The organism is Arthrobacter sp. 210 2 (assembly GCF_059093025.1).
Genome location: NZ_JBNHIE010000005.1, coordinates 224,470 through 313,677 on the forward strand (window position 1 = coordinate 224,470; position 89,208 = coordinate 313,677).

The 89,208-nt window shown below is 65.7% G+C and carries 82 protein-coding genes and 1 pseudogene (1 of these 83 only partly in view); 55 read left to right on the top strand and 28 right to left on the bottom strand.

Annotation, left to right across the window (positions count from 1 at the left end; genetic code table 11):
- The 3 genes from AC5RWA_RS12185 to AC5RWA_RS12195 all read left to right on the top strand — a co-directional run.
- A protein-coding gene (locus AC5RWA_RS12185; RefSeq protein WP_494057822.1) for a haloacid dehalogenase type II crosses the window boundary here: on the top strand, window positions 1-237 show its end. Its footprint begins 438 nt before the window's first position; only the last 237 of its 675 coding nucleotides appear in the window; its start codon lies beyond the left edge, outside the window; the stop codon is at window positions 235-237.
- Between the two features lie 43 nt (window positions 238-280).
- On the top strand, window positions 281-1,225 hold the full coding sequence (locus AC5RWA_RS12190) for a 5'-3' exonuclease (RefSeq protein WP_494057823.1): 945 nt from the start codon (window positions 281-283) through the stop codon (window positions 1,223-1,225).
- A 157-nt stretch (window positions 1,226-1,382) separates the two neighbouring features.
- Window positions 1,383-1,898: a flavin reductase family protein gene (locus AC5RWA_RS12195; protein WP_494057824.1), complete on the top strand. Its 516-nt coding sequence runs from the start codon at window positions 1,383-1,385 to the stop codon at window positions 1,896-1,898.
- Window positions 1,899-1,990: 92 nt separating this feature from the next.
- On the opposite strand, the gene AC5RWA_RS12200 is transcribed toward AC5RWA_RS12195, so the two are convergent.
- A complete protein-coding gene (locus AC5RWA_RS12200) occupies window positions 1,991-2,404 on the bottom strand; it encodes a CBS domain-containing protein (RefSeq protein WP_079596004.1) in 414 nt (137 codons plus the stop codon).
- Between the two features lie 268 nt (window positions 2,405-2,672).
- Here AC5RWA_RS12200 and AC5RWA_RS12205 point away from each other — a divergent pair, with 268 nt between their 5' ends.
- The 4 genes from AC5RWA_RS12205 (at window position 2,673) to AC5RWA_RS12220 (ending at window position 6,586) form a co-directional block, all read left to right on the top strand.
- Window positions 2,673-2,978: a hypothetical protein gene (locus tag AC5RWA_RS12205; RefSeq protein ID WP_115523380.1), complete on the top strand. Its 306-nt coding sequence runs from the start codon at window positions 2,673-2,675 to the stop codon at window positions 2,976-2,978.
- Window positions 2,968-3,549, top strand: coding sequence for a hypothetical protein (locus AC5RWA_RS12210; RefSeq protein ID WP_494057825.1), 582 nt, complete (start codon window positions 2,968-2,970; stop codon window positions 3,547-3,549). The genes AC5RWA_RS12205 and AC5RWA_RS12210 overlap by 11 nt, the downstream gene beginning before the upstream one ends.
- Complete coding sequence (gene hrpB, locus AC5RWA_RS12215) at window positions 3,512-6,289, top strand: ATP-dependent helicase HrpB (protein WP_494057826.1); 2,778 nt, start codon at window positions 3,512-3,514, stop codon at window positions 6,287-6,289. The genes AC5RWA_RS12210 and hrpB overlap by 38 nt, the downstream gene beginning before the upstream one ends.
- Window positions 6,290-6,442: 153 nt before the next feature.
- On the top strand, window positions 6,443-6,586 hold the full coding sequence (locus AC5RWA_RS12220) for a hypothetical protein (RefSeq protein ID WP_181884701.1): 144 nt from the start codon (window positions 6,443-6,445) through the stop codon (window positions 6,584-6,586).
- A 24-nt stretch (window positions 6,587-6,610) separates the two neighbouring features.
- On the opposite strand, the gene AC5RWA_RS12225 is transcribed toward AC5RWA_RS12220, so the two are convergent.
- A complete protein-coding gene (locus AC5RWA_RS12225; protein WP_494057827.1) occupies window positions 6,611-7,288 on the bottom strand; it encodes an alpha/beta hydrolase family protein in 678 nt (225 codons plus the stop codon).
- Window positions 7,289-7,357: 69 nt separating this feature from the next.
- On the opposite strand from AC5RWA_RS12225, the gene ligD reads away from it, so the two are divergent.
- Window positions 7,358-8,380, top strand: a complete 1,023-nt coding sequence (gene ligD, locus AC5RWA_RS12230; RefSeq protein ID WP_494057828.1) for a non-homologous end-joining DNA ligase — start codon at window positions 7,358-7,360, stop codon at window positions 8,378-8,380.
- 25 nt (window positions 8,381-8,405) lie between these two features.
- On the opposite strand, the gene AC5RWA_RS12235 is transcribed toward ligD, so the two are convergent.
- The gene (locus AC5RWA_RS12235) at window positions 8,406-9,026 is read right to left on the bottom strand and encodes an L-threonylcarbamoyladenylate synthase (RefSeq protein ID WP_079596008.1); all 621 of its coding nucleotides are present in this window, start codon (window positions 9,024-9,026) and stop codon (window positions 8,406-8,408) included.
- A 121-nt stretch (window positions 9,027-9,147) separates the two neighbouring features.
- Here AC5RWA_RS12235 and AC5RWA_RS12240 point away from each other — a divergent pair, with 121 nt between their 5' ends.
- A complete protein-coding gene (locus AC5RWA_RS12240; RefSeq protein ID WP_494057829.1) occupies window positions 9,148-9,582 on the top strand; it encodes a VOC family protein in 435 nt (144 codons plus the stop codon).
- A 31-nt stretch (window positions 9,583-9,613) separates the two neighbouring features.
- On the opposite strand, the gene AC5RWA_RS12245 is transcribed toward AC5RWA_RS12240, so the two are convergent.
- The gene (locus tag AC5RWA_RS12245) at window positions 9,614-10,702 is read right to left on the bottom strand and encodes a class I SAM-dependent methyltransferase (RefSeq protein WP_494057830.1); all 1,089 of its coding nucleotides are present in this window, start codon (window positions 10,700-10,702) and stop codon (window positions 9,614-9,616) included.
- 294 nt (window positions 10,703-10,996) lie between these two features.
- Window positions 10,997-12,610, bottom strand: coding sequence for a helix-turn-helix transcriptional regulator (locus AC5RWA_RS12250; protein ID WP_494057831.1), 1,614 nt, complete (start codon window positions 12,608-12,610; stop codon window positions 10,997-10,999).
- 105 nt (window positions 12,611-12,715) lie between these two features.
- Between AC5RWA_RS12250 and AC5RWA_RS12255 the strand changes: the two genes are divergently transcribed.
- The 5 genes from AC5RWA_RS12255 (at window position 12,716) to AC5RWA_RS12275 (ending at window position 16,200) form a co-directional block, all read left to right on the top strand.
- Window positions 12,716-13,402: a hypothetical protein gene (locus tag AC5RWA_RS12255; RefSeq protein WP_494057832.1), complete on the top strand. Its 687-nt coding sequence runs from the start codon at window positions 12,716-12,718 to the stop codon at window positions 13,400-13,402.
- An 18-nt stretch (window positions 13,403-13,420) separates the two neighbouring features.
- The gene (locus tag AC5RWA_RS12260) at window positions 13,421-13,870 is read left to right on the top strand and encodes an HAD domain-containing protein (protein ID WP_494057833.1); all 450 of its coding nucleotides are present in this window, start codon (window positions 13,421-13,423) and stop codon (window positions 13,868-13,870) included.
- Between the two features lie 208 nt (window positions 13,871-14,078).
- Window positions 14,079-15,374, top strand: coding sequence for an inorganic phosphate transporter (locus AC5RWA_RS12265; protein WP_494057834.1), 1,296 nt, complete (start codon window positions 14,079-14,081; stop codon window positions 15,372-15,374).
- The gene (locus AC5RWA_RS12270; RefSeq protein ID WP_079596015.1) at window positions 15,371-15,592 is read left to right on the top strand and encodes a hypothetical protein; all 222 of its coding nucleotides are present in this window, start codon (window positions 15,371-15,373) and stop codon (window positions 15,590-15,592) included. The genes AC5RWA_RS12265 and AC5RWA_RS12270 overlap by 4 nt, the downstream gene beginning before the upstream one ends.
- A gap of 47 nt (window positions 15,593-15,639) precedes the next feature.
- Window positions 15,640-16,200 (top strand): dihydrofolate reductase family protein, encoded by a 561-nt coding sequence (locus tag AC5RWA_RS12275; protein WP_494057835.1) that lies wholly within the window; start codon window positions 15,640-15,642, stop codon window positions 16,198-16,200.
- A 54-nt stretch (window positions 16,201-16,254) separates the two neighbouring features.
- Here the strand turns inward: AC5RWA_RS12275 and AC5RWA_RS12280 are convergent.
- Both AC5RWA_RS12280 and AC5RWA_RS12285 read right to left on the bottom strand, forming a co-directional pair.
- Window positions 16,255-17,858 (bottom strand): annotated as a pseudogene (locus AC5RWA_RS12280) (HNH endonuclease signature motif containing protein).
- A gap of 121 nt (window positions 17,859-17,979) precedes the next feature.
- A complete protein-coding gene (locus AC5RWA_RS12285) occupies window positions 17,980-18,456 on the bottom strand; it encodes a hotdog fold thioesterase (RefSeq protein WP_494057836.1) in 477 nt (158 codons plus the stop codon).
- 220 nt (window positions 18,457-18,676) lie between these two features.
- Between AC5RWA_RS12285 and polA the strand changes: the two genes are divergently transcribed.
- The 3 genes from polA (at window position 18,677) to rpsA (ending at window position 24,374) form a co-directional block, all read left to right on the top strand.
- Complete coding sequence (gene polA, locus AC5RWA_RS12290) at window positions 18,677-21,319, top strand: DNA polymerase I (RefSeq protein WP_494057879.1); 2,643 nt, start codon at window positions 18,677-18,679, stop codon at window positions 21,317-21,319.
- A gap of 70 nt (window positions 21,320-21,389) precedes the next feature.
- Complete coding sequence (locus AC5RWA_RS12295; protein WP_494057837.1) at window positions 21,390-22,688, top strand: GNAT family N-acetyltransferase; 1,299 nt, start codon at window positions 21,390-21,392, stop codon at window positions 22,686-22,688.
- Window positions 22,689-22,898: 210 nt separating this feature from the next.
- On the top strand, window positions 22,899-24,374 hold the full coding sequence (gene rpsA, locus AC5RWA_RS12300) for a 30S ribosomal protein S1 (RefSeq protein WP_079596020.1): 1,476 nt from the start codon (window positions 22,899-22,901) through the stop codon (window positions 24,372-24,374).
- A 115-nt stretch (window positions 24,375-24,489) separates the two neighbouring features.
- Here the strand turns inward: rpsA and AC5RWA_RS12305 are convergent, their stop codons facing one another.
- Complete coding sequence (locus AC5RWA_RS12305) at window positions 24,490-24,993, bottom strand: GNAT family N-acetyltransferase (protein ID WP_494057838.1); 504 nt, start codon at window positions 24,991-24,993, stop codon at window positions 24,490-24,492.
- Window positions 24,977-25,666, bottom strand: coding sequence for an IMPACT family protein (locus tag AC5RWA_RS12310; protein ID WP_494057839.1), 690 nt, complete (start codon window positions 25,664-25,666; stop codon window positions 24,977-24,979). Before AC5RWA_RS12310 ends, AC5RWA_RS12305 begins: the two co-directional genes overlap by 17 nt.
- Before the next feature lie 75 nt (window positions 25,667-25,741).
- Between AC5RWA_RS12310 and coaE the strand changes: the two genes are divergently transcribed.
- The 4 genes from coaE (at window position 25,742) to AC5RWA_RS12330 (ending at window position 31,897) form a co-directional block, all read left to right on the top strand.
- A complete protein-coding gene (coaE, locus tag AC5RWA_RS12315) occupies window positions 25,742-26,956 on the top strand; it encodes a dephospho-CoA kinase (protein WP_494057840.1) in 1,215 nt (404 codons plus the stop codon).
- A gap of 80 nt (window positions 26,957-27,036) precedes the next feature.
- Window positions 27,037-29,136: an excinuclease ABC subunit UvrB gene (gene uvrB / locus AC5RWA_RS12320; RefSeq protein ID WP_494057841.1), complete on the top strand. Its 2,100-nt coding sequence runs from the start codon at window positions 27,037-27,039 to the stop codon at window positions 29,134-29,136.
- A gap of 260 nt (window positions 29,137-29,396) precedes the next feature.
- Window positions 29,397-30,425 (top strand): TerC family protein, encoded by a 1,029-nt coding sequence (locus AC5RWA_RS12325; RefSeq protein ID WP_494057842.1) that lies wholly within the window; start codon window positions 29,397-29,399, stop codon window positions 30,423-30,425.
- A gap of 107 nt (window positions 30,426-30,532) precedes the next feature.
- Window positions 30,533-31,897 (top strand): MFS transporter, encoded by a 1,365-nt coding sequence (locus AC5RWA_RS12330; protein ID WP_494057843.1) that lies wholly within the window; start codon window positions 30,533-30,535, stop codon window positions 31,895-31,897.
- Here AC5RWA_RS12330 and AC5RWA_RS12335 read toward each other — a convergent pair.
- The 3 genes from AC5RWA_RS12335 to AC5RWA_RS12345 form a co-directional block, all read right to left on the bottom strand.
- Window positions 31,883-33,154, bottom strand: coding sequence for an alpha/beta fold hydrolase (locus AC5RWA_RS12335; RefSeq protein WP_494057880.1), 1,272 nt, complete (start codon window positions 33,152-33,154; stop codon window positions 31,883-31,885). The genes AC5RWA_RS12330 and AC5RWA_RS12335 overlap by 15 nt on opposite strands.
- A gap of 103 nt (window positions 33,155-33,257) precedes the next feature.
- Window positions 33,258-33,758, bottom strand: coding sequence for a GNAT family N-acetyltransferase (locus tag AC5RWA_RS12340; protein WP_275731356.1), 501 nt, complete (start codon window positions 33,756-33,758; stop codon window positions 33,258-33,260).
- 52 nt (window positions 33,759-33,810) lie between these two features.
- Entirely contained in the window at window positions 33,811-36,354 is a 2,544-nt protein-coding gene (locus tag AC5RWA_RS12345; RefSeq protein WP_494057844.1) for a DEAD/DEAH box helicase, read from the bottom strand.
- A gap of 96 nt (window positions 36,355-36,450) precedes the next feature.
- On the opposite strand from AC5RWA_RS12345, the gene AC5RWA_RS12350 reads away from it, so the two are divergent.
- The 17 genes from AC5RWA_RS12350 to AC5RWA_RS12430 all read left to right on the top strand — a co-directional run bounded on the left by AC5RWA_RS12350 (window position 36,451) and on the right by AC5RWA_RS12430 (window position 55,874).
- Window positions 36,451-37,230, top strand: coding sequence for a trans-aconitate 2-methyltransferase (locus AC5RWA_RS12350; protein ID WP_494057845.1), 780 nt, complete (start codon window positions 36,451-36,453; stop codon window positions 37,228-37,230).
- A 159-nt stretch (window positions 37,231-37,389) separates the two neighbouring features.
- Window positions 37,390-39,144 (top strand): ABC transporter ATP-binding protein, encoded by a 1,755-nt coding sequence (locus AC5RWA_RS12355; protein WP_494057881.1) that lies wholly within the window; start codon window positions 37,390-37,392, stop codon window positions 39,142-39,144.
- An 86-nt stretch (window positions 39,145-39,230) separates the two neighbouring features.
- Window positions 39,231-40,949: an ABC transporter ATP-binding protein gene (locus tag AC5RWA_RS12360; protein WP_494057882.1), complete on the top strand. Its 1,719-nt coding sequence runs from the start codon at window positions 39,231-39,233 to the stop codon at window positions 40,947-40,949.
- The gene (locus tag AC5RWA_RS12365) at window positions 40,946-41,326 is read left to right on the top strand and encodes a GntR family transcriptional regulator (RefSeq protein WP_494057846.1); all 381 of its coding nucleotides are present in this window, start codon (window positions 40,946-40,948) and stop codon (window positions 41,324-41,326) included. The genes AC5RWA_RS12360 and AC5RWA_RS12365 overlap by 4 nt, the downstream gene beginning before the upstream one ends.
- A gap of 49 nt (window positions 41,327-41,375) precedes the next feature.
- Entirely contained in the window at window positions 41,376-44,300 is a 2,925-nt protein-coding gene (gene uvrA / locus AC5RWA_RS12370) for an excinuclease ABC subunit UvrA (protein ID WP_079596033.1), read from the top strand.
- Between the two features lie 69 nt (window positions 44,301-44,369).
- The gene (locus tag AC5RWA_RS12375) at window positions 44,370-45,086 is read left to right on the top strand and encodes an HAD hydrolase-like protein (RefSeq protein WP_494057847.1); all 717 of its coding nucleotides are present in this window, start codon (window positions 44,370-44,372) and stop codon (window positions 45,084-45,086) included.
- Entirely contained in the window at window positions 45,073-45,741 is a 669-nt protein-coding gene (locus tag AC5RWA_RS12380; protein ID WP_079596035.1) for a lysophospholipid acyltransferase family protein, read from the top strand. The genes AC5RWA_RS12375 and AC5RWA_RS12380 overlap by 14 nt, the downstream gene beginning before the upstream one ends.
- Window positions 45,742-45,809: 68 nt before the next feature.
- A complete protein-coding gene (uvrC, locus tag AC5RWA_RS12385) occupies window positions 45,810-47,870 on the top strand; it encodes an excinuclease ABC subunit UvrC (RefSeq protein WP_494057848.1) in 2,061 nt (686 codons plus the stop codon).
- Between the two features lie 71 nt (window positions 47,871-47,941).
- Window positions 47,942-48,865 (top strand): RNase adapter RapZ, encoded by a 924-nt coding sequence (gene rapZ, locus AC5RWA_RS12390; protein ID WP_079596037.1) that lies wholly within the window; start codon window positions 47,942-47,944, stop codon window positions 48,863-48,865.
- A complete protein-coding gene (locus AC5RWA_RS12395) occupies window positions 48,865-49,884 on the top strand; it encodes a gluconeogenesis factor YvcK family protein (RefSeq protein ID WP_494057849.1) in 1,020 nt (339 codons plus the stop codon). Before rapZ ends, AC5RWA_RS12395 begins: the two co-directional genes overlap by 1 nt.
- Window positions 49,885-49,893: 9 nt before the next feature.
- On the top strand, window positions 49,894-50,874 hold the full coding sequence (whiA, locus tag AC5RWA_RS12400) for a DNA-binding protein WhiA (RefSeq protein WP_079596039.1): 981 nt from the start codon (window positions 49,894-49,896) through the stop codon (window positions 50,872-50,874).
- Window positions 50,875-50,975: 101 nt separating this feature from the next.
- Window positions 50,976-51,602, top strand: coding sequence for a superoxide dismutase (locus AC5RWA_RS12405; RefSeq protein WP_115523408.1), 627 nt, complete (start codon window positions 50,976-50,978; stop codon window positions 51,600-51,602).
- A 261-nt stretch (window positions 51,603-51,863) separates the two neighbouring features.
- A complete protein-coding gene (gene gap, locus AC5RWA_RS12410; RefSeq protein WP_079596041.1) occupies window positions 51,864-52,874 on the top strand; it encodes a type I glyceraldehyde-3-phosphate dehydrogenase in 1,011 nt (336 codons plus the stop codon).
- Window positions 52,875-52,884: 10 nt separating this feature from the next.
- Window positions 52,885-54,111, top strand: a complete 1,227-nt coding sequence (locus AC5RWA_RS12415; RefSeq protein WP_494057850.1) for a phosphoglycerate kinase — start codon at window positions 52,885-52,887, stop codon at window positions 54,109-54,111.
- 114 nt (window positions 54,112-54,225) lie between these two features.
- On the top strand, window positions 54,226-55,041 hold the full coding sequence (gene tpiA / locus AC5RWA_RS12420; RefSeq protein ID WP_494057851.1) for a triose-phosphate isomerase: 816 nt from the start codon (window positions 54,226-54,228) through the stop codon (window positions 55,039-55,041).
- 50 nt (window positions 55,042-55,091) lie between these two features.
- Window positions 55,092-55,346, top strand: a complete 255-nt coding sequence (secG, locus tag AC5RWA_RS12425; RefSeq protein WP_079596044.1) for a preprotein translocase subunit SecG — start codon at window positions 55,092-55,094, stop codon at window positions 55,344-55,346.
- 129 nt (window positions 55,347-55,475) lie between these two features.
- Window positions 55,476-55,874 carry an RNA polymerase-binding protein RbpA gene (locus AC5RWA_RS12430; protein WP_494057852.1) on the top strand — a complete coding sequence of 133 codons (399 nt, stop codon included), beginning with the start codon at window positions 55,476-55,478 and terminating at the stop codon, window positions 55,872-55,874.
- On the opposite strand, the gene pgl is transcribed toward AC5RWA_RS12430, so the two are convergent.
- The 6 genes from pgl to tkt are packed head-to-tail and all read right to left on the bottom strand — an operon-like array spanning window position 55,827 to window position 64,042.
- Window positions 55,827-56,645 carry a 6-phosphogluconolactonase gene (pgl, locus tag AC5RWA_RS12435; protein ID WP_079596046.1) on the bottom strand — a complete coding sequence of 273 codons (819 nt, stop codon included), beginning with the start codon at window positions 56,643-56,645 and terminating at the stop codon, window positions 55,827-55,829. The two genes, AC5RWA_RS12430 and pgl, sit on opposite strands and share 48 nt — an antisense overlap.
- A complete protein-coding gene (locus AC5RWA_RS12440; protein ID WP_115523415.1) occupies window positions 56,635-57,576 on the bottom strand; it encodes a glucose-6-phosphate dehydrogenase assembly protein OpcA in 942 nt (313 codons plus the stop codon). The genes pgl and AC5RWA_RS12440 overlap by 11 nt, the downstream gene beginning before the upstream one ends.
- Window positions 57,573-59,132, bottom strand: coding sequence for a glucose-6-phosphate dehydrogenase (zwf, locus tag AC5RWA_RS12445; RefSeq protein ID WP_494057853.1), 1,560 nt, complete (start codon window positions 59,130-59,132; stop codon window positions 57,573-57,575). Before zwf ends, AC5RWA_RS12440 begins: the two co-directional genes overlap by 4 nt.
- Before the next feature lie 14 nt (window positions 59,133-59,146).
- Window positions 59,147-60,778: a glucose-6-phosphate isomerase gene (locus AC5RWA_RS12450; RefSeq protein WP_115523417.1), complete on the bottom strand. Its 1,632-nt coding sequence runs from the start codon at window positions 60,776-60,778 to the stop codon at window positions 59,147-59,149.
- Window positions 60,779-60,784: 6 nt separating this feature from the next.
- The gene (gene tal, locus AC5RWA_RS12455) at window positions 60,785-61,900 is read right to left on the bottom strand and encodes a transaldolase (protein ID WP_494057854.1); all 1,116 of its coding nucleotides are present in this window, start codon (window positions 61,898-61,900) and stop codon (window positions 60,785-60,787) included.
- 24 nt (window positions 61,901-61,924) lie between these two features.
- Window positions 61,925-64,042, bottom strand: coding sequence for a transketolase (gene tkt / locus AC5RWA_RS12460; protein WP_494057883.1), 2,118 nt, complete (start codon window positions 64,040-64,042; stop codon window positions 61,925-61,927).
- A 445-nt stretch (window positions 64,043-64,487) separates the two neighbouring features.
- On the opposite strand from tkt, the gene AC5RWA_RS12465 reads away from it, so the two are divergent.
- Entirely contained in the window at window positions 64,488-65,447 is a 960-nt protein-coding gene (locus AC5RWA_RS12465) for a heme o synthase (RefSeq protein WP_494057855.1), read from the top strand.
- Window positions 65,448-65,775: 328 nt separating this feature from the next.
- On the opposite strand, the gene AC5RWA_RS12470 is transcribed toward AC5RWA_RS12465, so the two are convergent.
- Both AC5RWA_RS12470 and AC5RWA_RS12475 read right to left on the bottom strand, forming a co-directional pair.
- On the bottom strand, window positions 65,776-66,603 hold the full coding sequence (locus AC5RWA_RS12470) for a hypothetical protein (RefSeq protein ID WP_494057856.1): 828 nt from the start codon (window positions 66,601-66,603) through the stop codon (window positions 65,776-65,778).
- A 416-nt stretch (window positions 66,604-67,019) separates the two neighbouring features.
- Window positions 67,020-67,754, bottom strand: coding sequence for a GAF and ANTAR domain-containing protein (locus AC5RWA_RS12475; RefSeq protein ID WP_494057857.1), 735 nt, complete (start codon window positions 67,752-67,754; stop codon window positions 67,020-67,022).
- A 185-nt stretch (window positions 67,755-67,939) separates the two neighbouring features.
- Between AC5RWA_RS12475 and AC5RWA_RS12480 the strand changes: the two genes are divergently transcribed.
- Complete coding sequence (locus AC5RWA_RS12480; protein WP_494057858.1) at window positions 67,940-68,164, top strand: hypothetical protein; 225 nt, start codon at window positions 67,940-67,942, stop codon at window positions 68,162-68,164.
- 18 nt (window positions 68,165-68,182) lie between these two features.
- Here the strand turns inward: AC5RWA_RS12480 and AC5RWA_RS12485 are convergent, their stop codons facing one another.
- The 3 genes from AC5RWA_RS12485 to AC5RWA_RS12495 all read right to left on the bottom strand — a co-directional run bounded on the left by AC5RWA_RS12485 (window position 68,183) and on the right by AC5RWA_RS12495 (window position 70,087).
- Entirely contained in the window at window positions 68,183-68,374 is a 192-nt protein-coding gene (locus AC5RWA_RS12485) for an ANTAR domain-containing protein (protein WP_494057859.1), read from the bottom strand.
- Window positions 68,371-68,934: a GAF domain-containing protein gene (locus AC5RWA_RS12490; RefSeq protein WP_494057860.1), complete on the bottom strand. Its 564-nt coding sequence runs from the start codon at window positions 68,932-68,934 to the stop codon at window positions 68,371-68,373. The genes AC5RWA_RS12485 and AC5RWA_RS12490 overlap by 4 nt, the downstream gene beginning before the upstream one ends.
- A 442-nt stretch (window positions 68,935-69,376) precedes the next feature.
- On the bottom strand, window positions 69,377-70,087 hold the full coding sequence (locus tag AC5RWA_RS12495) for a TetR/AcrR family transcriptional regulator C-terminal domain-containing protein (protein ID WP_494057861.1): 711 nt from the start codon (window positions 70,085-70,087) through the stop codon (window positions 69,377-69,379).
- Window positions 70,088-70,265: 178 nt separating this feature from the next.
- Here AC5RWA_RS12495 and AC5RWA_RS12500 point away from each other — a divergent pair, with 178 nt between their 5' ends.
- The 6 genes from AC5RWA_RS12500 (at window position 70,266) to AC5RWA_RS12525 (ending at window position 74,511) form a co-directional block, all read left to right on the top strand.
- Entirely contained in the window at window positions 70,266-70,541 is a 276-nt protein-coding gene (locus AC5RWA_RS12500; RefSeq protein ID WP_494057862.1) for a hypothetical protein, read from the top strand.
- Window positions 70,542-70,760: 219 nt separating this feature from the next.
- Window positions 70,761-71,012, top strand: coding sequence for a hypothetical protein (locus AC5RWA_RS12505; protein ID WP_494057863.1), 252 nt, complete (start codon window positions 70,761-70,763; stop codon window positions 71,010-71,012).
- 254 nt (window positions 71,013-71,266) lie between these two features.
- Window positions 71,267-71,425, top strand: a complete 159-nt coding sequence (locus AC5RWA_RS12510; RefSeq protein ID WP_494057864.1) for a hypothetical protein — start codon at window positions 71,267-71,269, stop codon at window positions 71,423-71,425.
- Window positions 71,426-71,557: 132 nt separating this feature from the next.
- Complete coding sequence (locus tag AC5RWA_RS12515) at window positions 71,558-72,457, top strand: diacylglycerol/lipid kinase family protein (RefSeq protein WP_494057865.1); 900 nt, start codon at window positions 71,558-71,560, stop codon at window positions 72,455-72,457.
- Window positions 72,458-72,500: 43 nt separating this feature from the next.
- Complete coding sequence (locus AC5RWA_RS12520) at window positions 72,501-73,319, top strand: alpha/beta fold hydrolase (protein WP_494057866.1); 819 nt, start codon at window positions 72,501-72,503, stop codon at window positions 73,317-73,319.
- Between the two features lie 616 nt (window positions 73,320-73,935).
- Complete coding sequence (locus AC5RWA_RS12525; protein ID WP_494057867.1) at window positions 73,936-74,511, top strand: hypothetical protein; 576 nt, start codon at window positions 73,936-73,938, stop codon at window positions 74,509-74,511.
- Window positions 74,512-74,652: 141 nt separating this feature from the next.
- On the opposite strand, the gene AC5RWA_RS12530 is transcribed toward AC5RWA_RS12525, so the two are convergent.
- Entirely contained in the window at window positions 74,653-76,035 is a 1,383-nt protein-coding gene (locus tag AC5RWA_RS12530) for a vanadium-dependent haloperoxidase (RefSeq protein WP_494057868.1), read from the bottom strand.
- Between the two features lie 378 nt (window positions 76,036-76,413).
- Window positions 76,414-76,821 (bottom strand): tRNA ligase subunit PheS family protein, encoded by a 408-nt coding sequence (locus AC5RWA_RS12535; protein WP_494057884.1) that lies wholly within the window; start codon window positions 76,819-76,821, stop codon window positions 76,414-76,416.
- A gap of 220 nt (window positions 76,822-77,041) precedes the next feature.
- Here AC5RWA_RS12535 and AC5RWA_RS12540 point away from each other — a divergent pair, with 220 nt between their 5' ends.
- From AC5RWA_RS12540 to AC5RWA_RS12550, 3 genes are all read left to right on the top strand, one after another.
- Window positions 77,042-77,605: a dihydrofolate reductase family protein gene (locus tag AC5RWA_RS12540; RefSeq protein ID WP_494057869.1), complete on the top strand. Its 564-nt coding sequence runs from the start codon at window positions 77,042-77,044 to the stop codon at window positions 77,603-77,605.
- Window positions 77,606-77,708: 103 nt separating this feature from the next.
- Entirely contained in the window at window positions 77,709-78,566 is an 858-nt protein-coding gene (locus AC5RWA_RS12545; RefSeq protein ID WP_494057870.1) for a class I SAM-dependent methyltransferase, read from the top strand.
- A 113-nt stretch (window positions 78,567-78,679) separates the two neighbouring features.
- The gene (locus tag AC5RWA_RS12550) at window positions 78,680-81,019 is read left to right on the top strand and encodes a SulP family inorganic anion transporter (RefSeq protein ID WP_494057871.1); all 2,340 of its coding nucleotides are present in this window, start codon (window positions 78,680-78,682) and stop codon (window positions 81,017-81,019) included.
- Between the two features lie 73 nt (window positions 81,020-81,092).
- Here AC5RWA_RS12550 and AC5RWA_RS12555 read toward each other — a convergent pair whose 3' ends face one another.
- The 3 genes from AC5RWA_RS12555 to AC5RWA_RS12565 are packed head-to-tail and all read right to left on the bottom strand — an operon-like array spanning window position 81,093 to window position 83,807.
- Window positions 81,093-82,037: a COX15/CtaA family protein gene (locus AC5RWA_RS12555; RefSeq protein ID WP_079596062.1), complete on the bottom strand. Its 945-nt coding sequence runs from the start codon at window positions 82,035-82,037 to the stop codon at window positions 81,093-81,095.
- Between the two features lie 7 nt (window positions 82,038-82,044).
- On the bottom strand, window positions 82,045-82,842 hold the full coding sequence (locus AC5RWA_RS12560; RefSeq protein ID WP_258868385.1) for an ABC transporter permease: 798 nt from the start codon (window positions 82,840-82,842) through the stop codon (window positions 82,045-82,047).
- Entirely contained in the window at window positions 82,839-83,807 is a 969-nt protein-coding gene (locus AC5RWA_RS12565) for an ABC transporter ATP-binding protein (RefSeq protein ID WP_494057872.1), read from the bottom strand. The genes AC5RWA_RS12560 and AC5RWA_RS12565 overlap by 4 nt, the downstream gene beginning before the upstream one ends.
- A gap of 114 nt (window positions 83,808-83,921) precedes the next feature.
- Between AC5RWA_RS12565 and AC5RWA_RS12570 the strand changes: the two genes are divergently transcribed.
- The 6 genes from AC5RWA_RS12570 to AC5RWA_RS12595 all read left to right on the top strand — a co-directional run bounded on the left by AC5RWA_RS12570 (window position 83,922) and on the right by AC5RWA_RS12595 (window position 89,105).
- The gene (locus AC5RWA_RS12570; RefSeq protein WP_079596400.1) at window positions 83,922-84,755 is read left to right on the top strand and encodes a helix-turn-helix transcriptional regulator; all 834 of its coding nucleotides are present in this window, start codon (window positions 83,922-83,924) and stop codon (window positions 84,753-84,755) included.
- Window positions 84,755-86,218, top strand: coding sequence for a Fe-S cluster assembly protein SufB (gene sufB / locus AC5RWA_RS12575; protein WP_079596064.1), 1,464 nt, complete (start codon window positions 84,755-84,757; stop codon window positions 86,216-86,218). Before AC5RWA_RS12570 ends, sufB begins: the two co-directional genes overlap by 1 nt.
- Before the next feature lie 2 nt (window positions 86,219-86,220).
- The gene (gene sufD, locus AC5RWA_RS12580) at window positions 86,221-87,507 is read left to right on the top strand and encodes a Fe-S cluster assembly protein SufD (protein ID WP_494057873.1); all 1,287 of its coding nucleotides are present in this window, start codon (window positions 86,221-86,223) and stop codon (window positions 87,505-87,507) included.
- Window positions 87,508-87,531: 24 nt separating this feature from the next.
- Window positions 87,532-87,891: a non-heme iron oxygenase ferredoxin subunit gene (locus AC5RWA_RS12585; RefSeq protein WP_079596066.1), complete on the top strand. Its 360-nt coding sequence runs from the start codon at window positions 87,532-87,534 to the stop codon at window positions 87,889-87,891.
- Between the two features lie 79 nt (window positions 87,892-87,970).
- A complete protein-coding gene (gene sufC / locus AC5RWA_RS12590; protein ID WP_079596067.1) occupies window positions 87,971-88,759 on the top strand; it encodes a Fe-S cluster assembly ATPase SufC in 789 nt (262 codons plus the stop codon).
- A 13-nt stretch (window positions 88,760-88,772) separates the two neighbouring features.
- Window positions 88,773-89,105 carry a metal-sulfur cluster assembly factor gene (locus AC5RWA_RS12595; RefSeq protein WP_013600914.1) on the top strand — a complete coding sequence of 111 codons (333 nt, stop codon included), beginning with the start codon at window positions 88,773-88,775 and terminating at the stop codon, window positions 89,103-89,105.
- The last annotated feature ends 103 nt before the right edge of the window (window positions 89,106-89,208 follow it).

Sequence of the window (89,208 nt, forward strand, 5' to 3'; positions counted from 1 at the left end):
GCCCAGGCCTACAAGCCGCGTTACCAGGCCTTCGAGTACATGCTCGATACCCTGAACGCCAAGCCGGAGGACTTCCTTCACATCTCCTCGCACACACGCTACGACATGCACCCGATGCACGACATGGGCTTCCGGAACCTCTGGCTGCTGGACCGTGGCTATGACCCCATTGGCCCGGGCTACGGCCTCAGCACTGCCAACTCCCTGGACGAGATCAACAGGCACCTGGGTCTCTGACCAGCAGGTCGAGGCGAAAGGTCACACCGTGAAAGGATCAGGTATGCCCCACCGCCTGATGCTGCTCGACACTGCGTCCTTGTACTTCCGCGCCTTCTACGGCATGCCCGACACCATCCGCCGCCCGGACGGGATTCCTGTCAATGCAGTGCGGGGCCTGCTGGACATGATCGCCAGGCTCACCACTGACTACCATGCCACCCATCTGGTGGCGTGCTGGGATGATGACTGGCGTCCGCAGTGGCGGGTGGACCTCCTCCCCACCTACAAGTCGCACCGCGTGGCCGAGGCAGTCACGGACGCGCCGGACGTCGAAGTGGTTCCGGACGCGCTGGAGGCGCAGCTCCCCATGATCCGCCGAACGCTGGAGCTCGCGGGCATCGCCGTGGTGGGCGCCGCCGAGCACGAGGCCGACGACGTCGTGGGCACCTACGCGAGCCAGACGGACTTGCCCGTCGACGTTGTCACCGGTGACCGGGACCTCTTCCAGGTGTGCGACGACGGCCGCCAGGTCCGGGTGATCTACACCGCCCGCGGCATGCGCAACCTCGAAGTGATGACCGAAGAGACCGTGGTGCGGAAGTACCGGGTGCTGCCCCAGCAGTATGCCGATTACGCCACCCTGCGCGGCGACGCTTCGGACGGGCTTCCGGGCGTCGCCGGGATCGGGGAGAAGACGGCGGCGTCCCTGCTCCTGAAGTACGGCACCCTGGAAGGGCTGCTGGAAGCGGCCGACGACGACGGCAGCGGATTGGCCGGCCCGGTGCGGGCCAAACTCGCCGCCGCCGCCGACTACCTGAAAGTAGCCCCCGCCGTCGTCCGTTTGGTGCGGAACCTGGAGCTGCCCACCCTGGAGGAAGCCGGCGCGCAGCTGCGCCCCGTCGCCGGTGATGCCCGCGCCGAACTTGAGCGGCTTGCCGTCGAATGGAACCTGGGCGGCTCGGTTACCCGGCTCCTTGCAGCGCTCGACCTCAGGGGACAGGCGTAAAACGGCGACATCTGGACTGATTCGGACGGGACGCATGACGTTCTGTTTATCGGAATTACCGTGCGTTTCGGCGCGAGTCGGTGCATTGCGAAGCCGGTTGCCAGGGCGTATGGCGGATGGTTTGGTGAGGTAACGATCCACAGGAGAGGCCATTCCCATGACAGCCACATCAGATCTTGCTCCCCGGCGGCTCCGGGACATCTTTGGAAGTTTTGCCACCGGACTGACCGTGATTACCAGCGCCACGAAGGACGGGCCGGCCGGGTTCACGTGCCAGTCCTTCGCCTCCCTTTCCCTGGATCCGGCCTTGGTGACCTTCAGCCCGGCCCGGACATCGAGCACCTGGCCCGTGCTGCGGAAAGCAGGTTCCTTTACGGTTAATATTCTTCCGGCAGAGCATCAGCACCTGGCCGGTCAGTTCGCCCGTTCAGGCTCGGATAAATTCGCGGGAGTGGCCTGCACGCCTTCTCCGCTGGGCAATCCAATTCTGGACGACGCCCTCGCCTGGATTGACTGCGAACTCCATGCGGAATACGACGGCGGCGACCACACCATTGTGGTAGGGGCAGTCCAGCACCTGAATGCCCGCCAGAACGCAAAACCGCTCCTGTTTTTCAAAGGCCGCTATGCAGCATTGACGCCGGCGAAAAGCCTCCTCGAGGCTGCCGGCTGACACCAGCCGCAAAAGCTCAAAAGTCGCAGACAAAAGGAGGCTGCCATATCCGCGGGGGATATGGCAGCCTCCTTATGTTTTGTGCCGGAAATTCAGTAGGAAATGAAGGCGACGAGTTCGCCCACGCGGTCCTCGGGGTAGTTCTTGGCGATATCGGCCTGGCTCAGGACACCCACCAGGTTGTGCCCGTCAATGACGGGAAGTCGGCGCACCTGATGGTCCTGCATGGTGCGGATGGCTTCTTCAATGGAATCGTCGGCGCCAATGGTTACCGGCTTGCCCTCACCCAGTTCACCCGCCTTGACGCTGCGCGGGTCACCGCCTTCAGCCAGGCACTTCACCACGATGTCGCGGTCCGTCACCATGCCCTTGAGCCGGTTGTCTTCACCGCAGATGGGAAGCGAACCGACGTCAAGTTCCTTCATTTTCCGGGCGGCTGCTTCCAGGGTTTCGTTTTCACCGATGCACTCCGCGCCACCGGTCATGATTTCCCGTGCCGTTGTCATGATGGCCTCCTTCATGAATGCCGTGCCGTGTCTCTTTTGCCTGCTCAGATGGCTCTTCGGAACCCTGCCGGTACATGACGGCTCCGGAGAGCTGGCCGATAAAAAAATGCTAAGCGTACTGACTATTGATGTCCAGAGCGGTGGCGCCGCACCCCTGGTGGTGTCCGGCTGGCCGCTCTTACCTTGTTGCATCCGCGGGACCAAGTAGTAAGCTTGCTGAGCATTACTGGTAAGCATGCTGATTAACCGGATGAGGGAAGCAGGGGTAATGGGCACAGTATTCGGTGTTGCCTGGTCGCTGATGCTGGCGGCCGGCGGAGCCGCCGTGGCTGCAGGCGCGCCCTTCGGCGCTGCCGGACTGGGCGGTCAGTACCTGGCCGGCCATGTCCTCCTTGGGGTGGGCATCGGCCACCTGCTGGCGATGGTGGTGCGGTTTGCCGTCCGCCGGATCATGAAAGGTGCCCGCACCCGCCCCGTTGCGGTCCAGGCACCGGAAGCCCGCATGGCCAGCGTGACAGTCCTGCCTGCCAGGCCTGCCTCCGTCCCGCCGCTCCGTGGCCGGCATGCCGCCTAAGGCGCCGGGATCCACAGGATCAGGCCCTGTCCGGCCAACGGCGGCGCGGCGGGTCCTGACAGCCATCGCGGCACTGGCAGTTGCGGGTGCCGTGGCGGCGATTGTGGTTGCCGGGGTGATGGGTTTCCGGCTGTCCGACTCTGACGAAGCCACCCTCCGCGGCTTCCAGATCCGGGTTCTGAGTATCAGCCAGGCAGCAGCGGAAAACAGGATGGACGGAGCCCTGGCGGCACTCCAGGCGCTGGAGAAGGACCTGGACGCCGCCGCACGCGATGGCCGGATTTCGGCTCCGCGCCTGCTCGGAATTGAAACAGCCCTGGCGGCAGTCCGCACGGAAATAGCCGGCCAGTTGGCGGCACCGGCCCCTGCATCCGGCACGGCCGGGCTGGTTGGACCTTCCGCGGCAGCACCGGCCAGCCCCACTGTGCCCCAGACGCAGCCGGTCCAGCCGGTGCCCGGAGAGCAGGCCGTGGCGCCCCAACCGGTGCCTGTTCCGGCGGGCCAGGAGGCGGCGCTTCCGGAAGCAGCCAAGGATGCCAAGGGGAAAGGCAAGGGCCAAGGCAAGCCCTGACCAGGCGGGCAGTCACTCCGCTGCCCGGCCGCCCTCAGTGAGGGAAGGGGCGCGGAACCCGCGCAAGGGGAAGGGGGCCGGGCAGAATGGACGGGTGACTTCATCAAACCTGCGCGGCCGGCGCAACACCGCGAAAGCCTTCGACCTCGGTGCCATCGGTGCCGGCCTGGCCTTCGCAGGTTCCCTTCCGGACCTGGAGGAGGCCCTGGACACCGGGCCGGCCGCGGGCTCGGCGGTGGTGCAGGCGCCGCCCGGGACCGGAAAAACAACACTCGTCCCGCCGCTGCTCGCGAACCTCTTCTCCGGCACGGGCAGGGTTGTAGTCACCCAGCCGCGCCGGGTGGCGGCACGTTCCGCTGCGCGCAGGCTTTCCTTCCTGGACGCCAGCCGGCTCGGCGGCCGCGTGGGCTACACCGTGCGCGGCGAACGGCAGGCGGGGCCCGATACCCTCGTCGAGTTCGTGACGCCCGGCATCCTCCTGCGCCGCCTGCTGGCCGATCCCGGCCTTGACGGTGTTGCCGCCGTCGTCCTGGACGAAGTCCACGAGCGCGGCCTGGAGACGGACCTGCTGATCGGCATGCTCGCCGAAGTCCGCCAGCTGCGCGGCGACCTCACCGTCGTAGCCATGTCGGCAACCCTCGACGCTCCCCGCTTCGCCGCCCTGCTGGGGGACCCCGACGGCGGTCCCGCGGCTCCCGTCGTCGACTGCCCGTCCGTGCTCCATCCGTTGGATGTCCAGTGGGAACCTGCACCGGGCCCGCGGCTGGACGCCAGGGGAGTGGCCCGCAGCTTCCTGTACCACCTCGTGGAAACAGCGGCACGCGCCTACGCCCGCGCCCTGGGTGGGGACGGCTCCGTGGATGCCCTGGTTTTCGTCCCCGGCGCCCGCGAAGTCTCGCAGGTGGCAGCAGGCCTCCGCGGCCGGCTGGGGGAAGGCATCGATGTGCTCGAGCTGCACGGCCAGGCAGGTGCCGCGGAGCAGGACCGCGCAGTGTCCGGACGGCGGCCGGGGGACAATGCCCGGATTATCGTTTCAACCGATCTGGCGGAGTCCTCGCTGACCGTCCCGGGCGTCCGGCTGGTCATCGATTCCGGGCTAACCCGGGAGCCGCGGCGGGATGCCGGCCGTGGCATGAGCGGCCTGGTAACGGTCTCCTGCTCCCGGGCATCGGCGGATCAACGCGCAGGCCGGGCGGCCCGCCAAGGTCCGGGCACCGTGGTCCGCTGCTACACGCAGCAGGCGTATGGGGCAGCGCCTGCCCATGTCACGCCCGAAATCAAGGTGGCGGACCTGACCGGGGCAGCATTGACGCTGGCATGCTGGGGATCGCCGGGGGGCGCAGGGCTCGCCCTGCCGGACATGCCGCCGCGGCAAACCTTGGATGACGCCGTCGAGGTCCTCAGGGAACTGGGTGCCGTATCAGCAGACGGCCAGGCCACCGCCACGGGGCGGACTCTGGCCGGAATTCCTGCCGACCCGCGGCTTGCCCGCGCCCTGCTGGACGGCGCGGCAACCATCGGTGCCCGGGCGGCGGCAGAGGTGGTGGCCGCAGTTGCCGGAGACCACCGTGCTCCCGGCGCTGACCTTCCGCGGATGTTGTCCCAGCTTCGTGGCGATTCCGGGCCGGCGGGCCGGCGCTGGGCGGACGAGTCAAAGCGGTTGCGGGCCCTTGCCCGGGAAGCGGGAAACCCCGCGCCCCCTGGAGTTCCCACCTCTGCAGTTCCCGCCCCTGGGCCGGCCGGCACCGAGGCGGTGGGTGCCGTCGTCGCCCTGGCCTTTCCGGACCGGGTGGCCCGGCTCGTGCCCGGTGACGGGCCTGCACGGTACCTGCTGTCGTCCGGGACGCGTGCCGGCCTGCCGGCGGGAAGCAGCCTGTCCGGGTACGAATGGCTGGGCGTGGCCGAAGTGTCGCGGGCGGAGGGCAGGGACTCGGCCGGCACCGGCGCCGTCATCCGGACGGCTGCACCGCTCAACGCCGAGCTCGCCCAGGCAGCCGCCTCGCACCTCCTGGCGGAAACGGTCGAGGCGCAGTTCGTCCAGGGACGTGTTACGGCACGGAAAGTCCGACGCCTGGGTGCGATCGTGCTCGCAGACACCCCTGTCCGTCCCTCACCCGCCGAAGGCAAGGCGGCCGTGGCCGGAGCCCTGCACAAGGAGGGCCTTGCCGTCCTGGAATGGTCGACGGCGGCCGACGCCTTACGCCGCCGTCTTGCCTTCCTGCACCGGGAGCTGGGCGGGCCGTGGCCCGACGCCTCGGACGCCGCCCTCCTGCTGCGCCTGGACGACTGGCTGGGTCCCGAACTTGAAAGCCTTGCGGCGGGAGGCGCCGTCGCGGCGTTGGACCTCACCCAGCCGCTGCGGCGCCTGCTGCCCTGGCCGGAGGCCGGACGGCTGGATGAGCTGGCCCCGGAATGGCTGGAGGTTCCCAGCGGCTCACGGATCAGGATTGACTACCCCCATCACGACGACGACACCGCGCCGCCTGTGGTGGCCGTCAAGCTGCAGGAATGCTTCGGCCTGGCGGATTCGCCCCGGCTGGTGAACGGCACGGTTCCGGTCCTGTTCCACCTGCTGTCCCCGGCCCGGCGCCCGCTGGCCGTGACCGGTGACCTCACGTCCTTTTGGTCCGGTCCCTATGCCCAGGTCCGGGCAGAGATGCGCGGCCGTTATCCCAAGCACCCGTGGCCGGAGGATCCCTGGACTGCCCCCGCCACAGCACGGGCCAAGCAGCGCAGCTAGGTTCTTTCCGGGCGCATGCCACCGGTCTCCGGCGGCTGCGTGAGAACTCCGATACACACCTGAAACGTCGCGTCGACGTGCTGAAACATGCCTTGGCTACGCTCGGTGGTACGTGGACAGCGTGGTCCATACCCCACATGGAAGGACATACCGATGTTTCTCTTTAACCTTTTGCTCGACGGCCGGCGCAGCGACGACAACCGGTCCTGCAACGGCGGCAGCGGGAAGAACGATTTTCCCGAAGGCCGGCTCACCTCCACAGCGTGGGAGGGCTGGTGGCACGAGGAAGCAGCTTAACCGGATGGAGCCGGGCGGGCGTGCCTAGCGGGCGGACCGGATAAAGCCGGCCACCGGAGCGGCCAGCGAGGCCCCGATCTCACCCGCCGGCCGTTTCGCACCTGCGACGGCGAAGGAGTGGTCGCCGCCGTCCATCCACTGCAGTACCGCGGACGGCCCGATGCGTGACACGACGTCCTGCAGGATTTCCGGCGTGGCAAACGTGTCGCGGGTGCCCTGCAGGAACAACATGGGCGTGGTCATCCCGTAGAGGTGTTCGTCCCGCAGTTTCTCCGGCTTTCCGGGCGGGTGCAGCGGGTACCCGAGGTAGATCAGTCCCGCAGCAGCCATCCCTTCGGAGACTGCCATGGACGCCATCCGGCCGCCGAATGATTTGCCTGCCGCCCACAGGGGGCCGGAGTCCCTGTGGGTTGCTGCGCGTTCCGCAGCAGCTGCCATCGCCGCATTCCAGGTGGCAATGGCGGCCGGCGGGCGGTCCGGGAACCGCCGCCCGGCTTCACGGTAGGGGAAGTTGAAGCGCAGCGTTGCCAGGCCCAGGGAGTTCAGTGCGTCCGTGAACCCGCGCAGGAAGGGGTGCTCCATTCCCGCGCCGGCACCGTGGGCGACCACCACTGTGGCCCACGGATTGTGCGGGCGGGCATAAGCGGCGGAGACGGTGACCTCACCAACGGCAAGCGGAAAGTCTGATTCTTCGGCGGGCATGTCTCCATCATGCCGCAGGGACGTCCGGAAATGTGCCGGCATCCGGACGGCGGGGTGTACGTTGTCCCCATGGCGAGCGAACTGACAAAAATCACGGTTCCGGGCCCCCACGGCGAGCGCGAGATGCGCATTTCCAGCCCCAGCAGGGTCCTGTGGCCGGACCTCGGCCTCACCAAGCTGGACCTGGCCCAGTACCTTTGCGATGTGGGCGAGGCGTTCATTGCCGCGAACGGTGACCGGCCCGTGGCGCTGCAGAGGTACTCGGACAACGTCGACGGCGAGCAGTTTTTCTCAAAGAACCCGCCCAAGGGGACCCCTGAATTCATGCGCTCAGTGAAAGTGGTCTTCCCGAGCGCCCGTTCGCATCCCATGCTCGTCCTGGATGAACCGGCAGCCGCCGTGTGGGCTGCACAGATGAACACCGTGGTGTTCCATCCCTGGCCGTCCCGGGCCGGAAACCCGGATAATCCGGACCAGCTGCGGATCGACCTGGACCCGCAACCCGGGACGGATTTTGATGATGCGGTTCCCGCGGCCCTGGTACTGAAGGAGGTCCTGGCCGAGGCCGGACTCGAATGCTTCATCAAGACCTCGGGAAACCGCGGCCTGCACGTCTACGCGCCCATCGAACCCACCCGGGAATTCCTGGATGTCCGGCACGCCGTGATTGCCGCCGCCCGGGAGGTGGAGCGGCGGATGCCGGAGAAGGTGACCACCGCCTGGTGGAAGGAAGAGCGTGGCCAGCGGATTTTCCTCGACTTCAACCAGGCCAACCGGGACCGCACCATCGCCGGCGCCTACAGTCCCCGGGCTTTGCCGCATGCCCCGGTGTCCTGCCCCATCACGTGGGATGAGCTGGAGAACGCTGACCCCAAGAACTTCACCATCCTGACCGTTCCCGAAAGGCTCCGGACCATCGGGGACCCCTGGGCAGGCTTCCACAAGAATCCGGGCAGCATTGACACCCTGCTCGAGTGGTGGGAGCGGGACAGTAAAGCAGGCCTGGGTGAGCTGCCGTTTCCGCCGGACTACCCCAAAATGCCGGGGGAACCGCCGCGGGTCCAGCCCAGCCGGGCAAAGAAGCAGGACTGACTGGACGCCGGGGCCCCGCCGAAACCTATTCGAAGCGGGAGGGGTCGCCGGCGCCCTGCCGTACCACCTCGGCCACGCCGCTGGAAAAGTCCACCACCGTGGTGGGCTCCGCGCCGCAGTCGCCGGCATCGATCACGGCGTCCACCTGGTGGTCCAGCCGTTCCTTGATGTCCCACCCCTGGGTCAACGGGTCTTCCTCGTCGGGCAGCAGCAGGGTGCTGGACAACAGGGGTTCACCGAGCTCGGCCAGCAGCGCTGACACCACCCGGTTGTCCGGGATCCTGACCCCGACGGTCTTTTTCTTCGGATGCAGCAGGCGCTTGGGGACTTCCCGGGTGGCCGGAAGAATGAACGTGTAACTTCCGGGCGTGACCGACTTGATGCTGCGGAATACTTCATTGCCGATGTTCACGAACTGGCCCAGCTGGGCGAAGTCCCGGCACACCAGGGTGAAGTGATGCTTGTCATCCAGCCGGCGGATGCTCCTGATCCGGTCCAGGGCATCCTTGTTCCCCAGCTGCGCGCCCAGCGCATAGCAGGAGTCCGTGGGGTAGGCGATCAGCCCGCCGTCGAGCAGGATGCGGACCGCCTGGGCGATTGCCCGGGGCTGGGGGTCCTGGGGATGAACGTCGAAGTATCTGGCCATGCCTCCGAGCCTACGTTCCGAAGGCGCCAACCCGCACGTCAAAACCCCCTACCAGCGCGCCCTTCTTTGGGGCAGGATGTTGTCTGGTCCATGTCAGTCCCCACAGCAAGGAGAACAAGCCATGCCAACTGTCCTCAATCCGTACCTCAGCTTCCGGGACAACGCCCGTGAGGCGATGAACTTTTACCAGTCAGTGTTCGGCGGGGAGCTGCGGGTCAGCACCTTCGGGGAGTACCAGGCCAGTGAGGATCCTGCGGAAGCGGACAAGATCATGCACGGCATGCTGACCACCCCGCAGGGCCTGGTCCTGATGGGGGCCGACACCCCCAATGGCATGGAGTACAGCCAGGGTTCAGCCATCTCCATCTCCCTCAGCGGCGAGGACGAGTCGGAACTCCGCGGCTATTACGAAAAACTGAGCGGCGACGGCGGGTCGGTCACGGTTCCGCTGGAAAAGTCCCCCTGGGGTGACATCTTCGGAATGTGCACGGACCGCTACGGCGTTGCCTGGCTGGTCAACGTCAACGCTGCGCAGGGCACCACGGGCGCGCCCTGATCCTGCCGGACGCGCCCGATTGATGACGGGCTTAGCCCTGTTTTGACGCCACGAAGTAGGCGTTGAACGGGTCTTCGTCCAGGTCCACCGCCCGGACGTCCTGGAATCCGGCGTCCCTGACCAGCCGTTCGGCCTGCTGGACGCCCCACACGGTTCCCAGCCCGTCGCCGCCCTGGGACAGTGAAACGGACATGCAGTGGGTGGTGGAGATGGCGTAGAGGAAGGCAGCCCAGGGCAGGTCGATGTTGTCCTCGAGGTTGCTGGAGGCCTTCATGTCCACCATCAGGAAGGTCCCGCCCGGCTTCAGTGCTTCCCGGATGTTGCGGAGTACGGCGGCCGGGTGGGCCTGGTCGTGGACGGCGTCGAAAACCGTGACGAGGTCCAGTTCTTCCCGCAGGTCCAGGGCGGCGGCGTCGCGCAGCTCGAACCGGACGTTGGGCAGGCCCAGCCGCTGCGCCTCGGCCCGCCCGGCGTCAAGGGCCTCCGCGAAAAAGTCGTAGCCCACGAAGCTGCTGGCGGGAAAGGCCTGCGCCATCAGGTTCACCGCATGGCCCGCACCGCAGCCGATATCGGCCACCCGGATGCCGGAGCGCAGGTGGTCAATCCTGCCGGACAGCGGAAGGATGGTGTCCACCAGCGAGGCATCATGGACCGAGGCGCTGTCTGCCGCCTGGATCTGGACGAAGCCCGGGTAGTCGGAGTAGTCCAGGCCGCCGCCCGTACGGAATTTCTCCACCACCTTGCCGGCCACCTCGCCCATCAACGTTACGTACGTGAGCGTCCGCGCAAGGTTGGCCACTCCCGGTCCGCTGACGGATGGGGCGATGTCCCGCCGCAGGAAGTACGTCTTCGCACCGGGCTCGTAATCGATGAAGCGTGCAGTCACCATGCCGCCCAGCCACTCGCGGACGTAGCGCTCATTCAGCCCGGCCGCGTCGGCGATCTGGACGCTGCTGGCGGGAGGCAGGCCGGCCAGCGTTTCGAACAGTCCCGTCTGGTGGCCGATGCTCGCGAGCACGGCCACGGAACCGTCATTGAGGATGCCCACGAGCCGTTCCGCGGCAGCCTCCGCTGCTGCTTCGGCTGATTCCGTGGTTGGCTCCGCCTGGTACGTGGTCATGATCCGCCCTTTCCTTGTGTGTCCCCGGGCCCGTTGCCCGGACCTTTGGGTGTTCGGATACTCCGACGCTATGGCGGGGGAGTGGACGCCCGCGTCGGGTGGAATGTGTATCTTTCCGCGCGGGGATGGGGCAGATGCTGCAGCCTGGCAAAAGGAGGCCGCTGGAAGGCACTGCTTCGGGCCAGGCCCCGGGAAGGTACGACGGCGGGAGGCGGCCGCGTGCCAAGGTGCGGCATCCACACGGGCGCCGGACGCCGTCGCGCGTTCCGGCAAGGGGCACCGAAGCGTACGGCCCTACAGCAGGCGGTGTTCCCGGGCCCAGCCGGCTGCGCCCGTCCGCGATGTCACGCCGATCTTTTGGAAGATGTTGGCCAGATGGCGCCCCACCGTCTTTTCGCTGAGGACCAGGGCGCCTGCCACATCCCGGTTGCTGGCTCCGCGGCTGACAAGGGCGAGCACCTCCGCCTCCCGCGCGGTGAGCCCGCCCGGCAGCCCTGGCTCGAGCCGCCGGACGTCCGGCAGTGCGCCAAGCTGCCGGTAGATGGCGAGGGCAGTGGCCATGTCTGCCTCCGCGGCGGCCTGTTGGTGCATGGATGTCCTGCAGGCAGCGAGCAGTTCATGTACTTGGGCGATGCTGTAGCGGGCACGCTGGCTGCGGTAAATGCGGGCCGCGGATTCCAGTGCTGCCGCTGCTTCTGCCGGCAGGCCGGAGGACAGCAGCAGGTGCGCCCGGGCATGGCTTGCCCAGGCGAGGAAGCCCGGCGATGCGAACCGCTCCGCGATCTGTTCCAGCTCGCCGCAGTAGGCTGCAGCGAGGTCCGGCTGCCGGCAGGCCAGTGCGATTTCGGTCGCGGGAAGGAGGAGCCGGGCGCGGTCAAGGGGATTGCCTTCGCCGAGGGAACGGCTGAGCTGCTCCAGCGCCTGGCCGTGGTGGCCGGCGGCATGGAGCAGCAGCGCCTCACCCGGCTGCGGGTCCAGCCCCGTCCCGCGGACCCGGGAAAATGCCTGGGCGGCACCGGAGCTGTCACCGCGGAGGCGGAGGATGTCACCCAGTTCGTAGAAGCCGGCACCGGCCATCCAGCCGTGGGCGGCGGCCAGTTCTTCGCTCAAGGGCCCGATTTCCCGGACAACGTCCTCCCACGCCCCCTCGCTGCTGAGCAGCTGGAGTTCGTGGACGCGCGTCACTCGCGCGTAGACGAAGGTGCGGGACAGGCCGGACGTCCAATGCTCCAGCGCCTGCGTCCATGCGCGCATTCGGGCGAAGTCGCCCAGCGCGTGGCAGAGGTGGGTCACCGTGCAGTAGATGTCGCCGCTCCACTCGGCCGGCACTTCGCCGGCAAGGACGGGAAGCATGGCTTCGTCGATGTCACTGAAGCCCGCCGCCGTCTGTCCGTTGCGCACCAGGGCCAGGCCGGACAATATCCGGGCGAAGCAGAGCAGTGCCGGGTCCCGGTGGGTCCGCCACAGTTCCACCAGGGCGGCGGACGCCCCGGCCACGGGTGCCGCGTCGCCGTCGAAATCCAGGGACATGGACGCTTCCACGTACAGGAGGTAGCCGTGAGCGGGAATGTCCTCGAGGCCGTCGAGGTTCCGCCGGGCCCGGTTCAGCCACCCGGAGGCGAGCGCCAGGTCCCCGCGGGTGCCCCAGCGCAGGGAGAGGTTGATGGCCGTCATGGCAGCACCGGGGCGGTCGCCGGCGTCGTTGAGCCGCCGGTAGAGTTCTTCAGCCCCGGCCAGCGCCCCGGGCACGTTTCCCAGCCACCAGGTCGAGCTTGCCAGGGCTTCGAGGTCCCGGGTGGAAAGCGGCGCCTGGCGGGCTGCTGCCGCAAGGTTGTTGGCGGCCGCGGGCCAGTCCCGCCGGGCGAATGCTTCGCGCCCGGACGTCAGCAGCTGGTCCAGTTCTGGCATGCCCGTCTCCCGGATGACGCCTTTAGCGTACTGCCGCGCGCCCGGACGGAACAGCAGGATGCCGAACTCCTTGAGGCCGCAGCCGGCGACTGCGAGGATGGACGGGTGGAGTCACTTCTTGAGTTCCTCTCCGATAAATGGTGGCTGGTCTTTCCGCTCAGCGCGTTTGCCGGCCACTATGCCAACAGCTGGCGCAAAGCCAGTGAGCGCCGCCACCAACGGAAGGTGGAACTGTACACACTGAAGAACCAGGCCCGTGAGGCCGAGAAGGCGTCGGCGGCTGAAGTGGAAGCCCTGATGGCCGCCCATGACGCCACCAACCGCCGCTGGCTGGACTACGAACTCGACGTCGGAAAACTCATCGACTTTCCGCTCATGACGGACGTCAGGGAACCCCTCACGGTTGCCTTCCTCCGTGCAAAACGCGAGGCGGACGGCCAGCGGCCGGCCTCGGCCGCTGACATCACGTCTCCCGCACGGCTCGAGGCGTACCGCCAGGCCGTCAACAGCTTTGCCGTGGCGCTCGATGTTGCCGAACGGGAGGCCCGGCGGATCCGGGACGGCAAATTCTCCGGTCCCGAGCGTGAGCGGCTGGCCACCGCCCGGAAGCTGCTGATGATCGCGGAGAACCATGCTGCCACGCCGGCCGAACGCCAGGCAGCCTACAAGCGGGCCCGCCGGGAGCTGGACGGACTGATCGTCCTGCCGGACGTGACCATCGCCGCCTTGGAGGAACGGGTGGCGCCGGGACTGGACGCTGGACGGCAGCCGTCGGAGTCCGGGCCCGCCTGAGCGGCTGGAAGGGGCAGGGTGGCACGCACGCTCTACATCGACGTCGACGGCGTCATCTGTCCGTTTGGCCCGGAAGGAACCACCCCCTGGGGTTCCGCCTGGCACCGTGCAGACGCCGGTCTCCTTCCCGTTGCCTATGCAACGGAACTCGTGGCAGGACTCAATGCCCTGTCGCGGACGGACGGCGTGCGGTGCGTCTGGCTCACCAGCTGGGAGGACCTCGCCCCGCAGTACCTGTGCCCCGCCATCGGCGTGGAAGGCGGGGCCTGGCCATACCTGACGGCGGCGGGCGAAGGCAGCGGGAACAGCTGGTGGAAGCTTCGCGCCATCCAGGAGGATGTGAAACGGGGCCCGAGGCTGCCGTGTGGATCGATGACCAGCTGGCCTTCGAAGCGGAGGCGCAGTCCTGGGCCCGGCTCCTGGGACGGAGAATGCTGGCGGTCTCCCCGAATCCGCGGCGGGGAATAGCACCTGATGAACTGGCAGCTGTCCGCTCTTTCCTCAGCCGGCCGTTGTTTTGACCTGATGCCATGGACGCGTACGATCGATAGGGTTTCACGCCGGTTGTGTTAACGCCACAGGTCATTCCAAGCGAACAGCTGGTGAATTATGCTGTGCAGCACAGCAACCGGGGGACAGAAACTGCTGAACGTCGACTCTGCAGATTGGGCAACAGGTGGATATCACCTTCATGGTGGCGCTGGTCATCGCACTGGCACTATTTTTCGACTTCACGAACGGTTTCCACGACACCGCGAATGCCATGGCCACGCCCATCGCAACAGGTGCCATCAAACCGAAGACCGCGGTGACCCTCGCTGCCATCCTCAACCTGGTGGGCGCGTTCCTGTCCACCGAGGTGGCCAAGACGGTTTCCGGCGGCATCATCCGTGAAGGCTCGGACGGCGTCCAAATCACGCCGGACATTATTTTCGCCGGCCTCATGGGCGCCATCCTGTGGAACATGATCACCTGGCTCAAGGGCCTGCCGTCGAGTTCCTCCCACGCCCTGTTCGGCGGCCTGATCGGTGCTGCCATCGCGGGTATCGGCTTCAACTCGATCAACCTCGAAGGCCTCATGCAGAAGGTCATCCTCCCGGCGATCTTCGCCCCGCTCATCGCGGGCATTGTCGCGTACGTCTGCACCCGCCTTGCCTACGCCCTGACCTCGCGGCATGACCCGGAAACCGGCAGCAAGCTCACCCAGAAGCGCGGCGGATTCCGCACCGGCCAGATCTTCACGTCAAGCCTTGTGGCGCTGGCCCACGGCACCAACGACGCACAAAAGACCATGGGCATCATCACGCTGGTCCTGATTGCCGCAGGTACCCAGGATCCCGGTTCCGGTCCGCAGTTCTGGGTCATTGCTGCCTGCGCCTTCGCCATCGCCATCGGCACGTATGCCGGCGGCTGGCGCATCATCCGCACCATGGGCGCCGGGCTTACCGAAGTCAAGCCGGCCCAGGGCTTCGCCGCCGAAACCAGCACAGCCTCCGCAATCCTGGCTTCCTCCCACCTGGGCTTCGCCCTGTCCACCACGCAGGTGGCCTCCGGTTCCGTGATCGGCTCGGGAATGGGCCGCAAGGGAACCAGCGTCCGCTGGAGCATGGTGGGCAAAATCGCCCTCGGCTGGCTCTTCACGCTTCCCGCGGCAGGCATCGTGGGCGCACTGACCGCCCTCCTGGTCAAGACGGGTGTGGTGGGTGTGCTGATCGCCGCGGTGGCCGGCACCGCAGCCGTACTCTTTATGTTCTTCTACTCACGTAAGTCCGCCGTGGGCCACCACAACGCCATCGAGGTCGAGGAAGCCGGGCAGGCTGTCCGGTTCGCCAAGAAGAAGGCCATGGCCCGTGCCCGCGCGAATGCCAAGGCCAAGGCAAAGACAAAGACCGATACCCCGGTCATTGCTGATACCAACACTGATGCCAACGCCGAGGCCGGCGCCAACACCTCCAAGGAGACTCAGCGATGAAGTGGTTGGAACTCCTGACCGTTGCCGGTGCCACCCTGATTGCGGCGGTCACCGTGGTGGTCCTGTACTCGCTGGGTGTCCGGCTGACGGCTATTGCCGCCGATGCCCAGCAGACGTCCCCCGGGATCAAGAAGTCCTTTGCGTACGTGTGCTTCGGGCTGTGCAGCCTCGCGGTCCTTTTCGGGCTCTACCTGATCATCCCGTACTTCTCGGGCTAGTCCGGAGCCCTCTGGGCACTGCCGCGGCGGTTGGCTAGGCTGGCTCCATGTCACGGATCCAATACTTCGTAGCTGCTTCCCTGGACGGCTTCATCGCCACACCCACGGACGACCTCGGCTGGCTCCTGCAGTTTGACGGCTTCGATGGCGGCAACGAAAGTTATGAGTCGTTCATGGCCGGCGTGGGCTGCATTGTGATGGGTGGTGAGACGTACGCCTGGCTGATGGAACACGAGCCGGACAAGTGGGCTTATACAGGCACGCCCAGCTACGTGTTCACCCGGCATGAGTACACGGCCCCTGCCGGCGCGGACATCACCTTTGTCCGAGGCGACGTCACTGAATTCGTTGATGACTTCCGGCACGCCGCGGGCGATAAGAACATCTGGCTGGTGGGCGGCGGCAATCTCGCCGCACAGTTCGCCGACGCTGGCCTGCTGGACGAGATCATCCTTTCGGTCATCCCTGTGGTCCTGGGCGAGGGCAAGCGGCTGCTGCCATTGTCATGCCCGACGCCGCCCCTTGAGCTGACTGCCTCACGCGCCCTGGGGAGGGGCATTGTGGAGTCGCGGTACCTGCTGAAGGGGCCCGCGGACAGCAGCGCCTGACGTAACGTGCGGTGGTTGAGCCTGTCGAAACCCGAACCCGATGCGCCTGGCCGTTCACGTGCGGGCGTGGAGGAACCTCGCCAGACCGTCTTCACCCGGGGACAGCCCGCTGGGGACGAAGTCCACATGGCCGCGGACAGCATCAGACAGTGTCGGGTAGAGGCGCCCGTTGCTTTGTGGTTCAGGTTCCACCTCCGGTCTCCGTTGTTCAGGCCAGTGTGGTGGTTCCCAGTCCTGCTCTTCGCTTTTGTATCTTCGGCCGGACGGTGAGATCCAGCCGGGTGGATCATTCTTCGTGGCCGGGGTTGGTTTCCAGGAGCTGGTGTGTCGGAGCTTGTGGTGTTTCGGGCAGGGCTGTCCCAGGTTGCTGATGCCGGTGGTGCCGCCGTGATGCCAGGCGAGGATGTGGTCGGCTTCGTTGTCGAGGGAGTGGTTGCTGCAGCCCGGGAAGGGGCACTTGCCGTCCCGCATCCGCAGCCAGTTCCGCATCGCGGTGCCCACCCGGTAGCTCCTGCGGCCGATCTCCAACGGCGCCCCGTCACGGGGATCCACCAGCACCCGATAAAACGACCCGGCCCCGTTGGCGACGAGGTCCCGGGCCATCGACGCCGGGATTGGGCCGTGCCCGTCCAGCATCGCCGGCTCGTCGGTCAGTCCTATCAGCGAGAACACGGGCACCGTGACCAGCACCTGCGGCCTGATCCACGACGACGGCCCGGAAGCCCCTTCCTCCCCGCGGGCTGCGTCTGCCCCATCAGCACCGTCGCGGCCGTAGCGGACGGCGCCGGTGCTGTTCCCGTCGAGGAGTGCTGCGGTGAATTCGTCGGCGCGCCGCTGGGAAAGGGTGCGCCGCTCGTTCGGGCCCTCCAGCCGGCGCGCCGCGGCGGTGCAGTGGTTCCAGATCGCAGTGGCGGTTACGGGGGCAGGTAGGCGGAGATCCAGGCCATCGCGTCGTTGTCCGGGCAGTGCTCGACGCGCCGGTCCGCGACGGACCTGGCGTGGCGCTTCTCCAGGCTTTCCGGGTGGTGCCGTTCCCGCCACATCCGGGCTTTGGCTCTGAACCGGTACGCGGGCATCTCCCCGACCGGACAGCCCCTGGCCGGGTTGGGTGCGCCCGGGTCAAGGAAGTGCGCCTCCAGCGCGCTGGCCGCCGCGGGGTCAAGGGTCACCGTTTGTTCCACCATTGTCCGGGCGTGGGCCCAGGAGACCATCCCTGACTGCAGGGCCGCCAGCGTACGGGGCAGGGAGGTGGTCAGGGCATGGGACTCAGCCAGCAGGGCACCAGCGGCCCGGTCCCCAATAGCCAGCGCACACCCGACCTCAGCGACCAAGCTCCTGTCCTGCGCCATAGCCGCGTATGCTGAGGCGGCCGGAGCGTCCAAGGCCTTCAGGGCCGCGGTCAACACCGCCACGGCCTGCACCTTCAACGCGGCCAGCTTCGCTTCGCACCGGGCTACCCCGGCAAGGACATCCAAGGCTCCGTCAGCAGCCCGCCGCAACGGGTCATCATCAACTCCAGCCGGAGCCTCAGCCCTGCCGGGGGCAAGGGAGACAGCACCGGAAACGCCGAAACCGCTGCCAGCCAGCACAGCAGTAAACGCAGCAACAGAGGCGTCAACCGCTTCCTCTGCCTGCACCACCACCGGGTTCGTTTGCATACCGAAAGCATCCCAGGAGGGTACGACAATCAGTCCGTTCCGGGCCGGTCAACGCTACGAGCTATGGGGCGCCGTGTCCCGTGCCGGGTCCGCTGCGAAAACGACGTGGGGGAGAGTCCCGCTATCCCTGGGGCGGCTCGGCGTTGTCGCGGATCATGTTGGTGATCCTTGCCGTGGAAAGCCGCCTGCCGTGCTCATCCGTCATCACGATCTCGTGCGTGGCCAGTGTCCGGCCCAGGTGGATGGCCGTGCACGTCCCGGTGACAAGCCCTTTGGAGATGGACCGGTGATGGGTGGCGCTGACCTCGATGCCTACCGCGTGGCGGCCCTGCCCGGCGTGCATGCCCGCCGAAAACGAGCCCAGCGTTTCGGCGAGCACAACATGCGCGCCGCCGTGCAGGATTCCCGCCACCTGCGTGTTTCCCTCCACAGGCATGGTGGCGACGGTCCGTTCCGGGCTCATCTCAAGGAAACGGATCCCCATTTTCACCACCAGGGCCCCGATCCCAAACCGGCCCAGCCAGCCGTGCAGGTGATCCGGGACGCCCGCGGCCGTCAGCTCGTCAGCGAATGGTCCGGGCGTGAAATTGTCCATCATGCCAACTAGGCTGGCACCTGTGAGTGAAACAACCAAACCGGCCCCTTTTCCGTCCCAAGTTCTTCCGCAGGACCCCGCCCTGGAAGGCGGAAGCGCCCAGGGCGGCACCGCCGTCAAGGAGAAAGTTCCTGCCCCCGCCGGTGAATCCGTTTCAGCTACCGCAGCCCCCGTGGTGCCCATGACGGGCCAGCCGAGGCTTCTGGTGCTGGACGGCCACTCCATGGCTTTCCGTGCCTTCTTTGCCCTGCCCGCGGACAAGTTCTCCACGATGAACGGGCAGCACACGAACGCCATCCACGGCTTTACGTCCATGCTGATTAACCTGATCAAGGAACAGCAGCCCACCCACATCGCCGTGGCCTTCGACGTTTCGGACGAGACCACGCACCGCAAGTCCCAGTACAGCGAGTACAAGGGCGGCCGGAATGAGACGCCCCGGGAGATGAGCGGCCAGATCGACCTGATCGCGCAGGTCATGGAGGCCTGGGGCATCAAGACCATCAAGCTGCCGGGCTACGAGGCGGATGACATCCTTGCCACCCTTGCCGCAATGGGTGAGAAGGCAGGATTTGAGGTGCTGCTGGTTTCGGGTGACCGGGACGCGTTCCAGCTCATCACGGACAACGTCTTCGTGCTCTATCCCAAGAAGGGCGTGAGCGACATCCCGCGGATGGACGCCGCCGCCATCGAAGCCAAGTACTTCGTCAGCCCGTCCCGCTACTCCGACCTTGCCGCGCTGGTGGGGGAGACCGCGGACAACCTTCCCGGTGTGCCCGGCGTCGGCCCGAAGACCGCGGCCAAGTGGATCAACCTTTACGGCGGACTCGAAGGTGTCCTTGAGCACCTGGACTCCATCGGCGGGAAGGTGGGCGACGCCCTGCGGGAGAACGTCGAAAACGTGAAGCGGAACCGGATGCTCAATCAGCTCCACACGGACCTGGAGCTTCCCGTCACGCTTGATGACCTGTACCAGCCCCGCCCGGACCAGGCAGCGCTGGAGGATCTGTTCGACCAGCTCGAGTTCAAGACCATCCGCAGCCGGCTCTTCGCCCTCTACAGTGACCAGGAAACACCGGCCGCCGAGCGGGAGAGCATCGACGCCCCGGAGTACACCACACCTGCCAGCGCCGCCGAACTGGAGGCATTCCTGGCCGCGGGGGCGGGGCAGCGCTCGGCCCTGGCGGTGGACCTCATTCCCGGACGGATCGGCGAGGACGCCGCAGCGCTGGCCATCGTCCGGGACGATGCCGCTGTTTACGTCGACCTGTCCGGCCAGGATGCGGAGACCGAGAACGTGCTGGCCGGCTGGCTGCGGGACCCCGAAGCGCCCAAGGTGATGCACGGCTTCAAGGCCGCCCTGAAGGCACTGACGGCACGCGGGCTGGAGCTGGAGGGCGTGGTGGATGACACCTCGATTTCCGGGTACCTCATCCAGCCTGACCGCCGCTCCTACGAACTCGACGAGCTCGCCCAGCACCACCTGAATGTCGGAATTCCTGCCGCCACGGCCAAGGCCGGACAGCTGGAACTGTCGTTCGACGGGGACGATACCGCCGCCGCGGACGCACTGGTCCAGGCAGCCGCCGTCGTGCAGTCCCTCAGCCGATACTTCGAGACCGAGCTCAATGAGCGCAAGGCGGAGGAGCTGCTGTCCACCCTCGAACTGCCGGTCAGCCGGGTGCTGGCCGACATGGAACTTGCCGGCATCGCCATCGACATGGACCGCATGGATGAGCAGCTCGCCGATCTTGCCAGGGTCATCGACCACGCGCAGGAGCAGGCGTTCGCGGCCATCGGCCACGAAGTGAACCTGGGATCGCCCAAGCAGCTGCAGACCGTCCTGTTCGATGAGCTCCAGCTGCCCAAGACCAAGAAGATCAAGTCCGGCTACACCACAGACGCCGCCTCGCTGAAGAACCTCCTGGAGAAAACCGGGCACGAATTCCTGGTCCAGCTCATGGCGCACCGTGAGGCATCCAAGCTGCGGCAGATGCTGGAGTCGCTGAAGAAGTCCGTGGCGGAAGACGGCCGCATCCACACCACCTACGCCCAGAACGTAGCTGCCACCGGCCGGATCTCCTCGAACAACCCCAACCTGCAGAACATCCCCATCCGCAGTGAGGAAGGCCGCCGGGTCCGCGGAATCTTCGTAGTAAGCGAGGGCTACGAATGCCTGCTGTCCGCCGACTACTCGCAGATCGAAATGCGGATCATGGCGCACCTGTCCGGCGACGAGGGCCTGATCCAGGCATACCGCGACGGCGAGGACCTGCACCGGTTCGTGGGCTCGAACATTTTCCACGTGCCCACCAGCGAAGTCACCAGCGCCATGCGCTCAAAGGTTAAGGCCATGTCCTACGGGCTCGCTTACGGGCTGACCTCCTTCGGCCTGTCCAAGCAGCTGGAGATCTCGGTCGACGAGGCCCGCACCCTCATGAAGGACTACTTCGACCGGTTCGGCGCCGTCCGCGACTACCTCCGCGGCGTGGTTGACCAGGCCCGCGTGGACGGGTACACCGCCACGATCGAAGGGCGCCGCCGCTACCTTCCGGACCTCACCAGCACCGACCGGCAACTGCGGGAGAACGCTGAACGCATCGCCCTCAACAGCCCCATCCAGGGTTCGGCCGCGGACATCATCAAGCGCGCCATGCTGGGTGTCCACGCCGGACTGCAGGCCCAGGGCCTGAAGTCCCGGATGCTGCTGCAGGTCCACGACGAACTGGTCCTCGAAGTGGCCACGGGGGAGCGCGAGGCGGTGGAGAAGCTGGTCACCGAGCAAATGGGCGCCGCGGCCGACCTCAGCGTGCCCCTCGAGGTCCAGATCGGCGTCGGACCCAGCTGGTACGACGCCGGCCACTAACGCGTGCGGTCTATGTGACCGGCGTGTTTATGCTGGCCAGGCGCCGGAATCATTGGCTAGGCTCGGACAAATGGCTGATCTGAGCGGAAACTATGAAATCCGGCGCTTCGGCGCGGTATCCAAAGGACAGGACGGCTACACCGAAGCGGACACCTGGAGCCGTGCCGTGTCCTTCGGGTTCCACGAATCCACCCGGACGCCCGAGCATGTGGCAAAGGCCCTGGCCACCTACGAGGCTGACGGACGTGTCCTCACCGGGGCGTACCAGACCGGGACGGTAGCGCCGTCGTCGATGCCCGCAGAAGTACCAGTGGCCACCTTCGCGACGTTCCGCAAGACCCTCAACATCGGGTTCGGCCGGACCCTGGACACCCAGCTGGTTACCTCGGTGACGGTGCGGACCTCGCACCGCCGCCGTGGACTGCTCCGCCGCATGATGGGCGAGGACCTGCGGCTTGCCCGGGAGGACGGCATCGCCATGGCAGCGCTTACCGCCTCCGAAGGCACCATCTACGGGCGCTTCGGCTACGGAGTGGCCAGCTTCGAACGGGCCGTCAAGGTCGATACCACGGCCCGATTCACCCTGCACCACCAAGCCACGGGCAGCGTGGAGGTTGCCGACCCCAAAGCCCTGCTGGACCTGGCTCCCGGGGTCTTTGACCGCGTGCACAGGCTGACTCCCGGATCCATCGGCCGGCAGGAGTGGTACCGCCAACTTGCCTCGGGGTCAATGGGCCACGAAGGCAAGGAGGATCCGGCCGTCAAGGTGGCCCTCCACTACGGTCCCGGCGGTGACGTTGACGGCTACGTCTCGTACAGGTTCCTCGGCTGGGACACCAAGCCGTACACCGTGGAGGTGGTGGACCTGCTGGCAGCCACCAATGACGCCTACCTCGAGTTGTGGCAGTACCTGGCGGCCATTGACCTCGTGGAGTGCGTTTCCTGGGATGTAGCCCCCCTGGACGACCCCCTGGCCTGGGCCCTCACCGATCCCCGCTGCATCGAATCCTCGGACAGCAGGGACATGCTCTGGCTCCGGATCCTTGACGCTCCCAAAGCCCTGGCAGCCCGGCACTACCCGGCTGACGGGAAGCTCGTCCTGGACCTCCGTGACCCGCTGGGCCTCACGGCGGGAACGTACGCGCTGGCAGTCGACGGCGGCCAGGCCGCCGTCGAACGCCTGTCCGACGGCGCCGCCGCAGACCTGGCGCTGGACGTTTCCGCGCTGTCCTCGATCTACCTGGGCGGCGTCTGCCCCGTCACGCTGGCGGCAGCAGGAAAGATCCGCGAAAACACCGCCGGAGCGGCGCTCAAAGCCCGGCAGATGTTCGCCGTGGAGAGGGCCACACACTGCATGACGCACTTCTGACAGGGATGTGTCAACGGCGCCGCTTTGACCCTTGTTGCAGCCTGCGACTAGAATAAACGGGCGTGTACCACGTGCACGTTTTCTACAATCCACAAAATCAGGATGACCCGGAGGATCCGTCGGATTCACCGCGAATCGCGCCTGCGTTCCATAACGCGGGCGCGCCGGTTTGCCTGACCGACTAACTATCCACAACGGAGCCCCTACTACATGACCATCACCTCCACCGAGAAGCCCGGTACCCCCGTAGTCGCGATCAACGACATCGGTACCGCTGAGGACTTCCTCGCAGCTGTCGACGCCACCATCAAGTACTTCAACGACGGAGACCTCGTCGAAGGTACCGTCGTCAAGGTCGACCGCGATGAAGTCCTGCTCGACATCGGTTACAAGACCGAAGGTGTCATCCCCTCCCGCGAGCTGTCCATCAAGCACGACGTTGATCCCGGCGACGTTGTCTCCGTTGGCGATCAGGTCGAAGCCCTGGTGCTCACCAAGGAAGACAAAGAAGGCCGTCTGATCCTCTCCAAGAAGCGTGCTCAGTACGAGCGTGCCTGGGGCGACATCGAGAAGGTCAAGGAAGAAGACGGTGTTGTCACCGGTACCGTCATCGAGGTTGTCAAGGGTGGTCTTATCCTCGACATCGGCCTGCGCGGCTTCCTGCCCGCATCCCTCGTCGAGATGCGCCGTGTGCGCGACCTTGCTCCGTACATCGGTCAGCAGATCGAAGCCAAGATCATCGAGCTGGACAAGAACCGCAACAACGTTGTGCTGTCCCGCCGTGCATGGCTCGAGCAGACGCAGTCCGAGGTCCGCTCCACGTTCCTCAACAAGCTGGAAAAGGGCCAGGTCCGTCCCGGCGTCGTTTCCTCCATCGTCAACTTCGGTGCCTTCGTGGACCTGGGCGGCGTAGACGGCCTGGTTCACGTTTCCGAGCTGTCCTGGAAGCACATCGACCACCCGTCCGAGGTTGTCGAGGTTGGCCAGGAAGTCACCGTCGAGGTTCTCGAGGTGGACCTGGACCGCGAGCGCGTCTCCCTGTCGCTCAAGGCTACGCAGGAAGATCCGTGGCAGACCTTCGCCCGCACCCACGCCCTCGGCCAGGTTGTTCCGGGTAAGGTCACCAAGCTCGTTCCGTTCGGCGCGTTCGTCCGCGTCGAAGACGGCATCGAAGGCCTCGTGCACATCTCCGAGCTGGCTGTCCGCCACGTGGAGCTGGCCGAGCAGGTTGTCTCCGTTGGCGACGAACTGTTCGTCAAGGTCATCGACATCGACCTGGAGCGCCGCCGCATCTCGCTGTCCCTCAAGCAGGCCAACGAGGGCGTCGACGCCGACAGCACCGAATTCGATCCCGCTCTGTACGGCATGGCCGCAGAGTACGACGAAGAGGGCAACTACAAGTACCCCGAGGGCTTCGATCCCGAGTCCAACGAGTGGCTTGAAGGCTACGAGAACCAGCGCGCCGCCTGGGAGCAGCAGTACGCTGACGCCCAGACCCGTTGGGAAGCCCACAAGAAGCAGGTTGCCCAGCACGCTGCCGACGACGCTGCTGCTGCAACGTCCGGTGACGGCGACTCCGGCGCCACCAGCTACTCCTCCGAGCCTGCTGCCGCCGACACCGGCGCCGGCACCCTGGCTTCGGATGAGGCTCTTGCCGCCCTGCGCGAGAAGCTGACCGGCAACTAATTGCCACCGGCACCGGGCTGTCCCGGTGCCAACGCAACAGGCCCCCTGCGGAAGCAGGGGGCCTGTTGCGCTTAAGCCGGCCGGCCAGGCGGCGTGTCCCGGCGGCAGGCGCTTCTTAAAGTTCGACGACGGCGCCAACCGTCCCGTCGTCGTCGTGCGTCAGGTCGCAACCAAGCCCGGCCAGGAGGCGCTGCGCGCCCAGGTTGCCGGCCAGGGTGCGCGCAACCACCCGCGCAAGGCCGGCGTGGCGGGCCTCTTCTAGGACCAGCCGCAGTGCAGCACTTCCGATCCCCTGGGACCGGAAACTCCTGCCGAGCCAGATGCCCGTTTCGGCCGCAGTGCCGCAGCCGCCGTCGTCGATCCTGCGGAGCCGTACTGACCCGGCGAGGGTGCCGCCGGACACAACGCCCCACGTCTTCTCAGCGGCTTGCCCGTCCAGGCCGTCCGCTGCCGCGCGGTGGTAGCTGCGGAACCAGGCGGTGCGTTCCGGGTTCCAGCCCGGCCCGCCCAGCGGCGGTGCAACCTCATCCGGGGACGCGTCGCGCTTCGCCAGGGCCAGGAGCGCTTCCATGACGGCGTCGTCCACGTCCACCAGGGAAACGTCAGGGGAGCGGGACATCAACCCACTCCGTCCCTTCGGGGGTGAGCATGGCAGTGCCGGCAGTCAGGGACCGCAGGCGTTCGGCTGCTGCCTCGATGGAGGCCGGCTCGTCCGGCAGGGCCACGCGCAGCACGGTGTCCCGGCCGCCGTAGCTCGTATTTCCCATGACAAAGCCCGCCGCGCGCAGATCGTTTTCCAGCCGGCCGGCCGAAGCGGGCGGCACGGCCGTGGAACAAATCCGCAGCCGGCTGCGGCGCACCATGGAAACCGCGGCAAGGGCCGATGAGACGGATTCGGAGTAGGCGCGGACCAGGCCGCCCGCCCCGAGCAGCACCCCGCCGAAATAGCGGACGACGACGGCACTGACGTCGCTGAGGTCGGCCACCCCGGGCGTTGTCTCCCTTTTCGCGAGGGCTTCGAGCATGGGTATGCCCGCCGTGCCGGACGGCTCGCCGTCGTCACTGGAACGCTGCACATCCCGGTCCGGTCCGATGATGAAGGCGGAGCAGTGGTGCCGGGCGTCGTGGAATTCGCGGCGGAGGGACGCCACGAGGTCCCGCGCGTCGTCTTCCGTCCCGGAGCGCCGCAGGACGGTGATGAACCGGGAGCGCTTGATCTCGAGTTCGTGGCGGACATCGGGGCCGGCAGCAAGGGTGGTGTAGGCGGTGGTCCTGCTGTCTTGCTCCTGCATCCGCCCAAGTCTAGCGAGGTGCGGGGCCCACGCCACCCAGGATAGGGCGGTGGTGGCGAGGGATAGGGTGGGAGGGTGCTGAAGATCGGGTTGACGGGCGGAATCGCGTCCGGAAAGTCAGTGGTGGCCACGCGGCTCAAGGAGCGTGGAGCGGTGCTGGTGGACGCTGACGCCTTGGCCCGGGAGGTGGTGGAGCCCGGTACGGAGGGGCTGCGGCGCATCGTGGCGGAGTTCGGCGCGGAGATGCTCGACGAGGGCGGACGGCTGGACCGTGCCCGCCTGGGCGAGGTGGTGTTCGGAAATGCCGAACGGCTCGCCGTCCTCAACGGGATCGTCCACCCGCTGGTCCGCTCGCGTGCCGCAGCTATCGTGGATGACGCCGCCAGCGATGCCGTGGTGGTCCAGGACATACCGCTGCTCGTGGAAACGGGCCAGGGGAGCGCCTTCCACCTCGTGCTGGTGGTGGATGCACCCGACGATGTCCGCGTGCAGCGGATGCTGGAACACCGGGGCATGACGGCAGAAGCTGCCCGTTCGCGGATGGCAGCCCAGGCATCGCGGGAAGAGCGGCTGGCTGCTGCGGACGTGGTTCTCGACAACTCCGGCACGCTGGAGCAGCTGACCAAGCAGGTGGACGAGCTGTGGGACGGGCGGCTGGCGCCGTTCGCCCGCAACCTCGCCGCAGGGACCCGCGCGGCGAGGACCGTCGGGCCTGTCCTGGTTCCGTACCGGGAGGAATGGGCACAGCAGGCGGCGAGGATCATGGCGCGGCTCATGACCGTGGCCCCCGGGCGCTTCCGGGCTGTGGACCACATTGGGTCCACCTCCGTCCCCGGGCTCGCCGCGAAGGACGTCATCGACCTGCAGATTGCGGTATCCAGCCTGGACGACGCCGACAGCGCTGCGCCGCTGCTGGCGGAAGCCGGCTTCCCCCTGGTTCCCGGCGCCGGATCCGATACACCTAAACCGGCGGAACCGGACCCCCGGCTGTGGCAGAAACGCTTCCACGCCAACGCCGACCCCGGCCGTCCGGTCAACCTTCACGTCCGCGTTGCCGGCTCACCCGGATGGCGTTTCGCCCTGATGTTCCGGGACTGGCTGCGCGACGACCCCGCTGCCCTCCGGCTCTACGCGGCGCACAAGGAAGAGCTCGCCGGGCGCTTTGCCGGTTCGGGGAGCACCAGGGCGTATGCGGAGGCCAAGGAACCGTGGTTCACGGATGTTGCGTGGCCGGGAATGTGCGCCTGGGCCGAACGCACGCAGTGGCAGCCGCCGTCGTCCGCGTCCTGAAGCCGTCCAGCGGACCGGCGCCTGTTCGCCCGTAACGGACTCGCCCCGCCAGTGTCGGTGCCCGGTTGTAGATTAGATCCATGAGCCTTGCGCAGGAGATCAACCGTGTTGTAGCGCCCTTCGAGGTCATCAGCGAATTCAAGCCCGCGGGAGACCAGCCGGCCGCCATCGCCGAGCTGACGGAGCGCATCAAGAACGGTGAGAAGGACGTGGTGCTCCTCGGTGCCACGGGTACCGGTAAGAGTGCCACCACAGCGTGGCTCATCGAGCAGGTCCAGCGCCCCACCTTGGTGATGGTGCAGAACAAGACCCTCGCGGCGCAGCTGGCCAACGAGTTCCGGGAGCTCCTGCCCAACAACGCGGTGGAGTACTTCGTGTCCTACTACGACTACTACCAGCCCGAAGCCTACGTACCGCAGACGGACACCTTCATCGAGAAGGACTCCTCCATCAACGAGGAAGTGGAGCGGCTGCGCCACTCCGCCACCAACGCGTTGCTGACCCGCCGCGACGTTGTGGTGGTGGCTACGGTGTCCTGCATCTACGGCCTGGGTACCCCGGAAGAATACATCGCCGGCATGGTCACCCTCCGCAAGGGCCAGGAGATGAACCGGGACGTGCTGCTGCGGAAGTTCGTCTCCATGCAGTACGCGCGCAATGACATGGATTTCCACCGGGGCACCTTCCGTGTGCGCGGCGATACAGTCGAAATCATCCCCATGTACGAGGAACTGGCGCTCCGGATTGAGTTCTTCGGCGACGAGGTGGAAAACATCTACACCCTGCACCCCGTCACCGGCGAGGTCCTCCGCGAGGAGACGGAGATGTACGTCTTCCCGGCGTCCCACTACGTTGCCGGGCCGGAGCGGATGACCCGCGCCATCAAGTCCATCGAGGATGAACTCGCCGCGCGGCTTGCCGCCCTGGAGGGGCAGAACAAGCTGGTGGAGGCGCAGCGGCTGCGGATGCGCACCACCTACGACCTCGAAATGATGCAGCAGATGGGCTTCTGCAACGGCATCGAAAACTACTCCCGCCACATCGACGGCCGGGCCAGCGGCACCGCCCCGCACTGCCTCATCGATTACTTCCCGGACGACTTCCTGCTGGTGGTGGACGAATCCCACGTGACCATTCCGCAGATCGGCGCCATGTACGAAGGCGACATGTCCCGGAAGCGGACCCTGGTGGACCACGGCTTCCGGCTGCCGTCCGCCATGGACAACCGGCCGCTCAAATGGGACGAGTTCCTGGAACGCATCGGCCAGACCGTCTACCTTTCCGCGACGCCCGGCAAATACGAGCTCGGCAAGGCGGACGGCTTCGTCCAGCAGATCATCCGCCCCACCGGACTGGTGGACCCGGAAGTCATCGTCAAACCCACCAAGGGCCAGATCGACGACCTCCTGGGCGAGATCCGGACCCGGGTGGAGAAGGACGAGCGTGTCCTGGTCACCACGCTGACAAAGCGCATGGCCGAGGACCTCACGGACTACCTGCTGGGCCACGGCATCAAGGTGGAGTACCTGCACTCGGACGTGGACACGCTGCGGCGCGTGGAACTGCTGCGGGAACTCCGGCTGGGCAGTTTCGACGTCCTGGTGGGCATCAACCTCCTCCGGGAAGGCCTCGACCTTCCCGAGGTGTCCCTGGTGAGCATCCTGGATGCGGACAAGGAAGGCTTCCTGCGTTCTTCCACGTCCCTGATCCAGACCATCGGCCGCGCCGCCCGCAACGTCTCCGGCCAGGTGCATATGTACGCGGACCGCATCACGGATTCCATGGCCCACGCCATTGACGAGACCAACCGGCGCCGCGCCATCCAGGTGGCCTACAACAAAGAGCACGGCGTGGACCCGCAGCCGCTGCGGAAGAAAATCGCCGACATCACCGACCAGCTGGCACGGGAAGACGCCGACACCCAGGAGCTGCTCAACAACAACCGCCTGGCCAAGGGAGCCAAGCGGACCAAGTCCGGGGCCAAGGGCGCAGCCCAGGTCCGCGCCGACGGCCTCGCCGCCGCCCCCGCCGAGGACCTGGTGGGCCTCATCGAACAGCTCACCGAGCAGATGCACGGCGCAGCCGCCGAGCTGCAGTTTGAAGTGGCCGCCCGCATCCGCGACGAGGTCAGCGAACTCAAAAAGGAACTGCGCCAGATGCAGGCGGCAGGCCACGCCTGAGCACCTCCTGGGCCACCGGGGCAACTCCTGGGCACGCCCCGGCAAACATCCGGCGGGGCCCGGGGGCGGCCCGGCAGTGGCAACACTGCAGGCTAAGGTACAGTTAACGTCACGTAGGGGAGTATCCCAAGCGCTACGATCGTCAACACGCAGGGCATAGTTGCTCCGCCGGGCGTAGCGGGCCGCCGCATCAGCACCAAGTGCGCAGGCAGGCCGGAGAGACTTACACCGCATCTCTGTACCCTGCGAAAGGCTACCCTGTGCTCGAATTGCCCGTGTGGTTCGAGGTCGGCTCTTTTGTCGTCCTCGGCCTGATCCTCCTGATCGACCTCCTGCTTGTGGTCCGCCGTCCCCACGAACCCTCCATGAAGGAAGCGGGACTGTGGGTGGCGTTCTACGTCTCGCTCGCGCTCGTGTTTGCGGGCGCTATGTTCGCCTTCACCGGGCCTGAATACGGCGGTCAGTTCGTCGCCGGCTGGGTCACGGAATACAGCCTCAGCATCGACAACCTGTTTGTCTTCATCATCATCATGGCCAGGTTCTCCGTACCCCGGAAATACCAGCAGGAAGTGCTGATGGTGGGCATCATCATCGCCCTGATCCTGCGCGGCATCTTCATCCTCCTCGGCGCCATCGTCATCGAGCAGTTCAGCTGGGTGTTCTACATCTTCGGAGCGTTCCTGCTGTGGACCGCCTGGAAGCAGGCCCAGGACGAAGGCGAAGACGAAGAAGACCGGGAAAACCCGCTCATCGCGAAGATCCGCAAGGTCATTCCCATGTCGGAGAAGTTCGACGGCGGCAAGCTGCGCACCACCGTGAACGGCAAGAAGGTCTTCACCCCGATGCTGATCGTGTTCATCACCATCGGCCTCACCGACCTGCTGTTCGCCGTGGACTCCATCCCCGCCATCTTCGGACTCACCCAGAGCCCGTTCATCGTGTTCACCGCCAACCTCTTCGCCCTCATGGGCCTGCGCCAGCTGTACTTCCTGCTGGGCGGCCTGATGAACCGCCTGATCTACTTGAAGCACGCACTGTCCTTCATCCTCGCGTTCATCGGCGTCAAGCTGGTCCTGCACGCCATGCACGTGAACGAACTGCCGTTCATCAACGGCGGCCAGCACATCGAGTGGGCCCCGGAGATCCCTACGTTCGTCTCCCTGGCCGTGATTGTCGGCACCATCATCATCGCGGTGGTTGCCAGCCTGCTCAGCTCCAAGGCCAAGGAAGCCCACCTGGATCCGCGCCTCGAAGAAGACGTACGCAGGAGCCACAGCGACGTCGACTAGCCGCTGACCGCCCCTGCTTGACAACAATCCCGGCCGCTCCCAGCGGCCGGGATTGTTGCTTAAATTTGCCCCTGTGGGAGCCCGGCGCCGAGGACTATGCTCTGTCCATGGCCCCCAGAGTGATAAGCGAACAGGACGTGCGGCGGGTACAGCGGCGCACCGTGGCGCTGCTGGCCGCGGCCCAGGTCTTCGGTGGAATTGGCACGGGCGCCACGGTTTCCATCGGTTCCATCCTCGCCGTTGAGCTCTCGGGCTCCAGCGCGTGGGCCGGTGCAGTGGCAACAGTTATGACCCTCGGCGCCGCCCTGGCGGCGCTGCCGCTGGCCTCGCTGGCGGAGCGCAGGGGTCGCCGGGTGGGCCAGCTGGCGGGCTTGTCCGCGGCGTTGGCGGGCACCGTGCTGATGGTCCTCGCCGTCGTGACCGGAATCTTCGGCCTTCTGGTGCTGGGGGCGGCCGGCATTGGAGTGGGCACCGCCGCAAGCCTGCAGGCGCGTTTTGCCGCCGTCGATCTTGCCGACGCCGAGCACCGCGGCCGGGCACTGTCAACCGTCGTCTGGGCCGTCACTGTCGGAGCCGTCGCCGGCCCCAACCTGATCCAGCCCGGCACGGTGGTGGGCGCGGCCCTGGGCCTGCCGCCGGTTGCCGGACCGTTCGTCATCTCCGGCGCCGGACTGTTGGTGGCAACCGTCCTCGTGTGGGTCGGACTCCGGCCGGACCCGCTCCTCCTCTCCCGTGAACTGGCCGCACGGGCTGAAGGCCCGGCTGCACCCGGAGTGCCCCAGGCAGGGAGCGTCGCCGCCGCGGCCAGCCAGGGCAGCAGGCCGCCCGGATCCCTGGCCCGTGGCATGCGCGCCATCCGCGCCTCACGGATGGCGCTCCTGGCCGTGGCAGCCGTCGTCGCGGCCCATGCCGTCATGGTGGGCGTCATGTCCATGACGCCCCTGCACCTGCAGCACCTGGTGGAAGGCCCCGGCGCATCGCACGCCGGGCATACCGCCTCCGGCGACGTGCTGGTGATCATCGGCTTCACCATCTCTCTGCACATTGCCGGCATGTTCGCCCTGTCACCCGTCATGGGCTGGCTGACGGACAAGGCGGGCAGGACGGAGACCATCATGATTGGCTTCGCCCTGCTGATTACAGCGGTCATCGTGGCGGGCTTCGGCCAGGGCTCCACCACAGCGGTGGCCGTCGGCCTGGTGCTGCTGGGCATGGGCTGGTCGGCCGCCACCGTGTCCGGGTCCACCTTGCTGGCAGAGAGCGTCGGGCAGGAAGCCCGGGTTGTGGTGCAGGGCGTGTCCGACATGCTGATGGGGGCAGCCGGGGCCGTGGGCGGGGCCGTCTCCGGCCTGGTCCTGAGCTGGACCGGTTACCTGGGGCTCAACATGCTCGGTGGAGTGGTGGGCGCCTGCGTCCTGGCGGCAGCCTTCCTGACACTCGTCACCCGGCGGCGGGCGTCAGCGGCGGCCTGACCTGGCCATCCCCAGCAGCCGGGAAAAGATCCCTTCACCGTCGTCGGCGATGCCATCGTGGTGGAAGTCGTCCGTTTCCCAGACCTGGAGCCCGCGGACGGCAGCAGCCGTTTCAAGGGACAGCTTCCGGTCCACGTAGATATCGTCCGAGTAGACGGCCGCCGCCACCGGAACCCGGTTCGCGGCGAGCTGCCGGACGTCATAGAGCGGCGTCCAGTCCTGCTTCGCGGCCAGCAGCCCGGCCACCTCCCGGAGGGGCCGCAGCGCGGGGTCCTGGTCGAAATACCAGGGGTAGACCATTTCGCCGGTCAGCAACAGCGGTTCTGCGTCCGGCCGGAACTCCGGGTACTCGTCCAGCACCCGCCAGGCGGACCACTCCGTCGCCTGGCCCTGGCCGTAGATGGATTCGTGCATCAGGGCGTACAGCGGGTTGGAACGCCGCGAGACGATGCCCTGCATCTGTTCCAGGAAGGGGTCCGAGAGCCGGGGGCCTGCCGCAGTCTCCGTGAAGGCGTCCTCCAGCAGGTAGTGCAGGCTGTCCACCCGTGTGTTGCCGCCCAGGAACGCCCCCGCCATTTGGAAGCGCTCCACGGTGAGCGGTCCGCCGTCGGGCAGGAACTCCGGCGTGCTCCGCAGGTGGCGGGCAATCCGTTCCACCATGGCACGGTCCTCCGGGTACCAGCTGAAGTACTCTGCATTCCGCGCCGCCACGCGCTGGAACGTGGCCCGGTAGACGTCATCGGCCGGCCCCGTCAGCGGCGCCAGGCCGCCGGTGATGAGCACTTCCCGCAGTCCCTCCGGGGCGAGGGACAGGTAGGTCAGCGCGCAGAAGCCGCCGTAACTCTGGCCGTAGATGCTCCAGGGCGGTGAGCCCAGCGTTTTCCGGATCAGCTCGGCGTCGGCCACGATCGAATCAGCCCGGAAGTGTTCCAGGTATGCGGCCTGCTCGTCGGCTGACCCGCGCAGCGGCAGGGTGTTGCGGTCCACCGGTGTGGACAGCCCGGTTCCCCGCTGGTCAAGCATCAGGATACGGAAGTCCTTCGCCGCGGCCTTGCTCCAGCCGCCCAGGGAACCGAACCTGTTGCCGCGGCCGCCCGGTCCGCCCTGCAGGAACAGCAGCCAGGGAAGGTTTTGCGCTTCCTCCTCGCTGTGCGCCGCCGATACATACTCGCGGGCGAAGACGGTGATGGTCTCGGGAGTGGCAGCGGACGCCGTGTGGTCCAAAGGCACGGTGAAGTAATGCTCCACTGTGCGCATGCCGCGGAACGTATGCCGTGCCCTGACCTCGTGGCCCGCCGTCGCTCCCTGCCCGGGCCGGAACAGGCGCGTGAGGGCCTTGACGGCGGCCGGCGGCCGTACGTCAGCCATTGGCTGCGGCGGGGACAGCGCTGCCGAACTGTTCCAGGGCATCTCCGGTCAGGCGGAAGGTGGACCACCCGTCCATCGGCCTGGCGCCGAGGCTGCGGTAGAAGTTGATGGACGGCTCGTTCCAGTCAAGGACACTCCATTCCACCCGGGCATAGCCGTTCTCCACCGCAATCCCGGCGAGGTGCTGCAGGAGGGCCTTGCCGTGGCCTTCGCCGCGGGCCTCCGGGCTTACGTACAGGTCTTCCAGGTAGATGCCGTGCACACCCTCCCACGTGGAGTAGTTGAGGAACCACAGCGCGAAGCCCTGAACGTCGCCGGCTTCGTTTTCAGCCATGGCGGCGAAGACGCGCGGGTTCTCCCCAAAGAGGACCTGCCGCAGCATTTCCGGGGTATTGCGGACGGCGTCCGGTTCTTTCTCGTAGTGCGCCAGTTCGTGGATCATCCTCAGGATCGCGGGCACGTCTTGCTCTGTTGCGGGGCGGATTAAGCTCATTGTTCGAGCTTACCGCCGTGGTTGTCGCCGCTGCCGCAGGGCCGCGGCAGCGTCAGAGCCGGTTGACGTCGGTCACCCGCACCACGGCAGTTCCGGTCTCATCCGACGCTGCAAGGTCCACCTCCGCGGAAATGCCCCAGTCATGGTTTCCTGCGGGATCATCGAAGATCTGCCGTACCTTCAACACTCCGGGTTCCTCCGTAATGATCAGCAGGTTTGGGCCGCGGGCGTCCGGGCCGGTTCCAATGTCGTCATGCTCATCGAAGTAGTCGTCGAGAACGTCTTCCCACCGGTCCCGGTCCCAGCCGGAGGCGCCGTCCAGCTCGCCGAGAGCCGCAGCGTCCTCGTCCGCGAACAGTTCCACGCGGCGGAACATCTCGTTGCGGACCATAACCCGGAAGGCCCGGATGTTCGAGGTAAGCGACGGCGGGGGAGGCGGCGGCGCGTCGTGCGGGGTGGGAGCGGCACCGGAGGCCAGTTCCTCCCATTCGTCCAGGAGGCTGGAGTCAACCTGGCGCACCAGTTCGCCCAGCCAGGCGATCAGGTCCTCGAGGTCATCCCGGAGCATGTCCTGGGGAACCGTCTGCCGGAGCGCCTTGAATGCGTCCGCGAGGTACCGCAGCACGATGCCCTCCGAACGGGCCAGACCATAGAACTGCACGAACTCGCCGAAGTTCATGGCACGCTCGAACATGTCCCGCACCACTGACTTGGGCGCCAGCTCAAAGTCGCCCACCCACGGGGCAGCCTTCCGGTATACCTCGAATGCCTCGCCGAGGATTTCGGCGAGGGGCTGCGGGTACGTGACCTCGTCCAGCGTCGCCATCCGCTGGTCGTACTCGATGCCGTCCGCCTTCATGGCGGCCACCGCTTCGCCGCGGGCCTTCTTCTGCTGGGCGGAAAGGATTTGGCGCGGCTTCTCCAGCGTCGCCTCGATCACGGACACCACGTCCAGGGCGTACGACGGCGACTCCGGGTCAAGGAGCTCCAGTGCGGCAAGTGCGAAGGGGGAAAGCGGCTGGTTGAGCGCGAAGTTCGGCTGCAGGTGCACGGTGAGCCGGACCGTGCGCCCGTCCGCTCCCTGCTGCTCTTCGGGTATCCGCTCCACCACTTCGGCAGCGAGCAGCTCCCGGTAGATGCCCAGCGCCTTCTTCATCAGCCGCAGCTGGGAGGACCGCGGCTCGTGGTTTTCCGTCAGCAGCCGGCGGGCGGCGGCAAACGGATCCCCGGGCCGCTCCATCAGGTTCATGAGCATGGCGTGCGTTACCGTGAAGCTTGAATTCAGCGGATCCGGCACGGACTCGACCAGCCGCTTGAACGTTGGCTCACCCCAGGACACAAAACCCTCCGGTGGCTTCTTCTTGACCACTTGGCGCAGCTTTTTCTGGTCGTCGCCGAACTTGGCAACGGCCTTGGCCATCGCCTTGACGTTTTCGGTGACGTGCTCGGGGGCCTGGACCACCACCGTGCCGGCGGTGTCGTAGCCCGCGCGGCCGGCACGGCCTGCAATTTGGTGGAACTCACGCGAGTTCAGCAGCCTGGTGCGGACGCCGTCGTACTTGCTCAGGGCGGTGAGCAACACCGTGCGGATGGGGACGTTGATGCCCACGCCGAGCGTGTCCGTGCCGCAGATGACTTTGAGCAGCCCCGCCTGGGCCAGCTGCTCCACCAGCCGCCGGTACTTGGGCAGCATGCCCGCATGGTGCACGCCGATGCCGTGGCGCACCAGCCGGTTGAGCGTCTTGCCAAAGCCGGCGGCGAACCGGAAGTTCGCGATCAGTTCGGCAATTCTGTCCTTCTCCTCGCGGGTGCAGACATTGATGCTCATCAGGTTCTGGGCCCGGTCGATGGCCTCGATCTGGCTGAAGTGGACCACATAGACCGGGACCTGCTTGGTGGCGAGCAGCTCCTCCAGCGTCTCGTGGACCGGGGTCTCGTGGTAGTAGTAATGCAGCGGAATGGGCCGTTCGGCCGAGCTCACGGTGGTGGTGGGGCGGCCGGTCAGATCGGTCAGTCCCTTTTCGAACCTCGCCACGTCGCCCAGCGTCGCGGACATCAGCAGGAACTGGGCCTGCGGGAGTTCCAGCAGCGGCACTTGCCAGGCCCAGCCGCGCTGCGGGTCCGAGTAGAAGTGGAACTCGTCCATGATGACCGCGCCCAGCTCGGCTGCGGCACCCTCGCGCAAAGCAGTGTTGGCCAGGATTTCAGCCGTGCAGCAGATGATCGGCGCGTCCTGGTTGACCCCGGAGTCCCCGGTGATCATTCCCACGTTCTCCGCACCGAAGATCTCGCACAGGGCAAAGAACTTCTCTGACACCAGCGCCTTGATGGGCGCCGTGTAGTAGCTGCGCCTGCCCTGCGCCATGGCCTGGAAATGCGCGGCGATGGCCACCAGGGATTTGCCGGAGCCGGTAGGGGTGGCCAGGATGACGTTGGCCCCGGTCGCCAGTTCCATGATGGCTTCGTCCTGGGCCGGATACAGCGCCAGGCCACGGCTTTCCGTCCACTCGACGAAGCGGGTGTACAGGTCATCGGGATCGACGGCGGCCTGGAGGTTCCCGGCGGGCAGATGGGTCAGCTGGTCAACGAGTTTCATTGATTTCCAGCTTAGTGCCAGGGCGCGCCGGGAAATTCGTCCCGGCCGGGCTAGGCTTCGCGGTAGCAGCGACAGCACCAGACAGTGGAGAAGCCTATGGAATGGGATCCGGCCAAATACGTTCAGTTCGGCGATCACCGGGACCGGCCGTTTTTCGACCTCACCGGAAGGGTCCACGCCGACAGGCCGGCCCAAGTGGTTGACCTGGGCTGCGGCCCGGGGAACCTCACGGCAACGCTCGCCGAACGCTGGCCGGACGCGGAAGTGGTGGGCCTGGACGCCTCGGCGGACATGCTGGCCAAGGCGGCGGACCACGCTGCACGGCATCCGTCGCTGCATTTTGAGCAGGCGGATATCACCCATTGGACGCCCCCGGCAGGGACGGATGTGGTGGTCAGCAACGCGGCCCTTCAATGGGTGCCCGGGCACCAGGAGTTGATGCGGTCATGGCTGGCCGCACTGCGCCCCGGCGCCTGGTTCGCGCTGCAGGTACCGGGGAACTTTAACGCACCGTCCCATGCGCTGATGCGGGACCTCGCCGCCTCGGAGCGGTGGGCACCGAAACTCGGCGGGGTGCTGCGCGGCGGCGAATCGGTGGGGGAGCCGGCGGATTACCTGGACATCATGCTCGACGCCGGGTGCTCGGCAGACGCCTGGGAAACCACCTACCAGCAGGTGCTGCCAGGCCCGGACCCGGTCCTGGAGTGGGTCCGGGGTACCGCGTTGCGTCCCGTGCTGAATGTGCTCTCACCGGAGGACGGGGCCCAGTTTGAAGCCGAGTATGCTGCGTCCCTGCGCGGGGCATATCCGCAGGGCAGGCACGGCACAATCTATCCTTTCCGCAGGATCTTCGCGGTAGGCCGCAAGAACGAGTGACCGGCGTCCAGTCGCTGGATGATCTCTACTGGACTGGTCATGTTGTTGACGGCGGCTGAATGTGATCTGGCCTACAATGACGAACGTGGCCAATTGGGGGAGGCGACCATCGTTGTCGGCTTTCCTGACCTTACGGGAGGTGCGTTGCTGATCGGATTGATGGGGCGGCTCCTCAAGGGTCATGGATGGCACCTCGCCGCCATCGTGCTCCTGCAGCTGGTCCAGGCCGCCGCGAACCTCCTGCTGCCCACCGTGAACGCCGCGATCATCGACGACGGCATTGTGGCCGGCAACACCGGGGTGATTTCCCGCCTCGGGGTCCTGATGGCGGGCATCGCTGCGGTCCAGGCCGGCGCGGCCATCGGGGCCGGCTACCTTGGGGCTGTAACGGCCATGGGGATGGGGCGCCGGCTCCGGGCGGAAATTTTTTCGAGCATCCAGTCGCTGTCCTCCCAGGAGGTGGCACGCTTCGGGGCGCAGAGCCTGGCCACGCGGGCAACCAACGACACCCAGCAGATCCAGGCATTCGCGGTGCTGGTGTTCACCATGCTGATCGCCGGGCCCGCGATGGGGCTGGGCGGCATTGTCCTCGCCCTGCAGCAGGACGTGGGGCTGTCCGCAGTGGTCATCATCGTTGTGCCGTTGCTCCTGCTGATCATGTCCCTGATCGTCCGGCGCCTGGTCCCGCTCTACCGTCAAGGGCAGGACCTGCTGGACAAGGCGGGCGGCATCCTGCGTGAGCAGATTATCGGTGCCGGGGTGATCCGTTCCTTTGTGCGCCAGGAGCATGAGATTGGGCGCTTCGCGCGTGCGAACAGCAGCCTTACTGCCAACAATCTGCAGTCAGCTCTGCTGGTGGCGGCCATGCTGCCGCTGATCATGCTGGTGGTGAACCTGTCGTCGGTGGCAGTTGTGTGGTTCGGCGGCCAGCGCATCCAGTCGGGCCAGATGAACATCGGTGCGCTCACGGCCTTCATCAGCTACATCATGCAGATCCTGCTGGCCATCATGATGGCCATGTACGTCCTGATGACGGCACCCCGCGCCGCCGCGTGCGCGGAGCGGATCACCGCCGTCCTGGACACCGAACCCTCGGTGCGTGAGTCCGCGGGCCCCCCTGCGCATACCGTTTACGCCGCTCCGGCCGGCTGGCCGGCCTCGTCCGCGCAGCCGGGAACCCTTGAGTTCAGGGAGGTCGGATTTTCCTACCCAGGGGCAGAAGCACCGGTCCTCTCCGGAATCAGCTTTACGGCCATGCCGGGCACCACCACTGCCATCGTGGGATCCACGGGCAGTGGAAAATCAACGCTCCTGAACCTGATCCCGCGTTTCCTTGATTCCACCGAGGGGGAGATCCGGCTGGATGGCGTGAACATCAAGGAGCTGCCGCTGGACACGCTTCGCGGGGCCATGTCCATCGTCCCCCAGCACTCCCATCTGTTTTCGGGCACTATTGCCGACAACCTCCGCATGGCTGCCCCCGACGCATCGGACGAGGAACTCTGGGCAGTCCTGGAGAAGGCGCAGACCATGCGCTTCATGCGCGACCTGCCCTTGGGGCTGGCGACGCCTGTGGGCCAGGGCGGAACCACGCTGTCCGGAGGGCAGCGGCAGCGCCTGTGCATGGCGCGTGCCCTGCTGCGCACAGCGCCCCTTTATCTCTTTGATGACAGCTTTTCCGCGCTGGACTACGACACGGACACCAGGCTGCGGCAGGCGTTGGACGCGGAACTTCCGTCAGCCACGGTGATTGTTGTGGCAGAGCGTGTTTCGGCTGTGGAAGGCGCACACCTGATCCTGGTGCTCGACGGCGGGCGCATCGTGGCACAGGGGACCCACCACAGGCTGCTGGAAACATCCCGCACGTACCGCGAGATCGCCGAATCGCAGCTGGCACTGGACGGACCGCTGTGACGACGGCCGCCGTCGGGACATCCTCGGACGGGTTCTGGCGCACATCGGGCAGGCTGCTTGGGCTGCTGCGCCCCTTCCGGCACCTCATGCTCGGCGCAGTGGCAGCCACCTGCGCTTTCGCGGGCCTCAACGTGGCAGCTCCGAAGTATCTCGGCGACGCCACCGACGTCGTCGTGAACGGTATCTTCCTGGGCACCACCGACCAGGAACGCCTGGTCACCCTGCTGTCCACTGTGGCGGTGATGTACGTCTTCGCGTCCGTCTTCAACTGGATCCAGGGCGCCCTGACGGCCCGCTCCGTGCAAGGGCTGATGTACGGGCTGCGGGCTGCGGTGGAGGACAAGCTGCACCGCCTGCCGTCCACATATTTCAGTGAGCGGTCCCGGGGCGATGTCCTGAGCCGGGCAACCAACGACATCGACAACATCTCACAGGCCATGAACCAGCTCCTCACGCAACTGATCATGTCCGTGCTGATGCTGTGCGGATCGCTGGCCATGATGTTGTGGATCTCGCCCATGCTGGCGGCCATAGCCCTCGCCAGCGTGCCGCTCTCCACCTGCATCACCGTTCTCGTTGCGCGCCGGTCACAGGCGCACTTTGAACGGCAGTGGAAGGAAACCGGGGAGCTCAACGCGCACGTTGAGGAGTTCATCACCGGCCACGAAGTCATCAAGGCCTTCGGGCAGCAGTCCCGGGCCGCCGACATCTTCGCCCAAAGCAACCGGCGGCTGGCGCGCGCGGCCACCAAAGCCCAGTACTCGGCGGGGGTGGTCCAGCCCCTGATGGTGCTGATGGCCAACCTGAATTACATCGCCGTTGCAGTTGTCGGCGCTTTGCAGGTCATTGCGGGAGCGATGACCATCGGCGGCATCCAGGCGTTTATCCAGTTCAGCAGGCTCTTCAGCCAGCCCGTCGGGCAGATTGGCGGCCTGCTCAACCTCATCCAGTCATGCGCTGCGTCCGCGGCCCGCGTGTTCGCCCTGCTGGATGCGGAGGAGGACCCCGCGCAAAGGGCCGGGGATACGCCCGTCCCCGCGGATGGAACCATCGTCTTCGAGGACGTGACCTTCGGGTACCCCGGCTCGCCGCCTGCCGTGCGCAACCTTTCGTTCACCGCGGAGCCGGGACAAACGGTGGCCATCGTCGGCCACACCGGAGCCGGAAAAACCACTGTGGTGAATCTCCTGTTGCGCTTCTGCGAACCGGGTTCGGGCCGAATCACCCTGGGAGGCATTGATACTGCAACCATCTCCACAGACCGGCTGCGGGGGCAGTTCGGGGTGGTGCTCCAGGATGCGTGGCTCTTCGCCGGCACCATCAGGGAGAACATCGCCTACGGGCTGCCCGGTGCCACCGAGGCCGGGATCCTGGCCGCGGCGGAGGCCAGCTACGTGGACCGCTTCGTCCGGTCTCTCCCCGGCGGGTACGACACCGTGCTGGAGAACGGCGGCGAACCCCTCAGCCAGGGCCAGCGGCAACTCATCACCATTGCCCGGGCCGAACTGGCAGGGCGGCCGGTCCTGATCCTGGACGAGGCGACAAGTTCGGTGGACTCCAGGACCGAACTGCTGATCCGGCAGGCAATGCGGCGGCTCCGCCATGGCAGGACGAGCTTCGTGATTGCCCACCGTTTGTCCACGGTGCGGAACGCTGATCTAATCTTGGTCATGGACCACGGACGCATCGTTGAGCAGGGCACGCACCAGAGCCTCCTGGCGGCAAACAGCTACTACGCGCGGCTCTACAACGCCCAGTTCTCCGCCAGTCCCAGGCGTACCGGGGTCCTTGAGGCGGGACTGTGAAAACCACTCCCGACTTCCCGGGGGACTGGAAACCCAACGCCGGCAGCACCGTGGCCCTGTTTGAACAGCTGCGGCTCCGGATCATCCACCTCGCGGACAGCGGCGCGCTACCCCCGGGCACCAGGCTTCCCGCCGTCCGGGGGCTTGCGGAGCGCCTGGACGTGGCGCCGCACACTGTCGCCCGGGCATATAAGGAACTGGAAGCGGCCGGCATTGTTGCCACGCGGGGGAGGAACGGGACAGTGGTGTGTGCACGTGACGAACGCCTCAGCGGGCTCTCCGCAGCTGCCGCGGCCTATGCCGAAGCCGCAAAGTCGCAGGGCGCCACGTTCGCGGAAGCGGTGAAGCTGCTCGCGGCAGCCTACGACGCCGGCTGAGCGCGCCGCCGCGTGGATGTTCGAAGAAGTTTTCGATTAGCATTATGGGGTGCCTAAAGCCGTAGCTGAAGAATCCGCCATCCAATCCGCTTCCGTCGCCGTGCCCTCCGCTGCCACACTTCAGCGGCCGGACCTCTCCCGCCTCGTGGTGAAGGGTGCCCGGGAGCACAACCTGCGCAACGTGGACCTCGACCTGCCGCGCGACGCGATGATCGTCTTCACCGGACTCTCCGGCTCCGGCAAGTCCTCCCTCGCGTTCGACACGATCTTCGCCGAAGGCCAGCGCCGCTACGTGGAGTCCCTGTCCGCCTACGCCCGGCAATTCCTCGGCCAGGTGGACAAGCCCGACGTCGACTTCATCGAAGGCCTCTCGCCGGCAGTCTCCATCGACCAGAAGTCCACCAGCAAGAACCCGCGCTCCACCGTGGGCACCATCACCGAGATCTACGACTACATGCGGCTCCTCTGGGCACGCGTGGGACGGCCGCACTGCCCGGTCTGTGGTGAGCCGGTGGCCAAGCAAACTCCGCAGCAGATCGTCGACCAGCTCCTGGAGCTCGACGAAGGCACCCGTTTCCAGGTCCTCGCTCCCGTGGTGCGTGGACGCAAGGGCGAATTCGTCGATCTCTTCAAGGAGCTCACCGCCAAGGGCTATTCGCGTGCCAGGGTGGATGGCGACCTTGTCCAGCTGAGCGATCCGCCTAAGCTGGGCAAGCAGTTCAAGCACACCATCGAGGTGGTGGTGGACCGCCTGGTGGTCAAGGAAGGCATCAGCCAGCGCCTCACCGACTCCATCGAAACCGCCCTTGGCCTGGCCGAGGGCCGCGTCCTGGCAGAGTTCGTGGACCTTGAGGCGGACGACCCCGCGCGGATCCGCGCCTTCTCCGAAAACCTGGCCTGCCCCAACGAGCATCCGCTTGCCATCGACGAGATCGAGCCCCGGTCCTTCTCCTTCAACAACCCTTTCGGCGCCTGTGCCGCCTGCAGCGGCATCGGCACCCGGCTCGAGGTGGACGAGGAACTCATCGTCCCCAACCCCGAGCTGTCCTTGTCCGAGGGCGCCATCGCCCCCTGGTCGCTGGGAACAGCCACCACCGAGTACTGGAACCGGCTCCTGGAGGGCCTCGCCAAGGAACTCGGGTTTTCGATGGACACCCCCTGGGAAAAGCTGGGCAAGGACGTCCGCCAGACCGTCCTGCACGGCAAGGACCACAAAGTGGTGGTGCAGTACCGCAACCGCTTCGGCCGGGAACGCAAGTACAGCACCGGCTTTGAAGGGGCCATCCAGTACGTCCACCGCAAGCACGGCGAGACCGATTCCGACTGGGCCCGCGACCGCTACGAAGAGTACATGCGGCAGATTCCCTGCCCCGCCTGCAACGGCGCGCGCCTCAATCCTGCGTCCCTGTCGGTGCTCATCAACGGCAAGTCCATCGCCGACGTCGCGGCCCTTCCCATGCGCGACTGCGCAGAGTTCCTGAACAACCTGGTCCTGACCGGCCGCGAAGCACAGATCGCACACCAGGTGCTCAAGGAGATCCAGGCACGCCTGACGTTCCTCCTGGACGTGGGGCTGGAATACCTGAACCTGGAACGCCCATCCGCCACCCTCTCCGGCGGCGAGGCGCAGCGCATCCGGCTCGCCACCCAGATCGGCTCGGGCCTGGTGGGCGTGCTTTACGTGCTGGACGAGCCCTCCATCGGGCTGCACCAGCGCGACAACCGGCGCCTTATTGACACCCTTACCCGGCTCCGGGACATGGGCAACACCCTTATCGTCGTGGAACACGACGAGGACACCATCCATGTTGCCGACTGGATCGTGGACATCGGACCGGGCGCCGGTGAACACGGCGGCCAGGTGGTCCACTCCGGCTCCTACAAGGAACTTCTCGAGAACACCGCATCGCTGACCGGCGATTACCTGTCGGGCCGCAAGAGCATCGAAGTGCCGAAGAAGCGCCGCAAGTATGACAAGAAGCGCGAACTCAAGGTGGTGGGTGCGCGGGAAAACAACCTGGTCAACGTGGACGCCGCGTTCCCGCTTGGCCTCTTCACCGCGGTGACGGGCGTGAGCGGCTCGGGCAAGTCCACGCTTGTCAACGAGATCCTGTACAAGGTGCTGGCCAACAAGCTCAACGGTGCCAAGCAGGTAGCCGGGCGGCACAAGACCATCCACGGGCTGGAGCACCTGGACAAGGTGGTCCACGTAGACCAGAGCCCCATCGGGCGGACGCCCCGCTCCAACCCCGCCACCTACACCGGCGTGTTCGACAACATCCGCAAGCTCTTCGCGGAGACCACCGAAGCCAAGGTCCGGGGCTACCTTCCCGGCCGCTTCTCCTTCAACGTCAAGGGCGGGCGGTGCGAAGCCTGCTCCGGTGACGGCACACTGAAGATCGAGATGAACTTCCTGCCGGACGTCTACGTCCCGTGCGAGGTATGCCACGGTGCGCGCTACAACAGGGAAACGCTGGAAGTGCACTACAAGGGCAAAACCATCGCGGATGTCCTCAACATGCCCATCGAGGAGGGCGCCGAGTTCTTTGCGGCGTTCTCGCCCATCGCACGGCACCTGAACACGCTCGTGGACGTGGGGCTGGGCTACGTCCGGCTCGGCCAGCCTGCCACCACGCTTTCCGGCGGTGAGGCGCAGCGCGTCAAGCTGGCGGCTGAACTGCAGAAGCGGTCCAACGGCCGCAGCGTGTACGTCCTGGACGAGCCCACCACCGGCCTGCACTTCGAGGACATCCGCAAGCTGCTGATGGTCCTGCAGGGGCTGGTGGACAAAGGCAACACGGTCATCACCATCGAGCACAACCTGGATGTCATCAAGAGCGCGGACTGGATCGTGGATCTTGGGCCCGACGGCGGCTCCGGCGGCGGCCAGGTCGTTGCCACCGGCACGCCGGAGCAGGTAGCCACCTCCACCACCAGCCACACCGCCACCTTCCTGGCCGAAATCCTGGGCTAGAGCAGGAGAAGTATTCCGCTGCAGGCATGCGAGTTTCAGGCACTGCTTCTGTCGTGAGAAACTAACCCGGTGACTTCAACAACAGTGCCCGTGATCTTTGACCTGGACGGCACTCTTGTCGATCCGGCCGGTGGGATAACAGACGGAATCGCCTCAGCCCTCCGCGGGCTGGGGCTTCCCGTCCCCGGCCAGGACCTGCTCGAGGCGATGATCGGCCCGAAGCTGAGCGATTCCCTCCTAAACGTCGCCAAGGTGCCGGCCAGCCTCCTGGACGAGGTCATCCGGCGCTACCGGGAGTACTACGTGGCCACCGGCATCGCCCAGAGCCGGATTTACCCGGGCATCCTGGAACTGCTGGAGGCCTACGCTGCCGCTGGCCGGCCGGTGGCTGTCGCAACCCAAAAGCCGCAGAACCTGGCCCGGACGGTCCTGGCCCACCACGGCATCGACGGACTGTTCCTCAGCATCCGCGGCTCCGCGGATGACGAAACGGCCGTGGACGGCGTTCCACTGGGGAAGACCGAGATCATTGCCGCAGCACTGCGGGACCTCGAGACCCAGCACGCAATCATGGTGGGGGACCGGGCGCAGGACGTCTCCGGGGCCATCGCCAACGGGCTCGACTGCATCGGCGTGGCGTGGGGGTTTGCGCCCGACGGCGAACTGGAGGCGGCCGGTTCAGTTGCGGTCGTCAGCACTGCCGAAGAACTGGCACAGGCGATCGACCGGCTGGAGGCCATCCACAGCGCAGCCATGAGCGAGGTGACCAACGATGGAAATGTTTGAAGCCGTCCGCTGGACCACCCGCACCCTGATCGCCGGCACCTGCCGGCCATCCGTCGTCGGCATTGAAAACGTCCCTACCGACGGGCCGTTCATCGTCGCTCCCAACCACCTGTCCTTTTTTGACAGTGTCATCGTGCAGGCACTGATGCCCCGCCCGGTGGCCTTTTTCGCGAAGGCCGAATACTTCACCACCGGCGGCGTCAAAGGCAAAGCCATGAAGGCCTTCTTCGAATCGGTGGGGTCCATTCCCGTGGAACGCGGCGAGCAGGCCGCCAGTGTCCAAGCGCTCAAAACCCTGATGGACATCCTGGAATCCGGCCGGGGAATCGGCATCTACCCGGAAGGCACCCGCTCCCGCGACGGCATCCTGTACCGCGGACGCACGGGTGTGGGATGGCTGGCGCTGACCACTGGGGCGCCTGTGATCCCGGTGGGCCTGATCGGGACGGAAAACCTGCAGCGGGCGGGCGAGAAGGGCGTGCGGCCGCAGCACTTCACCATGAAGGTGGGCGAGCCGCTCTACTTCGACAAGACCGGGCCGGACCACTCGCTGCCTGCGCGGCGCGAAGTGACGGACCGGATCATGGATGCCATCGCCGAACTCAGCGGGCAGGAACGGTCCACCAGCTACAACCAGAGCAAGGTCATCGAGTAGGCCCTGCCAACGGGGTGCCGGTCAGCGGCACGGCAAAGCCACCGGCCGCGGATCAGTAGACTATATAGGTGGCAAATCCAGCAAGTTACAGGCCCAGGACGGGTGAGATTCCCACCAACCCCGGGGTTTACCGGTTCCGTGATCCCCACGGCCGGGTCATTTACGTGGGCAAGGCGAAGAGCCTCAGATCACGGCTGAACTCCTACTTCGCCAACCCTGCCGGGCTGCTGCCGAAAACCTACGCCATGGTCCATGCCGCCAGCAGCGTGGAATGGACCGTGGTGGGCAGCGAGCTGGAGTCGCTGCAACTGGAATACACCTGGATCAAGGAATTCAAACCGCGGTTCAACGTGGTGTTCCGGGACGACAAAACCTACCCCTACCTCGCAGTGACCATGGGGGAGAAGTACCCGCGCGTCCAGGTGATGCGCGGTGACAAGAAAAAGGGCACCCGCTACTTCGGCCCCTACACCGCGGGCGCCATCCGGGAAACCATGGACACCCTGCTCCGGGTCTTCCCGGTGCGCAGCTGCAGCGCCGGCGTCTTCAAACGGGCCCAGGCCAGCGGGCGCCCGTGCCTGCTGGGCTACATCGACAAATGCGCGGCACCCTGCGTGGGCCGCATCTCTCCGGAGGACCACCGTGCCCTGGCGGAGGACTTCTGCGCCTTCATGGGCGGTGAGGCCAAGCGCTTCATCGCCAAGCTGGAAAAGCGGATGGCAGAAGCGGTGGCGGAACTCGACTACGAGCATGCAGCCAGGATCCGCGATGACATCACCGCCCTGCGCAAGGTCTTCGAACGCAACGCCGTGGTGCTCGCGGAGGACACCGACGCCGACATCTTCGCCCTGCACGAGGACGAACTGGAAGCCGCCGTGCAGGTGTTCCACGTCCGCGGCGGCAGGATCCGCGGCCAGCGCGGCTGGGTCGTGGAAAAAGTGGAGGACTCCACCACCCCGGACCTCGTGGAGCACCTCCTGCAGCAGGTCTATGGCGGCGACGGCGACAGCCACGGCCGGCTGCCCCGCGAAGTGCTGGTTCCGGTGGAGCCCAGCAACACCGGCGAACTGGCGGAGTGGCTTGCCGGCATCCGGGGCGCCAAAGTGGACATCAGGGTCCCGCAGCGCGGCGACAAGGCAGCGCTGATGTCCACGGTGCGTGAAAACGCAGAGCATGCGCTGAAACTCCACAAGACCCGCCGGGCAGGAGACCTGACCGTCAGGTCGCAGGCGCTCCAGGAACTTCAGGAAGCGCTCGACCTGCCTGTCCCGCTGCTGCGCATCGAATGCTTCGACGTTTCGCACGTCCAGGGAACCAACGTGGTGGCCTCCATGGTGGTGGTGGAGGACGGTCTGCCCAAGAAGTCCGACTACCGCAAGTTCTCCGTCACCGGACCCGCGGCCGCGGACGATACCGCCGCCATGCACGACGTCCTGACGCGGCGGTTCCGCCACTACCTGCAGGACAAGTCCGCGCAGGTGGACGAGTCCGCGCTCAACCCGGAGCCCCTGAGCCCGGAACCGCTGGGCCCTGAAGCGCCGGGCACCGAACCAACCACGGCACCGGCACCGGCACCGGCACCGGAAGGCACCGTACTGGACAGCACCACCCCGGCGCCGCGTGCAAAGTTCGCCTACCCGCCCAACCTGGTGGTGGTGGACGGCGGCAAGCCGCAGGTCAACGCGGCAGCACGCGCCCTCGCGGACCTTGGAATCGATGACGTCTACGTTGTGGGCCTGGCCAAGCGCCTCGAAGAGGTCTGGCTTCCGGACAGCGACTTCCCGGTCATCCTTCCCCGCACCTCGCAGGGCCTCTACCTGCTGCAGCGCATCCGCGACGAAGCCCACCGCTTCGCGATCACGTTCCACCGGCAGAAGCGTGGAAAGGCCATGACGGTGTCCGCGCTGGACGGCGTGCCGGGGCTGGGCGCGTCCAAGCGGAAGGCCCTGCTGGCCCATTTCGGGTCCGTTAAGAGCGTCAAGGCCGCCACCGCGGAGGAACTCTCCCAGGCGAAGGGCATCGGACCGGCACTGGCCGGCGCCATCGTGACCCATTTCTCAGCTGAGGGTCCGGCCGCAGCCACGGTACCGGCCATCAACATGACCACCGGCGAAATCATCGAAACTTAGCTAGGGTAAAGAGCGGGGTTTCCGCCAGTGCGGCCGCCCCGCGTGACAACAACAGAAACGGGGCGTACTTAATGGCAGACACGACGGCGGAATCCGGAGCCGGGCTTGACGGGATGCAGCCCGTAAAGCCGCTCGAAGCGGAGCTGCTGGTGGTCACCGGGATGTCCGGCGCCGGACGGAGTACAGCCGCTGACGCCCTCGAGGACCACGGCTGGTACGTCGTGGAGAACCTGCCGCCGCAGATGCTGGGGACGCTGGCCGAACTCGTCTCGCACGCCCCGCAGTCCATCCCGCGCCTGGCCGTGGTGATCGACGTCCGCAGCAAGGGCCTCTTCGCGGACATCCGCGCCGCCCTGGGAGCCCTCGCCGCCAGCGGTGTCACCTTCCGCGTGCTGTTCCTCGACGCCAGCGACAACGTCCTGGTCCGCCGCTTCGAGCAGGGGCGCCGGCCCCACCCGCTGCAGGGCGGCGGGCGCATCCTCGACGGCATCGCGGCGGAACGCGAGCTGCTCCAGGAACTGCGCGACAGCTCCGACGTCGTGCTGGACACCTCCGGCTACAACGTCCACGGCCTGGCCACGGCCATCACGGAACTGTTCAGCGAAACCGGCCCGGTGGCCCTCCGCCTGAACATCATGAGCTTCGGCTTCAAGTACGGCCTGCCCGTCGATTCCAACTACGTGGCCGACGTCCGGTTCATCCCCAACCCGCACTGGGTGCCGCAGCTGCGCCCGCACACCGGGCTGGACAAGGACGTCAGCGACTACGTCCTCGAGGCCGAGGGCGTCAAGAACTTCGTGGACCGCTACGTCATGGCCCTCGAGCCCGTCCTGGACGGCTACCGCCGGGAAAACAAGCACTACGCCACCATTGCCGTGGGCTGCACGGGCGGGAAGCACCGCTCCGTGGCCGTCGCCGTCGAACTTTCCAAGAAGCTGGCGCAATACCCGCGGGTCACGGTGACCACCACGCACCGGGATCTGGGCCGCGAATAATGGCGCTGTTCACCGGCGCACTGCCGTTGGTCCCGCCTGCCTCCGGGACAGCGGCGGCGCAGCAGGACAAAGGCCCTAACGTGGTTGCCCTCGGCGGCGGGCACGGCCTGGCGGCCTCCCTTTCGGCCCTGCGCCTGCTCACCTCCCAGCTCACCGCCATCGTGACGGTCGCGGACGACGGCGGCTCTTCCGGGCGTCTGCGCGAGGAGTACGGCGTCCTCCCGCCCGGCGACCTGCGCATGGCACTGTCAGCCCTTTGCGACGATACCGACTGGGGACGCACCTGGCGCGACGTCATGCAGCACCGCTTCCGTCCCGGCAATGGCCCCGGCGGCTCCCTGGACGAGCACGCCATGGGGAACCTGCTCATCGTCACCCTCTGGGAACTGCTCGGCGACGCCGTCGCCGGCCTCAAGTGGGCTGGTGCCCTGCTCGGCGCGCGCGGCCAGGTGCTTCCCATGTCCACCGTGCCCCTGACCATCGAAGGGGATGTCCGGGTCACCGCACCCGACGGCGAATCCGTGCTGCAGACAATCCATGGGCAGGCACGGTGCGCCGTTGCAGGTACCCTGGAGCAGGTGAGGCTCCTGCCGGAAGCCGCCCCGGCCTGCACCGAAGCACTCACGGCCATCGAACTCGCGGACTGGGTCATCCTGGGCCCGGGCTCCTGGTACACCTCCGTGCTCCCGCACCTGCTCCTGCCCGAAATGCGGCAGGCGCTGTGCCACACCCCAGCCAAGCGCTGCCTCACTATGAACCTCGCCACGGACACCAAGGAAACGTCGGGCATGACGGCCGCAGACCACCTCCACGTGCTGCGCCGTTACGCTCCGGAATTCAGCGTGGACGTCGTCCTGGCGGATCCCGCCTCCGTTCCGGACCGGCAGGAGTTCGAGAAGGCAGCCGCGATGATCGGCGCCGAGGTGGTCTTGGGTAAAGTAGGGGCGTCGGTTCGCCGGCCCGTCCATGACCCCCTGCGTCTGGCGACGGCGTACCAGGACATTTTTGGGAACAGTTAGGAAGGTGCCATGGCACTGACAGCATCGGTCAAGGAAGAACTGTCCCGTCTGGACATCAAGAAGTCATCAGTGCGCAAGGCGGAAGTTTCCGCGATGCTCCGCTTCGCAGGCGGACTCCACATCATTTCCGGCCGGATCGTCATCGAGGCCGAAGTGGACCTCGCGTCCACCGCGCGGCGGCTGCGGTCGGCCATTGCCGAGGTCTACGGACACCAGAGCGAGATCATCGTGGTCTCGGCGGGCGGGCTGCGGCGCGCCAGCAGGTATGTGGTCCGAGTAGTGCGCGACGGCGAGGCGCTGGCCCGGCAGACCGGCCTCCTGGATGGCCGCGGCCGCCCCGTGCGCGGGTTGCCGTCCGCCGTCGTCAACGGTTCGGCAGCGGATGCGGAGGCCGTCTGGCGCGGCGCCTTCCTGGCGCACGGCTCACTCACCGAACCCGGCCGCTCCTCCTCCCTGGAGGTCACCTGCCCCGGCCCCGAATCAGCCCTGGCACTGGTGGGCGCCGCCCGCCGGCTGGATATCCAGGCCAAGGCGCGCGAAGTCAGGGGAGTGGACCGCGTTGTCATCCGCGACGGCGACACCATCGCCGCCCTTCTCACCCGCATGGGTGCCCACGACGCACTGATGGTCTGGGAGGAACGGCGGATGCGCAAGGAAGTCCGGGCCACCGCCAACCGCCTCGCCAACTTCGATGACGCCAACCTGCGCCGCTCGGCACAGGCGGCCGTCGCGGCGGGCGCGCGCGTGGACCGGGCCCTTGAGATCCTCGGCGACGACGTTCCCGAGCACCTGAAATACGCGGGTGAACTGCGCGTTGCCCACAAACAGGCCAGCCTGGACGAACTGGGGCGGCTGGCCGATCCCGTCATGACCAAGGACGCCATCGCAGGACGGATCCGCCGTCTCCTGGCGATGGCGGACAAGCGGGCCCTTGACCTTGGCATACCCGGAACCGATGCCAATGTGACGCCCGAAATGCTCGACGAGTGAGCGCCCCAATAGAATCAAAAATAATTCCGGGCGCCCGCCGTCCGGATGCACAATCCGAGAGTTACCACCCGGACCGAGTGTCCACGATATTGGAGGATTTTGTGACCGAGTACGTTTTGCCGGAACTCAGCTACGACTACGCCGCCCTCGAACCGCACATTTCCGCGCGGATCATGGAGCTGCACCACAGCAAGCACCACGCAGCCTACGTGGCAGGCGCCAACAACGCCCTGGCACAGCTGGCTGAAGCCCGCGAAAAGGGCGACTTCGCCAACATCAACCGGCTCTCCAAGGACCTCGCGTTCCACACCGGCGGCCACGTCAACCACTCCGTGTTCTGGAACAACCTCTCCCCGGACGGCGGCGACAAGCCCGAAGGTGAGCTGGCTGCAGCCATCGATGACGCCTTCGGCTCCTTCGACGCGTTCCGTGCACAGTTCTCCGCAGCTGCCCTGGGCCTGCAGGGTTCGGGCTGGGGCTTCCTGGCCTACGAGCCCATCGGTGGCAACCTGGTCATCGAGCAGCTGTACGACCAGCAGGGCAACGTGGCGCTGGGCACCACCCCGCTGCTGATGCTCGACATGTGGGAGCACGCCTTCTACCTGGACTACGTCAACGTCAAGGCTGACTACGTCAAGGCGTTCTGGAACATCGTCAACTGGGCCGACGTCGCCAAGCGGTTCGAGGCAGCACGCAGCAACGCCACGGGACTCATCACCGTACGGTAGTGAGCACCGCCACACGCGTGTGTAAAAAACTTCACAGCCGGACTTAAAGAGGCCGCGATGTGGACCGTCCGCCCCCGCACTTGCGGGGGCGGACCTAGTTAAACGTAAGATAGGTCACGGAAGGCGGTTAGCCTTCAGCAATGAGGCTGGTCGCCCTCCGTATGTAAATCATCTCTGCCCAATGGCGTGCGGGATCTGTTAGTTGGCTTGAACGCCCGCTCAACTAGTAGTGCTTCATAAAGCACCAAGGAGACTGAAAAAGTGACGACCCGTATTGGTATCAACGGCTTTGGCCGTATTGGCCGCAACTACTTCCGCGCAGCGCTTGCACAAGGCGCGGACCTGGAGATCGTTGCCGTCAACGACCTCACCAGCCCCGAGGCCCTGGCGCACCTATTCAAGTACGACTCCGTCGGCGGCCGGCTGAAGGAAACCATCGAGGTCAAGGACGGCAACATCGTCGTCAACGGCAACGTCATCAAGGTCCTGGCTGAGCGCGATCCCGCCAACCTGCCCTGGGGCGAGCTGGGCGTGGACATCGTCATCGAATCCACCGGCTTCTTCACCAAGGCCGCCGCTGCGCAGAAGCACATCGACGCCGGCGCCAAGAAGGTCCTCATCTCCGCCCCGGCGTCTGATGAAGACATCACCATCGTGATGGGCGTGAACCACAAGCTGTACGACAACGCCACGCACCACATCATTTCCAACGCATCCTGCACCACCAACTGCCTCGGCCCGCTGGCCAAGGTGGTCAACGACGAGTTCGGCATCGAACGCGGCCTCATGACCACCGTCCACGCCTACACCGCAGACCAGAACCTGCAGGACGGCCCGCACAACGACCTCCGCCGTGCACGCGCCGCCGCCATCAACATGGTTCCCACCTCCACCGGTGCAGCCAAGGCCATTGGACTCGTCCTGCCCGAGCTGAAGGGCAAGCTGGACGGCTACGCCATCCGCGTTCCCGTGCCCACCGGTTCGGCCACCGACCTCACCGTCACGGTCTCCCGCGAGACCACCGTCGAGGAAGTCAACGCCGCCCTCAAGCGCGCTGCGGAGTCCGAGGAACTGCAGGGCTTCCTGACCTACACCGATGAGCCGATCGTCTCCTCGGACATCGTCGGGGACCCGGCGTCGTCCATCTTTGACTCCGGCCTCACCAAGGTGATTGGCAACCAGGTCAAGGTTGTTTCCTGGTATGACAACGAATGGGGCTACTCAAACCGCCTCGTTGACCTTACGGAGCTTGTCGCATCCAAGCTGGGCTAGGGTTAGACACATGACATCTCACACCCTCAACGAACTCATCGCTGAAGGTGTCCGCGGGCGGTACATTCTGGTTCGAAGTGACCTGAATGTGCCGCTCGACGGCTCTACAGTCACTGACGACGGCCGCATCAAGGCCTCACTTCCAGTGCTGTCAAAGCTCACGGACGCCGGTGCCCGCGTGCTGGTAACAGCCCACCTCGGACGCCCCAAGGGCGCACCCGAAGACAAGTACTCCCTTCGCCCCGCAGCCACCCGGCTGGCGGAACTGGCGGACTTCAAGGTCACCCTCGCAGACGACACCGTGGGAGCCTCCGCCAAAGAGGCAGCAGCCGCGCTGCAGGACGGCGAGGTCCTCGTCCTGGAGAACGTCCGCTTCGACGCCCGCGAGACCAGCAAGGACGACGCCCAGCGCGGCGCCTTCGCTGACGAGCTGGTTGCGCTGACCGGCGGCAACGGCGCCTACGTGGATGACGCCTTCGGTGCCGTGCACCGCAAGCACGCCAGCGTGTACGACGTCGCCACCCGGCTTCCGTCGTACCAGGGCGACCTGGTGCACACCGAGGTGGAGGTCCTGCGCAAGCTCACCGCCGATACGCAGCGTCCCTACGTCGTGGTGCTCGGCGGTTCCAAGGTCTCTGACAAGCTCGCGGTCATCGACAACCTGCTCGGCAAGGCGGACACCATCCTGGTGGGCGGCGGCATGCTGTTCACCTTCCTCGCCGCTGCCGGCCACAAGGTGGCTGGAAGCCTGCTCGAGGAAGACCAGATCCCCGTGGTCCAGGACTACCTCAAGCGCGCGGCCGATGCCGGCACCGAATTCGTGGTGCCCACCGACGTCGTGGTGGCGGAGAAGTTCGCGGCCGACGCCGCGCACGAAACTGTTGCTGCGGATGCCATCGAGGACAGCAGCTTCGGCACCCAGGGCATCGGGCTCGACATCGGCCCGGACTCTGCGGCTGCCTTCGCCGACCGTATCAAGAGTGCCCGGACGGTCTTCTGGAACGGTCCCATGGGGGTCTTCGAGTTCGAAGCCTTCTCGGCCGGAACCCGCGCGATTGCCCAGGCCCTGACCGAAACCGAAGCGTTTACGGTGGTTGGCGGCGGGGACTCCGCGGCAGCCGTGCGGACGCTGGGTTTCGCCGATGAGCAGTTCGGGCACATCTCCACCGGCGGCGGAGCGAGCCTGGAATACCTCGAGGGCAAGGAACTCCCGGGACTCAGCGTCCTGGACCGGTAGAGCCTTCCGGTAAGGCCTTCCGGTAGTACTACCGGTCTGTCAATCCTCCGGCCGGCAGGTTGCCCGCGGCAGCCTGCCGGCCGAACACTTATCACAAACTTTTTTGGAGAACACGTGACTACGTCAACGAACGGCGCTTTCGACCGCAAGCCCTTCATCGCGGGCAACTGGAAGATGAACATGGACCACGTGCAGGGCATCACCCTCCTGCAGAAACTGGCCTGGACCCTTTCAGACGCAAAGCATGACTACAGCCGCGTCGAAGTTGCTGTCTTCCCCCCGTTCACCGATCTCCGCGGCGTCCAGACGCTCGTCCAGGGCGACGACCTGGATATCGCCTACGGCGGCCAGGACCTCTCGCAGTTCGACTCGGGCGCCTACACCGGTGACATCTCCGGCCAGTTCCTGAACAAGCTGGGGTGCACGTACGTGCTGGTGGGACACAGCGAACGCCGCACCATCCATAACGAGTCCGACGACGTACTCAACGCGAAGGTCAAGGCCGCGTTCAAGCACGGCGTCACTCCTGTCCTCTGCGTTGGCGAAGGGCTGGAAATCCGGCAGGCCGGCACGCACGTGAACCACACGCTGGAACAGCTGCGCGCCGGAGTTGCGGGCCTGACCAACGATCAGGCAGCCGAGCTCGTGGTCGCCTACGAGCCGGTCTGGGCCATCGGAACCGGAGAAGTGGCGGGCCCGGGGGATGCACAGGAAATGTGCGCCGCCATCCGCGCCGAGCTGGAAACGCTTTTTGGCGCCGACGTAGCGGCCAAGACGCGCCTGCTCTACGGCGGCTCGGTCAAGGCCAACAACGCCGCCGCCATCCTGCAGGAGCGGGACGTGGACGGCCTGCTGGTGGGTGGCGCGAGCCTCGATCCTGCCGAGTTTGCTAATATTGTCAGGTTCGAGAGTCACCTGGTGACGGACTGATCCGTCCCGCCGCGCATACTCCCGCAATTCCAACTTTCTGAAAGGCCGTCGTGGACGTTCTTCATGTCATTCTGCAGATCCTCCTGGGCATCACCAGCCTCCTGCTGACGCTGCTTATCCTCCTCCACAAGGGACGGGGCGGCGGGCTGTCCGACATGTTCGGCGGCGGCATGAGTTCGGGCCTGAGCTCCTCCGGCGTGGCCGAGCGCAACCTGAACAGGTTCACCGTGATCCTCGGTGTCACCTGGGGTGTGGTGATCATCGCCCTGGGCCTGATCATGCGGTTCAGCGGCGGGGACTCCTGATCCCCAACGATTGAGGCAGCGATTCCCGCGGGTACTCCCACGGTACGGGTCCGCCAACTAAACTGTGGCTGTCGGCTATTTCGACAGCCACAGTTTTGCTTTAACAATGGCGTCAAGGCAGGAGTTGCGGTGGTCCATCCAGCGTCAGGCTTTCGCGGTACCCGGGCAGGGGTAACGGCAGGAACAGGTTCAAGCCTTCAATCCACCGAGGACCATGGGAGCGCCCTGCCGCGGATCCGGGTGTCCTACTGGTGCGCGAAGGGGCACGAAACCCAGCCCGTCTTCCTCAAGCTTCCCGAGGACCAGATCCCTGCCGTGTGGGACTGCCGGCGGTGTGGCGCCCCGGCCTCCAGGGACGGCCAGGCGGCGGCAGCAGCTGCCGACGACATGGACGACGGTTTCAAGAGCCACCTTGAGTACGTTAAAGAACGGCGCTCGGGCCAGGACGCGGAAGACGTCCTGGCCGGAGCGCTCGAGAGGCTACGCGCCCGCGGCGTCCTTCCGGACGAGCTGCTGCGGGACACGTGAGGCTGCGTTTTCGTCGATGAGCCACAGGGTCCGGGAGGTTCCCCGCGGACCTGCAGCCGGTACCTGGACGGGGTTGGCACCCGCGAGGGCAAGGCCCACGGCGCCGGCTTTGTCCTCGCCCGCAACCACCATCCAGACCTCGGAGGCCGTATTGATGGCCGGGAGGGTGAGCGAGACCCGCAGCGGAGGCGGTTTGGGGGAGTTGCGTACCCCCACCACCGTCCGTTCCTTCTCCCTGATTCCCCCCTGCTCCGGAAAGAGCGACGCCACATGCGCGTCGGGACCCACACCGAGCAGGACAACGTCCAGCCGCGGCAACGCGGAAGGTTCCTCGGGCCGGTCATCGGACATGTCGGCAGCATGCTCAGCGGCGGCAGCCTCCCGGAGGCGCCGGGCGTAATCGTCCGCAGCTTCTTCCGGGCTGCCGAACTCGTCTGAGGAGCCCGGCTGGAAGACCCGCTCAGGATCTACCGGGATGCGGGACAGCAGTGCGTCAAACGCCTGCTTTGTGTTCCGGTCAGGGTCCTGCGAACCCACAAAGCGTTCGTCACCCCACCAGAAGTTGACCTTGGACCAGTCAACGGCGGGAGCGGCCGGAGAGTCTGCAACAGCCTTCAGCGTCCCAATGCCCACCGAGCCTCCGGTCAGCACCACAGTGGCCTCGCCGTACTTGTCCTGCACATCCACCAGTTTGGTGATGAGCCTGGCCGCGATGGCTGCCATGAGAACAGACGAATCAGGATGGATGCTTACTCTTGGCTCAACGCTCACTGGGACGGACGCTCCTTAGATTGGTACGTGGCAGTCCAATAGTAATCACTTCGCCGAAAACTTCGTCGGGGTCCAAACGGCGGAGTTCTTCGGCGAGGCAGTCCCGGAGGCTGCGGCGGGGAAGCGAGATCCGCTGGGCGGGCTGACCCGGCTGGGTCAGTTCAGCGACGGACAGTCCCGGCCGGAAGAGCTGGACGTCCCCGCCGGGGCGGGTGAGCCGGACGCGGCGGATGCCGGTGCCGGCGGGATCCGCGACGATGGTCACGGGTGCGTCCAGGGTCAGGGTGAGCCAGGCCGCCAGCAGGATGGTGGACGGGGAGTCCGAGGCTCCTTCGACGGCGACGGCGGTCACCGGGGAGGAGTCCACCTGGTCCAGGACGGCGGCGAGTTGGATACGCCAGTTGGTCAGGCGGGTCCAGGCGAGGTCGGTGTCGCCGGCTTTGTAGGTGGACCGGATGTTCTCCAGGGCAGCCTGCGGGTCCGGTTCGTTCGCGGAGTCGGTGATCCGGCGGTGCGCAATCCGGCCGATGGAGGTGTCGCAGGCGCTTTCCGGGGCGCCGTGCGGCCACCAGGCCACGATCGGCGCGTCCGGGAGCAGCAAAGCGGCGACCAGCGACTCGGATTCGTGGGCGAGCTGGCCGTAGCCGCGCAGCACGATCACTTCCGAGGCGCCGGCGTCCCCGCCCACCCGGATCTGCGCGTCGAGCCGGTCCGGTGCGTTTTTGCCGGCGTCGGCCAGGACGATGATCCGGCAGGGGTGTTCCCGGCTGGCCTCGTTCGCGGCTTCGATCGCTTCTTCCTCAAGCCCGGACTTCGTGACCACCACCAGGGTGAGCACCCGGCCGAGGGCGATCACGCCGCCCTGCTCGCGCAGGGCCATGATCTTCTTGGACACATTCGAGGTGGTGGTGTCCGGCAGGTCAACAATCATGGCCTTCTCCAGGTTCGTCCGTCACGGGCCAGCAGCTCATCAGCGCTGGCCGGGCCCCAGGAGCCCGGGGCGTAGGGTTCGGGCTGTTCATCCAGGGTGGCCCAGTAGTCCTCGAACGGGTCAAGGATTTTCCAGGACAGTTCCACTTCCTCATGCCGCGGGAACAGCGGCGGCTCACCGAGCAGCACGTCCAGGATCAACCGCTCATACGCCTCCGGGGAGGACTCGGTGAACGAGTGGCCGTAGCCGAAGTCCATCGTCACGTCACGGACTTCCATCTGCGTGCCAGGGACCTTGGACCCGAACCGGATGGTCACGCCCTCGTCGGGCTGGACCCGGATCACCACGGCGTTCTGCCCGAAGTCATCCTCCCCATGGTCACGGAACAACAGGTTCGGTGCGCGCTTGAACACCACCGCGATCTCCGTCACACGGCGGCCCAGGCGTTTGCCGGCGCGCAGGTAGAACGGGACACCGGACCAGCGGCGGGTATGGATGTCCACCCGGATCGCGGCGAACGTCTCGGTGGTGGAATCGGCCGGGATGCCTTCTTCCTCCAGGTAGCCCTGGACCTGTTCGCCGCCCTGCCAGCCGCCGGTGAACTGCCCCCGCGCAGAGTGCGTGGACAGGTCCTCCGGGAGCTTGACCGCGGCGAGGACCTTTTCCTTCTCCGCCCGCAAATCATCGGCGTTGAAAGAGATCGGCTCCTCCATCGCGGTCAGCGCCAACAGCTGCAGCAGGTGGTTCTGGATCACGTCGCGGGCGGCGCCCACGCCGTCGTAATACCCTGCCCGGCCGCCGGTGCCGATGTCCTCGGCCATCGTGATCTGGACATGGTCCACATAGTTCGCGTTCCACAACGGCTCGAACAACTGGTTCGCGAACCGCAACGCCAGGATGTTCTGGACCGTTTCCTTGCCCAGGTAATGATCGATCCGGAACACCGCATCGGGCGGGAACACCGACTCGACAATGTCGTTCAGCTGCCGGGCCGACTCCAGGTCGTGCCCGAACGGCTTCTCGATCACCACCCGCCGCCACTTCTCACCCTCGGCCTGCGCAAGCCCATGCTTGGACAACTGCCGGCAGACCTGCTCAAACGCCTTCGGCGGGATCGACAAATAAAACGCGTGGTTCCCGCGGGTCCCGCGGACATCGTCAAGCTCCTTGATCGTCTCACCGAGACGCTCAAACGCGCCGTCGTCGTCGAACTCGCCCTGGACAAAACGAATGCCCTCAGCCAGCTGGTTCCACACCGCCTCATCAAACGGCGTCCGAGCGTAGGACTGGACCGAAGCCTTCACCTGACCGGCGAAATCAGCGTCACTCCACTCCCGGCGCCCAAAACCCACCAACGCGAAACTCGGCGGCAACAACCCCCGGTTCGCCAGGTCATACACAGCCGGCATCAACTTCTTGCGCGCCAAATCACCGGTAACCCCAAAGAGCACCAACGACGACGGACCCGCAATCCGGTTCAAACGACGGTCACGCGGATCCCGGAGCGGATTACGCCCCCGGGTCCCGGACCTTTTGCCGTATTCAGTTTCTGGCATGTTGCTTTTGTGCCTTAGCTTTCGGTAGCGGATGCGCGGGCGGAAAGTGCAGCGACGATGTCCTGCAGCTGCTTCACGCCGGCAGCACGGTTGGTCAGGTGCAGGCGCAGCACGGGCCGGCCGTGCCCTTCCAGGACCTGAGCGTCGCCGGCAGCCTGCGCGGAAATCAGTTCCCCGAACGTGAAGGGACGCTCCGGGATTTCAAGGTCTTCTGCAGGCGCAGCCGTGACCTGGAGGAACACGCCGATGGCGGGTCCGCCCTTGTGGAACTGGCCCGTGGAGTGCAGGAACCGGGGGCCCCAGCCGAATGTGACGGGACGGCCGCTGGCAGCAGCCAGTTCGTCGCGGATCCCTTCCAGTTCAGCGAAGGCGAGGCGGTCGAAGTACGCCTGGACGCTCAGGTAGCTGTCTGCCTCGAGGGTGCCCAGCAGAGCCTTGACGGCGGACTCCGCGGTGCCGGCATCACCGAGCCAGTCACCGCCGCGGACCTCGATGGCGCCATCAACGAATGCTGCAGCAGTGGGCTCCGGCTGCGCGTCCAGCAGGCCACGCGCTGCCACCTTGGCGGCTTCGACGTCGGGCTGGTCGAAGGGGTTGATGCCCAGCAAACGTCCCGCCACGGCCGTGGCAAACTCCCACACCATCATCTGTGTGGCCAGGCCACCGGCGATGGCCACTTCGTCGTCGCCGAGTTCGACGTCGGCATCAGCGGCTACCAGCCGTACCACCAGGACATCCGGCGCGCCGGACGTTACCTCGGGTGCGGCGGGGCCGGCCACGACCGGCAGGACGCCCGTGCCCAGCTTGCCGGTGGATTCGGCGATGAGCTGCTCGGCCCAGTCGGCGAAGCCCACAATGCCGGAGCCGTCCTCGGCAATGACGATCTTGTTCCGCAGCGGCGTGGTTCCGCCCAGGGCGGTGCCGAGTGCGAGCCCGATGTTCTCGGGGGCATCGTCATTGAGGATTTCCGCTGCTTCCTCAGCCTCGTCCAGGAAGGCCTGGATGTCCACGCCGGCCAGGCCGGAGGGGACCAGGCCGAAGGCCGTGAGGGCGGAGAAGCGGCCGCCGACGTTGGGGTCGGCGTTGAAGACGGCGCGGTAGCCGGCCTCGCGGGAAGCCTTGTCCAGCGGGGAGCCGGGGTCCGTGACGATGATGATGCGGCTGGCGGCGTCGATGCCGGCGTCGTTGAACGCCTTTTCGAAGATCCGCCGCTGGGAATCGGTCTCCACCGTGGAGCCGGACTTGGACGAGACCACGATCGCGGTCTCGGCCAGCCGGTCGGCCAGGGCAGCACGGACCTGGTCCGGGTCCGTGCTGTCCAGCACAGTCAGCTCGACGCCGGCGGTGCCGGCGATGACCTCTGGGGCGAGGGAAGAACCACCCATGCCGCACAGCACAATGCGGGTGACGCCTTCAGCCCGGAGGGCGTCGCGGAGTTCCAGGATGTCCTTCACCAGCGGCTGGGAGACGGTGGCCGCCTCCACCCAGCCAAGCCGGATGGCCGACTCGGATTCTGCATCCGGACCCCACAGGGTGTGGTCCTTGGCAAAGATCCGGGTGGCAATCCGCTCCTCGACCAGAGCAGGAAGGTGCTGTTCAAGTGCCTTCTGGGCAGCGCCGGTGGCGTCGTAGCTGAGAGTGCTCATAGGGGACTAGGAAGCCTTCCGTGCTGAGGCGAGGGCGCCTTCGACGTCGGCCAGGAGTTCCTTCCAGCTGGCCACGAACTTGTCCAGGCCTTCGGATTCCAGGATTGCGACGACGTCGTTGTAAGAGACGCCGAGCTTTTCCAGTGCGTCAAGGGTGTTGTTGGCCTCGGCGTAGGTGCCCGTGATGGTGTCGCCCTTGACCTCGCCGTGGTCGAAGGTGGCGTCCAGGGTCTTTTCGGGCATGGTGTTCACGACGCCGGGGGCAACGAGCTCGGTGACGTAGAGGGTGTCCGGGTAGGCCGGGTCCTTCACGCCGGTGGAGGCCCAGAGCGGGCGCTGGGGGAGGGCGCCGGCTTCGGCGAGCAGGGCCCAGCGTTCGGTGGCGAAGAGCTCTTCGTAGACCTGGTAGGCGAGGCGGGCGTTCGCGACGCCTGCCTTGCCCTTGAGGGCCTTGGCTTCGTCGGTGCCGATGGCGTCAAGGCGCTTGTCGATCTCGGTGTCCACGCGGGAGACGAAGAATGATGCCACGGAGTGGATCTTGGAGAGGTCGTGGCCGTTTTCCTTGGCCTGTTCCAGGCCGGTCTGAAAGGCGTTGATGACGGCGCGGTAGCGCTCCAGGGAGAAGATCAGGGTCACGTTGACGCTGATGCCCTCGGCCAGGGTGGCGGTGATCGCCTCGAGGCCTTCGAGCGTGGCCGGGATTTTGATCAGGACGTTGTCCTTGTTGACCTTCTTGTACAGGTGCTTGGCTTCGGCGATTGTGCCGGCGGTGTCCCAGGCGAGGCGCGGGTCAACTTCGATGGAGACGCGGCCGTCGACACCGTTGGTGGCTGCTGCCACCGGTGCGAAGAGGTCGCAGGCGTCGGCGACGTCGGTGGTGGTGATTTCGAAGATGGTGTCTTCGATGGACGCGCCTGCTGCTGCCTGCGCGGCGATGGTGGCGTCGTAGTCGGTACCGGTGGTGATGGCGGCGTGGAAGATGGAGGGGTTGGTGGTCACACCAACCACGTTCTTCTCTTCGATGAGCTTGCGCAGGGTGCCGGTTTCCAGGCGTCCGCGGGAAAGGTCATCAAGCCAAATGGAAACTCCGGCGTCGGAGAGCTGCTGGGTGGGAGTAGTCATTGTCTTTTTCTCCTAAATCGTTTGTTAGGCCTGCAGGCCGGCGAGGGAGTCCTTGGCAGCGGCAGCTACTGCTTCTGCCGTGATGCCGAACTCCTGGAAGAGGCGCTTGTAGTCAGCGGAAGCGCCGTAGTGCTCGAGGCTGATGGAACGGCCGGCGTCGCCGACGAATTCCTTCCAGCCCAGGGCAAGTCCTGCTTCGACGGAGACGCGGGCCTTGACCGCGGACGGGAGGACCGATTCGCGGTAGGCAGCATCCTGCTTGTTGAACCACTCCACGCACGGCATGGACACAACCCGGGTGGCGATGCCTTCGGCCTGCAGTGCTTCACGGGCCTTGACGGCCAGCTGGACCTCGGAGCCGGTGCCGATCAGGATCACGTCGGCCGGAACGGTCGCGCCGTCCTTGGAGGCCTCCGCGAGGACGTACCCGCCCTTGGCGACGCCCGCGACGGAACCGAACGAGTCGCCGTCGGCCGCTCCCTCGCCGCGTTCCCACGTGGGGATGTTCTGGCGGGTCAGGACGATGCCGGCCGGGTTGGCGTGGTTCTCCAGCATGGTCTTCCAGGCAACGGCAACTTCGTTGGCGTCACCGGGGCGGACCACGTCCAGGCCCACGATGGCGCGCAGCGAGGCGAGCTGCTCCACCGGCTGGTGGGTGGGTCCGTCTTCGCCCAGGCCGATGGAATCGTGCGTCCAGACGTACAGGGACGGGACACCCATCAGTGCACCGAGGCGGATGGCGGGACGCTGGTAGTCGCTGAAGATCAGGAACGTGCCGGAGAACGCGCGGGTCCGGCCGTGCAGGCTGATGCCGTTCACGATCGACGCTGCGGCATGCTCGCGGATACCGAAGTGCAGGACACGGCCGTACGGGTTGCCCTTCCACGCGTCAGTCTGCTTGGACGCCGGCACGAACGACGGCGAGCCCTCGATGGTGGTGTTGTTCGACTCTGCAAGGTCGGCAGAACCGCCCCATAGCTCGGGCAGGACCGGACCCAGGGCATTCAGGACCTTGCCGGACGCGGCGCGGGTTGAGACGTCCTTACCGGCAGGGAAGACCGGAAGGGCCGCGTCAACATCGGTGGGCAGTTCCTTGGCCTCGATGCGCTGCAGCAGTGCCGCGCCCTCGGGGTTGGCAGCCTGCCAGGCGTTGAAGGACTCTTCCCATTCCTTGCGGGCAGCAGCGCCGCGGTCCACCACGGAGCGGGCGTGGGCCAGGACTTCCTGGTCAACCTCGAAGGACTTGGCCGGATCGAAGCCCAGGACTTCCTTCAACGCTGCAACTTCCTCGGCACCAAGTGCGGAACCGTGGATCTTGCCGGTGTTCTGCTTCTTCGGGGCAGGGTAGCCGATGATGGTGCGCAGCGACACGATGGAGGGCTTGGACGTCTCGGCCTTGGCAGCAAGCAGCGCGGAGTACAGCTCCTGCACGTCTTCCTTGTATTCGCCGGTCTTGGTCCAGTCCACGCGCTGGACGTGCCAGCCGTAGGCCTCGTAGCGCTTCAGGACATCCTCGGTGAATGCGATGTCGGTGTCGTCCTCGATGGAGATGTGGTTCTCGTCGTACACAACAACGAGGTTGCCCAGTTCCTGGTGGCCGGCCAGCGAGGAAGCCTCGGCCGTGACGCCTTCCTGCAGGTCGCCGTCGGACGCGATGACCCAGATGGTGTGGTCAAACGGGCTCTCGCCGGCGGCAGCATCGGCGTCGAACAGGCCGCGCATCCGGCGCTGGGAATACGCGAAACCTACCGAGGAGGCAAGGCCCTGGCCCAGCGGGCCGGTGGTGATCTCCACGCCTGCGGTGTGCTTGTACTCAGGGTGGCCCGGGGTCAGCGAACCCCAGGTCCGCAGCGCCTGCAGGTCCTTCAGCTCCAGGCCGTAACCGGAAAGGAACAGCTGGATGTACAGCGTCAGTGACGTGTGGCCGGGGGACAGGATGAACCGGTCACGGCCCAGCCACTCCGGGTTGCGGGGATCATGGCGCATCAGCTTCTGGAAAAGAAGGTACGCAGCCGGCGCCAGGCTCATGGCCGTTCCGGGGTGGCCGTTGCCCACCTTCTCCACGGCGTCCGCAGCCAGCACGCGGATAGTATCCACGGCGCGCTGGTCCAAGCTGGTCCATGACAGTTCTTGCTCTTCCAAATGTGGCACGAAAACCGGGCCCCTCTCTGTGCTGATGGCAGGCGGCACACCGGATCCGTTTAAAGGCACGCTGTGTGGCGCCTGCTGCGGTGTGTACCAGCCGTTCACCATCGAATCGTTGATCTCTCACTCAGCCACTGGCCAGTCCGGGAATGCGTTTTCCACCGCTTCCTTGCTGCGTGCTGATCTGGTGACAGCTTAGCTCCATTCCATTCTCCGGGCGGCGCAAATCTCACGTTTTGGACGCAATTTCCCCTTTTATGAATCAGCCTGAAGTGAGGTTGAGTTAATCTGCTCGAATCGGCGTTCGAGCGATCATGTGCGCATATCGGGCGGCCGGAAGGGGGGTGGCGGCGCGGTATGATATTCGGAGGCCAACGCCGGGTAGCGGACCTTTCCAGCCGTCCTTAGCTGCACCGCCAGACACAACTGCCACACAGAACGGGTGACTGCCACCGTGAGCACAACAGATACGCCGCTGAACGCATCCCGGGCATCAGGTGCCGGGTTTGCCCGTAAGGCCAAGGCGTATCTCGCCCTCACCAAACCCCGCGTGATCGAGCTGCTGCTGGTCAGCACGCTGCCCACCATGATTTATGCGGAGCGTGGCTTTCCTTCGATCGGACTGATCCTCGCCACCCTGGTTGGCGGCGCGTTCGCGGCCGGCAGTGCCGGGGCGTTCAACTGCTACATCGACCGCGACATCGACAAACTGATGCACCGGACGGAGAACCGTCCCCTGGTCACGGGGGAGGTCACCCCGCGTGAAGCGCTGGTCTTTTCCTGGCTCCTGGGTGCTGCCGCCATCGCCATCCTGTGGTTCGGGGCGAACCCGCTGTCCGCCTGGCTGGGGCTGGGTGCCATTTTCTTCTACGTGGTGATCTACACGATCATCCTTAAGCGCCGCACGGCACAGAACATTGTGTGGGGCGGCGCGGCCGGTTGCTTCCCGGTGCTGATCGCCTGGGCGGCCGTCACCAACACCGTGGAATGGCCCGCGGTCATCCTCTTTATGGTGATCTTCCTGTGGACCCCGCCGCACTACTGGCCGCTGTCCATGCGCTACGGCGAGGACTACCGCAACGCCAACGTGCCCATGCTTGGTGCCATCGCCGGCGCCAAGGTGGTGTCGGTACAGGTGGTCCTGTACGCCTGGGCCATGGTGGTGTGCTCGCTGCTGATGGTACCGGCCGGCGGGGCGGGCTGGGTCTACACCGTCACGGCTGTGGTGGCCGGCGCCTGGTTCCTCTACGAATCGCATTCCCTGTACAACCGGGCACAGCGCGAGGACATCTCCGACAAGCGGGCCATGAAGGTGTTCCACGGCTCCATCAGCTACCTCACTCTGCTGTTCATCGCCCTGGCTGTCGACCCGTTTATCGGCCCGGCCGTCATGGCTGGATAGCTTCAGTTCCGCCACTTCACCCGCAACGCTCTTTCACCTTCCGCTGGTTTTTTGCGGACGGTCTCTCGCCACAGCCCTGATTCCGGGGCGGTGAACGGGACATGCCTGGTTGCCCAGCTGCCCGGGGGTAGGGCATCAGAGCTCTCGGCCTACCTTTCAGCTTTTTTCATGGGCTGCTCCGATGTGTCACATAACTAATGGATGATTGGCGTTCATGTCCTCGTCCAAACTCCTCGTGCCTCCTGCGTTTCGAGGCACTGACGCTATGAGACACCCAAGGTGGGGTCAGAGAAGGAGTCGGCGCCCGCGGGCGGTATCGCGTATCGCATCAGCTGGTCATTTGTGGGAGCTTGAACACGATCGAGTCGAAGACGGCGCGTGCCTCTCTTGTCAGCTCCGGATTGATTGATTCGTGGAATTGGACCACCCAGAACATAGCGCGTTCGCCGTTCAGGTGGACTACCCGATAGGTTTCGCGCTCAGCGGTGCTCGAGTACCAGCGTCCGCATTCGTTTGAGATTGATGAGTGGATGCAAAACTTGTCGCGGTCGCAGGCTTTGAAGTCCACGTCACCCTCCACGGAGTGGTCGAACTCGACGCCGGAGTAATCGCCCACCATAACCTCGACGGGAGGGGTACTGGCCGTTGACGTCTGCGACGTCATCGCGTCGACGAACGCATTAGCCGACGGACCGAGCTTGACGAGCGCGCCCTCCCACGCGCATGCGTCCCTCGGCACATAGAGCGCGGGCCACCAACCCACGAAGACCCCATAATCATCCGGGTGATCCGGGTCGTCCTTAAACAGGCCATCGTCACTCCTCCAGCCGTCTGGGACGGTGATCTCGAAATTCTCTTGGAAGCTGGTGACGAGGTATGTACCGGGGTCGATGTCGCCTTCCGGCAGCGGCGGGACCGGCGGGACCGTGGGCGCCGGTGGGGCCGTGCGGGCCTCCGTAGTTGCTGCGGGGGATGGCGCTTCGGCGGGGGTGCACGCCGAGAGGCTTACGCACGCCAGCATTGCGATGGCGATGCCGATCGGGTGTGCGCTCCCGGCATGAGTGGGGCGGGATCGCCGGTTAGAAGTCCACAGCCCGAGAAGCCAGACGGACAAGACTAATGTCATGGCGATGAAATGGCGTAGCAGCACACGCATAGAGGCCTCCAAAGGCAACCCTTATGCTGCGGACGTTACGCCCAGCCAACACTGACCGCAAGGGCACGCCAGAAGCAAATGCCCCCCATTTTGGACAACGGGAACGGATGGTGAGTCCCGCCGCCGGGAGACTGTGGCCATCATCGCTGGTTCGCCAAAGCCTCAGCCCCCGTGTGCCTGAAAAGGCGCTCTCCGGGCTGTTGGTGAGCTGTCCTGCAAAAGTGCACATCCCGAGTGAATTGGGCGTTCCGTACTTCATCGGATCGAGCATCCTCGCTGCCGGTGCGGTGCCTGGTGAGGGTCCCATCCAAACGGGTCTCAAAACCCTCTCGTCTCAGAACACAAGAGTTGCGAGCCGCCGTGAGACCGCCGTACTCATCAATTTTGGGGCTCGGAGTCCAGGACAGACTGTTCGGCTAGGGCTCGAAGTGGACTGCTCCGGGTGTTCCCGAGGCACTGGCGATGACTTCGAGGGCGACGTCGTGCAGCTTCTGGTGGCGGATGTTGGCGGCGCCTCGGAGCATTTCGAATGCTTTCTCTCCGGTGCAGCGGTTTTGCGCCATGATGATGCCGCGGGCCATGTCGATGGCGGTCCTGCGACCCAGGGCCGAGGTGAGGTCCTTGGTCTGGAGTTCGGCGGCAGCGATTCGGAGGCCCAGTCGCAGTGCGCGACCGGCGACCTCTCCGAAGAGTTCTGCATCTTTGATGACGACGTTGGTGAAAGTTCCCGGGGCGGCAGCGAAGAAGCCCAGGGCTGCGGAGGCTCTGGTTCCCAGCTTCAGCGGGATGCCAAGGACGCTGCCGAAGCCTCGGCTTGTCAGTTCGTTGCGGAACGTGGGCCACCGGGGGTCCGCTGACAAGTCCTTCATCAGGACCGGAGCCCTGGTGTGTAGGGCCTGGAGGCATGGCCCGTCACCAATGCGTTGTTCGATGCCGTCCAAGAGGATGGCCTGGTCGCTGCTCCCGGCGATCGTGGAGGGGCGTTTGTGCCGGTGTAGGGTCATCGAGCACTCGATCCGGTGCCCCGTTAGCTGGGTGAGGGTGGTGGCGGCGAGCCTTGTCATGCCGTCCAGGAGGTCTTTGATGTCGTCCATCTCGGCGACCAGGTCCTGCAGCCGCTCGGTGTCGTCCGTGCCTTCCGGGGTGTCCATATATTCCAATCTATAAGGGGTTAGTTGCTCCTTCGTAGCGGAAGGAGCTTGCCTCCGGGTTTTGTCCAGTGCCGGTGGCCTCATCCCGAACATCATGAAACGATTGAATAGTCCTGAGCAGAGGGACCTAAGGGAGAGCGGCCAGTGTTAGACCCGGCGCGGCCGCCAAAATGAGAGTAATCATTGTGGAAGATCCACGACTGACAGCGCGATCCATGATCGAACACGACGAAACCGACGTCGACGAGCTCTGGCTGCAGTATTTCGGCAACGGCGGTAATGCATTGTCCGACGAGTTCGAATCCTTACTGTATGGCATGCACGAACCAAGCGCCTTGGACCTTGACCTTCTCGACCTCGCGGTAGAAGAGCTGCGTGCCCTAAGGAAGCGGTCCCGGCCCGGCTACTGACGCGCGGTACTTGTCCGTCTATTCATCGAAGTGGGTACGCAGGGTTGCCGTTGGTGACGCCGATGCAATGACTGATGCCGCGACCTCCCGGAGCTTGATATTGCGGGAATTCGAAGCCTTCCGCAGGATTGTCATTGCGGCGTTTTGGCTGCACCGGTTTTGAGCCATGACGACGCCGACGGCAACATCAATCGCCGTACGGTTCTTCATGGCCGCTTCCAGGTTGTCCTTCGCTTCCTGAAGTCGCGCCAGGCGCAGCTCGAGCCTGAGGGGGTCTTGGCGGACTGCTCACCGAAAAGCTCGGCACGGGCGATGTCCTCACCGCTGAATCCGTGGGTCCGGGAGGAGTAGATATTCAGGGCGGCGGAGGACTCTCCCTCCAAGCGCAGGGGGATGCCAAGGATGGAACGGACCCCCTTTTTGGCTACAGCCCGAGCGTAGTCCGGCCAGCGTGTTTCGCAGGACACATCCGGGACGTGCATGGTGGTTCCGGTCCGCATCGCAGAGAGGCAGGGACCATCACCGAAGGCGTATTGGAGTTCATCCATCACCCGTGCCCGGGGAGTGGAGGCCGCTACCGTGACGGGTTTTTTTAGTCGCACCACGGTGACATTGCAGTGAACCGTTGAACCGGCCGGTGAGAGGAGGGAGGCAGAGAAGGCGGCAAGTTCCTGGAAGAACTCTTCCGCGTCCGCAGTTTCCAGAACGAGGTCCTGGAGTTGGGAGACGACTCCGTCTTGGAAGTATGCAGCGGTGGATAAGGCGTTCATGGGGGCGTCCTTCTACGAGGCATAACCGCTTGTTGCGTGTGCGGCTGGAAGGCGCCCGCTTCGGAACGATTCCTTCTCACCCTACGCCGCATTCAGGCCTCCGAGAACGGTTTTGTCCAAACAAAAGAGAAATGAGGTGGCAGGTCCGCCTGTCTTCTGATGGGGCCACTCCTTCTTTAACCCCGTTCGGGCCTCGTAACCCTGGCTTTTCACGTCAGTTGAGTGCGTCTGGCAGTGGGAGGACGTGCTGCAGCAGCTGAAGGCCGCCACGTGCCATTTGCCGCGGGGAACTCCCCCCGGCATTTACCGCTGCGGTTCACGCCTGTCGATTGTCTCCGAGGTAGGAACTGTGTCTGGGTAAGCTGTTGTTTCCTGGATTTTCGGAGTCCGCAGGGACCACCTTTGGCGGACGCCGCTGTTGAGTCGGCAATACGCATCCTTTTTAGGGCAGCGGTTCGGGGTGCGGTCCCGGGAGTTGGGTGGCCAGGCCCGAGAGTAGGATGCTCAGTCCCTGGTCGAGTTCCGCGGCGCCGTCGTACTCGGCGAGGACGGGCCCCAGTGCACGCAGGTGCGGGAAGTCTTTGGCTGGCAGACGGTGCAGCCCCAGCCGCAAAATGGCTTCGTTCTCTTCAGGGTCCACGATGTATTCCTGGAGCTCGTTCAGGATGTGTCCGTAGAGAAATCCGTAGTAGGCGCGGTAGATGTGGAGGGCATCTGCGGGTGTGAAGCCGGCTTCTATCAGTAAGGCCAGGATCTGTTCCAGCGGGCGCAGGGTTCCCAGCGGGCGCATGCCCAGAGGAGTGGACAGCGGCCTGGTGACCAGCAGCGGCACAACGTTGGGGTGGCGCAGGGCCAGGAGCCTCAAATCGTGGCCGATCCGGCGAAGCTGGGCCTGCCAGTCTGGATCATCAGGAAAGATCGCCAGTTCATTCAGCACCAACTCGGTGACGCCGTCCAACAGTGCTGCGCGGTTGGATGCGTAACGGTAAAGGCTCATGGGGTCCCTGCCCAGCTCCTGGCCAAGGCGCCGCATCGTGAGCGCGTCCAAGCCCTCTGCGTCGACCAGCGCCAGCGCTGTCGATAGGACAAGTTCCCTGCTCAGGCGCCCTTTCCGGGGAACTGCACTGGCGGAAGTGTTTTGGCGGGAGGCCATGAGGAACCGTCCTGTTGAGGTGCGTCAGACCCGCCCATGCACGGCATGAGTAAGCTTGCTTATTATTTAGTCTACGCGTAAAGTCTACATTGTAGAGACGTTGTCGACATGGTTTCAGTACAGGGATCAGAGTTTGCAGAGCCGTCCAGGCTGCTCACATCATCCAAGGAGAACCACAATGACTACTCAGACTCATAACGAGCACTCGAGCACTGTCCGCAACGCCAACGACATCAAGATCTCAACCCGGACCCTTGAGTTCGCTGTCTACGTCGCGGCAGTCATCGCCACGATCATTACCGCTGCCGTTGTTGGGGACGACGCAAGCGAAAACGGCGTCGATGTTTTCAACGCCAACGACGCAATGCAGTACATCACCTGGCTCACGGTCGGTCTGATGATCGCCCGAGGCCTGGCCAAGGCCGGCAACCGCGTGCACAACAACCACGCCTAAAACGCGTCCCGGGGTACCAACCCGGAACTGCTGGGTCCCGGCGCAGCATCCTTACCGGTGCTGCGCCGGGGTCATCTGCTTTACCTATGCAGGACCTGCCCGAGCATCAAGAACCTTTGACTGTCAGGGCAGTACGCTCGATGTCCCGTGCAAGGCATTGAGTCAGGGCCGCTGTAGCCGAACGGCGCCAGATCTGCACCGTAGTGAGAAGAGCCCTCCATGGCGCATTCACAGTTCGATCAGTTCCTCAGCGATGCCACCTACCGTGACCGGGAGTCCGACTCGACTCTTGACGGTGACTCCTTTTACGGCCTCTACACCAGCTGGTGCTACCTGTCGGGCAGACATCTGGCAGCGGAGCACGTCTTCTGGGCGGCGATGAAACAGCGCGTCAGTCCCGGGCAGTGCCTGAAGATGAAGGGCCCGGCCGCCGCGGACTATATTCTCTCCAGTTACCAGGCCGTGGTCTAAACCTCAGCGATGACCACACCGCCGAACACATACATTCCCCGTGGTAACCATCAACCCCGGGGAAAGCAGCCCTGGTGCGCTGCATGCGACACCGACATTCATATGTCCGTTGAGTCCCCGTTCGGACCTACGGACACCCCGGCGGCCTACCTTGCCACCCAGATCCTGCGCTGCCGGTGCGGGTTTCAGATGGAACTTCCCCGCTAAACCACCGGCCCGGGTGCTGCAAGGGCGGAATCACCAAAGGATCAACCATGACAAACACACCTCATACCGAACCTTCAACCACCGCCGTTCCGGACAAGGAATCTCCTGCCGGCATCGAGACTTTTGACCTCACGCCGGAGGGCCTTGCTGACGCCCCGGCCCACCAAGAGGGCCCCGGGAGCATCGTTCACACCGGAAACAGCTAAACACCGGTCCTACCCGCGCGCGGGCCTCCTACTGCTGCCCAGCCGCCGGAAGCCGTCCCCGAGCGGGCCCCTTGTTGCGGAACGCTGCAGCGGACCAATGAGCAAAACAGAAAAGACAACACGGAGCGCACTATGAGCACTGCCCGGACCTTCGAGTCAATCGTCATCATCTTTAATCCGAACAGCACCGGGGATGCGCCGCAGCTGGCGGAGGAGCTCAAAAGCAGTCTTGCGGAGTTGCTTCCGTACGTGGCCGACGTCGCACTGCAACCCACTGCACACGCCGGCCATGCCGTGGAACTTGCCCGCGAAGCTGCCAGTAGCGGCCGCAATGTGCTGGTTGTCTCCGTCAGCGGCGACGGCGGCTACAACGAAGTGGTAAACGGCGTCCTGCAGGCGGGCAACCCTTACGCGGTGTGTGCCGTGATGGCTGCAGGTAATGCCAATGACCACCGCCGCACCACCCGCACCCAACCGCTTGAGGCAGCCATCGCCGGCGGTGAAGTGCGGAGGATCGATCTGTTGAGACTCACAACAGGCAGCAACGTCAACGCCCAGGTGGAATATGCCCACTCCTACATCGGGTTCGGCCTGACGCCGGTCATGGCGATCGACCTGGAAAAGGGCAGCAAAGGCGCGCTGAAGGAAATATTCTCCGTGATGCGTACCTTCTCGAAATTCAAACCCTTCGAGATCAGGCACGCCGACGGCAAACGACGTAAGTTCGACAGCCTCGTCCTTGCCAACATTGCCCAAATGGCAAAGTACGCCACCCTGTCCGAAGCCGACGACGCCGCATCGGACGGGAAATTCGAAGTAGTGATTTTCCCCCACAGGTCAAAACTCCGCGTGCTGCTCACCGCCCTGCGTGCCGCCACCCAGGGTCTGGGAGACCAACCCAGCGTGAACAGCTACCGGTTCACGACCCTCAAACCCATCCCGTACCAAATCGACGGAGAAGTGAAATCCGTCGAAGCAAATACCCCGGTCACCATTGAATGCGCGCCTGCTGCCCTCGCCACGCTGGGGTAATGACACACCGCGCACCACGTGACCGACCTCGAAAGGAAACCCGGTGCAAGCCGACAGCAGTACATCCCTGGACGCTGGACCATCCCGCAACCCCCTGAAGCGGACGCGCAACCGGGTCGTCCCCAGGGTCGTCACCACGAGATCATTGACCTCCCACGTGCACTTCCTGGCAGGCCCTGCCGGTTCTTCCGGTCCAGTCTTTGTTTTGCTGCACGGCATTGGCATGTCCCACCGCTACTACCGGAAACTGCAGGCTGCCCTGGCCGATCGCGGCGATACCCTCGCCATTGACCTGCCCGGTTTCGGCGGAACACCCACACCAAACCAGCGACTGAGCGTCGCCGACTACGCGGTCCACACAGCAACAGTTCTAGAAAAAATGGGTGTTACCCGGGCAGTGCTGGTAGGCCACTCCATGGGCACCCAGTTCGCCACTGAGCTCGCAGTTCAACGCCCTGACCTGGTTTCCCACGTCGTGCTCCTGGGCCCGGTAGTCGATCCCGAACGCCGTACAGTTCTCCAGCAGTCCCTCTCGCTGGGCCTCGACTCGCTGCTAGAAAGCCCTGCAGGAAACACGATAGTCCTCAGCGACTACGCCCGCTCCGGGCTGCGCTGGTACCTCACAGAACTCCCCGTCATGATGACCTACGACCTACAAGCCAGACTGGCGCTGGTAGAACACCCCGTCCTGGTAATCCGCGGCTCACGGGACCCGGTAGCCCCGCGGATTTGGTGTGAAAAACTCGCAGCGACCGCCCCCGACGGACGCTTCCTGGAAATAACAGGCAAACCCCACATCGTCCAACACGGCGCCGCAGTCCCCACCGCGGCCGGCATCATCACCTTCATCAACAACAACTAACGCCGCGCCACTCCGTCTTCCGCCGACGCGTCGACGTGCAGGACATCATCAGAACGCCTCACGGCCTGAATGCTGATCTTCGCCACTGCCGGCTTCTTCGACATCCGCTGCACAAGCCCCATCGTTCCGCCCGATCCAGCGCAGACGACTTCTGAAACTGACATGATTTGGCTAGAACCAGGACCCTGCAGGCGCAGCCATCTTTCAGTGGGCGAGACGTCTCGTATCCCTAGAGTTACGAGACGCCAAGGTGCCAGTTGAAAGACCCTCACCGGGAGGCTAATCGGACAGGTCATACGGGCTTTCGGTGGCCAGGGCCGCACGTAGGCGAGAACCCGAGGCACTGCACCCCTTCCATCGGCTATCGGGCGACGCGCGGGCAGTCCTCTTCAGAGCCGGCCACCCGGAGCAGGGGCTTCTCTCGCGTGGCGTTGCGGCCGTCGCCCTGTATCCTGCGCCTGGAATCTGCTGCAAATCCGAGGACGAATTTAAGTTTAGACTCTGCCGGACGGCCGATCAGATTCTGGGGGAAATTTGCTTCGTCGTACCATCAGCGACTCTTTGCTCATACTCACAGCCACGTTGGCATTCCTCGCCCACGGGATGTAGCCGAAGAATGTCGACCGTGCAGATCATAAACATCTCCATCACCGTATTCACGACTTTGTCCATTGCCGCCATTGCATGGTGGGCACGCAAGCACCCCAACCGGTCCAAGGAGTATCCGGAGCAGGTCCGTATGCCAAAGGTGCTGTTGATCTTTGGCTGGCTCTGCGTGTCCGTGGGATTCCTCATGGGCCTGTTCGCCTTTACTACAGCCCGGGCACCTCTAGGTGCCCGTATTGCTTCGGTGGCGATTCTCTTGGGCGGGATGGCATTCATCACGATGTACCGCAACTTTTACGTGGCTCCGCGCGCCTATGAAGTTGCCTTTCGCAGCGTGCTCGGCAAGGAACACTTGATTGCCTATGACGACATCGTGCACTACGGCGTAGGGACGTTGAGAGGTCAGCAGTTCCTGACAGTGACGTCCGTTCATGGTGTCAAGCTCAGCATGAACATGAGCGCTTACGACATGACTCCATTGCTGCGGGCCATTGATTTCCGCAAGGTGACGGGCCGCTGGCCCGTCAGACCCGAGGTCGCTGTGACGAGCAGCCCACCGTCTTCGCTGGGAAGCCGAGAAACTTAGGATGGTCCTCTAAGGGATGGCGGGCCTTGTTTCCTCGGGAGAAACTGCCCGCCATTTCTCATGTCACTACGCTGCTCTCCTCCCAACCCATCGAGCTTCCCTCCGGCGCAGGGTTCCACCATTGGGGCTCGTCGCAGGACGCTACCAACATGTCGCGGGCTGGAAGTAGTGATCGCTGAGCCACGACGCAACCTCGTTGCCGAGCTCGGCGCCCTGTACAGCGGCGGTGCGGAAGTGGATGCCGCACCAGACGCGAGAATCAATGACCTCCTGTATCGCCGCGGAGAACCCGTCGAAGTGCCGTGGCTCGCCCGGGAAGCGACCGGAGTTCACGTCGAAGGCGACCTCGTCCGTGCCGAAGAACTCCTGCGCCGCGGAGAGAGTCGCGCCGCTGACGCAGCCGTGACCGGACGGGTGCTCCGGGAACGGCGGTGTGCCGAGCGGCGGGACGGTCACTGTCGATGCATCGAAGAGCGGTTTCCATGTCCGATCGGCTGCCGTCTCCGGATTGCCGTCGGTGTCGGCTTCGCGAATCGCCGCCATCGGACGCCAGAAGTTCCAGTAGTACCTGTCGTTCCAGCAAGCCACCGCGCCATCAGCGGCGGCGAGGTTGGTCATCGCGAAGAGTCGAGCCGCGTCGGGCAGGTCAAGTCCGTGCTTTACGGCGAGACTGCGGAACACGCCGTTCCAGAGTGCTACCGGCGCGGCTTGCCAGAAGATGGCCGCAGTGGTCTGGTCGTCGGTTCGAGTGCTACTCGCGAGCGCACCGATCTCCTTGACCTCGTTGAAGTCCGCTGTGTACTCGGCACTGCTCAGCGGGTTGGGACCCTCCGAGCGGAACGCGTCGGGATTCTCGATCATGAACGGTTTGAGATTGGCCACCCAGGCGTCCGGATCGCGGGCATCGGGTGTGACGGGCCGCCAGTCGCCGGGTTCGGGTCCGATGTTGAACTCGAACGGGACCATGAACCCGTCATCGGTGCGGGCGAGGATCATCGCTGCCGCGGCGGCCTCACCGGCGGCGACGCCTTCGTCCTTGTTCGGGCCGTCGGCGACGCCCGCGAGCGTTGCTGCGTACGCAGCATCGAGGCCAGCTACTTTGTCCGACGGGACAAGAGTGACGAGCACGTGGTGTGCGGCTGTCGAGATCGCCGCATCAAACGATGCCTCCGGCCCGACGCCGATCGAGCCGCCGTCGAGCAGATACGGCTGGTACCCGCGGTCAAGGGCGTTCACGGCGTCGTACACCGCGCCCTGAACCATCGCCATGCCGCGGAGCTGGCCGTGAGCCGTGGGACGCAATGGGATGACGTGGTCTTGGGCGATGCTGCTCCACTCGATGAGGACGTCCGTGTTCGCCGGCGCCGCGTTCCGAGCGTTCGAGGCGCCGGCGCTCGACACTCCCGTTAGAACGAGTGCGGCGGTCAGTGCCGGGATCAAGCAGAGTACCCACCGTCGGCGCGGACCGTTCCTCGAAGTCCGCGATGGTCGCCTGTGATGACCGTAATCGTTGCTGTTCGTCATGTCGTCGGTCCTTCAAGCATCGGAGCCATGTTCAAGCGAACCCGACGGAGTCGACATCTCAGTGGTGCCCGACACCGGCGGCAGGCGACCGCCCGGGGTCAGCGCAATGCGCAGTCGGTGCGGTTACTCCAAGAGTGTCCCTCTGCCAACGCGTGTCCAGTGGAATGTGTTCGGCAGCCTGGGAGGTGGTGGGTGCCGGCAGCCCAAGCAGGTGCTGCCGGCACCCCATGTAGGAGCTTTACCCGTCGATGAGCTCCTTTACCGGCCCATCGTGCAGGGCAAGGTAGACATCGTCGCGGATCTGGTTGGCCTGGAGATCTGTCATCGTCCTTGGTAAGAGGGCGCAGCACGAGCCGTATCAGCGCGTTGGCCTGTCCTTCACGGATCTTGAGCCGCTCCTGGGCTGGCACCGGAAGTTTCAACGACGATTGAGATGTCCCGCCGGATGGGTGGCATTTGGGAGACCGGCTGCCATGGCGCCAGGTCCAACATTTGGTGTTCAACGCGCCTATCCGTAGGCCGGAGCAACCTGATGTCGGGGATGCCCTTTCGCAGCATCAGGGCGCGGTCCAAGCCCATGCCAAGGGCGAGCCCGGACCACTTGGTGGGATCCAGTCCAGCTTGTGAGAATAAGTGCCCGGCCATAAGACCGCATACCGCGAGTTCGAGCCATTCCCCGTCCATGAGAACATCAACCTGTAAGCCCTGCTCCGTATAGGGGTGGACGGCAGGGACTGCGGGCCACTGCGCACCGGGAAGGACCGCTTGAACCAGGGACGCGATCATGTCTCTTTGATCCCGCGTCACGTCTGATGCCTTGAAGCCGAGGTGGTCGTAGTTGTCGACCACGCTGACCAGGGGGCTGTGGCGGACGATCCGTTCCGGCACTGCCCATCTGCTGCAGAGCGCATTTGTGACACTTTGTAGGAGCACCTGCAGCGCATGGGTTTACCTCCGTCAACCGCTGGCCTGTACAACGAAGACCGCCTCACGGGAGACTGACGCCATGCGTAACCTGACCTATGGCATGAACGTGAGCGTAGATGGCTACATCGCCGCGCCCGGCGACGCCCTCGGCTGGAGCGTGCCGAGCGATGAGCTGTTCCAATGGTGGTCCGACCGGGTGGGGGCGACGGGCCTGGCGCTGTACGGGCGCAAACTGTGGGAGACGATGAGCTCCCACTGGCCGACCGCGGACCAGCAACCCGGCGCCACACCGGCGCACATCGAGTATGCCCGCCGCTGGCGGGACATGCCGAAAATAGTGTTCTCCTCGACGACCCGCACGGTCGACTGGAACACCCGCCTGGTCACCAGTGACGCGGTCACCGAGATTACACGGCTCAAGGCCGATGACGGCGGCACAATGGACATCGCCGGTGCCACACTCGCCGCAGCGGCCATGCGGGCCGGGCTGATCGATCAATATTTGATCGTCACCCACCCGGTTCTGGTGGGCGGCGGCACACCGTTCTTCACCGCCCTGGACAACTGGGTAAACCTGAGCCTGGTGGAGACCCGGACGTTTCCCGATGGTGTGGTCCTGACCAGGTACGAGACCAGGCGCTGACTGCCCGGCCTTGGATCAGAGCGGGCTTCCGGCCAGAAGAAGGACCGAGCAGCCGTGAGCCGAGACCTTACGTAGGCATGGGCCCGCGTTGTAGTGTGACGGCGTGATCGTCCCCAATATTTCCCAAACCGCAGTGGCAGTCGCGGATCACTACGACGAACTCGATCCGATATATCGCCGGGTGTGGGGTGAGCACGTCCATCACGGTCTATGGGTGACGGGACGCGAGACGCCCGCGGAGGCCGTCGAGGCCCTGGTTGAGACGGTCGCTGACCGGCTGCGCCTTATGCCCGGCGAGGCCTGCGTCGACATCGGCTGCGGCTATGGTTCCACCGCAAGGCAGCTCGCAAGCACACGCAGCGTTCGCGTTACCGGCTTCACGCTTTCTGCTGAGCAGGCACACTACGCCGCCGCGCATCCCGTACCTGACGTGGACATCCAACTCCGCGACTGGCTCGCCAACGGGCTGAACGATGCCTCGGCCAATGCCGCGTGGGCGATCGAGTCCAGCGAGCACATGGTGGACAAGCCCCGGTTTTTCGCCGAGGCGCATCGCGTGCTGTCGCCCGGCGGCCGCTTCGTGATCTGTGCGTGGCTCGCCGAGACTGATGACAGCGGCTGGAAGGTTCGCCACCTGCTCGAACCGATCTGCCGCGAAGGGCGCCTGCCCTCAATGGGCACGCGCGAGGAGTATGAGGCAATGGCAACGTCGGCGGGGTTTACGATCGCCGGCTATGAGGATGTCAGCCGCCGCGTCGCGCGCACTTGGACGATCTGCGCCCTCCGGCTTCTGAAGGCCTTGCTCGTCGATTCCGAGACCCGGCACCTCGCCCTGCGCGCACGCAACCGCATCTTCGTCCTAAGCATCCCGCGCCTGATCCTGGCCTATCGCACCGGTGCGATGCGCTATGGAATATTCACGCTGTCGAAGGCGAGTGAGAGCGGGATGCCCCCGCGATAACCCCCGCCCATCAAGCGCATGACTAATTTGTCATATTGATCACGTTTCGTGTCACCTGCCGTGACCCTCTGCTTACTCTGGGGTGGATCCTGCCCGCGAGCAAAAGGAAACCCATGGCACAGGCACACGATCCCACCACCGGAACCGCTTCAAGGAACGACCCCCCGCCGCAAGAAAAACCACAGGACCCAGGGGAGCGCCCCAGGTCCCGGCGTCCCCGATTCCTCACGCACCTGGCCGCTGACGTCCCGGCGTCGCTCGTTGTGTTCCTCGTCGCGCTGCCCCTTTCGCTCGGCATCGCCGCGGCATCCGGCGCCCCGATCATGGCCGGACTGATCGCCGCCGCCGTCGGCGGCATCGTCGCAGGCAGCCTGGGCGGATCCCCGCTCCAGGTGAGCGGACCCGCTGCCGGATTGACCGTCATCGTGGCCGGGCTGGTGCAGGAATTCGGCTGGCAGGTGACCTGCGCGGTCACCGCGGCTGCCGGCGTCGTCCAGCTCCTGCTCGGCATCAGCCGCGTGGGCAGGGCCGCCCTAGCCGTCTCACCCGTGGTGGTGAAGGCGATGCTGGCCGGCATCGGCATCACCATCATGCTGCAGCAGATCCACGTCCTGCTCGGCTCCCAGCCGGCAGGCTCCGCGCTGGAGAACCTCACGGGCCTCCCCGCCGCCATCATCAACCTGGAACTGCACGCAGCGTTGCTCGGGCTCGCCGTGGTGGTGATCCTGCTGGCCTGGAAGCACCTTCCGGCTGCCGTGCGCCGGGTCCCGGGACCCCTGGCCGCCGTCGTGGCCGGGACAGCCCTGTCCGTGGCGTTCGCGCCCGCCGTGGAACGCATCTCCTTCAACGGATCAATCCTCGACGCCGTGGCGCTGCCCCAGCTACCGGAAGGCAACTGGCGTGCAATAGCCTTCGCAGTTCTTTCCATGGCCCTGATCGCCAGCATCGAATCGCTGCTGTCAGCCGTCGCCGTCGACAAGATGCACAACGGCGCACGGACCAACCTGAACCGGGAACTGATGGGCCAGGGAGCCGCCAACATCCTGTCCGGCTCCCTCGGCGGACTGCCCGTCACGGGCGTCATCGTGCGCAGCGCCACCAACGTGGAGGCGGGCGCTGCCACCCGCGCCTCCGCCGTCCTGCACGGCGTCTGGGTCCTGGCCTTCTCCGCCCTCTTCGCCGGACTCATTCAGTTGATCCCGCTCGCCGTCCTGGCAGGGCTGCTCGTGGTGATCGGTGCCCGCCTGATCAAGGTGGCCGACATCAGGACCAGCCGTCGTACCGGGGACCTCCTGATCTACATCGTGACGCTGCTCTGCGTCGTCTTCCTCAACCTGCTCGAGGGCGTCCTCATCGGCCTGGCACTGGCCGCGGCCAGCGTGCTGTGGCGCGTGCTGCGGGCCTCGGTTCAGGCATACCCGCCCGTCCCGCCGTCGGACCTGTGGCGGGTCACCATCACCGGATCGTGCAGTTTCTTCGCCCTGCCGAGGCTGAACCGCGTGCTGCACTCCGTCCCGGACGGCAAGGACGTTGTGATGGAGCTGAACGCCGACTACCTGGACCATGCCTTCCGTGAGGCCGTTGTCGCCTGGCGGAAGCAGTACCAGGCCGCCGGCGGGACCGTCGCGCTGGAGGAACACGGAAACACGCTCTTCCAGGATGCGGCCCACCAGGTGCCCAAACGCCGGGAAGCCCATGAGCTGCCGCTGCCGCCCCGCACATCGTGGCAGTCCGCAGGGGAAACGGGGGAGGACCCGCAGCCCCGGCGCTCCATCCTTGGCGGGATCAACAAATACCACCGGCGCTTCGCGGACAAGGTGCGTCCGCTGGTGCAGGATCTGGCGGAAGGCCAGAACCCGGACACGCTGTTCGTGGCCTGCGTTGACTCCCGGGTGAACCCGAACCTGCTGACCAGCAGCGGCCCAGGTGACCTGCTCACCCTGCGGAACATCGGCAACGTGGTGTGCCATGACGGCCAGGATGCGTCCATCGACTCTGCGCTCTCGTTTGCCGTGAAAGGTTTGGCGGTGGACTCCATCGTTATCTGCGGACATTCGAATTGCGGAGCCATGAAGGCCCTGATCGAGGACGCCGCCGGCAACGGGAACAAGGCCCTGGGCGCGGGATTCGATGCCTGGCTCAACCACGCCCGGCCGAGCTACCTGGAACTGCTGGCGGACCATCCGGTTGCTGTCGCTGCGGCGGATGCCGGGTACAGCCGGGTAGACCAGCTGGGCATGGTCAATGTTGCCGTGCAGCTCAGCAAGCTGGAAACGCACCCGGTGGTTGGTCCGGCGCTGGCCAGGGGAGCCGTCGAAACGACCGGCCTCTTCTACGACATTGCGACGGCGCGGGTACTTCTTGTGACGACGTCCGGCATCGAGTTCCTGGATCCGGCGCAGGCCGCGGCCAAGGCCGGGGCAGCGGGTTCGGCGAAGGCGCCTACGGGCTAAGCGGCAAGGCGCCCAGCCGATACGGCAAGGGCCCCGGTTCCATGGAACCGGGGCCCTTGCCGTGCAGGGCGGACTACTCCACCGGGCTGGACCGGGCGATGTCCCAGGCGTTGGTTGCCGCGGCCATCAGCAGCGCGGCCCCGAGCATGTGCGCGGCCACCAGCAGGGCCGGAATGCCGTTGTAGTACTGGGTGAAGCCGATGACGGCCTGCAGCACGGTGACTCCCAGGAGCCCAAGGACAGCGGTGCGGAAGGGCCCGTTAATCCGGCGCATGACCACGAGCGCCAGCGCGACGGCGGTCCCGGCCGTGATCAGGTAGGCAGGCACGGCGTGGATGTGGGAGAACAGGTCCCAGTCCAGCCCGTTGCGGGGAGCGTCGGCGTCCCCGGCGTGCGGCCCGGCCCCGGTCACCACCACGCCCAGCATCACGGCGAGGGCGGAAAAAAGCGCGACGGCGGCAGTCACCGGCCGCATGATCCCCGGCAGGGCGCGGTGCCGGGCCGCCATGAACCGGCCGGTCCTGCCGAAGGCACGGTTCACCAGCAGGGTGGCGAACACCACCAGTGCCATGGACACCAGGAAGTGCAGCCCCACCACCCAGGGGTTGAGGTTGGTCAGCACTGTAATGCCGCCGATCACGGCCTGGGCCGGGATGCTGGCCAGCAGGCCAAGGGCCAGGAGGAACAGGTCCCTGCGCTCCTTCCGGAGATTCCACAGGTACACGAGCATCAGGGCTGCGACGGCGGCCAGGGCAAAGGTAAGGAGCCTGTTGCCGAATTCGATGAATCCGTGGATGCCCATCTCCGGCGTGTTGACCAGGGATGTGTCCGTGCAGCGTGGCCAGGTGGGGCAGCCGAGCCCGGAGGCAGTCAGCCGTACGGCCCCGCCCGTCACCACAAGCAGCGTCTGCCCGATCAGGGACGCAACAGCGAGGCGGCGGACGCGGGCGTCCACGGTGCGGGGCAGCCGGGATACCAGGCGGCCGGCCATTTGGGGAAGGCGTGAAGCCGTGCTCACGATGTACTCAATTCCACTTGAACCAACGGATGGCAGCTGCCCCGGCAACCAGGGTCCAGAGCAGCAGTATGAGGGCGGCGCCGCCGTTCACGGCGCCGGCGAGGAATGCGTCGCGCATGGCTTCGCCCAGTGCCCCTGAAGGCAGGAACCCCACCAGGCCCTGGGCTGCGGCCGGGAGCCTTTCTGCGGGGATCACGATTCCCCCCAATGCGCCCAGGAGGATCCACAGCAGGTTGGTGATGGCCAGGGTGGCTTCCGGCCGGACCGTCCCCGCCACCAGCAGGCCGAGGGCCGTGAACGCGGCAGCGCCCAGTGCAAGGAGTGCCAGCCCGGGAACCCAGCCGGCCGCCGGCGGCTGCCAGCCCAGGGCAAAGGCGACGGCACTGACCACTGCCACCTGCAGGCACAACACGGCCAGAACCGAGAGAGCCTTGCCGGCGATCAGCCCGCCGCGGCCCAGGGGAGTGGTGGACAGGAACCGGAGCACCCCGTAGCGGCGGTCGAAGCCGGTGGCGATGCCCTGGCCGGTGAATGCCGTGGACATTGCGCACAGTGCCAGGATGCCCGGTACGGCCACGTCGATGCGGCTCGCGCCCATCCCGTCGAGGAACGGCGTCACGGTCAGTCCCACGAGCGCAAGTAGCGGCAGCACCACAGCCAGGATCAGCTGCTCGCCGTTGCGCAGCATGGTCAGGGCTTCGTATTTGCCCTGAAGCAGCACGCGGCGGAGCAGGGTTGCGGCCTCTTGCCGGTCCGATGCCTCCGCGGTGCCGCCGGTGGCGGCACCGGATTGGGTCGGCTTCATCGGATGTCCTTTCCCGAGATATCCAGAAAGACGTCTTCAAGGCTACGCGCCTGCAGGCTCATCGAGGCGGGCATGATGTTGTGGGTCTCCCACCAGGTCGCCAACGCGGCGAGGTGTGCGGGCGTCAGAGTGCCCGTGATGCAGTAGCTGCCGGCCCGGGCTTCGGTGACATCGATATGCGCCGGAAGTACGGCAGCAGGATCCAAGCCCGGCGGCGCCTCGAACACCAGTGTCCGGACATGCTCCGCACCTGCTTCGACGGACGGGTCGCGCTGCAGCAGCTCCCGGACGGTTCCCTCGGCAACGTTGCGGCCGCCGTCGATGATGTAGACATAGTCAGCCAGGCGCTGGGCGTCGTCCATCAGGTGCGTGGTGAGGATGATGCCCATCCCCGCGTCGCGCAGCTCGGAAATGAGGTCGAACACCAGCTGCCGCGACTGGGGGTCCAGGCCCGCGCTGGGTTCATCCAGGAACAGAACTTCGGGCCTGCCGATCAGCGCGGCGGCGAGGGCCAGGCGCTGCTTCTGCCCGCCGGAGAGCCGGCGGACGGTGGTCCTGCCGAAGGTATCGATCCCCAGCCGCTCGATCAGCTCATCCACCGGCCAGGGCCGGGCATACAGTCCGGCAATGTGCCGCAGCAGCGGAATGGGACGGGCCGACGGCGGCAGCCCGCCGTCCTGGAGCATCACACCTACGCGGGAGCGCAGCCCTGCCCCTGCTGCGGCGGGATCGTGTCCCAGCAGTGAGATGTTGCCGCCGGTCCTTTTTTGCAGGCCCTGCGCACATTCGAGGGTGGTGGTTTTGCCTGCCCCGTTGGCCCCCAGCAGGGCCGTTACCTGTCCGCGTTCGGCAACGAGTGAAATGCCGCTGACCACCCGAAGCATTTTGCCGTCAAGGCTGGTAAGCGGGCCGACATCCTTAATGAGCCCGCTGATGGACAGAACGGGGGATTGGGGGGAACGCACCCCAGTATTCTACGGGACGTAGTATTTTCCGCCGTCCGCCGGGAGCCTGCTGAGGTCAGCCTGTCCTTACTGGAGTGGGGGAGTAAATTACGACATGATTGTGTTGTGTATTCCATGAGCAATGCTACTGCTGTGCCTTTTGCCGGGCACGGAGCCTCCCAGGCTCCCGCAGACCGGGGCCCCGCGGCCTCCGGTCCGGTGGCCGATGCGGATGAGCGCACCCGGGACCGCGTCCTTGCGGCGGTCCTGGAGCACGGGCCTGTCAGTGCCGCCGAACTCGGCGACCTGCTCGGATTCACGCCGGCTGCCGTGCGCCGGCACCTGGACCATTTATCCCGCGCGGGCGTCATCGAAGTCAAGCGTGTTGCGCGTTCCGGCGCCGGGGCTGGCCGCCCTGCCCGCCGCTATGTCCTCAGTTCCGAGGGCCAGTCGAGCCTCGGCAACGACTATCTGGACATCGCCGCCCTTGCACTCCAGCAGCTGCAGAAAGTTGCCGGACCCGACGCCGTCCGGGCATTCGCCGTCGAGCGTTTTGCCGACATGGAACGGCGGTACGCGCCGGAAATCGAAAAGGCCGGTCCGGACATCAGCGACCGGGCCAAAGCGTTGTCCGACGCCCTGACCCGCGATAACTTTGTTTCGTCCGCGGCGTCCATCGAGGCCAAGGCCCCGCTTCCGGCTGCGCTGTCCAGCGTCCAGCTCTGCCAGGGTCACTGCCCCATCCAACAGCTCGCCGCCCGGTTCCCCGTGTTCTGCGACGTGGAGACCGAGGTCTTCTCGAGGCTCGTTGGCGTGGACGTCCGCCGGCTCTCCACGCTTGCCCGCGGCGGGCATGTCTGCACAACCCATATTCCTACAGGCAGGCTGTCTGCCCAGGGGCCCACAAGGCCTTCGGCAGCCCCCGCCAGCCTGAATGAAGTAACCAACCATCAGCAAGAAAGGCCGTGATGACGGACCAACTATCAGAGAAAGCGGTAGCCGAAAACACTGTGATCTCGGAGATTCTGGAGAAGAATCCCGAGCTCCACGGCATCGGTAACTACGAGTACGGCTGGGCCGACAAGAACGATGTCGGTGCCAACGCCCGCCGCGGCATCAATGACGAAGTGGTCCGTGACATCTCGGACAAGAAGAGCGAACCCGAGTGGATGCTCGACCTTCGCCTCAAGGGCCTGAAGTACTTCGACCGCAAGCCCATGCCCACCTGGGGTGCAGACCTCTCCGGCATCGACTTCGACAACATCAAGTACTTCGTCCGGTCCACCGAGAAGCAGGCTGCCACCTGGGAAGACCTGCCCGAGGACATCCGGAACACGTACGAGAAGCTGGGCATCCCGGAAGCTGAGCGCAGCCGCCTGGTCTCCGGCGTGGCCGCACAGTACGAGTCCGAGGTTGTCTACCACCAGATCCGCGAGGACCTCGAAGCCCAGGGCGTCATCTTCCTGGACACCGACACCGCGCTGCGGGAGCACCCGGAGATCTTCCAGGAGTACTTCGGCACCGTCATCCCGGTGGGCGACAACAAGTTCGCTTCCCTGAACACGGCCGTCTGGTCCGGCGGTTCCTTCGTATACGTCCCCAAGGGCGTCCACGTGGACATCCCGCTGCAGGCATACTTCCGCATCAACACGGAAAACATGGGCCAGTTCGAGCGGACCCTGATCATCGCCGATGAGGACTCCTACGTCCACTACATCGAGGGCTGCACCGCGCCGATCTACACCTCGGACTCGCTGCACTCCGCCGTGGTGGAAATCATCGTGAAGAAGGGCGCCCGCGTCCGGTACACCACCATCCAGAACTGGTCGAACAACGTCTACAACCTGGTGACCAAGCGCGCCATCTGCGAAGAGGGCGCCACCATGGAATGGGTCGATGGCAACATCGGTTCCAAGGTCACCATGAAGTACCCGGCCGTCTACCTCGTGGGCGAGCACGCCAAGGGCGAGACTCTCTCCATCGCGTTCGCCGGAGAGGGCCAGCACCAGGACACCGGCTCCAAGATGGTCCACATCGCGCCGAACACCAAGAGCTCCATCATCTCCAAGTCGGTGGCCCGCGGCGGCGGCCGTGCCGCTTACCGCGGCCTGGTTCAGGTCCGTGAAGGCGCCAAGCACTCCGCCAACACCGTCCGCTGCGACGCCCTGCTCGTTGACACGATCAGCCGGTCGGACACCTACCCCTACATCGACATCCGCGAGGACGACGTTGTGATGGGCCACGAAGCAACTGTTTCCCGGGTCAGCGAAGAACAGCTCTTCTACCTGATGTCCCGCGGCATGCGCGAAGACGAAGCCATGGCGATGATCGTCCGCGGCTTCATCGAGCCGATTGCCCGCGAGCTCCCCATGGAGTACGCACTTGAGCTGAACCGCCTGATTGAACTGCAGATGGAAGGGTCCGTCGGATAACGATGACTGAAATCACTACTGAAAAGGCCCGCATCGGCGCGCCCTCAGCCCAGCCGTTCATCGACGGCTTCACCGAAGAAGGCGAAAGCCTGTCGCCCATCAACGCGGCAGGCTCCAAGGCTCCGCTTGCCGGCGCCTCTGCCAAGAGCCACTCGCACGGCGGCGGCGAAGGCGTTCCGGACAGCTCACGCGCCGGCCGCCTGACGTCCTACAAGCTGGCCGACTTCAAGCCGCTCACCGGCCTGGAGGAAGACTGGCGCTTCACCCCGCTGAAGCGCCTGCGCGGCCTGCACACCGAGGTCCTGTCCGGCGCGGCGCCGACCGTGATCGTCAAGGGCCCGGAAGACGTCACCGTAGAGGGCGTCGGCCGCGACGACCAGCGGATCGGTACTGCCGGCATTCCTGAGGACCGCGTGTCCGCCAACGCCTGGGAGAACTTCGCCCAGGCCACGGTGGTCACCATTCCGTCGGAGTTCGAGGCGCTGACCGAAATCACCATCGACATCGAAGGCACGTCCCTTGATGCCGCCGCCCAGCACCTGGTGATCGTCGCCAAGAAGTTCTCCAAGGCTGTTGTGGTCCTGAACCACCGCGGCTCTGCCGTGGTCTCGGAAAACGTTGAGATCATCGTGGAAGACGGTGCCAGCCTCACGGTTGTCTCGCTCCAGGAATGGAACGACGACGCCGTCCACGCCTCCTCCCAGCAGGCTAAGATCGGCCGCGACGCCAAGCTCAAGCACGTCATGGTAAGCCTCGGCGGCGACCTTGTCCGCGTCACGCCGTCGGCCCGTTTCACCGCCCCCGGCGGCGAGGCTGAACTGTTCGGCCTGTACTTCGCCGACGCCGGCCAGCACCTTGAGCAGCGCCTGTTCGTGGACCACGCCGTGCCCAACTGCAAGTCCAACGTCCTGTACAAGGGCGCGCTGCAGGGCCGCAACGCCCACGCCGTCTGGGTTGGCGACGTCCTCATCCGCAAGGAAGCCGAAGGCACCGACACGTACGAGGCCAACCGCAACCTGCTGCTGACCGACGGCGCCCGCGCCGACTCCGTGCCCAACCTCGAGATCGAGACCGGGCTGATTGAGGGTGCAGGCCACGCCAGCGCCACCGGTCGGATGGACGACGAGCACCTCTTCTACCTGATGGCGCGCGGCATCCCCGAGTCCGTGGCCCGCCGGCTGGTGGTGCGTGGCTTCCTGAACGAGATCATCCAGCAGATCAAGGTCCCCTCCATCGAGGAGCGGCTGACCGAAGCTGTTGAGCACGAACTCGCACTGACGGACAACTAGAAGGTACGGAGCACGGGTTTACAGATGACTGACCAGCCAAAGGGCGAGCTTGTCTGCAAGGTGGATGACATCCAGCTGAAGCAGGCGCTGCGGATCCTGATCGACGACTACCCTGTGGCGATCGTCAAGGACTCCATGGGGGAGATCCATGCGATAGGCGACACCTGCTCACACGCGGACATTTCCCTGTCCGAGGGTGACGTGGAGGGCTGCGCCATCGAATGCTGGGGCCACGGCTCGCAGTTCGACCTGCGCAGCGGCGAGCCGCTGCAGTTGCCCGCCTACGATCCCGTCCCGGTGTTCGCCGTCGAGATCAGCGGGGACGAGGTCTACGTGGACTTCACCAATGTCCTCAACGGCGCCGAAGCTCCGAACTTCAGCTAGCACCACAGATTTACGAACCAACTTCCAGACAGAGACCGCACCGCCGCCGCCAGGCACGGTGCAGAGGAGAACAAGACACATGTCTACTCTTGAGATCAAGGACCTGCACGTCAGCATTGACACGGAGCAGGGCACCAAGGAAATCCTGAAGGGCGTCAGCCTGACCATCCGGACCGGCGAAACCCACGCCATCATGGGCCCCAACGGCTCCGGCAAGTCCACGCTGGCCTCCACCATCGCCGGCCACCCGCGGTACAACGTCACCAGCGGCTCCATCACCTTGGACGGCGAAGACGTCCTGGAGATGAGCGTGGACGAGCGCGCCCGCGCCGGCGTCTTCCTGGCCATGCAGTACCCCGTGGAGGTCCCCGGTGTCAGCATGACCAACTTCCTGCGCACCGCCAAGACCGCCATCGACGGCGAAGCACCCAAGCTGCGCACCTGGACCAAGGACGTCAAGGCTGCCATGGAGCAGCTGCGCATCGACGCCGACTTCGCCCAGCGCAACGTCAACGAAGGCTTCTCCGGCGGCGAGAAGAAGCGCGTGGAGATCCTCCAGCTGGAGCTCTTCAAGCCCAAGTTCGCGGTCCTCGACGAGACCGACTCCGGCCTGGACGTCGACGCGCTGAAGGTCGTCTCCGAGGGCGTCAACCGCGCCCACGCCGAGGGGAAGATGGGCACGCTGCTCATCACGCACTACACCCGCATCCTGCGCTACATCAAGCCTGACTTCGTCCACGTGTTCGTGGACGGCCAGGTTGTCGAAGAGGGCGGCCCGGAACTGGCCGACCGCCTCGAAGAAGAAGGCTACGACCGCTACGCCAAGGGCGCCGGCACTGCTGCCGCACCCGTCGCGGTACAGGCCTAGTCAGGACCCTGCCATGACCGAAATCAATGCAGCCCGCACGAGCCTTGAGGACGTCGAAGAGGCCCTCAAGGACGTCATCGATCCTGAGCTCGGCGTCAACGTGGTGGACCTCGGCCTGCTGTACGGCCTGAAGTACTCCGACGACGACGGTGCGCTGCTGATCGACATGACGCTGACCACCGCCGCATGCCCGCTCACCGACGTGCTCGAGGAGCAGGTTGGCAAGGCGCTGGACGGCGTTGTGGACGACTGGCGCCTGAACTGGGTGTGGATGCCGCCATGGGGTCCGGAGCGGATCACCGACGACGGCAAGGACCAGATGCGGGCCCTCGGCTTCAACATCTAATCCCCACCGCCTCCCCGGCCTCGCTTCGCTTCGGCCAGGGACCCCTCGGCGGCGTGGGCCCAAGTACGACGACGGCGGGCCACCTTTCCTGGGAAAGGTGGCC

Bases quoted from the DNA above. Each gene is read 5' to 3' on its own strand.
- AC5RWA_RS12585 (WP_079596066.1), top strand. From the start codon at position 87,532: ATGACTGACCAGCCAAAGGGCGAGCTTGTCTGCAAGGTGGATGACATC.
- AC5RWA_RS12250 (WP_494057831.1), bottom strand. From the start codon at position 12,610: ATGCCAGAACTGGACCAGCTGCTGACGTCCGGGCGCGAAGCATTCGCC.
- AC5RWA_RS12450 (WP_115523417.1), bottom strand. From the start codon at position 60,778: ATGAGCACTCTCAGCTACGACGCCACCGGCGCTGCCCAGAAGGCACTT.
- AC5RWA_RS12510 (WP_494057864.1), top strand. From the start codon at position 71,267: ATGACAAACACACCTCATACCGAACCTTCAACCACCGCCGTTCCGGAC.
- zwf (WP_494057853.1), bottom strand. From the start codon at position 59,132: ATGCCAGAAACTGAATACGGCAAAAGGTCCGGGACCCGGGGGCGTAAT.
- AC5RWA_RS12485 (WP_494057859.1), bottom strand. From the start codon at position 68,374: ATGAAGAACCGTACGGCGATTGATGTTGCCGTCGGCGTCGTCATGGCT.
- rapZ (WP_079596037.1), top strand. From the start codon at position 47,942: ATGGCAGACACGACGGCGGAATCCGGAGCCGGGCTTGACGGGATGCAG.
- AC5RWA_RS12245 (WP_494057830.1), bottom strand. From the start codon at position 10,702: ATGACCACGTACCAGGCGGAGCCAACCACGGAATCAGCCGAAGCAGCA.
- AC5RWA_RS12235 (WP_079596008.1), bottom strand. From the start codon at position 9,026: ATGGCCAGATACTTCGACGTTCATCCCCAGGACCCCCAGCCCCGGGCA.
- AC5RWA_RS12495 (WP_494057861.1), bottom strand. From the start codon at position 70,087: ATGGCCTCCCGCCAAAACACTTCCGCCAGTGCAGTTCCCCGGAAAGGG.
- AC5RWA_RS12360 (WP_494057882.1), top strand. From the start codon at position 39,231: ATGCTCGGCGCAGTGGCAGCCACCTGCGCTTTCGCGGGCCTCAACGTG.
- AC5RWA_RS12225 (WP_494057827.1), bottom strand. From the start codon at position 7,288: ATGCCCGCCGAAGAATCAGACTTTCCGCTTGCCGTTGGTGAGGTCACC.
- AC5RWA_RS12270 (WP_079596015.1), top strand. From the start codon at position 15,371: ATGAAGTGGTTGGAACTCCTGACCGTTGCCGGTGCCACCCTGATTGCG.
- AC5RWA_RS12310 (WP_494057839.1), bottom strand. From the start codon at position 25,666: ATGCAGGAGCAAGACAGCAGGACCACCGCCTACACCACCCTTGCTGCC.
- AC5RWA_RS12275 (WP_494057835.1), top strand. From the start codon at position 15,640: ATGTCACGGATCCAATACTTCGTAGCTGCTTCCCTGGACGGCTTCATC.
- AC5RWA_RS12395 (WP_494057849.1), top strand. From the start codon at position 48,865: ATGGCGCTGTTCACCGGCGCACTGCCGTTGGTCCCGCCTGCCTCCGGG.
- AC5RWA_RS12570 (WP_079596400.1), top strand. From the start codon at position 83,922: ATGAGCAATGCTACTGCTGTGCCTTTTGCCGGGCACGGAGCCTCCCAG.
- AC5RWA_RS12560 (WP_258868385.1), bottom strand. From the start codon at position 82,842: ATGAAGCCGACCCAATCCGGTGCCGCCACCGGCGGCACCGCGGAGGCA.
- AC5RWA_RS12285 (WP_494057836.1), bottom strand. From the start codon at position 18,456: ATGATGGACAATTTCACGCCCGGACCATTCGCTGACGAGCTGACGGCC.
- AC5RWA_RS12470 (WP_494057856.1), bottom strand. From the start codon at position 66,603: ATGCGTGTGCTGCTACGCCATTTCATCGCCATGACATTAGTCTTGTCC.
- polA (WP_494057879.1), top strand. From the start codon at position 18,677: ATGGCTTTCCGTGCCTTCTTTGCCCTGCCCGCGGACAAGTTCTCCACG.
- AC5RWA_RS12205 (WP_115523380.1), top strand. From the start codon at position 2,673: ATGGGCACAGTATTCGGTGTTGCCTGGTCGCTGATGCTGGCGGCCGGC.
- AC5RWA_RS12335 (WP_494057880.1), bottom strand. From the start codon at position 33,154: ATGCGCACAGTGGAGCATTACTTCACCGTGCCTTTGGACCACACGGCG.
- AC5RWA_RS12350 (WP_494057845.1), top strand. From the start codon at position 36,451: ATGGAATGGGATCCGGCCAAATACGTTCAGTTCGGCGATCACCGGGAC.
- whiA (WP_079596039.1), top strand. From the start codon at position 49,894: ATGGCACTGACAGCATCGGTCAAGGAAGAACTGTCCCGTCTGGACATC.
- AC5RWA_RS12535 (WP_494057884.1), bottom strand. From the start codon at position 76,821: ATGATCGCGTCCCTGGTTCAAGCGGTCCTTCCCGGTGCGCAGTGGCCC.
- AC5RWA_RS12505 (WP_494057863.1), top strand. From the start codon at position 70,761: ATGGCGCATTCACAGTTCGATCAGTTCCTCAGCGATGCCACCTACCGT.
- tal (WP_494057854.1), bottom strand. From the start codon at position 61,900: ATGACTACTCCCACCCAGCAGCTCTCCGACGCCGGAGTTTCCATTTGG.
- AC5RWA_RS12195 (WP_494057824.1), top strand. From the start codon at position 1,383: ATGACAGCCACATCAGATCTTGCTCCCCGGCGGCTCCGGGACATCTTT.
- AC5RWA_RS12500 (WP_494057862.1), top strand. From the start codon at position 70,266: ATGACTACTCAGACTCATAACGAGCACTCGAGCACTGTCCGCAACGCC.
- AC5RWA_RS12220 (WP_181884701.1), top strand. From the start codon at position 6,443: ATGTTTCTCTTTAACCTTTTGCTCGACGGCCGGCGCAGCGACGACAAC.
- sufD (WP_494057873.1), top strand. From the start codon at position 86,221: ATGACTGAAATCACTACTGAAAAGGCCCGCATCGGCGCGCCCTCAGCC.
- AC5RWA_RS12440 (WP_115523415.1), bottom strand. From the start codon at position 57,576: ATGATTGTTGACCTGCCGGACACCACCACCTCGAATGTGTCCAAGAAG.
- AC5RWA_RS12355 (WP_494057881.1), top strand. From the start codon at position 37,390: ATGGGGCGGCTCCTCAAGGGTCATGGATGGCACCTCGCCGCCATCGTG.
- ligD (WP_494057828.1), top strand. From the start codon at position 7,358: ATGGCGAGCGAACTGACAAAAATCACGGTTCCGGGCCCCCACGGCGAG.
- sufC (WP_079596067.1), top strand. From the start codon at position 87,971: ATGTCTACTCTTGAGATCAAGGACCTGCACGTCAGCATTGACACGGAG.
- AC5RWA_RS12515 (WP_494057865.1), top strand. From the start codon at position 71,558: ATGAGCACTGCCCGGACCTTCGAGTCAATCGTCATCATCTTTAATCCG.
- AC5RWA_RS12540 (WP_494057869.1), top strand. From the start codon at position 77,042: ATGCGTAACCTGACCTATGGCATGAACGTGAGCGTAGATGGCTACATC.
- AC5RWA_RS12210 (WP_494057825.1), top strand. From the start codon at position 2,968: ATGCCGCCTAAGGCGCCGGGATCCACAGGATCAGGCCCTGTCCGGCCA.
- AC5RWA_RS12595 (WP_013600914.1), top strand. From the start codon at position 88,773: ATGACCGAAATCAATGCAGCCCGCACGAGCCTTGAGGACGTCGAAGAG.
- AC5RWA_RS12330 (WP_494057843.1), top strand. From the start codon at position 30,533: ATGGCCCCCAGAGTGATAAGCGAACAGGACGTGCGGCGGGTACAGCGG.
- hrpB (WP_494057826.1), top strand. From the start codon at position 3,512: ATGCCAAGGGGAAAGGCAAGGGCCAAGGCAAGCCCTGACCAGGCGGGC.
- uvrB (WP_494057841.1), top strand. From the start codon at position 27,037: ATGAGCCTTGCGCAGGAGATCAACCGTGTTGTAGCGCCCTTCGAGGTC.
- AC5RWA_RS12550 (WP_494057871.1), top strand. From the start codon at position 78,680: ATGGCACAGGCACACGATCCCACCACCGGAACCGCTTCAAGGAACGAC.
- AC5RWA_RS12200 (WP_079596004.1), bottom strand. From the start codon at position 2,404: ATGACAACGGCACGGGAAATCATGACCGGTGGCGCGGAGTGCATCGGT.
- AC5RWA_RS12240 (WP_494057829.1), top strand. From the start codon at position 9,148: ATGCCAACTGTCCTCAATCCGTACCTCAGCTTCCGGGACAACGCCCGT.
- AC5RWA_RS12190 (WP_494057823.1), top strand. From the start codon at position 281: ATGCCCCACCGCCTGATGCTGCTCGACACTGCGTCCTTGTACTTCCGC.
- AC5RWA_RS12380 (WP_079596035.1), top strand. From the start codon at position 45,073: ATGGAAATGTTTGAAGCCGTCCGCTGGACCACCCGCACCCTGATCGCC.
- rpsA (WP_079596020.1), top strand. From the start codon at position 22,899: ATGACCATCACCTCCACCGAGAAGCCCGGTACCCCCGTAGTCGCGATC.
- AC5RWA_RS12490 (WP_494057860.1), bottom strand. From the start codon at position 68,934: ATGAACGCCTTATCCACCGCTGCATACTTCCAAGACGGAGTCGTCTCC.
- sufB (WP_079596064.1), top strand. From the start codon at position 84,755: ATGACGGACCAACTATCAGAGAAAGCGGTAGCCGAAAACACTGTGATC.
- AC5RWA_RS12340 (WP_275731356.1), bottom strand. From the start codon at position 33,758: ATGAGCTTAATCCGCCCCGCAACAGAGCAAGACGTGCCCGCGATCCTG.
- AC5RWA_RS12530 (WP_494057868.1), bottom strand. From the start codon at position 76,035: ATGACGAACAGCAACGATTACGGTCATCACAGGCGACCATCGCGGACT.
- AC5RWA_RS12305 (WP_494057838.1), bottom strand. From the start codon at position 24,993: ATGTCCCGCTCCCCTGACGTTTCCCTGGTGGACGTGGACGACGCCGTC.
- AC5RWA_RS12345 (WP_494057844.1), bottom strand. From the start codon at position 36,354: ATGAAACTCGTTGACCAGCTGACCCATCTGCCCGCCGGGAACCTCCAG.
- AC5RWA_RS12525 (WP_494057867.1), top strand. From the start codon at position 73,936: ATGTCGACCGTGCAGATCATAAACATCTCCATCACCGTATTCACGACT.
- AC5RWA_RS12415 (WP_494057850.1), top strand. From the start codon at position 52,885: ATGACATCTCACACCCTCAACGAACTCATCGCTGAAGGTGTCCGCGGG.
- AC5RWA_RS12295 (WP_494057837.1), top strand. From the start codon at position 21,390: ATGGCTGATCTGAGCGGAAACTATGAAATCCGGCGCTTCGGCGCGGTA.
- AC5RWA_RS12475 (WP_494057857.1), bottom strand. From the start codon at position 67,754: ATGGACACCCCGGAAGGCACGGACGACACCGAGCGGCTGCAGGACCTG.